This window comes from Nereida sp. NH-UV-3 (assembly GCF_042939535.1).
GTDB classification, from domain to species: Bacteria; Pseudomonadota; Alphaproteobacteria; order Rhodobacterales; family Rhodobacteraceae; genus Nereida; species Nereida ignava.
On the sequence record NZ_CP132157.1, the window covers coordinates 2207067 to 2322409 of the forward strand.

The following is a 115343-nucleotide window of genomic DNA, read 5'->3' on the forward strand; positions in this document are numbered from 1 at the left end:
TGGGTAATGACAGTCAAAATCGCCGATGACCTTTTGGGTTCGCGCGGGGGTGATTGGGGTATTTTGGCGGCTGCGGCATTTGTATCTATCGCCGTACCGCTTTTGGTTTTCTTCACAATGCAACGCTATCTGGTGCGCGGTCTGTTGGCCGGCTCCGTAAAATAATCGAGACAGACGACTATGACTTTGAACGCTGACAAAGATTGGTGGCGCGGTGCCGCTATCTATCAAATTTATCCTCGCAGCTACCAAGACAGCAATGGCGATGGCATTGGTGATCTGAACGGGATCACATCGCGCTTGCCCTATATTGCAAGCCTCGGCGTTGACGCGATTTGGATTTCGCCGTTCTTTACATCGCCGATGAAGGATTTCGGCTATGACGTCTCAAACTACTGTGACGTGGATCCGATGTTTGGTACATTGGCTGATTTCGACAAGATGATGGAAACCGCCCACAGCTTGAACCTGCGGGTGATGATTGATCTGGTGTTGTCTCACACATCCGATCAGCACCCTTGGTTTGCACAATCTCGCGCGGACAAAACAAACGACAAATCCGATTGGTACGTCTGGGCAGACCCCAAGCCTGATGGCACGCCGCCCAATAACTGGCTCTCAATCTTTGGTGGGCCGGCATGGCAGTGGGATACGCGCCGTGAGCAATATTATTTGCACAACTTCTTAACCAGCCAGCCGGATTTGAACTTCCATAATGAGGACGTCTGTGACGCGCTTTTGGATGTGACCCGTTTCTGGCTTGAGCGCGGTGTTGATGGCTTCCGCCTTGATACGATCAACTTCTACTATGCGGACAAAGAGCTGCGCGATAACCCTGCGCTGCCCGTAGCGGAACGCAACGCGACCATTGCGCCGTCCGTGAACCCATACAACCATCAGTTCCATAAATATTCTAAGAACCAGCCTGAAAACCTCGCGTTTTTGGCCCGGTATCGGGCGCTTTTGGATGAATATCCCGGCAGCACAACAGTGGGCGAAGTAGGGGACGCACAGCGTGGCTTGGAACTGCTGGGCGAGTATACCGCCGGCGATAGCCGTGCGCATATGTGCTACGCGTTCGAGTTTTTGTGCCCTACAACTTTGACTGCCGACCGCGTCGTTGAAACCCTGTCCAAAGTCGATGAAGTTGCACCGGATGGATGGGCGTGTTGGGCGTTTTCCAACCATGACGTGAAACGCCATGCCACCCGTTGGGACCTTAGTGATGCGGCTTATCGGTGCTACGCGTCGATGCTGATGTCCCTGCGTGGGTCTATCTGCCTTTATCAAGGTGAGGAACTGGGCCTGCCCGAAGGCGATGTGGCGTTTGAGGATCTGCAAGATCCCTACGGCATCGAATTTTGGCCCGAGTTTAAGGGCCGTGATGGATGCCGCACCCCGATGGTTTGGGAACGTTCAAACGCTTCTGGCGGGTTTAGCAGCGGCGCGCCTTGGTTGCCTGTTATGTCAGACCATTTGGCGCGCAACGTTGAGACCCAAGAGGCGGATGCCGACGCGCCTTTGCACCATTACCGCCATATGTTGAATTTCCGCCGTGCGAACCCTGCTTTGGTCAGCGGTGATCACGCAGAGCTGAAGGCCAAAGGCAATGTGCTTAGCTTTACCCGCACGCTCAACAAAGAAACCATTTTCTGCGCGTTCAATCTGTCTTCTGATGGCGCGAGCGTTGCGGCCCCGTCCGGCAATTGGCAGCCTGTTGACAGTGCGCTGAGCACAGGCACGATGGATAATGGCACGGTCGGTCTTGGGCCTTGGCAGATATTTTTTGCAACGTTGGATAAGTTAAGGTGAATAAATGGCGGATTTAAAACTCACAGACGTTGCCAAGACCTACGGCAATGCGGTCAATGTGCTGAACGATATCAACCTTGATATCGAAACGGGCGAGCTCATTGTTTTTGTTGGTCCGTCTGGCTGTGGCAAATCCACGCTGCTGCGTATGATTGCGGGGTTGGAAACAATCTCGGGCGGTGAGCTGTTGATCGACGGGGAGCGCATGAATGATGTGCCCCCCGCACAGCGTGGCATCGCCATGGTATTTCAGTCTTACGCGCTTTATCCGCACATGACTGTTCGCGACAATATGGCGTTTGCTCTGAAGTTGGCCAAGAAAACGCCTAAGGAAATCGACGATGCAGTGAACCACGCGGCCCGTGTGTTGCAGCTTGAAGATTACCTTGACCGGTTGCCAAAAGCCCTTTCAGGTGGGCAACGCCAGCGGGTGGCGATTGGTCGTTCGATCGTGCGCGACCCCAAGGTATACCTGTTCGATGAGCCGCTTTCTAATCTTGATGCCAGCCTTCGTGTGGCGACCCGTATTGAGATCGCGCAGCTTAAAGAAAGCATGCCGAATTCAACGATGATCTATGTGACTCATGACCAAGTTGAGGCGATGACCCTTGCTAGCCGAATTGTGGTACTGGCCAATAAAGGCATTGCGCAAGTTGGTACGCCGCTTGAGCTTTATGAGCGTCCCGAAAACGAGTTTGTGGCGCAATTCATCGGCTCGCCCGCAATGAACCTTTTGCCCGGCAAAATCACTAAGACCGGAAGCCAAACAGAAGTGTCGTTAGACGGCGGCGGTACGGTCCTGAGTGACGTGCCAACGACCGATGCGCAGGCGGGTTTGGGTGTAAACGTTGGTGTCCGGCCCGAGGATATGGTCCCTACCGAAAGTGACGCATATGTTTTTGAAGGACGGGTTAATATTGTGGAGGCCCTGGGCGAAGTGACCCAGCTTTACTTTGAGCCAGTCTCCAAGGACGCCTCGCCGGTCATTGCCAAATTGGCAGGCATTCATCAAGGGCTGCGCGGCCAGTCTTTGCGCCTTGCAGCGCCTGCTGCAAAGACACATTTGTTCGCTCAGGGTCGTTCTCTTTTATATCCGGCGTAGTGCACGGATATTTTGTGTAGGGTACGGGGCGTGTGTCGGCGATAACTCGCCACAGATTACTGGCCAAACGCTTATGACCTGTTAGGGATAGAAGGGTGTGCAGCATCTTTGTTGCGCGCCCTTTTTGCATTTTATTGGATGTCGCAAATTGATGGCTGTTTGGGTGTGATTATGAAGCGTTCTTTTTTGGTTGCCGCTGCTGCATCTGTTTTTTGTGCGCCCGCGATCTGGGCTTTTGATCTTTCGGTCAGCGTCGAAGGTGACGATGATGATCTGACCAAATCAGTGCGCGCGGCAACGCTGTTGCGCGATCTGCGCAATCGTGATGCAAACAGTGCCCAAGATATTTTAGGGGCAGCGCGGGCTGATTACGCACGTGTTGTGTCCGCCCTTTATGAAAACGGGTTTTACGGGGCAGAGGTGTCGATCAAACTTGATGATGCTGAGGCCGCAGGCATTCCTGCCGCTGTTGCGCCGCCCAAGATTTCTGAAGTGCAAATTACGGTAAACCCTGGGCCAAGTTTTGTGTTGGGCCAGGCTGATATATCTCCAATTGCGCCCAAAACTGATGCTTTGATTGGTTTCGAGACCGGCGCACTTGCCGCCCTTTCAAGCATCCGAACTGCCACGGAGCAAACCATCGAAGGTTGGCGCGCAAGGGGGCATGCCAAAGCTGATGTGGCGCGCCAATCAATTACCGCGCAGCACAATGAGGCCGTTCTTGATGTGGCTATTGTTGTCGACAAAGGCCCTTACCTCACGTTCGGGGACCTATCACTTTCGGGTGCATCCGCTGTGCGTGCGGAACGGATCAGGGCAATCGCGGGTCTTCCAACTGGTGCGGGTTTTGACCCGATTGAGGTGGAGTTGGTGACGACACGTCTGCGCCGCGCAGGTGCTTTTGACACCATCGCACTTGTTGAGGCGGATAACGCAAATGACGACGACAGCCTTGATTTTGCCCTGCAAGTAAACGACCGCGCCCCGCGCCGGTTTGGTTTTGGTGCCGAACTGTCCAGCCAAGCGGGGGCCGAACTAAGCACTTTTTGGTTGCACCGTAATCTTTTTGGCGGTGCAGAACGTCTGCGCCTTGGTGCGCGCGTGTCAGGCATTGGCGATACAGGCAGCGGCGAGGACTATGCACTAAGCGCGGAGTATAACCGCCCCGCCACTTTCAACGAAGACACGGATTTTTTTGCAAATGGCGCACTCGAAGCGCTTGATACAGCGACGGTAAATGTTGACCGTTTTGCTCTTGAGGCCGGCATTCGCCGTTACGCGACGCCAAAGCGAACTTATACTTTTGGATTGGGACTTGAGCGCGCGAGCACAATTGATGCGCGCGGCTCCGAGACCTATACACTTCTTACTGTGCCCTTGTCCGTGACTTTCGATTACCGCGATGAAAAACTTGATCCCCGTGACGGATATTTTGCAGATGTTGGGCTGACGCCTTATCTTGGTTTGGACGATACCACCGATGGGGCGCGGTTCTCATTCGATGGGCGGGCCTACAAAACAGTTGGGTCCGAGCGGCCTGTGACTTTTGCGTTGCGTGCCCAAATTGGCGCGTTGATCGGACCCTCCATCGGGGAGGCGCCGGCTGATTTTCTCTACACTTCGGGCGGGGGCGGAACTGTGCGCGGCCAAGATTTTCAATCATTGGGCGTACCCGTCGGCGGTGGCTCAACGGCGGAAACGGGTGGCAAATCTTTCTTAGGTCTGTCGGCCGAAGCGCGTTTTCGGGCCACGGATACATTGGGCGTTGTTGGGTTCATCGACACGGGCACCATCAGCGAAGAAAGCACGCCCAGATCAAAGGGTGAAAGCCACAGTGGCGCGGGTATTGGTCTGCGCTATGACACGGGTATCGGGCCTATTCGCGTGGATTTTGCAGTCCCAATTGACCGACCGCGCCCAACGTCTGATTTCCAAATCTACATCGGTATTGGACAGTCGTTTTGATGGGCTTGGGTTTGAGGAAGTGGGGCCTAAGCGGCTGGCTATTCGCATCTTTTCTGGCAATTTTGGTCGCATTTAGCGCGCCGCTACATGCCCAGACGTCTGATGGGGATCGCGGATATCTGGCTGGATTATTGGAAAGCAGTTTGGGCGGCGAGGGCCGCGAGGTCACGATCCGCGGTTTCAAAGGGGCGCTATCAAGCGAGGCTACCATTGATGAAATCGAGATCGCGGATTTTGATGGCACTTGGCTGCGGATTTCAAACGCAACGCTAATATGGAGCCGCGCTGCGCTTTTGTCAGGCCGCATTGATGTGGATACATTGGCCGCTGAAAAGATCGAGCTATTCCGCTTGCCCAACGCCGAAGAAAGCGGATTACCAGCTGCAGAGGCCACGCCGTTCCGCTTGCCCGAACTACCCGTTTCCATTGAAATCGGCAGCCTTACAGCCCCTGACATCACTCTGGGTGAGAGCGTTTTGGGTGCACCTGCGCGTCTTTCTTTGTCGGCCCGTGTTTCGTTAATCGACGGTGCAATCGATGTGATATTCAACGCCGATCGTACAGATGGGCAGCGCGGCTCGTTCGAGGGGGCCGTTACATATGCCAACGAAAATGCTGTTTTAGGTATAGATTTGCAGTTGGCTGAGGGGGAAGGCGGCTTGGCGGCCAAGGCATTGAACCTGCCCGAAAGCCCATCGATTGATCTTACAATTCAAGGTGCAGGCCCACTGGATGCGTTCGGCGCAAGTTTAGCCTTGGCCACAAACGACACTGAGCGTCTTCGGGGCAGTATTACCTTAAATGCGGTTGGACAGACGCAAATCACTGAAAGTCTTGAGGTGGCGGGCAGCGCATCTGATTTGGCCTTTGTGGCGGATGTTGCAGGTGATGTCGCGCCCCTATTTCTGCCGGAATATCAGACGTTTTTTGGTGATAGGGTTTCTCTTAAAGTCCGCGGAACGCGGCGTGCGAGTGGCGCGGTTGAACTTGATACTCTGAACGCGAAAACCTCGACCCTTGATCTAGGTGGATCGTTGCGCCTGAACACGGCTTTGTGGCCAGAATTTATTGACCTAAATGGTGTCATTGAAACATCATCTGGTGCTCCAATCTTGCTGCCAATTGGAGGTGTTCCCACAACTGTTGGTAGGGTGTCTTTGGATGTTGATTACGACAGTGCCAAAGCGGACACATGGCGAGCGCGTATTGGTGTTGGACGTTTTGTGCGCGATACAGTTTCTGCGCGGCGGTTGGGCATCGAAGGTGGTGGCACACTTGTTCCGGCAGGTGCATCGATTGGCAGCATCGCTGGTATCTTTGCTCTCGAAGCGCTGGATTTAGACGTTGGTGATGCTGGCCTTAACGACGCTTTGGGCGAGACAGTCCGGGCATCCTTTTTCACCGAATATACCCAAGGGCTACCTTTCGAGTTAAGCAATTTGACCGTGGACGGTGATGAGTACGGACTGCGTGGAACTGCGCGTGTCAGCGGCCTTGATAATGCGTTTGAAACCGCTTTTGACGTAAGTGCACGCGCAGATAATTTGGCGCGGTTCAGCGCCGTCTCTGGCATGCCCCTTTCAGGTGCTGCGGCATTTTCAATAACTGGGAATGCAGACGCAGGTGGGCGGTTTTCTGTTTTAGCACAAGGCACTGGCCAGTCTTTGCGTATCGGTGAGCCGATGGCAGATGCTTTGTTGCGTGGGACCAGCGAGATCAGTGCAAACTTGAGCCGTGATGAGGCAGGAACCCAACTCGAGAAGTTTTCCCTTAGCAACCCGCAACTCTCGGCCGAGGCCACAGCATCGCTTTCAAGCACAGTCTCCTCGGCTAATTTTGACGCCACGCTTGCGGACCTTGGCCTGATCATTCCGAACGTCTCTGGCCCACTTACCGTGACTGGCTCGGCAGACAGTGCTGGTAGCGATTGGGAGGTCACCACCGCGCTTTTGGGACCTGCTGGAGCCCGCGCAAATACTCAAGGATCGGTCAGTCGAAACGGTATTGCTGATCTGGTAATCGACGGGACAATTCCGCTGCAATTGGCCAATCCATTTATTGAACCGCGCACTGTTCAAGGGCGCGCCGACGTGGATGCGCGGCTGCAAGGACCATTGGGGCTTGCTGCTTTGAGCGGTGTGATCGATCTGAATGATCTGCGTGTCTCTGCACCAAGCGTTGGTATCGCGCTGACACAAGGCGTGGGGCAAATTCGGGTCTCTCAAAGTACGGCACAAGTTGAGCTGCGCGCGCAGGCCTCTACGGGTGGTGCGGCGCAGGTTGATGGCGATATTACACTTTCAAAGGGGCTGGGGGCGCAGCTGGATATTCGCCTTGAGAATGTTGGTGTTCTGGACCCAGATCTTTACCGCACACAGGTTTCTGGTGTTCTTGATGTGTCAGGACTGTTGGCGGCGGGCCCGCGTATTTCGGGCCAATTGATGTTGGGGAAAACCGACGTCACGATTCCCTCTACTGGTCTTACGTCTTTCGGGATTGTCCCTGAGATTGTTCACCGCGGTGCTTCTGCGGGTGCGGTGGCCACCCAGCGTCGCGCAGGACTTAGCCGCGCGGATGCGCCTTCCCAAAGTAACTCACCATTGCAACTGGACATCAGCATTGATGCACCGCAACAAATTTTTGTTCGGGGGCGCGGCCTGGACGCGGAACTTGGCGGGCAATTGCGCATTCAAGGCTCGCCTGATGCGCTGGTCTCTGTGGGTCGGTTTGATTTGTTGCGCGGACGTCTTGATTTGCTAACAAAGCGGTTCGTGCTTGATGAGGGATCGGTGCAGCTTATCGGCGATTTTGATCCGTTCATTCGATTTGTCGCCTCAACAGAAACCGGAGCGGGCACAGCAAGCGTGATCTTATCAGGCCGTGCAAGTGATCCTGAAGTGACCTTTGAGGCGACCCCCGCAGCAGCCCCTGACGAGGTGCTTGCACAGATATTTTTTGAAAAAGGCGTGGATCAGCTGTCCGCATTCCAAGCGCTGCAGCTTGCCACGGCTGTGCGCCGTTTGCAGGGACGCGGCGGCGAAGGAGTGGTCGCCAAACTACGGCGTGGCCTTGAGTTAGATGACCTTGATGTGTCCACTGATGAAGATGGTAGCGTCGCGGTCCGCGCGGGAAAATATGTTTCCCAGAACGTCTATACCGAGGTGGAAGTGGGTGATGAATCCGCAGTTTCCCTCAACATTGATCTGACGCGTAATCTGGTTGGTCGGGGCAGTGTGAGTAGTGACGGCAAGAGCAGCATTGGCCTGTTCTTTGAAAAAGATTACTAGGCTGACCATCCCAGATGTGGGCCGCAGTTACACATTTTTGTCATTCCTTCGTGCCAAGAGTTGCATCTTTAACGGGTTAGGGGCACTGAAATGCCAGTCTTTTGAAAAGGGTGCCCATGCTTGATGCGCGTATACGTCCGCTGATTAACCCTGCGCTGAACGCGGTGGGGCGTACGCTTGCTGCGCGTGGGGTTACGGCCAACACGGTGACGTTGGTGGGGCTTGGGATTGGGGCCTTAGCTGCTACTGCAATCACTTTTGGGGCTTTCTGGACAGGTCTTATCTTGCTGTTAGCGTCGCGTATCGCGGATGGTTTGGACGGCGCGGTTGCGCGGGCGAGTGCCAAAACCGACTTCGGTGGGTATCTCGATATTGCCTGCGATTTTCTCTTTTACGGCCTCATTCCAATGGCCTTTGTTTGGCACGATCCGTTGGCGAATGGTCCTGCGGGTGCATGGTTGCTGACGAGTTTTTATTTCAATGGCGCCAGTTTTCTTGGCTATGCGATGTTGGCAGACCGCCACGGCAAGAGCACGTCGGCGCAGGGTCAAAAGTCATTTTATTATTCTAATGGCATTCTTGAGGGGACCGAGACGATTGTGTTTTTCGTTCTTCTTTGTCTGCTTCCAACTTATTTTACGATTGGCGCGTGGCTATTCGGCGGGCTGTGTTTTCTGACAGCAAGCTTGCGTCTTAGAGCTGCGTCACTGATATTCCTGTCACATACAAAGGACTGATTAATGAATATACTCCGCACCGCTGCGCTGGCATTTTGCGCGTTGAGCACCACAGCCACTGCTCAAACTGACCCCGAAAACTGGGATGCTGTGACTGGCGCGGCCAATGGCCAAACGGTTTATTGGAATGCATGGGGCGGCTCTACGCAGACCAATGATTTTATTGCATGGGTCGGGGAGCGCGTATCCGAAGACTACGGCGTTACACTTGAGCACGTAAAACTGTCCGACACTGCGGATGCGGTTTCGCGCGTTCTTGCCGAGAAATCAGCGGGCCAGAATGAGGACGGCGCGATTGATATGATTTGGATCAACGGTGCCAATTTTGCTGCGATGAAAGATGCAGATTTGTTGTTCGGCCCCTTTGCGGAAAGCCTGCCGAACTGGGCACTTGTCGATGCGCAAGGCAAATCTGTCCAGTCTGACTTTACGGTTCCTACCGACGGTATGGAGAGCCCATGGGCAATGGCGCAGGTGGTTTTCATCCATGATACCGCTGACTTAGCTGCGCCTCTTGGTTCAATGGAGGCTATTCTGGAATGGTCGTCTGCGAACCCTGGCCGCTTTACTTTCCCGCAACCACCGGACTTTTTGGGCACGACATTTCTCAAACAAGCGCTGATTGATTTGCTGGACGACACAACTGTGCTGAGCGCGCCAGTTGGCGATAATTATGATGAGGTTACTGCACCGCTGTGGGACTTTATGGACGCGCTCACGCCGACTTTGTGGCGCCAAGGCAAAGCGTACCCCCAAACCGGACCGCGCCAATTACAATTGATCGCTGACAACGAAGTCGATCTAGCGATTTCGTTTTCGCCCGGTGAAGCCTCTGCGGCGATTGCAAACTTTCAACTACCAGACACTGCGCGTACGTTCGTGTTGGACAAAGGCACGTTGGGCAATGCATCTTTTGTAGCCATTCCCTACAACTCAGGCAGCTCCGAGGGCGCAATGGTAGTTGCGAACTTCTTGATGTCCGCCGAAGCACAGACCCGCGCACAAAACCCTGATATCTTGGGCTATGGCACGGTATTGAATATGGATGCGCTTAGCACGGATGAGCGCGCTGCATTTGACGCGCTTGACCTTGGCGTGGCCACTTTGTCGCCAGCGGAACTGGGCACAGCCCTGCCGGAACCACACCCAAGCTGGGCTACACGCTTGGCTGATGATTGGGCCGCGCGTTACGGTGTTGCGCAATAAGTATGGGGTGGATGACCTCTCCTGAAACGCCCCCTTGCGGGGCGTTTTTTACACCAAGCTACGCGGGCAGCATGTTCTAAATATGCGTCGCGGGATCAGCATAAGATGGCTGCCGTTGCTGACGGTGCTGGCGATGCTTGGTCCCGTCGTGGCCGGATTGCTGGGCACCATAGCGCCCGCGTTTGGGTATTTGCCCGCGGCCAATATGACAGAATGGACAGTGGCTCCATTTGTGGATTTGTTTCGCTGGGGCGGCTTTCCACATGCAGTGGTGCTCAGTGTGACAACGGGATTTTTGGCAACGTCTCTGTCGCTTTTGATCACAGTTTTGATCATTGCGGGGTGGCACGGCACGCGGGCGTTTAACCTTATCCGGCGTTTGCTGTCCCCGTTACTTTCGGTCCCACACGCGGCCGCGGCGTTTGGTATTGCGTTTCTGATCACCCCATCGGGATGGGTGGCACGTGCATTCTCGCCATGGCTGACAGGTTGGGAGCGTCCGCCAGATGTGCTCATCGTTCAGGACCACTGGGGCCTTGCGATGGTGGTTGGCCTCGTTGCCAAAGAGGTGCCATTTTTGCTGCTGATGAGCTTGGCAGCCTTGGGACAAGTCAATGCAAAATCAAGCGCCACAATCGCCGCCGCCTTGGGGTATGGGCGTGTAACCGGCTGGCTTAAAACAGTTTTCCCACGGGTCTACGCCCAGATCAGGTTACCGGTTTATGTTGTTCTGGCTTATTCTATGTCAACTGTTGACGTGGCCATCGTGCTGGGTCCGAACACGCCGCCGACTTTATCTGTTCAAATCGTCAAATGGATGTCTGATCCGGATTTGGCGATGCGACTTGAAGCGGCCGCAGCAGCGCTGGTTCAGCTTCTACTTGTTATTGGCAGCCTGATCTTGTGGCGCGGCGGCGAGATTTTGGTTGGCATATTGGGTGCCAAGTGGGTGATGCGCGGAACGCGAAGTTTCGGTGATAATGCTTTGCGGATCGTTGGCCTTGGGGCAGGCGTACTGGTTTGCACAGGCGTTCTTTTGGGGCTCGTCTCATTAGGGGTATGGAGCGTTGCAGGGCTTTGGTCATACCCAGACGTACTGCCTGACAGCCTAAGTGCGCGTTCATGGTCACGGCACTGGGGCAACATTTTTGATACCGGTATAACCACTTTGCTGATCGCAGTTTGTGCAACGTTCATAGCGGTTTTGTTGACGCTGGGATGTTTAGAGGCTGAATACCGCTTTGACTTCACCATGTCAGAGCGAGGTGTGTTTTTGCTCTATCTACCTCTCATGGTGCCGCAAACCGCGTTCCTGCCGGGCCTTCAGACACTGATGCTGTCCACTGGGTTGAAGAGCGGATTTGTTCCTGTGGTTCTGGCGCATTTGGTCTTTGTGCTGCCTTATGTTTTTCTGTCTTTGTCGGATCCGTTTCGGGCTTGGGATGTGCGGTTCGGCACGATTACCGCCGCCTTGGGGCGTTCTGCAAACGGAGTCCTTTGGCGGGTGCGCTTGCCCATGTTACTGGCGCCTGTCTTGACTGCTGTAGCCGTTGGGTTTGCCGCTTCCGTCGGTCAGTACCTGCCCACACTTTTGGTCGGGGGCGGGCGACTGTCGACCTTAACAACCGAAGCCGTCGCCCTTGCCGCGGGGGGCGACCGCCGCGCGATTGGGGTTTATGGCTTGGCCCAAACTGTTGCTGCGATCCTGCCGTTTGCAGCAGCACTTTTGCTTCCTCAGATCATTTGGCGTAACCGTCGGGGGCTGTCTGATGCCTAATTTCTACGCCCGCAAAGGACACATTAAATGAGCCACGAACTGCACCTTGATAATATCCGTATTTCCAAAGATGGGCGTGAATTAATCTCGATTGACCAAACAGTTGCTGCGGGTGAAGTGCTATCTGTTATGGGGCCGTCAGGTGCGGGCAAGTCGACTTTGCTTAACTATATTATTGGTACTTTGCCGTCTGATTTTACGGCAACAGGGGCGGTGCTGCTGAATGGTGCAAATCTATGCGCCTTGCCCTCTAATCAGCGGCAAGTCGGCATTCTGTTTCAAGATGATCTGCTCTTTCCACACATGAGTGTTGGGCAAAACCTAGCCTTTGGGCTAAGCGCAGATGTTCGGAGGGCCGATAGGCTCGCGCGCATTGATCAGGCTCTTACAGAGATTGGCTTAGAGGGGTTTGCGAACCGTGATCCAGAAACCCTGTCCGGTGGGCAAAAAGCACGGGTTGCGTTGATGCGGATGCTATTGTCGGAACCGCGTGTTTTATTGCTGGACGAAGCATTTTCACGGCTGGACACGGAACGCCGTGACCAGATCCGGACACTTGTGTTTGATACCGCGCGGGCGCGTCAGCTGCCCGTCATTATGGTCACCCACGATCAAGCAGATGCTGACGCAGCAGGTGGCCCTGTGTTCTATCTAACTGACTGATCTTACGCCTATTCTGCCAAATGGCAGGCCACCCGCGCACCTCTGACCACACGCATTTCGGGACGCTCAGCCGAACATTTCGCCGTAGCGATCGGACAACGTGGGTGAAACGCGCAGCCAGTGGGCGGGTTAATTGGGTCAGGTATTTCACCTTGTGGCGGATCAATCTCACGGCCAAACCCATCCATCTTTGGGGCGGCTGCCAAAAGCATCTGGGTGTAGGGGTGCTTGGGGTTCTCAAACAGCTCATCCGGTGTAGCTTCTTCCACAAGACGGCCCAAGTACAGCACACCAATTTTGTCGCTGATGTGCTGAACCACTGTCAAATCGTGACTGATGAACAAATAGGTCAGACCAAGGTTTTCCTGCAGGTCTGACATCAGGTTCAGCACCTGCGCCTGTACTGACACGTCCAGCGCACTGGTCGGCTCATCACATACAATCAGCTTTGGTTCACTGGCCAAAGCGCGGGCGATACAAATGCGCTGCCGCTGGCCGCCGGAAAACTCATGGGGAAACTTATCTGCGTCCAGCGACGACAAACCGACTTGCTCAAGAAGCTTTTCTGCAAGGCCAACAACATTGCCGCCACGGGCCGATACAGGTTCGTTGATAATCTCACGCACACGCCATCGCGGATTGAGGGAGGCGTACGGATCCTGAAAAATCATCTGGATGTCACTGCGCGCTTTATCAAGCTTGCCGCTGTCTGTCTCGCGGCTCAGATCGATGTCGTTGATCAGCACGCTGCCATCCGTTGGCTTCAACAAGCCCACGGCCATTTTGCCGATGGTTGATTTGCCCGAGCCGCTTTCGCCAACAAGTGAATAAACCGTCCGTTCCTCAACATCAAAACTAACGTCTGACACGGCGGTGAGCATCGCTTTGGGAAGCCGCTCAATGACGCGGTTGAGCCACGGTTTTGAGACGTCAAAAATGCGGGTGAGGTTTTTGACCTGGATCATCGCCATTACGCTGTTTCCTCAGCCGGTTGTTGTATTGGAAAGTGGCATGCAGACCGCCCACCATTCAGTTTTGGGCGGGGCTCTGCACGGCAAATGTCTTGGGCAAATTCACAGCGCGGATGAAAAGCACAGCCCTCGGGCATGGCCGTTAAGCGCGGCATTGAACCTGGAATTTGGCGCAGGCGTTTTAGGCCTTTGCTGGCCAGCGGCGTGGAGCCCATTAGCCCGTCTGTGTATGGGTGTTCGGGGTGTGTGACCACATCGCGTACGTTGCCCAATTCGGCCAATCGTCCAGCATACATGACGGCTACGCGGTCGGCGGTTTCGGCTATGACGCCCATGTCGTGCGTGATCAGCATGACAGCCGTGCCACGGTCACGACACAGCCGTTTAAGTAGAGCGATGATCTGCGCTTGTACCGAAACATCAAGCGCAGTCGTCGGCTCGTCCGCAATAATCAGCGACGGTTCAGCGCAGAGCGCCAAAGCAATAACAACGCGTTGGCGCATGCCACCGGAAAATTCATGGGGATAGCTATCAAGGCGTTGGGCCGCTGCGGGAATACCAACCTCATCCAAGGCCGCAGCCGTGCGTTTGCGTGCCTCATCGCGCGAGATGTCCAGATGCTCAAGCATTGTTTCAGTTAGCTGATCGCCGATGCGCAACAGTGGGTTAAGCGAGGTCAGCGGGTCTTGAAAAACCATGCCAATATGCTTGCCGCGCAACCGACGCATATCTTCGCCTTCAAGCTGATCAATACGCGCGCCGTTCAGCCAAATCTCGCCGCCCGTAATTTTTGCGGGATGGTTCAGCAGGCCAATCACAGCATTACCTGCCATTGATTTACCGGCGCCGGACTCGCCGACAATTCCCAAAATTTCACCGCGGTTGATATCATAGTTAATCTGATCAACAGGCCGCAAAATACCGCCACGTGTCGGTATTTCGACAGTGAGATTGCGGATCGATAAGACAGCTTCAGACATGGGGTGGTCCTCGGGGTTAACCAGTTACGTCGCGGCTTAGCGCAGTTTTGGGTTTAGGGCGTCGCGCAACCAATCGCCCAGCAAGTTCACGGCCAGCGCAAGGGCCAGAAGGGTGCAAGCAGGGAACAGCAAAATCCACCACTCGCCCGAGAACAAAAAGCCCTGACCGATACGGATAAGCGTGCCAAGAGATGGTTGCGTCGGCGGTGCGCCTACGCCCAAAAATGACAGGGTTGCTTCGGCAATGATTGCCAAGGCAAGCGAGATGGTTGCAATGACCAGCACAGGGCTCAGCACGTTTGGCAGGATGTGGCGCAGCATGATTGCGCCGGAGCCGCGGCCAATTAAGCGGGCTGCTTGGACATATTCTTTGTTCTTCTCAACAAGGGTCGCACCACGTACAACACGCGCAAATTGGACCCAATCGGACAAGCCAATTGCCACAATCAAGACCCAGATTGCCATTTGATCACGGTACTCGACGGGGGTGATCCCCTTGGCCACGCCAAAGATCAGCATGGCAACCAAGATCGCCGGAAAGGTCAGTTGAACGTCTGCGATCCGCATGATGATGGTCTCGACCCACCCTCCGACATATGCGGCAACAAGGCCCAAAGTGATGCCCAGAACCATTGCAAACCCAACCGCTGCCGCACCCACAAATAGTGAAATGCGAAGCCCGTAAAGGATGGTTGAGAACACATCGCGGCCCTGATCATCGGTGCCCAGCCAAAAGGTTTCGCCAGTGAATGCGTTGGGCTCCATCGGGCTTGAAAACCCGTTCATCAGGTTCAGGGAGGCCGGATCAAATGGGTCGTATGGTGCGATTAACGGCGCAAAAATTGCTGCCAACACCATCAACATCACAACTGTGAAAGAGATCATCGCAACGGGCGAGCGGCGGAATTGATAAGCAAAATCGCCATCCCACCAATGGGCAAGGCGTCCGCGCGGTTTTGGAGCAGGCGTTGTATCAGCCATGATTAATGTCCTCCCGAACGGTCAGCGCGCAGACGCGGATCAATTGCAAAATAAAGCAGGTCGACGATGAGATTAATTGCCACAAACATCACTGAAATAAGCATCAAATAAGCGGCCATCACAGGGATATCGACGAACTGAATAGCGTTAATAAACAGCAACCCAACGCCGGGCCACTGAAACACTGTCTCCGTGATGATCGCAAAGGCGATGATGCTGCCCAGTTGCAGGCCGGTGACCGTAATCACGGGGACCAATGTGTTCTTTAGGGCGTGACGGAAGTTGACTGATTTTTCGCGGATACCACGGGCGCGGGCAAAGCGGATGTAATCCGCGCGCAGGACTTCCAGCATCTCGGACCTGACCAGCCGCATGATCAACGTCATCTGATAAAGCCCAAGTGTAATGGACGGTAATATCAACGCTTTAAGGCCTGATCCGGTCGCAAATCCAGTCGTCCACCAGCCCAGATCAACAACGCCACCGCGCCCAAAGCTGGGCAGCCAGCCCAATTCAACTGAAAACAGATAGATCAGCAGAATGCCGATCAAAAATGTGGGCAAACTGACCCCGATCAATGAGACCGACATGATGGCGTTGGCGGCGAAACCGTCGCGCCTAATGGCGGTGAAAATGCCAAGGACAACACCGAAAAACATCGCAAATCCGGCAGACACCAAGGCAAGCTCAAGGGTGGCAGGTGCGCGTTCGGCGATGATCTCGGCAACAGGGCGGGCTTGGCGGTAACTCAGCCCGAAATCCCCCTGCATAGCACGGCCCAAAAACGCGCCATATTGGACAACAAACGGGTCATCGAGGCCCAACTCTCCGCGCAACCGCTCAATATCGCTTTGGGTGCGTTCCTGGCCCAACAAACTGTCAATCGGGTCGCCTACAAAGCGGAACATCGAAAAGGCGACAAGCCCCACAACGAGCAAGACAATGAAGGACTGAAATAGGCGGCGGAGAGAGTATGCTAACATTGGATCACAGTTGTTTTTGTAGCCGGCGGGGTCAAGAGCCGAGTGTGCGTTTTGGCGGTATTCACGTCGCGGCAATTACATTTTTGTTAAGTGTCATATGCGGGGAAAAAGCGTGTGTCATAAAAAACGCGCGCAGGCCCAAAGACCTACGCGCAAAATTTCGACGGTATCGATTTATGAAAGGGCGCTGTCACAGCGGCTGCAAACGCCGTCGTGCTTGTGGCTTCCAACATCTGGCAGCACCTTCCAACAGCGGGCGCATTTTTCGCCGTCTGCCTTTGCAAAGCTCACGGCGACGCCTGCTACGTCATCAAGGGCGAACGCGCCCTCAGGGCCTACGCCTTCGACAACCGTGATTTGGCTGGTGATGCACAGGTCTGCGAAGTTATCCGCATCGATCAGGGCAAAAAGTTCTGGCGACAAATAGACCGTTGGCGCAGCTTCAAGCGAGGAGCCAATGACTTTTGCCGTCCGCTCACCTTCCAGCGCACCTGTTACGACGCGGCGGATTGCGCGGATTTTGTCGAGCTTCGCAGCCAGCGCGTCATCGCGCCATTTGGCTGGAGTTTGCACGAAGTCAACAAGGTGGACACTTGTTTCAGCCCCGTTTCGCTCAAGCCAGACTTCTTCCATTGTGAAGGTCAAGATCGGCGCAAGCCATGTTGTGAGGCGGCCATACAGAATATCCAGCACGGTTAATGCAGAAAGCCGGCGGTTCGTGTCACCGTCGCAATAAAGCGCGTCTTTGCGGATGTCGAAGTAAAACGATGACAAATCAAGTGTCGCAAAATCGAAGATGGCACGGAACACACCTTGGAAATCGTATTTTGCGTAGCCGTTGCGCACAGTTTCATCCAACACGGCGATCTTGTGCAGCATGAGGCGTTCCAGCTCGGGCATGTCTTGGGGCGCTACGGTTTTTGCCGCATCAAAGTCCGCAAGGCTGCCCAGCATAAAGCGCATCGTGTTACGCAGGCGACGGTAACTATCGGCCACGTTTTTCAGGATTTCCGGCCCGATGCGCAGGTCAGCGGTGTAATCAGATTGGGCGACCCAAAGACGCAAGATATCGGCGCCGTATTGTTTCGTGACCTCTTCTGGTGCGATTGTGTTGCCGATGGATTTGGACATTTTCATGCCTTTTTCATCAAGCGTGAAACCATGTGTCAGCACGCCGCGATAGGGCGCGCGTCCTTTGGTGCCGCATGCCTGAAGCATGGATGAGTGGAACCAGCCGCGGTGTTGGTCGGTGCCCTCAAGATATAGGTCGGCCAAGCCATCTTCAGACCCGTCTTCACGGTCGCGCAGGGTAAAGGCGTGGGTTGAGCCACTGTCAAACCACACATCAAGGATATCCATCACTTGGGTGTAGTCATCAGGGTTCACGATGCCGCTAAGGAACCGCTCTTTCGCGCCGTCTTTGTACCACGCATCAGCGCCCTCAGCTTCGAAAGCTTCAAGGATTCGTGCGTTTACGTCAGCATTACGCAGCAGGTAGTCTGGATCGTCGTGTTTCGCGCCTGTTTTGACAAAGCATGTCAGCGGTACGCCCCACGCACGTTGACGAGACAGCACCCAATCAGGGCGCGCTTCGATCATTGAGTAAAGACGGTTGCGGCCCGTTTGCGGCGTCCATGTCACCAACTCATCGATGCTGGTCAGGGCGCGCTCACGGATGGTTTTGCCGTGTGTGTCCATCCCGTCATCACAGGCTTTGTCGATCGCGGCAAACCACTGTGGGCGGTTCAAACGGATGACAGGTGCTTTGGAACGCCACGAGTGTGCGTCACTGATCGTGATCCGCGCGCGGGCTAGCAAGCCGCCAACCTCGACCAGTTTTTCGATGACTTTCTGGTTCGCTTTGCCCGGCTTCCCGTTTGAGCGCAGGATGACCTCACCGCCGAAAAACGGCAGATCAGCGCGGTAAGAACTGTCGTCCAAGATGTTGAACGTCATTGGAAGACCGTGTTTCAGGCCGATTTGATAGTCGTCGTCACCGTGGCTGGGGGCGGTGTGAACAAAGCCTGTGCCCGCATCGGCAGTGACGTGATCACCGGCCAGCATAGGTACGTCGAAATCCCATTCCCCATCGGCGCCGTCAGCACCGTGAAGCGGGTGGTTTAGGGTCAGTTCAGCAAGCTCGGCGGCGCTTACATCCCCAACACGGGTGTACATTTCAGTATCAAGGCGTGCGGCGGAAAACGCGCTCTCAGCAAGATTATCGGCAAAGAGATATGTTGCGCCTGCCTTGGCCCAACATTCATCTGGCGTGGAATTCACCTTGTACGCACCATAGCTTACTGTTTCGTTAAAACAGACCGCACGGTTTTGCGGGATGGTCCACGGGGTCGTCGTCCAGATCACCACATAAGTTTCTGTCTGACCCTTAACTGCAAAAGGAACCCAGATCGCATCTGTCTGGCGGTCGTGGTACTCAACCTCAGCTTCCGCAAGGGCTGTCTTTTCCACAGGCGACCACATCACAGGCTTTGAACCCTGATAAAGTGTGCCGTTCATCAAAAACGTTTGGAATTCTTCCGCGATCACGCGCTCGGCATGATATTCCATTGTAAGGTATGGATTTTCCCAATTACCAGTGATGCCAAGGCGCTTGAATTCTTCGCGTTGGATGTCGACCCAGCCTTTGGCAAAGTCCCGACACTCACGGCGGAATTCGACCACGTCGACTGCGTCTTTATCGCGGCCTTTCTTGCGGTACTTCTCTTCGATTTTCCATTCGATCGGCAAGCCGTGGCAGTCCCAACCTGGGATATAGCGGGCATCATGACCCATCATCTGTTGGGAGCGAACGACCATGTCTTTTAGGATTTTGTTCAGCGCGTGGCCGATGTGCAAATGACCGTTTGCATAGGGAGGGCCGTCATGAAGCGTGAAGGGCTTGCGTCCAGATTTTTGGCGCAGCTGGCCATAGACGTCCAGTTCTTCCCATCGTGCAAGCCATTCAGGCTCGCGCTTGGGCAGACCTGCGCGCATTGGGAAATCTGTGCGGGGCAGGTTGAGTGTGGTTTTATAGTCGGGTGTTTCGGCGCACATATCGAGCGTCCTTTTTCGTCATATTTTCAATAGAATAGCGAGAGCGGCGTGAGGGTCTCGAACGCCTTGGCCCGGCGGCTCATAAGGTCAGAGCGCCGGGGATATAATTCGAATAATGTGCAGTGATTGAAACATCATGGGGTGCTTATAGGGGTAGGCCTTGTGGCTGTAAACTATGTGGGCGGTGATACTTTGGCGGCGACCCGTGACCGCCGCAGCCAGTATAAGTGCGCAAAGACGCTGAACACTCAATCGGGCGTCAAATTGGTCTAGTGATTGCGCAGTGATTGCAACGGGGGTGATCTGGGGCTAACTGGAGTTCATGCACAGATATGCCTTGAAAATCGAGTACAACGGCGCGCCTTATCACGGCTGGCAGCGACAGGTTGATTTGCCGTCGGTGCAAGGCATGATTGAGAAGGCCATCGGTAAAGTCGCCGGTAGCGCCCATGAGATTGCGGCCGCAGGACGTACCGATGCGGGCGTTCATGCGTGGGCGCAAGTGGCCCATGTGGACATGGAGCGTGATTGGGACACGTTCCGGCTGTCTGAGGCGATTAATTATCATCTGAAACCGAACCCCATTGCCATCATCGGCTGCGCGAAAGTGACCGAGGCGTTTCACGCACGGTTTTCCGCTGTTGAGCGGCGCTATATTTTCAGAATGGTATCGCGCCGCGCCCCAATTGTGCACGAAGCGGGGCTGGTCTGGCAGGTGAAGCCGCCTTTGTCGCTGGAAGCGATGCAAGAGGGGGCCAAGCATTTGCTGGGCTATCATGATTTCACCACGTTCCGTTCGTCTATTTGCCAAGGTCTGACGCCGTTCAAAACGCTCGACCGTTTAGATGTAAGCGAACATCCGTACCCGGGCGGTGCTGAGTTTCGCTTTGATGTGCGCGCGCGGTCGTTCCTGCATAATCAAGTCCGCAGCTTTGTTGGCACACTTGAACGTGTCGGCGCGGGGCATCTTGAACCATCTGATGTTAAACGCAGGCTTGAGGCATGCGAGCGGTCTGCTTGCGGTCCGGTGAGCGCACCGCACGGGCTGTATCTCGCGGGCGTTGGCTATGACGACGACCCTTTCGAATAAAATCAAAACACTGCGGCTTGCCATTTGCGCGCCCAAAAGGAGATCAAACCGATGATGACATGGACCGCGTTAACCACGTTGAACAACAAAGCACAGGCCGAGGCTTTGGGCGAGGCGCTTGAAACGCTGACGCCAGAGCCCACAGGCGTGGGTGTTTTTGAGGTCGAAGACGGTTCGGGCGTTTGGGAAGTAGGTGGGTATTTCATCGAAGCACCTGATGCGGCAGGCCTTGCGCTTTTGGCGGCCATGAACGGAGCGAAAGATTTTGTTGTTTCTGAAGTGCCTGAAACTGATTGGGTCGCCCATGTGCGCCGCGAGTTGCCGCCCGTCGAGGCAGGCCGCTTTGTGGTCTATGGCAGCCATGACGCAGACAGCTTGCCTGAAGGTAAAATCCCGTTGTTGATTGAGGCCGCAATGGCCTTTGGGACGGGGCACCACGGCACGACGCTCGGGTGTTTGATTGCTCTTGATGAGTTGATTGACGCGGGTTTTGTTGGCCAGAACGTTGCTGACATTGGCTGCGGGACGGCCGTTTTGGCGATGGCGGCTGCAAAAGTATGGCCCCAAACAGTTCTGGCCAGCGATATTGATGAGGTCGCTGTAGAAGTGGCGCTTGCCAACGCAAAGGCCAACGATCTGGAGGGGCGCATCACCTGTGTTGAGGCGGCGGGCTTTGATCATCCGACCCTACAAGGTGCCACGCCGTTTGATCTGATTTTTGCCAATATCCTCAAGGGGCCGCTGTTGATGCTTGCGGATGATATGGCTGGCGCATGTGCGCAGGGCGGGCATATCATCTTGTCCGGTATTCTGAATGAGCAAGCCGATGAGGTACAGACTTGCTACAGCAGCGCGGGTTTTGAGCTGCGCAAACGCAGCAGTATCGGTGACTGGACGACCCTCACGCTGACCCGCAATTAACGTTGCCGTAAGAAAAACAGAGCAATTATCTTAAAATTGTGTTAACAAGACCCTCAGTAACGAATGAGTAACTGAGGGCAACGGTATGTCTGATCGGCAAAAGTTTAAGTCCAAAATGAAGCGATTGGCCAAGCAGCAGCGGCGCGCAGGGTATTATCGTACACAGTCTGTAAATCACGATGGCATGGTACTGGGCCGCGCTCCGGCGCGTGGCGGTTTTCCGTGGCACTTGGTGCTTTTGGCTGCTGCTGCGTTTTGGCTATTTAAGGCGTTTGCTTACACAACAAACGGTCCTGCAGCGTATGTTGAACGCGTTGAGGGCTTACAATCATCCGGTGGTTTGGGGGGCTTTGCAGCGTGGATGATGCAAGCGGATAGCCTGACCATCTGGATCGCTCAATATCTACAGGTGTTCGTCTAAAGCGGCCCCTATTTCTGTAGCCAGCACGCATAAAAAAAGCCGCACGGCCAAAGGGCTGTGCGGCTTTTGCTCGAGACACGCCTGAGGGTTTAGAGCGCGTCTACGTCTGCATATGTCAGGCCGACATCTTCCAATTCACGTGCAGATAGCTGCTTGAGCGCTTTGCGTGTCTGGCGCACATCATTCCAAGACTTTACTTTCGCGAAAGTCGCAATGAACGGAGCGGCAACTGTGAATGTGCTTGCTGCGGGTGCGAAGCGGGATGTTTCGATAACGGCCATGATCGTATTCCTTTACTGCGCAAAAATTATGCGTTTATGGGTGCGTGATGGCGCCCATTTAGGCGGGAAAGATATTTCCGGATAGTGAGTATTTCTGCAATGCAGCTATGATCGGACTGCATATGTCGAAAATGAACAAATAGCCTGTCGTTATTGGGCTATTTGCAGGTCAAGCCTGCCCCGATTTGCACCTGAAATGTCGTATTTGGACAAAAGTATCCACAGGTGTTCAGGATGTCGCAGGTCACGAAAACCTTGGCTGTTTTGTAACAATTCGCGAAATACGCCGATATTTGTTTCTGTTTGGCAAATGTTCGCGTTTCGTGCTACTGCTGAAACGCATAAATATAACAGCAGGCAGGCGACTATGCGGATACTGGGAATCGATCCTGGCTTGGCCAATATGGGGTGGGGTGTCATCGAAATGGTGGGCCCGCGTCTGCGTCATGTCGCAAATGGCATCATCAAAACGAAAACCGGTGATTTGGGCGCGCGACTTTTGGCGCTTCACACTGGGTTGAGTGACGTGATCGCACAGCACGCCCCCGATGCAGCAGCGGTTGAGCAGACGTTTGTCAACAAAGACGGTGTCGCCACGTTGAAGCTTGGGCAGGCGCGGGGAATCGCGATGTTGGTGCCGGCACAGGCGGGCCTTACAATTGGTGAATACGCTCCCAATGCGGTCAAAAAGACTGTTGTTGGCGTTGGGCACGCCGCCAAAGAACAAGTACAGCACATGGTCAAAATGCAGCTACCTGGTGTGGTGTTTGACGGACCGGATGCCGCTGATGCCTTGGCAATCGCCATTTGTCACGCCCATCAACGCGGGGTTGGCACCGGCTTGGAAAAAGCTCTGAAGGCACAAGAAATGAGGTCCGCGGGATGATTGGCAAACTTCAAGGACGTCTGGAATACCGCAGTACAGATCACGTTATGCTCATGGTCGGTGGGGTCGGATACGTTGTGTATTGTAACGAGCGTACGCTTGCCTCAATGCCCAATGTCGGTGAGGCAGCCGCACTTTATACGGACCTTTTGGTGCGCGAGGATCTGCTGCAACTTTTCGGGTTTACCACGCTTGCCGAAAAAGAGTGGCACCGGCTTTTGATGTCTGTGCAAGGGGTTGGCGCAAAGGCTGCGATGGCAATTATGGGTACACTTGGCGAAGCGGGGCTTAGCCGCGCCATTGCCATGGGGGATTGGAGCAGCGTGAAAGCCGCCAAGGGCATTGGCCCTAAGACGGCGCAGAAAGTTGTGATTGATCTGAAAGACAAAGCCCCGGCCATTATGGCAATGGGCGGCAGCGTGCATGACGCGCTGGGCCAGACCAAAGCAGTCACAGATGACGTGATTGATGACGGTGACGACGCAGGCGCACAAAACACGCCGCAAGTAGCCAGCATGTCGACCCAGTCCGAGGCGCTCTCTGCGCTGGGCAATTTGGGCTACGCGCCCCAAGACGCGGCGTCGGCCGTGGCGCAAGCCAGCGATCAAGGTGCGCAAGATACAGGTGCGTTGATCAAAGCGGCGTTGAAACTTCTGGCGCCGAAGGGCTAAGGAAGGCCCATGGAAAGTGATCCCACATTGCGCCCCGAGCGGCTTGCCGAAGACAATGATCGCGCATTGCGCCCGCAAGGTCTTGATGAGTTTATCGGTCAGGCAGAGGCACGCGCAAACCTGAAGGTTTTCATCCAGTCTGCGCGTCAACGTGAGCAGGCGATGGACCACACATTGTTTCACGGCCCACCGGGTTTGGGCAAAACGACCCTTGCTCAAATTATGGCCCGTGAGCTTGGGGTGAACTTCCGCATGACATCCGGGCCTGTGCTTGCCAAGGCGGGTGATCTGGCAGCGATTTTGACCAACCTTGAAGCACGCGACGTTTTGTTCATCGATGAAATTCATCGACTGAACCCAGTTGTCGAAGAGGTGCTTTATCCTGCACTTGAGGATTTTGAACTTGATCTGGTGATTGGCGAAGGCCCTGCCGCGCGCACCGTGCGGATTGAATTGCAGCCATTCACACTTGTCGGGGCGACTACCCGTCTTGGTCTTTTGACAACGCCGCTGCGTGACCGCTTTGGCATTCCAACGCGGCTACAGTTTTACACCACCGATGAGCTGCACGAGATTGTCGCCCGCGGTGCGCGGCTTTTGGGCGTTACCGCAGATGATGAGGGCATTCGCGAAATTGCAAAACGTGCGCGCGGCACCCCGCGTATCGCGGGCAGATTGCTGCGCCGTGTCGTGGATTTTGCGCTGGTGGAAGGCAACGGCCAGATCAGCCGTGCCCTTGCGGATAATGCATTGACCCGTTTGGGAGTTGATAAGTTGGGCCTTGATGGCGCGGACCGTAGGTATCTCAGCCTTGTAGCGGAGAATTATCAGGGTGGGCCCGTTGGCATTGAAACAATGGCTGCCGCTTTGTCTGAAAGCCGTGATGCGCTTGAAGAAGTGATTGAGCCTTACCTGCTGCAGCAAGGTTTGATACAGCGCACCCCACGCGGCCGGATGTTGGCACAAAAGGCATGGGATCATTTGGGGCTGGCCGCACCCAAGAAACAGGGCGGCCTTTTTGAATAACGGCGCAGGGTTCACAGATGCATGATCAAGAAACATACACCGCAAAAGACGTAGAGGCCTGCTTTACCCGCTCTGATGGGGCTTATGTTTTTGCCCGTTGGGGCAGGGCGATCGCCCCCGTCATCTTTGGTGTGGATGAGGCGACTTTGGGGGTGTTCAAAGGCGCGTGCGAAGCTGTCGTTAGCCTTGCAGGGCACAAAATGGCGGAAGTGGACCCTGAGATTGGGGCGAACCTGATGGTCTTTTTCTGTTCTGATTGGTCCGAACTTACCGAGGTGCCGCATCTTGAACGGCTGGTCCCTGATCTGGTCCCGCTTGTAGAACGTCTCAAATCTGCTGATGCCAACCAGTATCGCATTTTCCGCTTTGATGATGATGGTGGGATCAAAGCGTGTTTTGTCTTTTTGCGGATGGATGAGGTGCTTGCGGACACACCGGCTGATACAATTGCGCTGAGCCAGATGGCGCAGATGATTGTGCTTTGGTCTGATCAGGCATTTGTTGGCAGCTCTCCCTTGGCGATTGTGCCCGATGGCGGGGTGATCCTGAAGCCGCAAGTGGGTCAACTGATCCGCGCCGCTTATGATCCTGTGCTGCCGGCTGCATCGCGCGATCCGTCCCATGCTTTACGCCTTTTCGCGCGGCTTACGGCGGCAGGTCAGGTCCAATGAAACACCGTTTGCCCATTCGTGTTTACTACGAAGATACCGACATGGCTGGTATTGTGTACTACGCCAATTACCTGAAGTTTATCGAGCGCGGTCGCACTGAATTTGTCCGTGAGCTTGGGGTAGATCAGCGCCAGCTCAAAGAGGACGAGGGCATCGTTTTTGCGGTCCGTCACGTGGACGCGGATTATCTCGGTTCTGCAAAATTTGACGATACGCTGAGCGTTGAGACTGCCATTGAAACGATCACCGGTGTCCGCTTGGTGTTTCGCCAGGATGTACGGCGCGACGGAGCTTTGTTGTTTACGGCGCTTGTGACTATTGTGGCGATCAATGAGGCGGGGGCACCTGCGCGTCTGCCAGCAAATATTCGCCGAAAGTTGCATTAAATCGCGCCTACGCATGCTCAGCGTAGTAATTAAATGAAACATCGCCTATTATGTATGCAATTGGGTCCGCAAAGAGACCCGCAGTACATGAGCAGGCCATATGGAACACGCAGCAGATTTCTCAATGTGGGCGCTATTCGCGCGCGCAACGATCACCGTAAAACTCGTCATGATCATCCTGATTATCGCCAGTTTCTGGGCGTGGTCGATTATTGTTCAAAAGACAATCCAGTACCGCAAAGCGCGCGCAGAGGCCGCGAAATTTGATCAGGCTTTTTGGTCCGGCACCCCGCTTGATGGTTTGTTCGATGAGATTGGACCGGCGCCCGAAGGCGCATCAGAAAAGATTTTCGCGTCAGGCATGCTTGAATGGCGTAGGTCTCACCGAACGGATGGTGGTTTGATCGCGGGTGCGACCAGCCGCATTGATCGTGCCATGGACGTGGCGATCAACCGTGAAGCCGAAGAACTGCAAAAGGGCCTGACCGTATTGGCCACTGTTGGATCCGCATCACCCTTCATCGGGTTGTTTGGAACCGTTTGGGGTATCATGAATGCCTTTATTGAGATTGCAGAACAGCAAAACACCAACCTTGCAGTTGTAGCCCCTGGCATTGCCGAGGCGCTTTTGGCGACAGGTTTGGGCCTTCTCGCTGCGATCCCTGCGGTTATCTATTACAACAAGCTTAGCGCAGACAGTGACCGAATTGTCGGCAATTACGAGGCGTTCTCTGACGAGTTTGCCACGATTTTGTCGCGCCAGTTGGATAGCTAAGCCATGGGTGCGGGTACAATCAAAAAAGCCGGCGGGGGTGGTCGCGGCCGCCGCCGCGGTCGTGCACAGCCGATGGCAGAAATCAACGTAACGCCTTTTGTTGATGTGATGTTGGTCTTGTTGATCATCTTCATGGTTGCTGCACCCTTGCTGACGGTTGGGGTGCCTGTTGAATTGCCCAAAACTGCGGCCACAGCGCTTTCATCGGACAACGAAGAACCACTGACGGTGACGCTGACCGCTGATGGCGTTGTGATGATTCAAGAAACTGAAGTTGAACGCGAAGCACTGATTGGGCGCTTGCAAGCGATCGCCACCGAGCGCAGTGATGATAAAATTTTCCTGCGTGCTGATGGGGCTAACACCTATGCGAGTGTTGCAGAAATCATGGGTGCTTTGAATGCGGGTGGCTTTTCAAACATTGGCCTTGTGACAGACATTGGCGGCCCCACGCTTGATGGTGTGACGCCGGTGCAGGAGCAGTAGGCACGCCTGATGCGCACGGGCTACATCATATCCGGAGTGGGTCACGCGGGCCTTATCGGCTACCTTCTTGTGGGGCCGATCTTTTCTGCTGATCCGCCGCCTTTTGAGGATGTGGAGGTAAGCGTTATTTCCTCGGCTGAGTTTGATGCGCTCACCAATCAAACACCTCCTGAAACCCCGACGCAGATTACGGCACCGGAAGCTATTGTTGCACCGCCTCTTGAGCCTACGCCTGAGCCTGCGCCGCAGCCTGTGCCTGAACCTGTGCGGCCCCAAACGCCTGAGCCTGTGCGCCCGACACCGCCGCCTGATGCCTCGCCCGATGTGAGCCAGGTTGCCCCGTTGCCACAGACGGATGTGACCGATGAGGCACCCGAAGAACCCACGCCGCCAGCGCCCCCGCCAGAGCCGCAAGTGAGTGCTGTTATTGATGCGTCCAAGCGCCCCAAAGCAAGACCCGCGCCACGTATTGCACCCCAAGCGGTAGCCCCACCGCCCCTTGATGCGACCATCGCGGATCAAACCCAAGAGGCGGTCGTAGAAACGAATGATCCTGATGCGCTGCCAAGCACTCAAAGCGATGCTCAGCAAGCAACGGCCCCTGAAGAGGCTGCGCCCGAAGTCGTGACGGAAGCAGAAGAAGCAGGTGGCGCGCCAACCCGTTCAATCCGCCCACCCGCGCGTCCCAATAGGCCTGTGGCACCGGTGCAAGCCGCCCAGTCTGAGGTGGCGTCCGAGCCCGATGCGGCTGCGCAAACTGCTGAAACCGCAGATGCTTCGCCTGCAAGCGATGCGCCCGTTGGTCCACCAATGACCCAAGGCGAGCGCCAGTCGCTTGTTGGTCAGATACAGAACAAATGGGCTGTCCCGCCGCGCGTGATTAGCGACCAAGTCGTGATCACTGTGCGCTTTGCAGTGGGGGAAGACCGGCGTCCAATTTCAGGCTCTGAGGAGTTGATCAGCGGCTCGGGCAGTGCTGATCTGAACCAGATTGCATACCGTGCAGCGCGAAGTGCGATTTTCCGCGCAGGTGCACAGGGCTTTGATTTGCCTGATGACAAATACGATCAATGGAAAGACATTGAGATTACCTTTAACCCGTCAGGCCTGCGCCTGAAGTAATGAATGAGGGATAGGTTTATGAGGCAGTTTATTGGTGCCATTTTGTTTGCAGCGTCCGCAACCCTTGGATGCATCGCCCCCAGCACAAGCGTGGCACAGCCCCTGCGGCTTGAGATTACGGACGGCGTCATTGAGCCGCTGCCCTTTGCTTTGCCCACCTTCATTTCCGAGACATCCAACGCGGGTGAGATGGCCCAGCAGATCAGTGGTCTGGTTGCAGATGATTTGCGCGGCACTGGGTTGTTCCGCCAAATCCAGCCGGAAGCGTTCATTAGCCAAATCAGCGCCTTTGGCGCGCCAGTGCAATACCCCGATTGGCGCGCGATCAACGCCCAAGCGCTTATTACGGGTGCAGTTTCAGTCAGCGGCAATGGCCGCGTGACCGTTAAGTTCCGCCTGTATGATGTATTTACTGGCTCCGAATTGGGCCAAGGCCTTCAGTTTGTCGGCACCACTGATGGCTGGCGCCGGATCGCCCATAAGGTGGCCGACGAGGTTTATGCGCGCATCACTGGCGAGGGGCCTTATTTTGACAGTCGCGTTGTTTTCGTCGGCGAAACTGGCCCCAAAGAGAACCGTGCCAAACGCCTTGGGATCATGGATTTTGACGGTGCAAACGTTCAATACCTGACGGATAGCAGCGCCATTGTGCTTGCACCACGTTTTTCGCCTGACGGTGAGCGGGTGCTCTACACCAGCTACGAGACAGGCTTCCCGCGCATCTACGTGCTGGACGTGGGCCGCGTGTCACGACGCGCGCTTGATGTTCCCGACGGCTCCATGAGTTTTGCGCCGCGTTTTGCGCCCGATGGGCGGACAGTGGTGTTCTCGCTCACAACTGGGGGCAACACGGATCTTTATACGCTTGATGTGCGCACCAATGCGCGCACACGCCTGACGTCGACCCCAGCCATTGAAACGGCCCCAAGTTATTCACCTGACGGGCGCAGCATTGTGTTTGAAAGTGATCGCTCAGGCTCGCCGCAGCTGTACATTATGCCCGCCACAGGTGGTGAGGCGCGCCGCATTAGCACAGGTGCGGGACGCTACGGCACGCCCGTTTGGTCGCCGAAGGGGGATTTGATTGCCTTTACCAAGCAAAATCGTGGCCGGTTTCATATTGGCGTGATGCGCACGGATGGTTCTGAGGAGCGGCTTTTGACCGCGTCCTTCCTTGATGAGGGCCCAACGTGGTCGCCCAATGGTCGGGTCATCATGTTTACCCGTGAAACCCAAGGCGCAAATGGCGCGCCTGCGCTTTATTCAGTGGATATTTCGGGGCGTAATCTCGCAAAAGTGCGCACTCAAACAGCGGCATCTGATCCTTCATGGTCGCCTTTACAGCGCTGATGTGCTAATTTGACACCAAACAACAACAATAATTGCAGCTCATCTAAGACAGGACATCACTTATGAAGACGTTGACAAAATCAGCACTGCTTATCGCGGGCATGTCATTGGCCGCCTGTAGTAACGGCACCCTATTCGGCTCTGGCGGGGGTATTGGCGGCAGTGGAAATGGCGCGTTTGGTTCCAACGGTGGGGTGGGTGTCAGCGCACTTGATCCCGCGTCCGTCGGTTATTTCAACGAGACCGTTGGGAATAAAATCCTGTTTGATGTGGACCAAAGCACGTTGAACGCTTCGGGGCGCTCTATTTTGGATGGTCAGGTGGCTTGGCTGCGTGCCAACCCTGCATTTATTGCCGTGATCGAAGGTCACGCGGATGAGCAGGGCACGCGTGAGTATAACTTGGCCCTTGGTGCGCGGCGCTCTAACGCGGTGCGTGAATATCTGGTCAGCCAAGGCATCGCAGGCACGCGCCTGCGTACGCTGACATATGGCAAGGAACGCCCGATCGCCGCGTGTTCGACCGAGAGTTGTTATGCGCAAAACCGCCGCGCGGTGACCATCTTGTCCGGATCAGGCACAAGCTGATGCGGGCGCTGCGCGTTGTTGCAATTTGTGCTGCGCTGCTGCCTTGCGGGGCAGCGCTAAGCGCGGAAACTTTGGGGGATGTGCGGGCGGACCTGTCCCGACTTGCCGCCGAAATCAACAGCCTGCGCGCCGAACTATCCGCCACCGGCAGCACCAATCCGCTTGCGGGGGATGTTTCTACTCTTGCGCGCATTGAGACCCTTGAGGCGACTTTGTCTCAGTTGACTGCAAAGACCGAGCAATTGGATATTCGCATTAATTCGGTGGTGCGTGATGGAACAAACCGCCTTGATGATTTGAACTTCCGCATTTGCGATCTTGATCCCGCCTGTGACATCGCCACCATCGGGTCGACTGCCGTATTAGGCGGCGTTGAAGTTGTAGGGCCTGCTACGAATGTCGTAGTTCAAGAGGAAAATGATGTTTCACTGGCCATTGGCGAGCAGACAGACTTTGAGCGAGCTGAGGCGGCCCTCACTTCAGGTGACTTTCGCAGCGCCGCGGACCAGTTTGCGGCCTTTACTGAGACCTACCCAGGCGGGCCGCTAGCGACCCGTGCCAATTTGTTGCGTGGTGATGCACTTGCGGGGCTGGGCGATATGGCACCGGCTGCGCGTGCCTATCTTGATGCGTTTTCTGGTGCGCCAAGTGGCCCTGAGGCTGCCCCTGCGCTGTATAGGCTTGGCACATCCCTCGCTGATTTGGGCCAGACATCTGAGGCCTGCGTTACCTTGGGTGAGGTCACAAGTCGTTTTGCCTCTGCCCCCGAAGCTGCCCAAGCGGCGGCCGCGCGTTTGAACATGGGCTGCGAATAGCGCGTGGTTTCAACGGCTGTTCTGATTGACAAACTGGATCAGCTCTATGGCTGGGAACCGCCTGCATTGATCGGTGTGGCGGTATCTGGTGGGTCTGATAGCCTTGCACTGCTGCATCTGTTGAACGATTGGGGACGTGCAAAGATTGTTGCGGCCACGGTTGATCATGGTTTGCGAAAAGAGGCGGCTGAGGAGGCTGCCTATGTTGGCCGCATTTGTGCCGCCCTCAATATTCCGCACGATACCCTGCGTTGGACCGCATGGAACGGCAGCGGCAATGTCCAAGACGAAGCACGCCGTGCGCGTTATGGCCTTTTGGCGCGGTGGGGCAAAAAGCGCGGTGTTCATTTTGTGACACTTGGTCATACCCGCGATGATGTCGCTGAGACATTCTTGATGCGGCTGGCTCGTAAATCAGGTGTTGATGGTTTGGCCGCAATGGCCGCACGCGCGGACAAAAACGGGATGCGTTTTGATCGCCCCCTGTTGGATATGAGCCGTGCCGATCTTCGCCACTACTTGCATGAAACAGGTGTTGCTTGGGTTGATGATCCTTCCAATGACAACGATGCATTTGAGCGCGTAAAGGCACGCCAGCTGCTTGAACATTTGGGTGAAATGGGGATCACGTCTGATGTGTTGGGCAGTGTCGCGGCTAAGTTGCGTGCTGAGCGGTCCGCCTTGGGGCAAGCCGTCTATGAGCTTGCTGACCGGATCACACACGAGGAAGCAGGCGACGTTATCATTGACGCCAAACGGTTCTCTATTGCGCATCCTGAATTGCAGCGCCGCCTTTTAAACGGTGCCCTTCAATGGGTGGCCAGTGCGGATTATACCCCGCGCCATGATGCCCTTATGGAAGTCGCGCAAGCGATCGATATGCGACAGACCAAAACGCTTCATGGCTGTTTGATTACGGCCGGTGCAGCAGATATTCGCATTGGCCGGGAATTTAACGCGGTTTGGGATGCAACCGCCCAACCGAGCGCACTGTGGGATGGCCGCTGGCAACTTGCTGGACCAGCTGAATTGGGCGATGAGGTGCGCGCGTTGGGTGAAGAAGGCTTGGGCCAGTTGCCTGACTGGCGCGCAGCGGGATTGCCGCGCCGTTCATTGATGGCGTCACCATCTGTTTGGCGCGCAGACCGGCTAATTGCCGCTCCTTTGGCCTCATTTAATGCTGCATGGAGCGCAAAATGCGCGACATCTTACATCAGTTCCCTTTTAACGCATTGAAGTTGGGGATGTAGTCTCTATTTTAAGACCTAACAGTTATGCACGCCCTCTAGGGGGTGATGCGATTCCCCACATTGAGGAGACCTCCCTTGGGTAACGCGCGAAATTTCGCCTTTTGGATCGTTCTTGGCCTGCTTGTGCTGGCCCTATTCCAACTTGTTGGAGGCGGCCAAAGCACGGCAAACAGCTCTGAAGTTAGCTATTCTCAGTTTGTAGACGCCATTGAAGGTAACGAAGTTGCCAATGCCCGCGTTGACGGTGAACGCGTCACATATCGCGGGACCGATGGCCGTGATTACACAACGATCATGCCGCGTGACGCGGAAGTGACTGATCTTTTGTTGGCCAGCGACATTCCGTTTGAGGCAAAATCACAGGAAACCAGCGGCTTCCAGGCGCTGCTCTTTAACCTGTTGCCAATCCTGTTGCTGATCGGTGTGTGGATTTTCTTCATGCAGCGCATGCAAGGTGGCGGCAAAGGCGGGGCGATGGGCTTTGGGAAATCAAAAGCTAAGCTGCTGACCGAAAAACATGGCCGTGTGACGTTTGATGACGTTGCAGGTATCGATGAAGCTAAAGAAGAGCTTGAAGAGATCGTTGAGTTCTTGCGCAACCCACAGAAATTCAGCCGCTTGGGTGGTAAAATTCCCAAAGGGGCGCTTCTTGTTGGTCCTCCGGGTACGGGTAAAACACTTCTCGCACGTGCAATCGCGGGTGAGGCTGGTGTGCCCTTCTTTACTATTTCGGGTTCGGATTTCGTTGAGATGTTCGTAGGTGTTGGTGCGTCGCGTGTCCGTGACATGTTTGCGGATGCCAAAAAGAACGCGCCTTGCATTGTGTTCATCGACGAAATTGACGCAGTCGGCCGCGCACGTGGTTCTGGCTACGGCGGCGGCAATGACGAACGTGAGCAAACGCTGAACCAACTGTTGGTTGAGATGGACGGCTTTGAAGCAAACGAAGGCGTCATCATCGTTGCGGCCACAAACCGTCGTGATGTGCTTGATCCGGCATTGTTGCGTCCTGGTCGATTTGACCGTCAGGTCACTGTGCCTAACCCAGATATCAAAGGTCGTGAGAAAATTCTGGGTGTACACGCACGCAAAACACCGCTTGGCCCTGATGTTGATTTGCGCATTATTGCACGCGGAACGCCTGGTTTCTCAGGCGCCGATCTGGCGAACCTTGTGAACGAGTCTGCCTTGATGGCAGCGCGTGTTGGTCGCCGTTTTGTAACGATGGAAGACTTTGAGTCGGCGAAAGACAAAGTTATGATGGGTGCAGAGCGCCGCAGCATGGTCATGACAGCCGAACAAAAAGAAATGACCGCATACCATGAAGCAGGTCACGCCATCGTTGGTATCAGTCTACCGAAATGTGATCCTGTTTATAAGGCAACGATTATTCCGCGCGGTGGTGCGTTGGGTATGGTGATGAGCCTGCCTGAAATGGACCGTCTCAACATGTTTAAAGATGAATGCCACCAACGTCTTGCCATGACTATGGCAGGCAAAGCGGCGGAAATCTTTAAATATGGCGAGGACGCTGTGTCAAACGGACCCGCTGGCGACATTCAGCAAGCCAGCCAACTGGCCCGTGCGATGGTGCTGCGGTGGGGGATGTCTGATAAAGTTGGGAACATTGACTATGCAGAAGCTGCTGAAGGATACTCTGGCAACACTGCCGGTTTCTCGGTCTCGGCTAACACCAAAGAGCTGATCGAGGAAGAAGTGCGCGGGTTTATCCAACGTGGCTACGACAAAGCGGCTGAGATTATTCGGGAAAAATCCGAAGAGTTTGAGCGCCTTGCCCAAGGGCTGTTGGAATATGAAACGCTTACTGGCGAAGAGATCAAGCGTGTGATGCGCGGCGAACCACCACATCTGAGCAACGATGAGGACGACAAAGACGATGGTTCTGCTCCATCAGTCACAGCGGTGCCGAAAGCCAAGCGTCGCAAGCCGTCATCCGGTGATGAAGGTGGCTTGCCCGAGCCGACTTAAGCCAGCTTTATGTGCTAATTTTCAAAGCCCCGTCGATGATTTCGGCGGGGCTTTTTCTTTTTGGACGGGCGACTGCCCCAGCTAAGAATGATGCAAATCGGAAACTTCGTATACGGCGGTGGACGGTGACGCGCCGTAAATTGTCGGAATCGACAGGCGTGATTTCAAATGATGGCTCTACCAACGACTCAACGAAACGTGGACATCAATAGGGAACCCTGCGCCATGGCATATAAGACCGACATCGAAATTGCTCGCGAAGCGAACAAGAAGCCGATCCAAGAGATTGGTGCAAAACTGGGCATTGGTTCTGATGATCTGCTTCCCTACGGCCACGATAAAGCCAAGGTCAGCCAGAAATTCATCGACTCTGTTCAAGGTAACGAGAGCGGTAAACTGATCCTTGTGACTGCAATTAACCCAACTCCAGCTGGTGAAGGCAAAACCACAACCACCGTAGGCCTTGGTGATGGTCTGAACCGCATTGGCAAAAAAGCGGCTGTTTGTATTCGTGAAGCATCGCTTGGGCCAAACTTCGGCATGAAGGGCGGCGCTGCGGGTGGTGGTTACGCGCAAATCGTTCCGATGGAAGACATGAACCTGCATTTTACCGGTGACTTCCACGCGATTACCTCGGCGCACTCACTGCTTTCTGCGATGATCGATAACCACATTTATTGGGGCAACGAGCAAGAAATCGACATCCGCCGTGTTCAGTGGAAGCGCGTTGTTGACATGAATGACCGCGCCCTTCGCCAGATCACCGCTTCTTTAGGTGGCGTGGCAAACGGCTTTCCGCGTGAGGCTGGGTTTGACATTACGGTTGCATCCGAAGTCATGGCGATCTTGTGCTTGGCCAACAACCTCAAGGACTTGCAGCAGCGTCTTGGCGATATGATCGTGGCTTACCGTCGTGACCGTAGCCCTGTGTTCTGTCGCGATATCAAGGCCGATGGTGCGATGACCGTACTTTTGAAAGATGCGATGCAGCCCAACCTTGTTCAGACGCTTGAGAATAACCCTGCGTTTGTACATGGTGGCCCGTTTGCCAATATTGCGCACGGCTGTAACTCTGTGATTGCTACGAACACTGCGCTCAAAATTGCAGATTTTGTTGTGACCGAGGCGGGCTTTGGCGCGGACCTTGGCGCTGAGAAATTCATGAACATCAAGTGCCGTAAAGCAGGCCTCGCGCCGGACTGCGTTGTTTTGGTTGCAACTGTCCGGGCAATGAAAATGAACGGCGGCGTGGCGAAAGCGGCCCTTGGCGCTGAAAACGTTGATGCGGTGAAAGAAGGCTGTGCGAACCTTGGACGCCACATTGGCAACCTCAAATCATTCGGCGTGCCTGTGGTTGTTGCGATCAACCATTTTGTCACCGATACGGACGCTGAAGTTCAGGCAGTTAAGGACTACGTTGCGACCCAAGGGTCCGAAGCTATTCTTTCACGGCACTGGGAATTGGGCTCTGAAGGCTCCGAGGCACTGGCGAAACGTGTGGCCGAGATTGCCGAAAGTGGTGCAGCCCAGTTTGCTCCGATTTATCCAGATGACATGTCGTTGATGGAGAAAATCAACACAATCGCCAAGACCATCTACCGCGCCGACGAAGTTCTCGCGGATCAGAAAATTCGCGATCAGTTGAAACTTTGGGAAGATCAGGGCTATGGCCACTTGCCGATCTGTATGGCTAAGACGCAATACTCGTTCAGCACGGACCCGAACCTGCGCGGTGCGCCCGTTGGTCACTCGGTGCCGGTGCGTGAAGTACGCCTGAGTGCAGGTGCAGGTTTTGTTGTGGTCGTTTGCGGTGAAATCATGACCATGCCAGGTCTTCCGCGCGTTCCGTCCGCAGAAAACATTCACCTGAATGATGATGGCCAAATCGAAGGCCTGTTCTGATCGAAACTAAAGCGCGCGCGGCATTGAGCCACGCGCGCTTTGACCTTCGGTGAGGATATTTGAAAACAAAAGAAGAGATTAAAATGACTGCTACAGTTATTGACGGTAAAGAATTTGCAGCGCGCGTACGTGCCAAAGTGGCTGGTCATGTGACACGTCTGAAAGACGAAAACGGCATTACACCTGGCCTTGCGGTTGTGCTGGTGGGTGAAGATCCGGCGAGCCAAGTCTATGTGCGCTCCAAAGGTAAGATGACCGTCGAAGTTGGCATGAACAGTTTTGAGCACAAGCTGGACGTGAATACCTCGGAGGAAGACCTGCTTGGGCTGATTGAAAAGCTCAATAACGATCCTGCGGTGCATGGCATTTTGTGTCAGCTGCCGCTGCCAAAGCATTTGGATGAGGACCTGATTATCAATTCGATTTCTCCTGCTAAGGACGTCGACGGCTTCCATATTTCGAATGTTGGGCTACTTGGGACCGGGCAAAAATCAATGGTGCCTTGTACGCCGCTTGGCTGTTTGATGATGCTGCGGGATCATCATGGCTCGATCAGTGGGATGAATGCTGTGGTGATTGGACGTTCTAACATCGTGGGCAAACCGATGGCCCAACTTTTGCTGAATGACAGTGCCACGGTGACCATTGCACATTCGCGTACGAAAGATTTGGCTGATGTTGTGCGGGGGGCCGATATCGTTGTCGCTGCAGTTGGGCGCCCAGAGATGGTGCCTGGCGATTGGATCAAGCAAGGCGCGACTGTGATCGATGTTGGCATTAACCGAATTGATGCGCCTGAAAAAGGTGAGGGTAAAACCCGCCTTGTGGGCGATGTTGACTACGCCAGTTGTGCCGAAGTTGCCGGTGCCATCACGCCGGTTCCGGGCGGTGTTGGCCCCATGACAATTGCGTGTTTGTTAGCCAATACGGTTACGGCGTGCTGTCGCGCGAATAGCCTTGCGGAGCCGGAGGGCCTCACCGCGTAATCATCCAACGCGGCATCGGAATTTCAATCGGCGCGGGTCCTGTCAAAATGGCCCGCGCCGTTTTTGTGAACAGTTGGCTCAAAGCTGGGTCTGTTGTTTTTAGCCCGCCCGTATAAGTGCCGAATGATGGTAACATCAGGTGGCATTCGTCATAAAGAAACGCAGGGCGCGTTACAGCCCGCCCACGTAGGTTGATCGTTGCCTTGGGGTGATAATGCCCGGATATTTCGCCGGTTTTTGGTGTGGCGATATGAGTAAATATCAGCCCGTCATGCGTCAGTTGAGCGACGTGCGTGCCACCAAACGCTGTATCGCCCGCATCATGATTTCCCTCGATCCACGTCCACACCCGGCCTGCTTGCAGCCGTGTGATCCATGTCTGATGCCGCTCATCAAGTTGGCCCGCAGCAGTTAGGTCATCGAAGCTGTCACCAAGACAAACCACGTGGGCCGGATTGGTCTGATTGATCGCCGTGTCGAGGCGGCCGAGCGTGTCATCGGTTTCATAGGGTGGAAGCAACGACCCGCCGCGCCGCGCGATACGCTCGGATTTTCCAAGATGCAGATCAGACACGATCAGCATGCTCTCAGCGGGCCAAAACAGCGCGCCGTCGCCGCGAGCCTCTAGGGTGTGACCTTGGAAAATGAATTGGTGGCTTGCCATGTGGTTGTCGTGCCGCGTTCTGTGCGTAGCCGCAAGGGTTAGAAAGGTACGGCCCATCTTTTTGGTGCTGTCGTTGGCACACCTGCTGCCGACATCAGGCGCTCTGCCTCATCTGCCATAAGCCGTTCTTCCGCCAAGCCACGCACGGGTACACGGCCTGCTTCCAAGAAGAGAGGGGCAGACAAGGGGCTGATCCGATCAAGGGTAATCAGGTCGATACGGTCTTCCACGCGGCTTAACATTTGCTCAATGCGGCCAAAATCGACCAAGCCGCGCATGGCCTCTTCGCGGGTGATCTGCATCATTACGTGGTCGGGATCATATTTGTGCAACGTATCATACAGGATATCGCTGCTAAAGGTCGCTTGGCGGCCCGATTTGCGTGCGGTCGGCAAGTTGCGTTCAATGAGACCTGCGATCGTGGCACTCGCTCTGAAAGTTCGCTTCATCACGGCGTTGCCGGCCAACCATGTCTCAAGACCGTCACGCATTGTGGCGGGATTAAGCATGTCATGTGGGTTGGTTACGGGATCAAGCGACCAGATAAGTGTAGCATAGTCAGTGGCCACAAAGCCCAAAGGGCCCAGACCTGCTTCTTCCATCTTGTTGGTCAGCAAGAGGCCAAGGGTCTGCTGGGCGTTGCGGCCCGCAAAACCGTAAACCACTGTTTGTGCACGCCCTTCATGGGGAAAACTTTCGATCATCAAGCGGTCGGGGGAGGGAAGCTGACTTGCTTTTCGTTGAAGGTGCAGCCAGTCGCGGGTTGCGGGAGGAAGCTCGGGCCAGTCTTGTTGTTGGAACATCATCAAGATGCGCTCGGAGAGTTGCGTTGATGTGGCAAACTTGGTGCCGAGAAATGTTGCAATCTTTGGTTTGTCACCGCCGCGCCGTGTGACTTCAACTGTCATCTCGCGCAGCCCTTCATACCGAACAACTTGGCCACCAATTAAAAACGTATCGCCTGCGGTGAGCGTTGCGGCAAATCCTTCCTCAACCTCGCCCAAAGGTTTGCCGCCCATGCGGTTCTTAAGCCTTACTTTAAGTGTGTCGGTATCCTGAATGGTACCGATGTTCATACGAATCCGCTGACTGGCGCGCGGGTCGCGCAATTGCCAGTTACCGTCTGTAGTTTGCAGTAATCGCTGCCACCGATCATAGGCGCGCAAGGCATAGCCACCGGTTGCACAAAATTCCAGACAGCCATCAAATTGCGCCCGTGATAGCGTGGTATAGGCGCCTGCACTTATGATTTCTGCATAGAGGTCATCGGCGTTAAATGGTCCCGCGCACGCCCGGATGAGAATGTGTTGGCACAAAACATCACGGGGGCCAGTGCCGCGCGGGTCACCGTCAAGATCATGATCCCGCACTGCGTTCAGCGCCGCGATACATTCCATCACCTCAAACCGGTTCGCGGGAACCAGCCGTGCTTTGGAAGGCGCCTTGTACCTGTGGTTGGCACGCCCGATCCTTTGAACAAGGCGTTTGACGTTCTTTGGGGCACCGATCTGAATGACCAAATCAACGTCGCCCCAATCAATCCCAAGGTCCAGTGAGCCCGTGCACACAACGGCCTTCAGAGCGCCCGCGGCCATGGCGCTTTCGACTTTTTCACGCTGCTCTCGCGCTAAGCTACCGTGGTGGATGGCGATGGGCAGCTGTGCTTCATTGGCCAGCCATAAATCGTGAAAGAACAACTCGGCCTGAGCGCGGGTATTGTGAAAGATTAGTGTGGTTTTGTGCCGTGCAATTTCACGAAGGACACTTGGTATCGCATACCGCCCGCCAGATCCCGCCCAAGGAGGCGCTTCATCAATTTCCAGCATTTCAATATCTGGCGGGGCACCGGCCTCGGCGTGTAAAATTTTGCACGGATCAGGATGACGCGCCATCAGATGCGCAATCGCGGCAGGGTCTTCAACGGTGGCGGACAACCCAACACGGCGAAGATCAGGGCACATTGCTTGTAAACGGCTAAGAGCCAGAAATAACTGATCCCCGCGTTTGGATTCCGATAATGCGTGGATTTCATCAATGACAATCCGCCGTAGGCCTTTGAACATGCGCGGCGCATCGGGATAGCTGATCAAAAGCGCGAGGGATTCTGGCGTAGTCAACAGGATGTGGGGTGGATCAGCACGTTGGCGCTTTTTCTGGCTCTGTGTTGTGTCGCCGGTACGGTCTTCAATGCGGATGGGCAGGCCGATTTCATCGACGGGTGTTCGAAGGTTGCGTTTGATATCCGCTGCCAGCGCTTTGAGAGGGCTGACGTAAAGCGTGTGGAGCCCCTCGTGCTCGGTCATCGCTAATTCGGACAGGGTGGGCAGAAAACCAGCCATGGTTTTGCCGCCCCCCGTTGGCGCGATGAGCAGCGTGGCGGGATCATCGGCGCACTCCAACATGACCTGTTGGTGCTGGTGCAACTGCCATCCGCGCGCCGAGAACCACGTTTCTATCTGGTTTGGTAACTCCATGCTCTAATAGATAGATTTCCTTTTCGAAAATCTATGCCTCCGGCGGGGATATTTACGAAACAAAAGAAGCTGCGATTTAGTGTTCAATCGCCTCGTGTTGTACGAACATGTTGGCCCATGCCCGGTCAATTAGGGCGGGACTCATTTGTCTTGGGATACCTTCAAATTCGCAAATGGCGATAATCTGGTCGATCAAAAATATGGGCTGGTAGTTTGCATATATATTGTCGATTTCGGGGTATTTCACCGTTAGCAAATGGCGCAGTGCGTCTTCATTCAGCGGTATTTTCTTGTTTTTGGCCACGAGTGCGAAGATTTTGAGAAAGTCTGCTTGGTTAGGTCCGTCAATTTTGATCTTGAAAAAGATGCGTCGGAGGGCAGCTTTGTCGAAGATGTCGTTGGGATGAAAGTTGGTTGAAAAGATGACCAGTGTGTCAAACGGGACTTCGAATTTTTCCCCAGACTGAAACGCCAAGATGTCTTTACTTTCCTCGAGTGGAACAATCCAACGGTTGATCAATTTTTGGGGCGGTTCTGATTGCCGACCAAGGTCGTCCACAATGAACACACCACCAGTGGATTTAAGCTGCAGCGGCGCCTGATAGGTGCGCGCGGTTGGGTTGTAGACCAGATTAAGCATGTCCAAGGACAGCTCGCCACCGGTGATGACTGTTGGCCGCTGACAATAGACATATCGGCGATCATAGGCGTTCGATGTGCGGCGCAGTGCGTTTGGATCGTCGACTAATTCTTCGGCAGCTGTGTGTACGATTGGGTCATAGACGGTGATGATCTGCCCCGAATATTCGATTGCGCGCGGGATGTAGATTTTATCTCCCAATGCGTCACGAATACCGTTTGAGATGGAGGATTTTCCGTTTCCGGGTGGGCCGTACATCAAGATTGACCGGCCTGAGCCGACCGCGGGGCCCAGCTGATCCAAAAGTGTTGGGGGCAATATCAAATGCCCCATGGCACCTGTCAGGGCTTCGCGGCTTAGGGCGATGTTCTTGATGGATTGGCGTTCAACTTGGGCGCGGTAAACTTCAAGGGGAACTGGACAAGCGCCGTAGTATTCTGATTGGCTTAAAGCATCCAAAGCCCGCGCCTTACCGCTTTCTGTCAGATGATAGCCCATTTCGGCGCTGGAAGTCGCGTGAAGCGTGCCCATTGCCTCGATAAGGTTCTGCTCGCGGCCAATGTCGATCAATTCTTGCGTGACGCGCGGGGGCAACGCAATTGCACGTGCCAATTCGGTCACCTGTTCAACGTTGGAGCGAAACATTGTTTTCAGCAGGATATCCCGCATCATCACAAGTGACAGCTTCATGTCGCCAAGCGTCTTTGGTGAGGGCGGCGCAATTACACCGCTTGGTGCCATCATTGTCATCGTTAATGCCTTGTTAAACCTGCGGCGCCTAACAATGGCGCACGTCATAAATTCCTACATTTGACCCGCTTTGGCTTTGGGCTTGCCACATTTGCTGAGTAAACCACGACCTAAGCATAGTTTGGGTATTTAAGTATTTCGTTCAAAATGAGGCGGTTTGGTGACATGGATCAAGACAATCAGCTGAATTCTATCGGTTCCCTTCCAGTCATTCGTTTGACCCTTTTTATGCTTGGGATTGTCGCCTTTATGGGGGGGCTAGCGCTTGCTAAGGGCGGTGTTTTTGTTGGCCAGCATGAAGGCGATATGATGCATTTGATGGCCATCACCCAACGAATGGCTGCGGGTCAAATGCCCCATTTTGATTTCATGACGCCGATTGGCGCGTTGGCGTTCGTGCCCATCACTGAGATGCTCAAGGCCGGCTTTGGGATTGGTCACGCGTTGATTTGGTCGCAAATCATTATGGCAATTACGCTGGTGCCTGCGGTCCTTTGGGTGACAGTCAGCCGTCTTAAAGGTGCGGTAGCATTTGGGTTCTGTGCGCTTTGCATGATCATGGTGCTTGCGTTGGTTCATGGCGAAAGCCAACCCACGGTTTCGTTTTCGATGCACTATAATCGGTGGGCATGGGCGCTGTCATTTATCGTAATCGCGCTGAGCGCTTTGCCGCCCTTGAAGATGAGCAGACCGCTAATTGATGGGGTTATCATCGGTGCGGTTATGGCGGCCTTGGCGATGATCAAAGTCACATATTTTGTGGCGCTTTTGCCGGCTGTGGTGGTTGCTCTGCTGCAGTGGCGTCAGTACCGAACACTGGCTCTCTCTTTTGCGGTTGGCTTGGTCATTGTCCTCACGCTGACGCTGTTTTTGGGCGTTGAGTACTGGGCTTATTATGTTCTCGATATGCTGGCTACATCGCAATCGGCTCTACGGGTGGCACCGGGGCTTGCGTTGACAGAGATCATGGCCTCGCCAGCATACGTACATTTTTCAATCCTGTTGCTTTGCGCCGTCGTTGTGTTGCGCGCTGGTGGGGCAAAACAAGCAGGGCTAATTATGCTGCTGTTAACCCCCGCGTTTTGGTACATCACCTATCAGAATTTCGGGAACGATCCGCAGTGGCTACCGATGTTGGCGGTGTTGCTGCTGGCGTGGCGGCCTGGCATGCCGTCGAAAACACTCTTTGGGTTGGATATGCGGCAGGCGCTGAACACGATGGCCATTGTGGCGCTGGTTGCGGCCGCGCCATCACTGCTGAACTTGGCCTATTCGCCGTTGCGGCACTTCAACACCGATGTGTCCGAGTACACGGAAGTTCTTCCCAATCAGCCTGATTTCCAATCGCCTACCATCCGGATGATGCAGCTAGATGCGCGCGTGCCTTATGATACGCCCGACCACGGTATGCCCGCCTATGTTGAGCGCAAAGGTGCCAGCAGCTGGCAGGATGAGCCATTGCCGATTTGTGCCTTGGAATTGGGCATGAAAGCTTGGTTTGTCGCAGTCGCAGAAGACCTTGAGGTGCGCGGATTTGCGGGCAGCAAAATCTTTATTGCAGATGTTTTCTCAACCCTATGGCTTTTTGGCAATTTTGAGCCGTTGAAGAATGGTGCGCCTTGGTATTACGGCGGGCTACCGGGCTTTGAGGATGCTGATTATTTGCTGATCCCGCTGTGCCCCGGTGTCTTATCTGTGCGTGCAGAGGTGCTTTCAGCAGTGGAAGATAGCGGTATCGAAATGCGCAACGTTCTTGAAACGCCTGCCTATATTCTCGCCGAACGGATCCGTGATTAAACGAACGCTGCGATAGCCAGATACATGACTAGCGTAGAGCTAAGTGCAAATCCCATTGGATAGTCCCAGCCGGTGCTCCAACTTTTCCAGTTCGGCGCAAGTGTGCGTAGCTTAGTGTGTTTTGCTATGCGGTGCGTAATCCATGTACCTAACAGGTTTGCGCAAAACAGCATGATCAAAAACAACACGTCACTTAATGGAATAAGCGGGGCTGCGGCTGCAGCAAATTTTGCATCTCCGGCGCCCAATGTGCCGGTGCTGTTCAGCGCAAATCCAAGGACAAGGACAACGACAAAATGAAGCCAGCGGTAAAGGTATTGATCAAAAGGCAACACTGCAAAACCCGCCAACGCGAAGATGCAAAGCAGTGCGACAACTGACATGTTGGGAATGCGCATCCGCGCTAGGTCAGACCAAGCAGCCCAAATTGCGACGGGTAACGCCAGCCAGAAGAAAACTGTGGGGGCAATAGTGGGGGCCAAGACATAGGTACTCATAAAGGTGTGGACAGGGCTGTTGGGCGCCGCCGCAATTTAGTTTGAAACGTTTGCTTCCAGGGCGCGCAATGACCGGACCGCAGCCTCAAAGTGCTGTGGATGTGTATCAATAGCCTCGCGCAAAAGGCCTTTGCCGGTTGCTAAATCACCTTGCTTAACGGCGGAAAGGCCGAGGGTATGCAAAAGCTGCGCGCGCTCGATCTGGGTCATTTGAATGACGGGCACATCGTATTTGCGCTGTGCGCCGCGCGCCAAAATTAGGTTGTTCTTTGCAGTGAAAAGTTTTGGATCGTTGGTTATGGCCTGACCAAACAGCCGCTCCGCATCTGCGAAATCACCGCGTGTCAGTTTCGAGTACCCCCAGTTATTCAACACGCCAGCGGGGCGCGTTGTAAGGCCGACCGCTGTTTCATAAAAGCTATCCGCGTTGCCCCATTCTTGATTGCTGTCTGCAACCATGGCTTCAAGTCGGTAGCGTTTATACGTTTCAACTGTTGGTGGAACGGCGTCTAAGGCGGCTTCTGCTTTGTCCCATTGCCCAATGCGGATCAGCGCATCTGCATAATCTACGCGGTCATCTGTTGTGGCTTGCCCGCCAGCGATCAAGGTGTTCCATGCCACAGCCGCTTCTTGGGGGCGGCGAGCGCGGATCAAGGATTTAGCCAAGCCGCGCTGAAATTCGACCCGTTCAGGGTCTTGGCGCAGGCTCTTTTGAAAATAAGCCACTGCCTCATTGGGGTCCGCTACAGTCAACATGATGTCATTGAGGTTGGTGCTGTCGATGACATTCACGTCCTGAATGGCACGAGACACTTGGGCATCAGAGGCCTTTTGACAGCCCGTCAGAAAGACTGCCGAGGCCAGACATACACTCATAAATATCGATTGGCGCATTGAAATTGCGTCCTTTTTACTGCTCTCACATCGGCCTACGGTGTCGACAAGATCAGATAGTCGCCTGACCCGCGCCTCACCAATTGTAGTGGCTCGTTGACGTCATTATAACTCGGGCTGTCTAATTTTGCGAGAGTTAAGCGCAGGTTGTCCCGAATATCGGTGCTTTTTCCGCTATCAAGGGCAAAAGCGCGCTTAAAGACTTGTGCTGCTTCGCCCAACTCTCCGGTTTCCACCAAGATCACGCCCAGATTATTCCACGCAGGAACAAAGCGGTTATCTTTGTCGATTGCTTGCCGAAGATAGCGCTCTGCTTGACCCAAACGGCCAAGTCGCAGATTGGCAGACCCCACGGCGGAAAGGACATCTGCGTTCAGCCCGTTTGTGCCGGCAGCCCGCGTGTAGGCCCGCAACGCCAGTTCATATTCGCCCGCCGCCATAAGTCTGTGCCCAACGATCAGCCCGTCAACATTACTTTCACCTGCGATGCCCGGTGCATAGGGGTTTTGTGGGTCACGAGCGGGCGTACAGGAGAGTAAAACGCCGATGCACAGGATGGCAAAGGCCGTGTTAGCCGTGCTTGCTCGCATGTGCTGGCTCCCTTTACCGACGCGTTTAAAGAGCGCCTGAATTCATCATCGTCATGACCCCGTGTACCGATGGCCCAATCATAATGATCAAAAGTGGCGGCACGGTCAGCATCATAGTGGCGAGTGTCATCTTGGTAGGCAAGGTATTTGCTTTTTCCTCGGCCCGCATGACGCGCTTGTCGCGCATCTCAGCCGAGAATACCCGCAACGCCTCTGCGATGGAGGTCCCGAACGTGGCGGACTGGATAAGCACCGTGACAAAGCTGGAAATGTCGACAACGCCCGCGCGCTCGGCCAAGTCTTTGAGAACATAAATCTTATCTTTACCCGCCTTCATTTCATAGGCAACTGTCTCAAATTCATGGGCTAACGCAGGTGCGCCGCTACGCATTTCAATTGAAACGCGGTTGATAGATTGATCCAACGATTGCCCCGCTTCGACACACACAAGCATCAGATCAAGCGCGTCTGGAAAGCCATTTGTGATTTCTTCTTGGCGTGTTTGCTGCCGCTTGGTGACCCAATATTTAGGCAACATATATCCAACGCCGCCGGGGATCATGACCATCATAATGCTGGCCTCGGTGCTGGGGTCTGCGACGGTCGCACGAAATAGCGCATAGACAGCGCCAATCGCCAAACCGCTTAGCCCAAGAGCAAATTGCATAAAGTGGAACGTGCGTACGGCATTTTTGGAATAATACCCTGCCTGCATCAGTTTCAGGCGAACTGCGCTGAATTCCTCTTCGCTTTGGGGTTCAAGAAAATCGGCGTATTTGTTCAGCTTGTCGCCTGCTTTGTCTTGGTGACGCAAAGAGGGTGCAGTTGAAATGCGCTGAGCGTCGCGCTTGGCTTGGTCTTTCAGTTTGCTCAGCGGATCGGCTTCGCGCTTGAACAAGAACGACAGTGCGACCAAGATCAGCACCAGCCCGAGCGCGCCTATCATGATAACCGGACCAAGCGGGCCAAGAGTGGTTTGGATCGTGTTGAGCAGCGTTTCGAGCATGATGCGTTTCCTAGACTTTAATGTTCACGAGGGTGCGCATGACGATGACGTTGGCCACAAGAAATCCGGCAACGACCAGACACGCAGGAATGAACACGGCCGTATCTTTGACCTCATCGTAATAATCGGGCCGGATTAAATTGATCAAAATGAGCGCGCCAAAAGGAAAGCACGACAAAAACATGCCGGACCATTTTGCTTCGGCGGTGATCGCTTTCACGCGGCGAAACAATTTAAAACGCGACCGGATGACTTGGGCCAAACCGTACAAAACCTCGGCCAAGTTGCCCCCTGATTGCTGCTGGATCGTCACGGCAACAGCCAAAAAGCGTAGATCCTGCATATCCAGACGTTCTGCCATATCTTTCAGGGCCTCGCCAACGTTGCGGCCATATGTACTTTCGTCTGCGATCACGCCAATTTCGGTACCTAGTGGATCAGGCACTTCGTTCGCGACAATCTGTAATGCTGAACCAAAAGGGTGCCCCACGCGCAAGGACCGCACCATCAGTTCAACAGCATCTGGCAACTGTTCTTCGATCATTGCCATGCGTTTTTTAGCTTTGTTGTTGATCCAAACGAAAACGCCACCAATGCCCATCACCACAGCCACAACCGCACGGACAGCCAATTCAGCACCTGTGCCGATGGACAGACCAATAAACGACACAACCGCAAGCACCCCCATCAACCCGATAAGCTGTGGGGGGCTAAAGGCTATACCACCCCGTTGGGCTTTGCCCGCCAGAATGGAATACAGCGGGATTGACGATGTTGTTGAATGTTGCGCCATTTCCTTGCGCAACTGCTCCAATACTTCTTCGCGGCCTTGCCCTTTGTTGAGCATATCAAGGCGGCGGTTAACGCGGCTGTTCAGGCTGATTGATTTGCCGAAAACCACAAGGTAGACGCCTTCGACGATCACGATAACCGCAACGAAGATAAGACCGTAAACAAGCAGGGCCGGATCAAAACTCATGTCAGATCACTTTGTCTTTATGGGTTCATAAATGGACGTTGGCAGGTCAAAACCCCAAAGTTTGAAACGCTCTGAGAAATGCGAGCGCACGCCTGTTGCGGTGAATTGGCCGATAATTTTATTCTCGGGGGTCAAGCCAAGGCGTTGAAACTTAAAGACTTCCTGCATGGAGATCACATCGCCCTCCATGCCAGTGATTTCCGTGATCGAGACCATCCGGCGTGAGCCATCTTGCAAGCGTGATACCTGAACAATCAAGTTAACCGCTGATGCAATCTGGCTGCGCACTGCTTTGAGCGGCATCTCGATGCCCGCCATTGCCACCATGTTTTCTAGTCGCGAGATACCGTCACGTGCATTGTTCGCGTGGATTGTGGTCATCGATCCGTCGTGGCCAGTGTTCATGGCCTGCAGCATGTCGATCACTTCTTCGCCGCGGGTCTCACCAACAATAATGCGATCCGGGCGCATCCGCAGTGCGTTTTTAAGGCAATCACGCTGACTTACACCGCCACGACCTTCCACATTAGGAGGCCGGCTTTCCATGCGCCCGACGTGTGTTTGCTGCAGCTGAAGCTCGGCGGTATCTTCAATGGTCAGGATGCGTTCATCATCGTCAATGAATGATGACAACGCGTTCAAAGTGGTAGTTTTGCCCGAGCCGGTTCCACCGGAAACGATGATGTTCAGTCGCGTCGATACGGCGGCCTCAAGATACGCGCCCATTTCTTCAGTGAATGCTCCGAACTTGACCAAATCATCGATGGCCAACTTATCTTGCTTGAATTTCCGAATGGACACCAGGCTGCCGTCAACTGCGATTGGTGGGACCATTGCGTTAAAGCGTGACCCATCAGCAAGACGCGCGTCGACGTAAGGATTGCTTTCATCCACGCGCCGCCCAACGGCAGAGACAATCTTGTCGATGATCCGTAGCAAATGCCGTTCGTCTTTGAAGGTAACGTCCGACAGCATTAGTTTACCATCGCGCTCAACGAATACCTGTTGCGGCCCATTAACCAAAATATCGTTTACGTCATCGTCTTTAAGAAGTGTTTCAAGGGGGCCAAGGCCGGTCACTTCGTCGTAGAGGTCTTGGATGAGCGACGCGCGATCATCGCGGTTCAAAACAACGCCCAAATCATCCAGAGTTTCTGCTGAGATCGCGCTAATTTCAGCTTTCAGATCCGTCTCTGAGGCGCGTTCAAGGGCTGCAAGGTTAAGATTATCGAGCAGTTCTTTGTGGATTTGAAGTTTGATCTCGCCCATTCGCTCGCGGCGCTTTTTTTCTTTGTCGTCGGGTTTTGCAGGCACCGTGCGCATCTTTTTCTTTGGCGCTTGTGTCGGTACTTCGGTTGCAATTTCCGGCGTAAGCGTTGTTTGAAGCGCTGGTATTTGCTCAGAAGTATCTCGGGCAGTTGGGACCGGCTGCGCCTTCAATGGCTTTTTGTAGCGTGAAAACATTTGATATGCTCCGTCTAGGCCGCTTTGTGCTGTGCGTTTTGCGACAGCTCAAAAAGCGACAGGGCAAGTTTGTTAATCTCTTTACGCAGCGGGTTTTTGGGGGCTGATACCGCCAAGGGCAGACCATGGTCGCCTGCTTGCATGACCGCGCGACCACCGTCCGGTAGCTGAAGGTCAAGCGATATTGATAGGCTCTCTGCCATCCGTTTGACGCGCGCTTTTCCTTGTAGGTCAGTAAATTTGGGTGCGCGGTTCACGGCAAAGCGTAATTTCTCAAAGGGTAAGTTTTCAGACTTTAACGCCTTGATCATGCGCAACACGTTTTGCGCTGAGCGCATTTCCATCTCAATAGGGCAAAAGTAGAGGTCGGCGGCCTGCAGGACAGTTTCTGTCCAGCTGACCAACGTGGTGGGCATGTCGATCACCGCGATGTCAAAATGGTGCCGCGCTGTTTCAAGTAGCCGCTCCACATCATCGGGCTGAATCAAATCCAACGGCAAAATATCTGCGGGCGCGGTCAATACATGAAGGCAATCTTGAAACGTAAGCATCGCCTGCCTCAAAGTGTCCCCGTCGAGCGTATCAGTCTCAGCGAGCAGCTCATAAACGGCTTCGCGGCGGGGAAGGTCGAGATACGTGCTGGCACTGCCAAACTGTAAATCAAGATCAATCAGGCAGACACGGGGCGCTGGTTTGGCGTCAATCGTGGCCAGCTCCCATGCTAAATTTACCGCAAATGTCGTGGCACCTGCGCCGCCGCCCAAGCCGTGGACAGGGATGATCATGCCCTGACGTGAAGTAGCTTGCGAAGAACTGATCATGGGCTGTTGTGGAGCCTCAGGCACGTTTTGTGCGGCATCCAGACGGGCTATTGAAGCGGCCAACTCACCTTCGGGAAGCGGGTAGGGCACAAAGTCATTGGCCCCCTGGCGCAATAATTGATGAAGCGCGACTGGTGATAAATCTTCAGCAATTAGAATGACTTGGATCCCTGCGTTCTTTGCTGCTGTGATCACTTCACTGACAAGGCTCAGATCGGCTTCGTCATTCTCATCAAGGGCAATCGCGACAAATTTCAACGCGGATGCTTCGGGTTGGTCAAAATAGAGCAGGGCGTCACTAAACCCCAAGTCGCCCCAGTTTTCACCAAGGGCTTGTTCCATGTCATCTATCAGTAGGTCGAAATTTTGCACGTCACGCGAGATTGTGCAGGCAGTAATCGCCATTGCCTCGGGCTGCAAAAGTGTCTCGGGCATCTGTTTCGTTCCCTACCCACATGACGCACCGCGCGTCTGCTCCATATGGCTGAAATGCGGAACGCATCTATCGCCATTATCTTTCTGTGGAGGGTAAACAAGGCGATAATTTGGCTAAATGCCTACTATTGTGTGGTTCGGGTGAACAATTTGGACACGACTGCTTTGGGACCGCGCGCTAAAAACGCAGCTAACTTTTACTCAAGCAAACCAACAGCAGCAGTTTCAGCTGGTACGGCGCTGGCTACATATTCACGGTAGATGATACGCGCGTATTTACCGTCAAGCACAGTGGGGTGGGTCCCGACAAAGCCAGCAACTTCGGTCACAGTTCGGCGGTTCTGTCGTTCGCGACCTTGGGTTAGAACGAGCGGCTGTTCTTCGCCAAATGATACAAGCGCTTCAAGGCGGCTTCTGCTCACGCCCAAGCTTGCCAAGTAATGCACAACGGCCACTGCGCGGCGCTTGCCAAGGGCTTTGTTGTAGCGGTCCGATCCTACGGCGTCTGTGTGTCCGTAAACGCTAAAGCGGACCTCGGGGAACTGACGGATAAAGTCTGCTTGCCTGCGCAAAACGGCTTTCGATGCGCTATCCAAAGTTGCGGAGTTAAAGGCGAAAGTTATCGTGGTGGGCACTTCGCGCGCAAAACGTTCAGCCATGTTTACCAAAGCAGGGCGTTCGCCGTTTTGTACTAAGGTGTTGTTAAGCGTGGCGTTGCCAAACAGGCCTTCGTCCAATAGCGCGCCAGCTTCGACGTTCCATGAGGACCGGCCCGTGCTGTTGGCGCTACAGGCGCCAAGAAGGGCAACGGCCGAGAAAACTGCTACTGATTTGGCAAAACCCATTTTACTCTCAATCCAACACATAACCATATGAGCCGCTAAAATCTTGTTTGGCAACTTCCGCTGCCGGGCCTTTTCTTGCGCCGACAACTTTGCCGTTCAGAAAAAGCTCACGCTCTGATGGTAGGGTGACGCGGTCTGTGGGCAATGCAAGTGCTTCACCGCGCGTAGGTGTAACCAAATGTGGCGTTACAATAATGACCAACTCAGACTGGGAGCGATTGTATTCGGCGCTGCGAAAGAGCGAGCCGAGGATCGGAATGTCGCCCAACCACGGCACTTGGCCATTCAAATCGGTGAAGTCGTCCTGCAGAAGTCCTGCGATCGCAAAGCTTTCGCCGTCACGCATTTCTACGGTTGTGGATGTTTCGCGGCGGCGGAAAGCGTCAATCGTGAAACCGCCTTGGCTAAAACCGTTTGCCGGATCGAGGCTTGAAACCGCAGCATTAAGCGTAAGGTTGATCACTTCATCGTCGAGAACACGGGGGGTGAAGATTAGCTCGATACCAAAAGGTTTAAACTCAACTGAGATTGACCCTTCGGATTGCGCTACGGGAACCGGAAATTCGCCGCCCGCCAAAAACTTGGCTTCTTGACCTGAAAGCGCTGTGAGGTTTGGTTCTGCAAGAGTTCGGACAACGCCCTTTTCTTCAAGTGCTTCTAGTAGCCATGCTACTTCAAGCCCGCCTGCGTTGAACCCGAAGACGGAGGCACCACGGTTACTGTTTGCCGCGGGTAAGTTGCCGGCCAAGCTTGATGCGGCATTCCCTGATGTGATCGTCGTGTTGCTGCCTGCGCGGATGCCAAGCTCGTCACCCAACACGTTGCCAGAGATCGACAACGAGGAGGACAAAGACTTGCTCACTGTGCGCTGCATTTCGGCAAAGCGTACTTTCAGCATGACTTGTTGTGTGCCGCCGACGCTCATGAGGTTTGAGACACGCTCGGGTGCGTATCGTTCGGCCAACTCAAGCGCGCGCTCCAGCTTGCCGATAGAGGATACTGTTCCGGACATGACGATGCCGTCATTCGCGGTGCGGACTTCGATTTTTTCGCTGGGCAGGATCTGACGAAGGCGTTCTTTGAACTCCGCAATATCGGGCGCCACATGCACATCAACGTTGGTGATCAACCGACCATCGGCGCCAAGTAGTGTCAATGTTGTGCGGCCAGGTGCTTTGCCCAACACGTAAATTGTGCGGTCCGACAACGTTGAAATGTCGGCAATACTTGGGTTTGCGATGCTGAGTTCCGCAAAAGGGCTGTCTGCTTCCACAACTACGGCGCGGTTCATCGGTACTTGAAGAGCACTTGACGGGGCGCCGCGCGACACTCGCAAAACATCCGCCGATGTCACAGAAGGTACTGAGCAAACAACAAGCACCGCACTTGTGAGTGCGGCCTTAACCAAAGATAACGTTTTCATTGTGACTGCCTCATAAAATGTCACGCACTGCTACAGAGGTCTGCGCCCCTTTTTTACAAGTTTAGCAGTATTTCGCCTTTCTTGGCAAGAATCATATCACGGCTTCGCTTTTGCCTGTTGGGCCTGCCACCACCGAAGATGTGGCAGACGCAGCTTAGTCCGAGCAGGGGATTGGGATTTCCACAACGTCGGCGCCTTTGCGTGTTTTGATCGTGCAGACCCGCTCTGGCGCACGTTGTGGGGCTGCGACCTGCTCAGTCACCTCGATGCCAAGCATTTTGTTTTGATCAACCTCAAACGTCGCAATTCCTGATGTATCGTCGTTGCCGACTAATGACAGGGACAAAGAGCCTGTCGCCTGTGCTTGGGTCAAGATCGCCACTTGTTGTGGGGTCACTTCAACAGTGACTGTGCCGGCAACTTGCGCGCCGCTGCGGTCAATATCGGCGGATTGGTCAATCGCGATCAGCTCAAGACCGGTGTTGATAAGTCGGGTGATGCGTTGTGCGCGGTTATTCACTTCCACCGTGCCGGTCCAATACACATCAACGCGGTCGCGCGGCCTTAAGAAGCCAGAAACGCCCGATTGCTCGTTCACGTTGATCGCGAAGGCGCGCATACCCGGCTTCAGGCGTGATGTGATGCCAGCATCTGCGCCGGGCTCGCTTACTTTGACTTCAAGCACTGCCTCTCCGCGCTCCATCGCGCGTAACGCGATACGTCGGACGCTAAGGCCTTGAGGGAAAATATCTTTACCGCTTGTAAACGCTCCTTCCGGAACCGCGTTACTGGGCCACAACACCGATGTCATGTCGTTCTCGGTCATGGGCTCTCCGTAGCGGATCGCTCTGGTCGTAATGAAAACTTCGGTTGTTTCGACAACTTGCGAGGCGGCTGCGCGTTGTGCTTCAAGTTCTGCGCGCTGCTCACTGACGTAGCCATTTGTGAAATGCACAGCCATCGCGGCCAGCCCGATGCCAAGCAAAAGTACCAGTGCAAATACCAAGCGCATTACGTCGTCCTTTCTTAATTGGGCCAAAAACCCGTAGCTTCGCCCGCCTGCTTACTCAGTCGAAAATCACCAGTGGGACGTTTTTAACTTCGGTGCCTATGGAAGTGGCAAGGTCTTCGGTTTCCGTGCCAACCAGTACCAAAACCGCGACCGCGAGTGATGCGATGCCAGCGGTCAGAACCACCCAATCGACTGTGATCGCGCCGTCTTCTTCGTGACAAAACTGCTGAATGCGATGTAACATCTTGATCTCCGGATACCTGTGTAGAGTGCAGAAATCGTTAATACGTCAGCAATCTCGAAACTGGGCACTTAATGGTGAACTATGCGGCTCATGCTAAACGTGCTTTGAGGCTTTTTTCACCAAACTACAAAAACGGGGGCCCCTTACAAAAAGCGGCCCCCTTTGACCCTTTTGGATCACACTTTGATCAGGCGGCTCTTACGAACCCAGGCCTGTGAAGCCGGTTGTTTGTGTAGCCAACTTGCTTGAGATTTTGTTCGCGAGTGTTTCTGTTGAGTTACCAACAGATACCATGATTGCCAGACCCAGACCCACGATGGCGGCTGTCAGAACAACCCAGTCAACTGTTACAGCGCCGTCTTCATCGTTACGGAAGTTTTTGATTTGTGCGAAAAGTTTCATAATTACGTCCCTCCAAAAGGATCACTCAAAAATTTGTTTCTAACCAGATCGGCCCGCTGTTGTGGGTGGTTCCAGCACCCCGTTCCGCTTTGGATATCCTCTTATGGTCGCTGGTATGGGGCAGAAATTGGGCAGCTTTGGAGTATTTTCGAGAAGGCACTTAAAATGGTATCTTTCGATACTTAAGCGATTGAAAGTAAACGAATTATTAATCGGATAAATATTTAGACATCAAAGTTTGCTATTGTTCGCAGTCCTCGCCTTAGGCAATTCAAGAGATAATTCTGGCCTGTCTAGAGTGGAGTGATTAACAATCATAAAATAAAAGTAGTTATTGGTGAGAGTAATGCCGCATGAAGCGGATGATCATCTCTTTGGTGTGTTGTCTTTTTGCGATGTGTGGCCCAGCGGGTGCAGACGCGCCAAAGCCGTTTCCGGATTTCACCTTTAAACGCGTAAAGCCGCCCAGCACGTCGTAAGGCCCGCGGGTCACTGTGCAGATTGGCCCTAAGACGGGTGAGCCTGATCCAGCGTCTGTCTCACAACCCGCTTCAGCGCCCCAAGATCAAGCTAATTGGTTTTGGTCACAAATCTCACCGGATATTGGATCGGCCAGCGCAGGCCGGATTGAGGGGGCGGTTAACCACATACAGACCACCGCAGCCAACCCGCTGATTGCTCCGCGCCTTGCTGATTTGCAAAACATCGCAAGCACACACAACATCGATATCTTGCGCGCAACAGTGGGGACACGTGTATCACCCGCGCTCGTTTTGGCAGTAATCCATGCAGAATCCTCAGGCAATATTGCCGCGCAAAGCAGTGCGGGAGCCCAGGGATTGATGCAGCTTATTCCCGCCACTGCCGACCGGTTTGGTGTGGCCGATCCATTTGATGCCGCACAAAACATCAACGGCGGCGTGGCTTATTTGGACTGGTTGATGGGCCAGTTTGACGGTGACCCTTTGTTAGTTTTGGCCGCCTACAATGCAGGGGAAGGGGCTGTTCGCGAGCATGGCGGCGTGCCCCCGTTTGCTGAAACCAGAACTTACGTCCCGAAAGTTCTTATGGCATGGTCCGTGGCGCGCGGGCTGTGTAGGACCCCGCCCCAGTTGGCCAGCGATGGCTGTGTGTTTATTGTTAAAGGAAGTTAACCAATGCCGGATCCCAAACCACTTGTCCTCGACATTGATGGTACGTTTATCAAATCTGATATGTTGTTTGAGGCGTTTTGGGCGGGACTTGGGAAAGACCCAATAGCGGTAATAAAGCTTAGCGCACGGCACTTTACGCGGCCCGCGGTCCTGAAAGCAAAGCTGGCGCAGGTTGCCGAAATAAGAACTGACCTTTTGCCATCGCAGCCACAGGTAAAGGCGCTCGCGGATGAGGCCTTGGCCGAGGGCCGTGAGGTGGTTTTGGCGTCCGCATCTGATTTGTCTCAAGTAAGCCGCCTTGCACAGGATCACGGGCTAAGCGAACGCGTCTTTGCCAGTGACGGTGTCGTCAACCTTAAGGGCGAGGCAAAGCGCGATGCTTTGGTCGATGCTTTTGGTGAGGGGGGCTTTGACTACGCGGGAAACGAGCCGGCTGATATCCCGATTTGGAAAGCTGCGGACCGGGCTATTGTGGTTGGGGATAAGGCTTCAGTGGCGCATTTACGTGATCTGGATCGTGACGTGCAGGAGATCACTACAGAGCAAAACCCGCGTGATTGGTTGCGCGCGATGCGGCCTCACCAATATGTAAAGAACGTACTTTTGTTTTTGCCCATGCTGGCGGCGCATGATTTTTCGTTTGGATCGATCTGGCTCACTTTGCTTGGTCTTGTCGCGTTTTCAGCGGCGGCAAGTTGTATCTATATCGTGAACGATTTGTTGGATTTGGAGGCCGACCGTCTTCACGAAACAAAGTGCAACCGCCCTTTTGCGTCGGGGGCTGTGTCGATCAAATCGGGCATGCTGCTGTGTGTCGCTTTGGGCGCCTTTGCCGTTGGCTTGGCATCCGTTCTGAGTACGGAGTTTCTGGCAGTCATCGCGATCTACATGACCCTCTCATTGGCATATTCGCTGAAGCTCAAGCGAATGCGGTGGGTCGACATTGCCGTTTTGGGCACGCTTTACGCATTGCGTGTCATTGCGGGTGCTGCGGCAAGCGGTGTTGAGGCATCGATCTACATGCTGATCTTTATCTTTCCGGTTTTCATCACTTTGGGCTGCGTCAAGCGGATGACGGAATTGGCCAAAGCAAACACGGACGCGCGGTTACCCGGACGCGGATATGCCAAAGTGGATCGGCCGGATCTGTTGAACGTGGCGGCCCTCGGGGTGGTGGGGGCATTAGTGGTTTTTTGGCGCTACACCCTGTCGCCACAGGCCGTTGCACTTTATCCGACACAGTGGCTTTTGTGGTTAGCTTTGGTGCCGATCTATATCTGGCTGTACCGGATGGTGAAAATCGGTTGGCTTGGAAAAATGGATTATGACCCCATCGTCTTTGCGCTACGCGACAAGATGGGGGTGGGCATCATGTTGATCGTCATTTCAATGATGTATTACGCTGCGGGTATATTTCAGATGTTGTTCGGGGGTTGACCGTTAAATCGACAACTTCTTGAAGACTGGTTCCGGCACAGATTTGATGATCCGCATAATGTACCGCCAGAAAAACGGCGTGTAGACCACGTTCCTTTTGCGCTCTACGCCCTGCAAGATATCGCGCGCCACATCATCGGGACTAGCGACAAGGAACATTCCCTCAAGGCCCCATGTCATGGCTGTGTCGATAAACCCAGGCTTAACTGTGACCGCATGACCGCCCGCCCGCGTGAGCCTGTTGCGCAAGCCCGACATATAGGTATGAAACCCTGCTTTCGCCGCGCCATAGGCATAGTTGCCGATACGTCCGCGGTCGCCAGCTACGCTGCCCACGCCAACAACCGTGCCACTGCTGCGCGCCTCAAGGATAGGGGCGAGTAATTCAAGGAATTCGGCCGGTCCTGTAAAGCTGTCAGTGACCACGCCTTGGATCAACTGTGGTTGTGCGCTGATCTCGGACTGAGGCGGCATGGAGCCAACAAAAACGGCTGCGTTCAACACACCTGATTGTGCCTCGGCCAGCTCTAAGATTGCGGTGAAAGTAGCGGGTTTTCGCGCGTCAAAGCGGATGACATGAGCGTCTGCCGCGCCGCGCGCTCTGCAATCAGCAGCGGTTGCTTTCATGTCGTTCAGATCACGCCCCGCAAGGATCAACGTGGCGCCGCGCGCAGCCAATGCTCGCGCTAGTGCTCGCGCCATGCTGCTTGTGGCGCCCAAGATTATCCATGTTTCGTCCATGCTACTGTTTCCTCAGGTTCAATCGGCGGATAAGATCCGTCACCAGATTGCCGTCAGGGTCTGCCTTTTCCACTTGGGTTTGCCAGACGTTGTGCTCGGGGTACATTTGCTGAACAGCTTCAGGCGTGCTCAGCGCATCTTTGGCCAGATAAATTCGCCCTTTTGCCGCAAGGGTCATCGCCTCAAGTTTTTCGATCAACGCGCGTGCTGCGGCGCGGTTCGGAAAATCAATCGCAAGGGTGTAGCCTTCCATCGGGAAACTCATAAAGCCCGCGCGTCCTTCGCCCATTCGTTTGAGCACGGCCAAGGGCGATGCCAGACCACTTTGGGCAATAACCTCTAACATATCGCGCAATGCGGGGGCATTTTCTATGGGCATAACGCATTGAAATTGGTGAAATCCGCGCTTGCCATACAGCTTGTTCCAGTCGTGGATTTTATCGAGCGGGAAGAAAAACTCTTGGATCGGTTTTACACTGGTGCGGCCCATATCGGGCACACGTTTGAAATAGGCTGCGTTGAACAGTTTTACGATCGGCCTGCTTAGCGCCCAGTGCGGCGCGTTGAAAGGCACGGCTTTTGATTTAGCAGCTTTTGGCACAAGGCCAGGACCCGTTTCGCCTTCTTCAATGATGCCGCGCCCCAAAGTGGCACCCTTTGCTGTCGCGTCGATCCAGCCAACTGTGTAAGGCGCCTGAGATGTATCAAGGGCTTCGAGAAACATTTCCCAATTGTCCATCCGCCGTTCTGTGACCAACATCACGTCCCCGCGACACGCCAGAAGTTGTAGCTTTGCACTTACGATTACGCCGGTTTGACCCAGCCCGCCAACAGTCGCTTTGAAAAGCGCAGTGGACGGTTTTACTGTTTTGGTGCCGCCGTTTTGGTGCAAAGTTATCTCAAGAACATGCTGGCCAAAGCTGCCCATGATATGGTGGTTCTTGCCGTGCACATCCATCGCGATTGCACCGCCAACTGTGGCAAAGCCGGTGCCCGGCATCACCGCCGGAAGCCATCCTTGGGGCGCGAAAATACGTGCAAGCTCGCCTATGCAAATGCCGGCTTCCACTTCAAGAACACCTGTTTCCAGATCAAAATCAAGGATCCGATCAAGCCGGGTCATGATGCTCGCTTGGCCCGCGTCGTTCAAAGACGCGTCACCGTAGCTACGGCAATTTCCGATGGCGGGGCGTTCCGCGGTGATCTGGCTGATGCGTTCGGGGCGGGCGAGTGAAACCTCTGCGCTAAGCGCGCGCCCCCAACCAGTGATGTTTTTGGTTTTAAGCATGATTAACTTTCATCGACATTCGTTCAGCGACTGGAAACACCAAAAGGCCAATGGTAATCGCGAACCAAAGAGTTGTGACGCGGATGATCAACGTTGCTGGCACGGACGTTTCAAGCGGCACGCCTTGCAATGATAAAAGTGCGATCATCGCGGCTTCTGCTCCGCCAACGCCGCCTGGTGCACCCGTAAGTCCACCCGCGAGAGTAGAGAAGACGAAGATCGCGATTGCCATCCAAACGCCGATGTCCGCCCCCATCCAAACCAACAGCAGATGAAAAGCGTAGCCTTCGGCCAGCCAGCCAATTACCCCAAGCGCTGCTGCACATAGCAAAAGCCCTGTACGGGTAAACAGCCTTAGGCTCTGTGCGCCACGTCTAACACGCACACAAAAGCGCGGCAGCCAGCCGGTGCTGTGGTAAAACGTTGTCACTAAAGCGCTTAGAAGGCGCGGCCTTGTGACTAAAACCGCAGCAGCCAACGATACAAACGTGACCGGAATTGCACCTTTGATGCTGCCGGTGGATAGCGCGACAGCAGCGCCCAAAATGAGGGCCATTGCCCCAAGATCAGACGCTCTGTCGACCAAGACAAGCGGTGCTGTACGCTCAAAATTCCATCCCGTTTCGCGCCGGAGCCAACGCATTCGTACTAATTCACCAACGCGGGCGGGTGTGACTGTCATGGCAAAGCCACCAAGAAAATGCCGCACGTCTTGCATCAGTTTTGTCGGCAGCCCCAAGGTGCGCGCAAACAGATGCCAGCGTAGTGCGCGAAAGAGATAATTTACCAAGCTTAACCCAAGTAGAACGCCGAGTTGTGCGAAACTAAGTGCTCTTATTTGTGCCCATGTTTCGGCCCAGCCTGTTGCGGCGGCAAGCCCTGCCAAGCCCATCACCATCAGTGCAAAGAGCGCAGCCAACACAGCCAAGTCGCGCACGCGCCGTTGTGGCGTGGTTGTGCTGCGTAGCACAGAAGAAGAGGGGCGCGTCATTTCCATGGACCTTTGACTAGGCTGTAATTGGGGCATCAATGTGAAACTGTAGCGTAAATCGAAACAGTTTTTAACTGCGGTTCGTGGTGGCTTTAGCGGCGTAGTCAGGTTGTTCATTTGTCTGGCGATGTGGGCATCTCTGCCGCCGCTAAGCCGTTTGTGTGCACTGGACAACTATATTGCGAAGGCGCAGTGTTAAGGCCCGTTTGATACAAGGCCTTTACCTCATTGTGACCACCCCGTTGCGCATCTCAAACACAACCGCCCGAGATCTTTGGTTGGCGCAAAACGGTCTTGCGGATGCGCCTACTGGGCCGCTTGATGTAATGGGAATTGTTGCGCGGTTAGGTTTCGTGCAGCTTGACACGATCCAAGTGGTTGCCCGCGCACATCACCATATCGTGTGGAGCCGTAATCAGAATTACCGCGAACACATGCTTGATGATGCCTTGGCTCAAGGTGGGCAGCTCTTTGAACATTTCACCCATGATGCTTCGCTTTTGCCCATTGAAACTCTGCCCATTTGGCAACGACAGTTTCGCCGCAAAAAGGCCCAGTGGGACCGTGCAGGGTGGGCGCGAAATTTGCCTGACGCAGTCGTACGAGCGCAAATTAAAGAGCGGATTGCGCGCGAAGGCCCGCTCTCAACTCACGCGTTTGATACCAAAGTGACGGGGCAGAAACAGATGTGGGCGCGCCCGCCTCATAAACTTGCGCTGGATTACATGTGGTACGCGGGTGAGTTGGCCACTAGCCACCGCGTAAACTTTACCAAGTATTATGACCTTGCTGAGCGGATTTTCCCTGCGGCTTTGCGAGATGTCGAAATCGGCGATGAAGAGCAGTTGGACATGCTGTGTCATAAAGCACTTGGGCATCTTGGGTTTGGCACATCAGGTGATATTCAACGGTTTTGGGAAGCGGCCACAGGTGCCGAGGTCGCGCAGTGGGTTAAGCGCAACGCGGCCATGTTGTGTCCGGTCGAAGTGCAGTCTGCATCAGGCGCGTGGCTTCCCGCTTGGGCGCCTGCTGATATAGAAGAACGCCTTATGGCGCTTGGAAAACCGACTAGCCGTTTGCGCATCCTAAATCCGTTTGATCCGGCCATCCGCGAGCGCGCGCGCCTTGCGCGACTTTTTGGTTTTGAGTACCGCGTTGAGATGTTCGTTCCTGCGGCTAAGCGGGTGTGGGGCTATTATGTTTTCCCACTTCTTGAGGGGCGTAATTTTGTCGGGCGGATTGAGGTTAAGGCGGATCGTAAGTCAGGTGTCTTGAACGTGCTGAACTTTTGGCCCGAGCGGCGGGCATGGCCGCAAAGCAGGTTTGCAAAGCTTGATGCCGAACTTGATCGTATGCGGCGGTTTGTAGGGCTTGATCGGGTTGTCTGGCAAAGTGAGCGGCGCTAACCCGCGTTAACGACAAAGGGCGCACCACTGGCGCGCCCATTTTTCTGGCTAGATACGTCCGCCTCTAACAGGACCGGCGATCTGACACCGTTAAACAATCGTGGCTTGTGTTGCAGCGCGTAGTTGTTCCTCGCTCACGCCTTCGGCGGTCTCAACAATCCGCAGACCGCCCTCTACCACGTCCAAAACACCCAAGTTGGTGATGATGCGGTCTACCACCGCTTGGCCCGTTAAAGGCAGTGTGCATTTCTTAAGCAGCTTGCTGTCGCCGTGTTTGTTGGTGTGATCCATGACCACCACAACACGGCCCACACCAGCCACCAGATCCATCGCGCCGCCCATGCCTTTGACCAGCTTACCCGGGATCATCCAGTTCGCCAGATCACCGTTCTCATCCACCTCCATGGCGCCCAGAATGGCCATAGCAATCTTGCCGCCGCGGATCATTCCGAAGGAAGTAGCGCTGTCAAAGTAGACGGTGTTGGGCAGCTCTGTAATGGTCTGCTTGCCTGCGTTGATTAAGTCGGCGTCAACTGCGTCCTCGGTCGGGAAAGCGCCCATACCAAGCATGCCATTTTCCGATTGCAGCGTCACCTCAACGCCCTCAGGAATAAAATTCGGCACCAAAGTCGGAATGCCGATCCCGAGGTTCACATACGTGCCGTCTTCAAGTTCAAGCGCTGCGCGTGCAGCCATTTGATTGCGATCCCACATGTTAGGCGCTCCTCACGGTTCGTTGCTCAATCCGCTTTTCATGCTCGCCTTGGATCAAGCGGTGCACGTAAATGCCGGGAAGGTGGATATGGTCGGGGTCAAGGCTGCCGACGGGCACAATCTCTTCCACTTCCAGCACACACATCTTGCCACACATAGCCGCTGGCGGATTAAAGTTGCGCGCTGTTTTGCGGAATATCGCATTGCCGGTCTCATCAGCTTTCCATGCCTTCACGATGGATAGATCGGCAAAAATGCCTTCCTCCATGATATAGGTTTCGCCGCCAAAATCGCGGTGGTCTTTTCCTTCTGCAATCACGGTGCCCACGCCAGTTTTGGTGTAAAATCCGGGGATGCCGCAGCCGCCCGCGCGCATCCGTTCAGCCAAAGTGCCTTGGGGGTTAAATTCCAACTCCAACTCGCCGGACAGGTATTGGCGCATAAACTCGGCGTTCTCACCAACGTAGGACGAGATCATTTTCTTGACCTGACGGGTTTGCAGCAAAATCCCGATGCCAAAATCATCGACGCCGGCGTTGTTGGATGCAAAGGTCAAATCCTTGGTGCCCGCCTCCTTGATCGCTTGCAACAGCAACTCGGGAATGCCGCACAGCCCGAATCCGCCGGCCGCAATAAACATGCCGTCGCGCAAAACACCCTCAAGAGCACTCGCCGCGTCTGGATAGATTTTCTTCATCAAACCGCCCTCTAAATTTCCATCTTATAAAGAGCGTCCAGCGGCAGAGAGTCAATGCACTTGCAGCATAAATTGCAACCGGTTGCAATTTGGGGTAAGGAGTTTAGTTATCGAAGGTGCGTAGTTCATAAAAGCAACAAAGAAATGAATTGAAGTGGCAGAAACACCTGACTTCGCGAACACCAGACAAATTGAAGCCGCCAAACCCGAAGTCAGGCTGGCGGCTTTCAATTACTTTTTAGGGGCTGCTTTCTTTTTGGCGGCAGGTTTTTTCGCAGCAGCCTTCTTCGCCGGGGCTTTCTTTTTTGCAGGCGCGCGTTTCTTCGTGCCTTTTTTAGCCTCTTTTTCTGCAATCCACTCAAGCGCCATATCGATGTTCACATCTTCGGCGTTGGTCTCTTTGGGGATGGTCGCGTTTACTTTTTCCCACTTGATGTAGGGACCGTATTTACCCTCGCGGATTGAGATGTTTCCGCCATCGGGGTGCTCGCCTAAATCTTTTAGGACTTTGGCTGGCGCGCCACGTCCTCCGCGGCTGGCAACTTTTTCGGCTAACAGTTGAACAGCGCGGTTCATGCCAACTTCCCAAACCTCATCAAGACCCTCAAGGTTGGCATTGGTCCCGCCACGGTCCGAAGTTGTTTCGGCGTGTTTGAGGTACGGTCCGTAGCGGCCAATATTGGCCCATACGTTCACGCCATCTTCAGGGTGCGGGCCGATCAAGCGGGGCAGGGCAAGCAGTTTGACCGTTGTTGCAAGGTCCAACTCCTCTGGCTTCCATTCTTTGGGCACAGATTGGCGCGGTGGTTTTTTGTTGTCGTCTGTCACTTCGCCGCGTTGTGCGTAGGGGCCAAAGCGTCCTTTGTGGATCCAGATGTTATCGCCCGCGTCTTCACCCAACAGTTTACCTTCAGGGGGGATAGCACTTGCTTCTGCCTCGGGGTCCGGTGGGCCGAAGGGGCGGGTGTATTTGCATTCAGGGTAGCGTGAACAGCCGATAAACGCACCACCGGCCCGTGCGGTGCGCATGGATAAGCGGCCTTGTTCACAATTAGGACATAGACGTGGGTCTTTGCCGTCGCCTTCGTCGGGGAAGATATGCGGTGCAAGGACGTCGTTGATTTTCTCCAGCACATCCGTGATCGAGTTGTCCATCGCCTCATCGATCGTCGCTTTGAAGTCGCGCCAAAATGTATCGAGCAGCTTTTTGTAGTCTGCCTCGCCTGCGCTGACGTGATCGAGCTGTTCTTCAAGAGACGCGGTGTAGTCATAGCCTACATATTTGCGGAAGTAATTTGTCAGAAACGCAGTGACCAAGCGGCCTTTGTCCTCAGGGAAAAGGCGGTTCTTGTCTTTGCGCACGTATTCGCGGTCCTGAATGGTTGTCACGATCGACGCGTATGTTGAGGGGCGGCCAATGCCCAACTCTTCCATCCGCTTGACCAGTGTTGCCTCAGTGTAACGCGGCGGGGGTTGCGTGAAGTGCTGCTCAGGGGTGACGGAGGCTTTCGCCATCGCTTCGCCTTCGTTCACTTGGGGTAGGCGCTTGTCGTCATCATCCACGACAGCGTCGTCGTCTCGGCCTTCTTCATAGACTTTCAAGAAGCCTTCGAAGATCACAACCTGCCCAGTAGCGCGCAACTCGACCTGACCATCGGCACTGCCAAAATCAACGGTTGTGCGTTCCATTCGGGCGGCAGACATTTGACTGGCGATGGTCCGTTTGTAGATCAGGTCATACAGCTTGCGCTGATCTGCTTCGGTCACTTTGATGTCGTCCGCGCTGCGCATCATGTCCGTGGGGCGGATACATTCGTGCGCTTCCTGCGCGTTCTTGGCTTTGTTTTTGTACATACGCGGAGACGCAGGGACGAAATCTTCGCCGAACTTGGTCTTGATCGCCGCGCGGGCTTCGTGAACCGCTTCGGGCGCCATGTCGATGCCGTCGGTCCGCATGTAGGTGATGAGACCCGCTTCATAGAGACGCTGAGCGGCGTTCATGGTTTGCCGTGCGCCCATACCAAACTTACGGCTGGCTTCTTGTTGCAGGGTCGATGTCATAAACGGGGCAGAGGGGTTGCGGCTTGTAGGTTTGGCCTCAACCGACTTGACCGAGATATCGCGGCTGTTGATCGCTTGTTGGGCCAATTCGGCCTGTGTTGCGTTTTCAATGTCGAATTTATCAAGCTTCTTACCCGCCAGAACCGTAAGGCGCGCTTCGACTGATTTTCCACGCGGTGTCTCAAGTAGGGCTTTGACTGACCAATATTCGCGGTTCTTGAAGACCTCGATCTCCATCTCGCGCTCGACGATCAGCCGCAGGGTGACTGATTGGACGCGGCCCGCAGATTTTGCACCGGGCAAGCGGCGCCACAATACGGGCGACAGTTTGAAGCCCACCAGATAATCAAGAGCACGACGGGCGAGGTATGCTTCGACCAATTCCGTGTCAACTTGGCGTGGGTTTTGCATTGCTTCGGTGACGGCGGTTTTGGTGATTGCGTTGAACACGACGCGACTAACCGGGGTATCTTTCTTGAGGATCTTGCGTTTGCGCAGGGCTTCCTCAAGGTGCCAAGAGATCGCTTCACCTTCGCGGTCGGGGTCGGTTGCAAGTATCAAGTTGGGATCATCTTTGAGCGCGTCAGCGATCGCTTTGACGTGTTTTTTGGACGCGCTTGCGACTTCCCACTGCATCTCAAAATTGTTCTCCGGGTCAACGGAACCGTCCTTGGGCGGCAGGTCGCGCACGTGGCCGTAACTGGCCAAAACGGTGTAGTTGCTCCCCAGATAGCTGTTGATGGTTTTCGCTTTTGCGGGGCTCTCTACAACAACAACTGGCATGATGGTCCTAACGACTCGGAAGGGAAATTAAGTTCGCACGTAGATGTGGTGGTGAGGGGGTGCTTGTCAACACAACTCGTACATGGGTGCTGTTTGACCATATTCATACAAGGGTAACCTAACGTTAACATCACATGAACAGGCGCGTGGTTTGCGGTATTTATAGCCGGTCAGGCGGCGTAGATATCATTCCCCCATGGTGACGGATGATATGACCCTCGATCTCAAGCTCCAGCAGGGCTGCGCCGATCTGAGCTGGATCGTGATGGTTTTGACTGTATGCGACATCGCGGGTTATTTGGTCTTGTGCGGCAGGGGTTGGTCCGAGCCGTGACAGGATTTGAGCATGCAAATCTTGCGTCGTTGGTTTGGGCGTTAATGCGGTGCTGACGCGCGTGTGTGACGTGGCTGAGTTTGTCAGTGTGAGACTATTTTCCGCACTTCTAGTTTGCGGTTGCGGTGCCGTCTGCTGCGCACCAAGGACTTCTAACATATCGGCGGCGTTACGAATTAAAGTAGCCCCATCACGCAGTAAAATGTTGCAGCCAGACGCGCGTGCATCAAAGGGGTGACCGGGCACGGCCAAAACATCGCGGCCTTGATCGGCGGCGTTGCGGGCGGTGATCAAGCTGCCGGACTTCGCGGCGGCCTCAACCACGATTACGGCCTGCGCCAAGCCGCTGATGATACGGTTGCGGCGTGGAAAATGGCGTGCGGTTGGCCCAAGGCCCATTGGCATTTCAGAGAGTCGCAGACCGCGCATGGCAATATCGTGGTGAAGCTGCGCGTTTTCGGTTGGGTATATATAGTCAACGCCGCCCGCTTGGACGGCAATGGTTTGTCCGCCTGATTGGCGGCTGCCCGCATCAAGGGCACTTTGGTGGGCGGCAGTATCAATCCCGCGCGCAAGTCCTGAGACAATTGTGATGCCGGCTTCAACCAACTCGCCTGCAATTTTTGAGGCAAGACGCACCCCAAGCGAAGACGCGTTTCGCGATCCAACCATGGCGACACAGGGGGTTTGAAGCGCATCTAAGTTGCCCAAGGCCCAAAGAACCGGCGGCGCATCGGTGATAGCTTTAAGGTGCGCGGGGTAGGCGGCGTCTGCTACGGTAAGCAATGTTGCCCCTGCGCGCTTGGCTGCAGCAATTTCGGCAAGTACTACTTGTTTGGGGCACGCAACGTATCCACGTACTCCAGCTGCACCAGCGATATCAGGAAGCGCGTCGAGCGCAGTTTGCGCATCACCATGTTCGCCCATTAGCCGGTAGAACGTGGCAATACCAACCCGACGAGAGCGTAAGAGACGGAGCCACGCGATGCGATGTTCTTCCGTGGTGGGTGGGAGTAGGGGGTGAGTGGAAGAAGGGGTGTCTTCGTTCATCCGTGGCTCCGTCAGCTTACAGAATCACATCTACCGCGAACGGGTTAACGGAGTATTACTCGCCTTAAGGTTGTGTAGGTCACATTGTGCCGCATATGTCCGCTTGTGTGGCCGACCCGCCCACCGTCAGGCCGCCAATCATCAAGCTGGGCTGTCCCACACCTACGGGCACCCATTGGCCCTGTTTGCCGCAAGAGCCCATGCCCGGATCAAGGGCCATGTCATTACCGATGCCGCGAATTTGTTTCATTGCGGTTGCGCCGTCGCCAATAAGGGTCGCACCTTTGACAGCCTCGCCCACAATGCCGTTTCGCACGCGGTAGGCTTCGGTACATGAGAAAACAAATTTGCCGTTCGTAATGTCTACCTGGCCGCCGCCAAAGCCCACCGCATAAATGCCGTCTTTAAGGTCTGCCACCAAATCCCCGGGGGCCGTATCGCCGCCCAGCATATAGGTGTTGGTCATTCGCGGCATGGGGATATGTGCATGCGATTGACGGCGACCGTTGCCCGTGGGTTCAACCCCCATCAAGCGGGCGTTTTGGCGGTCTTGCATGTAGCCGACCAGAATGCCGTCATCGATGAGTACGTTCTTGGCTGATGGCGTGCCTTCATCATCAACGGTGATTGAGCCGCGACGATCAGGGATGGTGCCGTCATCAAGTACTGTCACGCCTTTCGCCGCGATTTGTTGGCCCATGAGCCCCGCAAAAGCAGAGGCACCTTTGCGGTTGAAGTCCCCTTCAAGTCCGTGGCCCACGGCCTCATGAAGCAAGATCCCTGGCCAGCCGTTACCCAGAACCACATCCATAATGCCAGCGGGTGCGGGCACTGCATCAAGGTTGATTAGAGCAACGCGTAACGCCTCACGAACCATCGGTTGCCAGTGGTTCGGATCAATAAGCCCGTCCATAAGATAGCGCCCGCCGCCGCCAACACCGCCGCTTTCGCGGCGCCCTTGGTCTTCTACGATCACCGAGATGTTGAGCCGTGCCATGGGGCGGGCATCACGTGTGATGGCCCCATCAGGGCGCATGATCTCAACTTCTTGAAACGAGGCCGACAGAGTTGCGCTGACTTGTACGATGCGGGGATCAAGAGCGCGGGCAAAGGCGTCAATCTCGGCCAGCGTGTCTACTTTTGCCGCAAACGCGATCCCGTCGAGCGGGTTTTCATCCGTGTAGAGTTTTTTGTTGGTCCCTGCGGGTGCGTCGGCCAATACGCCACCGCCTTCACCAACGGCCAAGCGGGCGGTTTCAACGCAGCGCGCTATGGCACCCTCAGAGATTTCAGAACTATGCGCATAGCCTGCCACCTCGCCGCGCACAGCGCGCAACCCGAATCCCTCTGAGCCATTGTAGGAGGCATTCTTCACGCGGCCGTCATCAAAAACGATGGATTCAGTGCGGGAGCGTTCGAGAAAAAGTTCGCCGTCATCGGCACCTGCGGTAGCTGTTTGCAGCTGTGAAAGCGCTGCATTTGCGTCTAAAGCTGTTTCAAAAGGGCGAAAAGGCGCGTTAGTCATAAGTATCCCTACGTGTGAAATATTTGATCTGGGTCAAAAAAGCGTCCGTTTGCCGCAACGCGAAATCTTGAGATTGTATTCAGGATATGGTTTTAAGCGCTCAGAATACAATTGGATTCCATGTGATCGGTAGCTGACGCGTGGAAGTGGACCAGACGGGACAGACCGTCTTAAGACAACGGGAAGCAGATATAATGCGTTTTTCGACCTTCATGGCGGCCTCTTTTGCCGCGTTCGTGGCAGGGCCAGCATTGGCTCAGGACTCAGAAGTAGTGCGCGGCGCACCGGTTGAGGGCGGCACAGGCTTTCAATTCGCAGCAACAGAACTTGCGCGGGATCTTCAGTGGTTGGACGGTATGATCAACGTGATCATCGCGGTTATCGTGCTTTTCGTAACTGGTTTGCTGGTGGCAGTCGCTGTGCGCTACAACCGCCGTCGCAACCCCGAGCCTGCGACATTCACACATAACTCACCTTTGGAAGTTGCGTGGACCGTTGTGCCAATCATCGTTTTGGTCTTCATCGGCGCGTTCTCACTGCCTGTCTTGTTCAAGCAACAAGTTATCCCAGAGGCAGACATCAACATCAAAGTAACAGGCTACCAGTGGTTCTGGGGCTATGAATATGTGGACGAAGGTTTCGCATTCGACAGCTACATGATCGGCCAGCCCGCTACCGTGACGGATGCAGGCGAAGCCAACGGCGTGCAACCCTACATCCTTGATGCCGCTATGGAAGAAATGCTGGCTGAGTACGGCTACACACGCAGCGAATGGTTGCTGGCCACTGACACCCAAGTTGTTGTGCCTGTGAACAAAACTGTGGTGATGACCGTGACGGCTGCGGATGTGATCCACTCATGGACCATCCCCGCATTTGGCGTGAAGCAAGACGCGGTTCCGGGCCGTCTGGCGCAACTATGGTTCAAGGCAGAAAAAGAAGGTATCTACTTTGGCCAGTGTTCAGAGCTGTGCGGTAAAGACCACGCATACATGCCGATCACTGTAAAAGTGGTTTCTGAAGCAGAGTACGAGGCATGGCTTGCGTCTGCGAAAGAAGAGTACGCAGGCATCTCACCTGTCACTACTGGTGACTACCAGATCGCTTCTAAGTAACTTTCTGCCCTCCTTTCATGGGGGGGTGGTTTAGGGTCGAACGGTTGGTTCGGCCCTTTAACGAAGGGACCACCTAATGACCGACGCTAGTCTGCAAGCAGCTGCAAAGCCCGTTCCGGGCGAGGCAGAGTTCCGCGACTACTTCGCGCTGATGAAGCCGCGGGTGATGTCGCTCGTTGTTTTCACAGCACTCGTTGGTCTGTTGGTTGCGCCTGTAAGCGTTCACCCCTTCATTGGCTTTTGTGCCATTCTGTTTATCGCGATTGGTGCGGGTGCATCGGGTTCGCTGAACATGTGGTGGGATGCGGATATCGATAGTGTCATGAAGCGCACTGCCCGCCGCCCTATTCCGGCTGGCAAAGTAACGCCGGGCGAGGCGCTGGCCGTTGGTCTGGCGCTTTCGGGCTTTTCGGTCGTCCTGTTGTGGTTGGCGACAAACGCCGTGGCGGCTGGTTTGCTGGCTTTCACCATTTTCTTCTATGCAGTTATTTATTCGATGTGGCTCAAGCGCGCGACGCCCCAAAACATCGTGATTGGCGGCGCGGCTGGCGCGTTTCCTCCGATGATCGGCTGGGTGGTTGCGACGGGTTCGGTAAGTCTTGAAGCGGTACTGATGTTCGCGATCATCTTCATGTGGACGCCACCGCATTTCTGGGCGCTGGCACTGTTCATGAAGACTGATTACGATGATGCGCGCGTACCTATGCTGACCGTGACCCATGGGCGCAAATCCACCCGCATCCATGTTCTTGTTTACACCCTGCTGCTGTTCCCCGTTGCTGTAGGAACTGCGTTCACCAGCATTGGCGGGCCGGTTTATTTGGCCGTGGCGCTGTTCTTCAATATCTGGTTCCTTAAGGGTGCCTATGACATCTGGCGCCGCGATGAGGCGCAGGCCGAAGCAGACAAATACAAAGTTGAGAAATCAGTCTTTAAAGTCTCCCTTTATTACCTTTTTGCCCACTTTGGCGCGCTGTTGTTGGAAGTGATGCTTGCACCATACGGTTTGGGAGGCTGGTAATGGGGTATTTCCGTCAAGAACACGAACTTCACACGCGCCGCTCGGGCCGCAACGGTGCTGTAGCACTGGTTTTGGTGGGGCTGATCGCGATTGTTTTTGGACTGACTTATGTAAAAATTACCGGAGGCAGCAGCCTTGAGGGGTTTGATCATGCTGTTCGTCCGTCTGTCACAACCGAGGGAGATGCTAAGTGACCGAAATGACTTCAAAGTTGAACACGGCAAAGAAGCTGGTCGGCGTTGTCGTAATTATGGGCGCTTTGGCGTGGGCTTCTGTGCCGCTATATGATTTGTTCTGCCGTGTGACCGGCTACGGTGGCACCACAAACGCCAGCACGGGCAATACCGAAGGTGTTTTGGATCAAACGATCAAAGTGCGTTTCGACGCATCAACAGCACGGGATATGCCGTGGGAGTTCAAACCGGAGCAGCGCCAGATGGAGCTGAAAATCGGTCAAGACGGCATGGCCTTCTACGAGGCTTACAATCCGACAGATAAACCAATTCGCGGCACCGCAAGCTACAACGTGGCGCCATATGCGGCCGGTGCCTATTTCAGCAAAATTCACTGCTTTTGTTTTGAGGAGCAGATTTTGCAGCCAGGCGAACGCATGTCGATGCCGGTCAACTTTTACGTTGATCCTGACATCGTGAATGATCGCGAAGGCAAATATGTGCACACAATTACGCTGTCCTACACATTTCATATGATGGACGATCAAACGGGCATGGACGCTGATGATCAGCAGGCCGCTTTGATTGAACCAACACCCGAAACACCCCTGACATCACAACTACAATAAGACACGGAAAAGAGACACAAAATGGCCCATGTCAAAAACCACGATTATCACGTTTTGCCTCCCAGTGTGTGGCCCTTCATCGGCTCGGTCACTGGCTTCATCATGCTTTTTGGTGCTGTTTTGTGGATGCACGAAAGCGGTCCTTGGCTCTTTCTGATTGGCCTCGTCGGCGTGCTCTACACCATGTTTGCTTGGTGGGCAGACACTGTTGCGGAAAGCCAAGCGGGTGATCATACTCCGGTCGTTATTATTGGCCTGCGCTATGGTTTCATCTTCTTTATCATGTCCGAAGTTATGTTCTTCGCGGCGTGGTTCTGGTCTTTCTTCAAGCACGCGATGTACCCCATGGGCCCAATGTCTCCTGCGGTCGACGGTGTTTGGCCGCCCGCAGGGATTGAGACATTCGACCCGTGGCACTTGCCGCTTATCAACACGCTGATCCTGCTATGTTCGGGTGCGGCGGCAACTTGGGCGCACCACGCTCTTGTGCACGAAAACAACCGTAAAGACATGAAAAACGGTTTGATCCTTGCGGTGGTGCTTGGCCTGATCTTCACTGGTTTCCAAGTGTATGAGTACACCCACGCATCTTTCGGCTTCGCGGGTAACATCTATGGTGCGAACTTCTTCATGGCGACCGGCTTTCATGGTTTCCACGTTGTTGTCGGTACGATCTTCTTGCTGGTGTGTTTGATCCGCTTGCAGCGCGGTCACTTCACACAAGAAAAGCACGTGGGTTTTGAAGCTGCTGCTTGGTATTGGCACTTTGTAGACGTGGTATGGTTATTCCTGTTTGCAGCCGTTTACGTTTGGGGCGCCTAACCCCTCGCGATTTGCGATATTGATACAAAGGCGCGGGGTCATCCTCGCGCCTTTTGCGTTTGATTTAGGAGAACAGCATGCGCGGCAAGATCATCGGGATTTTGGTTTTAGGCTTTGTAGGGATTGCGATCCTTTTGACTTTGGGCAATTGGCAGATGAACCGCCTCGCGTGGAAAGAAGGCGTACTGACCGAAATTGATGCGCGCATCGCGGGCCCTGTTTCCGAGTTGCCTCAAACACCCGATCCTACGCGTGACCGTTTCGCGCCTGTCCAAGTGAGCGGCAATTATACTGGTGAGCACCTGCGCGTGCTGGTCAGCCAAAAGCAGGTGGGCGCGGGGTACCGCCATATCGCTGTGCTTGTGACATCCGCAGGTCGCATCATGATCGACCGTGGTTTTCAGTCTTTGTTGGATGACCAAGCGCCCCGTTTGACAGGTGATGTGGCGGTTGAGGGTAATCTGCATTGGCCATCAGAAGTTGATGGCTACACGCCCGAGCCGGATTTGGCCAAGAACATCTGGTTTGCGCGCGACGTTGATGCCATGGCCAAGGCGCTAAACACACGTCCTGTTTTGGTGATTGCGCGCGCAGTAGCCCCAACTGATCCAGCTGTTTCACCGCTGCCGGTTTCAAGTGATGCCATTCCCAATGATCACCTTAACTACGCAATCACGTGGTTTTCGCTGGCAATTGTGTGGTTGGGGATGACAGGCTTTGTGGTGTGGCGTATGACGCGCAGGACTGACGAAAGGCAAGATACATGAAGTACCATTCAACCCGTGGCAATGCGCCTGTTTTGACGTTCGAACAGGCGATGCTTACTGGCCTTGCTCGTGATGGCGGATTGTATCTTCCCGAGACCATCCCGACATTCTCAAAAGCCGACATCGCAGTAATGGCGGGCCTGAGTTATGAGGAAATCGCCTTCCGTGTGATGCGTCCATTTACCGGTGACACGTTCACAGACGAAGAATTTGCGGACCTGATCGCAAAGGCTTATGCGGGTTTTGGACATGCTGCGCGCGCGCCTTTGGTGCAGGTTGCGCCGAACCATTTCTTGCTTGAGCTATTTCACGGGCCAACCTTGGCGTTCAAAGATTTCGCCATGCAGCTGATCGGTCAGATGTTTGAATTCGCGCTCAAGCGTAATGGGGAGCGGGTCACGATTGTGGGTGCAACATCTGGTGACACTGGTTCAGCCGCGATGGAGGCCTTCCGCGGGCTTGGAGCGGTTGACCTGTTCATTTTGTACCCGCATGGCCGTGTGTCTGATGTGCAGCGCCGCCAGATGACAACGCCGTCAGAGGCCAATGTCCATGCGTTGGCGGTCGATGGGGATTTCGACACGTGCCAAGCGGCCGTGAAGGACATGTTCAACGATTTTGATTTTCGCGACGACGTCCGTCTTGCTGGGGTTAATTCAATCAACTGGGCGCGTGTGCTGGCGCAAGTTGTGTACTATTTCTCCAGCGCAGTGAGCCTTGGTGCGCCGCACCGTGAGGTTAGCTTTACAGTGCCTACTGGTAACTTTGGCGACATTTTTGCCGGCTACATTGCCAAACAGATGGGCTTAACCATCGACAAACTGGCCATCGCAACCAACCAAAACGACATCCTGCACCGTACTCTTGAGACAAGTGTTTACAGCACCGAAGGGGTGAAGCCCTCGATCAGCCCGTCCATGGATATTCAGGTCAGCTCGAACTTTGAACGTGCGCTTTATTATGCCTATGGAAGCGACGGCGCGGCGATTGCCCAACAAATGGATGAGTTGAAGCAAAGCGGTGCGTTTACTGTCAGCCAAGGGGCGATTTCAGCGCTGCGCGATACATTTGCGTCTGGCCGTGCGTCCGAAAGTGAAACTGCGGCGGCCATTACGCGCTATCATGCGGATCATGGTGAATTGCTGTGCCCACATTCAGCTGTTGGTGTGCATGTCGCAGAAGGGCATTTGGGTGCTACGCCGATGATTACTTTGGCCACTGCACATCCAGCGAAATTCCCAAACGCAGTCGAGGCGGCTAGCGGTGTGTTCCCTGCGTTGCCCGCGCGTATGGCGGATCTATTTGAGCGCGACGAGCGTATCACCCGCGTGACTGGCGGCGTCTCTGACATCAAGACCATCATCAAGGATCGTATCTAAGTGAGTGTTCAAACCCATCGCTTGTCCAACGGCTTTCGCATTGTAACAGAGCATATGGAGGGGCTGAAAAGCGCGTCTATCGGCATTTGGGTGCAAGCGGGCGGTCGCAATGAAACGCTGCCTCAAAATGGCATCGCGCATTTTCTTGAACATATGGCCTTCAAAGGCACCAAGCGGCGCAGCGCGTTACAAATCGCTGAGGCGATTGAAGACGTGGGGGGCTATATCAACGCATATACCAGCCGCGAGATGACGGCCTACTATGCCCGCGTGTTGGAAAACGATGTGCCGCTGGCGCTTGATGTGATTGGCGATATTGTTCTCAACCCTGTTTTTGACCCTGCTGAAATTGAAGTCGAACGAGGTGTGATTTTGCAAGAGATCGGCCAGTCGTTGGATACACCGGACGATATCGTGTTCGATTGGTTGCAAGAAGAGGCTTATCCTGACCAAGCGATCGGGCGAACAATTTTGGGGCCTGTTGAGCGGGTTCAAAGCTTTAGCCGTGATGATCTGGCGCAATTCGTGGCGCAGCACTACGGCCCAGGTCAGATGATTTTGGCTGCCGCTGGTGCCGTGGATCATGATGATCTTGTCCGCCGTGCAGAAGAAATGTTCGGCCATTTACCCGCCGCACCGTCAATTCAATCAGACGCTGCGCGTTTTGAAGGTGGAGAGCGGCGCGAGGTGAAATCCCTTGAGCAGGTGCACTTTGCCTTGGCGTTGGAAGGGCCAGACTACCGCGATCCGCAGATATATACGGCCCAGATATTTGCCACAGCATTCGGGGGTGGCATGTCGAGCCGCCTGTTCCAAGAAATCCGCGAAAAGCGCGGTTTGTGCTATACGATTTTCAGTCAAGCAGGCGCCTATGCGGACACGGGCTTGATGACGATTTACGCCGGTACAAGCGCTGAGCAAATTGGTGATCTTGCTGGTCTGACCATGGACGAGATGAAACGTGCCGCCAGCGATATGACCCCAGAAGAAGTGGCGCGTGCGCGTGCGCAGATGAAGGCAGGGATGCTAATGGGGCTTGAAAGCCCATCTGCGCGTTGCGAGCGTTTGGCGCGGATGATGTCGATTTGGGACCGTATCCCTCAGCTGGATGAGGCGGTTGAGCGGATTGATGCGGTCACCACGGGAGATGTCAAAGATTTTGCTGAAAACCTTGTGACGGCCCGCAGCGCGATGGCGCTTTATGGTCCTGTTGAGCAAGCGCCGCACCTTGAGCAACTAAAGGCGCGACTGGCCGCCTGATGCTGAGATCAAAACGCAAAGTCATTATCGAAACGGAGCGAATGACCCTTCGCCAACCGGCTCATAGAGATTTTCGGTTTTGGGCGTCACAGCGCAGGGATAGCCATGATTTTCTAACGCCTTGGGAACCAACTTGGGCAGCGGATCACTTATCACGCAAGGCATTTACCAATCGGGTTTACTGGGCACAGCGGGCGATTACCCAAGGCACGGCTTTGCCGCTTTTCTTGATCCGCCGTGAGGATCAGGCGCTGATCGGCGCAATCACCCTTGATAACATCCGTCGCGGTCCTGCGCAGGCGGGCACATTGGGATATTGGGTGGCGCGCGCTGCCGCACGGCAGGGGTTCATGCGCGAAGCCATCGAAGCTACCACCCATTATGCTTTCAACACCCTTGATCTAAGCCGTCTTGAGGCGGCTTGCTTGCCTGAGAACAAAGCATCGCGGGGCGTTTTAGAGAAGTCGGGCTTCAAATATGAAGGTGTTGCGCAAAGCTACCTGCAAATTGACGGACGCTGGCGCAATCATGTGCTGTATGCAAATTTGCGCGGCGACCGTCGGGGCCGCACGGACATTGGTCTGGCTTAAGGGGCTGCTTTTGCGCGCCACTGCACTACGTTTTTACGTGTTGCCAGCTGCGCTATGTTGTAGCCTTTTCACCAAGGTAGCCCCATGGCATGAAGCCCCAACCGCCCGTGATTTAAGGATGCGCTATGTCGATTGCACCGCTTGTTTCCGCCACGTCTGATTTTGAGGCCAAAGTACGCGCCCTAATGCCCGATGACGTGTTCGCGACTGTCACTGCATCCTACCTTGAAGAGCCGCGTGGACGGTATGCTGGCACAGCGGGACTGCTTGCGAAACCGCGCACAACCGAGCAAGTCGCAACCCTTGTTGCGGCGGCTCATGCTGCAGGTGTTGCGGTCATTCCATACGGTGGCGGAACGGGACTTGTTGGCGGGCAAATTGCGGAAGACGGTGTGCCCCCATTGATCTTGTCGCTCGAGCGGATGACAGCGTTGCGTTCCATGCACGCGGAGGAAGGCGTGATGGTGGTAGAAGCAGGAATGATCCTTGCGGATGTTCAGTCACACGCCCGCGCCGAAGGTCTGATGTTTCCGCTTTCGCTTGCCAGTGAGGGCAGTGCGCGGGTGGGCGGCGTGCTGTCGACCAATGCGGGCGGCGTAAATGTTCTGCGCTACGGAAATGCGCGCGATCTATGCCTTGGCCTTGAGGTCGTGATGCCTGATGGCACAATCTGGAACGGCCTGACGCGTTTGCGCAAAAACAACACAGGCTATGATCTGCGTCACCTGATGATTGGCGCCGAAGGGACCCTTGGGATTATTACCGCCGCGTGTTTGCGCCTGCACCCTGAGCCCGCCTCAGAAGGGACAGCGTTTATGGCGGTCCGTGATCCGCGCGCTGCACTATCGCTGCTTGCGCTGACGCAAAAGCGTATGGGCGGTGGTGTCTCTGCGTTTGAGCTGATCCACAAACAGGGTCTAGATTTTTTGTCTGAGACGCTGCCAGATGTGCGCCAGCCGTTTGCTGAAAAGCCCGAGTGGATGGTACTGATTGATGTTGGTTTGGCCCAAGGACTTGATCCGGCGACAGCACTTGAGACGTTGTTTTCCGAAGCCAGCGAGGCCGGCTTGGTAAGCGACGGCGTTATTGCACAATCACAAAGCCAGCGGCAGCAGTTTTGGGCCTTGCGCGAGAATATCCCAGAAGCAAATCGCCGGATTGGTTCGGTGAGCAGCCATGACATTTCGGTGCCGCTGTCGGCTATCCCTGCGTTCATCGAACGTGGCAATCAGGCGATTGCACAGCTGGGATCGTTTCGGGTGAATTGTTTTGGTCACGTGGGCGACGGTAATCTTCACTACAACGTCTTCCCGGTGGATGGCAAAAGCCGAGCCGATCATGAGCACCAGCGTGAGGATATTAAACGCACAGTGCACGACCTTGTCCACGACATGGGCGGGTCGGTGAGTGCCGAGCACGGTGTTGGACGGCTCAAAGTTGCTGATCTTGAACGCTATAGCGACCCGGTGAAATTGACCACGATGCGTGCCATTAAAGATGCTCTTGACCCGAAAGGCATCATGAACCCAGGTGCCGTGTTGGCGCGCTAGTGCGTTATTGCCGCGCGCCAGCTTCAGACTTTAATCGCCTTCAAATGCACAAAGCGCGTGGATGTCGACGCCCATCGCCTCAAACTTGGCACGTCCACCAAGATCAGGCAGATCAATCACAAAAGCGCAGCCAACAATCTCGGCACCGAGCTTTTCGAGCAATTTGATACCCGCCTCAGCAGTACCGCCCGTTGCCAGAAGATCATCAACCACCAGAACTTTTTCGCCCGGCTGGATGGCATCATCGTGGATTTCCATCGTCGCTTCGCCGTACTCCAACGTGTAATCTTGGCTGAGGGTTTTGCCGGGTAGTTTGCCTTTTTTGCGGATTGGCACAAACCCCACACTAAGCTGGTGGGCGATGGCACCGCCAAGGATAAACCCACGCGCTTCCAGCCCTACAATCCGGTCGATGTCAGTGCCCGCATAAGGGTGCAGCAATTGGTCAATCGCGATGCGAAATCCGCGCGGGTCTGCAAAAAGTGTGGTCACATCACGAAACATGATCCCTTCATGCGGAAAGTCAGGAATTGTGCGGATGTAATCGCGAACGGTTTTGTTTGAGCGGGCCATGGTGGCCTCCTTTGGGCGGGCGTTGGGATGTTGGCTTGTGACCGCGTTGCGGCCGCTATGTCAACGGTACTGGCTTACTTTTGATCAGGGCGGGTCAGTGTGAAAACGTCACGGACGGCGGTATAGTCTTTGTAGCCCATGCGTGCCAGCGGCGTGAAGGTGCTGATGTCAAACCGGCCATCAACGATGCAATCATCACGCATATGAACCCCTGTAACTTCACCCAGCACCAAGAAGTTATGCTCACCGCGCAAAGTGATAATTTCGGTCAATTTACACTCAAGCGCTGCGGGTGCACCTGCGATGCGCGCGCAAGAAATCGTCTCGCATTGTTCCTTTGTCAGGCCTGCGTGCTCAAACTCATCCACGTCTTTTGGCAGCATTTCACTGCTGGCGTTCATGGCGTCACGGGCGGTGAATTCAACTATGTTGACGCAAAACACTCCGCTTGCACGGATATTGGCCACGCTGTCTTTGGTGTCACCACGGTCAGCCTTACTGCTGGTGGACGAAAACATCACCTGAGGGGGCGTGTACGCGACTGCGTTGAAAAACGAATAAGGCGCGAGGTTGTCCGAGCCGTCTGCGTCACGGGTGCTGATCCAGCCGATGGGGCGGGGGGTCACAATGGCGTTGAACGGGTTATGGGCCAGCCCGCTGCCGGCGCCTGCCTCGTTTGAGGGGGTGTAGAACATGGTTGATGTACCTTTGCGCTTTGCCCCACGTTAACCTGCATGTTAGGGCGAGTTCCAGTGGCACGATAAGCAAAAGGTGAGCAGCGTGGCGGGGTTACGTGAAGAAAGTCAGCACGACTGGTGGGAGGTAGAGGCGCTTTATGACCTTTGCTTTGCGCCCGGCCGTGAGGCGCTTTCTTCCTACCGACTACGTGACGGCGTGGCGCAGGTACCTGGGTTGTCATTGGTGGCGCGTGATGAGGCGGGTATTTTGGGCGGTGCGATCCGGTATTGGCCTGTGCAAATCGGCAGTGACACGGCGCTTTTGCTGGGCCCAGTTGCTGTTCACCCAACACGGCAGGGTGAGGGATTGGGAAGCGTGCTTATTCGCGACAGTCTTTCGCGGGCGCAAAACCTTGGGTGGACCCGCGTCATTCTGGTGGGGGATGCGCCGTATTATTCCAAATTTGGCTTTCGCAAGCTGACGGATGTGACCATGCCGCCACCAACAAACCCCGAACGTGTCTTGGGCCTCTCGTTAGTACCGCACGCTTGGGATGGCATCACAGGACAGGTGCAAAAAGTGGACAGCGTGTCCTAGCCAAGGCTGCGGATATAGGCTGCGATGTCATCACGGACTGACATTTTGCCTTCGGCGCGCGCAGTTTCGATCACCTTTTTTACATCTGCCAAATTGACCCGCATCAACAATGATTTCACAGGGCCAATTGAGGCGGGGCGCATCGACAACGTGCGCAGTCCCATAGCGGCAAAGCAAACTGCTTCAATCGGTTTGCCCGCGTCTTCGCCACAAAACGAAATGGGAGTTTGCGTCTTGCTGCACCGGTCTACGATCATTTCCATGAATGACAAAAAGCTGACGTTCAGGCTGTCGTACCGTTTACGGACGCGCTCGTTCTCACGGTCCGCAGCAAAGAAGAATTGCTTAAGATCATTGCCGCCAATCGACAAAAAATCCACATCTTCAAAAAATGCATCCGGGGCAAAGGCCAGAGACGGAGTTTCCAACATGGCGCCGACTTCGATGTTTTCGGGAAGGATATGCCCAAGCGCTTCTTCGCGTTTAATCGCTTTGGTAAGGGCTGCGCGGGCTTGGGTGAACTCTTCGTATTGGGCTACAAACGGGAACATAACGGTAAGTGCGCGGCCATTTGCAGCGCGCAAAAGCGCTTGCAACTGCATTCGCAAAACGCCCGGCTTATCAAGGCCCACACGGATCGCGCGCCACCCTAATGCGGGGTTTGGTTCGTCTTGCGGTTTCATATAGGGCAGAACTTTGTCCGAGCCGATATCAAGCGTGCGGAACACAACGCGCTTGCCCTGAGCCGCATCAAGTACGCGGCCATACAAGCTGGCCAACTCTGATCGGCGGGGGAATTGGTTGCGCACAAGAAACTGTAATTCTGTCCGAAAAAGGCCCACGCCCTCTGCACCGGAATTCTCAAGGCTTGGCAAATCGGCCATAAGCCCCGCGTTCATTTGCAGCGAAATGGTTGTGCCGCACAAAGCGGTGGCAGGCTTGTGACGAATGTCTGTGTAGCGGTCCTGCGCTTTGGCGAGCATCGCGATTTTATCTTTGAACGCAGTGGTAACTGTGTCCTCGGGGCGCAGGTGCACAATGCCCTGTTCACCGTCCACAAGAATTTGATCACCGTTGAGGGCCTCTGTCGTGACGCCCTTGGCCTGTATCACCAGTGGGATGGCCAACGCGCGCGCAACGATCCCTGCGTGGCTGCCGACGCTGCCTTCCTCAAGGACAATCGCACGTAGCTTGCGCCCGTATTCAAGTAATTCGCCCGGACCAATGTTGCGCGCCACAAGAACAGGGTGCTCTGGCATTTCGGCGCCGGTGTCCGCCCCTTGGCCCGTTAGAATTCGCAGAAGGCGGTTGGATAGGTCATCAAGGTCTTGCAGCCGTTCGCGCAGATAAGCGTCAGTGACCTCGTTCATCCGAGTACGGGCGGCGGATTGTTCTTTTTCAACCGCGGCTTCGGCGGATAGGCCAAGTTCGATGTCTTCATCCATCCGGCGCAGCCAGCCCTTTGAGTTGGCAAACATCCTATAGGCCTCAAGGACCTGTTTTTGTTCTTTGTCGCCGGTTCCGGCACCAGTCAGCATTTCGTCAACGGACATGCGCAATGTCTCAACGGCATCGTTGAGGCGTTTGTGCTCTGCCTCGGGGTCATCGGCCACGGGGTTTGTGACGACAACGCGGGGTTCGTGCAGATAAACTTGTCCCGCGGCGGCACCTTCTTGGCCCACTGATCCACGGAACATAACGGCACGCTGGTGCAACGCGCCCACACCGGTCTCGTCGCTGACAAACGCGCCAAGCTCTGTCATTTCTGCAAGCACCATGGCCACAACCTCAAGGCCATAGATCTCGTCAGCGGTGTATTCACGGGTTTGGCGCGACTGAACGACCAACACGCCCAATACTTCGCCCAACCGTTGGATTGGCACGCCCAGAAAGCCGGAAAAGACCTCTTCGCCAGTTTCGGGCATATAGCGGAAACCACGTTGTTGTGGCGCGTTGTCGGTATTGACCAGACGTTTGGTGCGCGCCACGCGGCCTACAAGCCCCTCACCAAGTCGCATACGGGTTTGGTGGACAGCTTCTGCGTTGAGGCCCTGTGTGGCACAAAGCTCAAGGGTGTCCTCGTCGCAAAACAGGTAGATAGAGCACACGTCTGTGCCCATGCTTTGGGCAATCAGTTGAGTAATGTCGTCCATGCGCGCTTGGCCGGCGCGGTCGCTGGCCATAGTGTCGCGCAGTGCGCCAAGCAGCTTGCGGCTTTCGCTCTCAGAAGTTTGTGACACCCGTATTCAACCACTTTTAGGACGCCTTAGCTGGCGCCATGATGGTGTCATACCTGTATTTCACCCGCCGGTCATCAAGTTAGCGCTAAGCCCGTCTGAAATTGTAAGCGCTGCAAAGGGAAGTGGTTAAAAATGCAGCACAAACAGGGGATTACGCGGCCTAGCGTTTAGGCTTTTTCCAACTCAAACGCATCATGAAGCGCTTGGACAGCCAGTTCCATGTATTTGCGATCAACCAGAACAGAGATTTTGATCTCGGATGTGGTGATGACCTTGATGTTGACGCCTTCGGCTTGAAGGGCCGCGAACATTTTAGCGGCTACACCTGCGTGGCTGCGCATCCCGATGCCAACGACGCTCAGCTTGGCCACGTCTTTATCAGCGATCAGCTCTTGGTAGTTGATGCTGCCTGATGATTTGGCTTCCTGAAGGGCTTGATCGGCGCGCGCTACGTGATCAACGGGGCACGAGAACGTCATGTCTGTGCGGCCCTCTTCCGAGATGTTTTGCACGATCATATCGACGTTTATGCCTGCTTCGGCCAGCGGGCCAAAAATGGCAGCGGCGATGCCAGGACGATCGGCGACCGAGATGAGGGTCATTTTGGCTTCATCACGGCTAAACGCCACGCCGGAGACTACGTTGGATTCCATGATTTCCTCCTCATCGCAGACAAGAGTGCCTGCTTGATCTGATTGTTCTTCAAAACTTGATAACACGCGCAGCTTAACTTTGTAGCGCATCGCCAATTCAACAGAGCGTGTCTGAAGAACTTTTGCACCCTGTGAGGCCAGCTCGAGCATCTCTTCAAATGCGATTTTGTCCAGTTTGCGCGCTTTGTCAGATACACGTGGGTCTGTAGTGTAGACACCATCAACGTCTGTGTAGATATCGCACCGTTCTGCGCCGAATGCAGCAGCAAACGCCACGGCCGTTGTGTCAGAGCCGCCACGGCCCAAAGTTGTGACGCGGCCTTCGGGGCTGATGCCTTGGAAACCCGCGACGACCGCAACCTTCATGCCGTTTTCGAATGTCCGAACGATGTTGTCTGTAGGGATTTCCTCAATGCGCGCCGAAGCGTGCGCAGAGGTAGTTTTTACGGGCACTTGCCAGCCCTGCCAGCTGCGTGCGGGGACGTCCATTTCCTGTAGTGTCAGCGCCATTAGACCAGCTGTCACCAACTCGCCTGATGCCACAACTGCATCATATTCACGGGCGTCATAGAGGGGCGATATTTCGTTTACCCAACCAACAAGTTCGTTGGTTTTGCCAGACATCGCGCTGACGATCACGATCACGTTGTACCCTTTGGTAACTTCAACGCCGACGCGTTTGGCTGCGCGTTTGATACGATCAGGGTTTGCGACTGATGTGCCGCCAAACTTCATTACCAATGTCGGCATATTGTGCGCCCTTTGTCTGATGTTGGGCGTCGTTTATGCCATGGGTGGTTTTTGGGCAAGTAGAAGGCGGGCGATTTAGCGACGGGCGCGCAGCACGCTAGTTGGCTTTGTCTTTCGCCATGAACGGCAGGGGCACCACAGGCACGCCGTCTTTGATCAACTCTTTGGCTTCTTGCACGTTGGCTTGGCCGTAAATTGCGCGTTCGGGCGTTTCACCATCATGAATTTTGCGCGCCTCGGCTGCGAAATTGGTGCCCACATCATCAGCGTTGGTTTCAATGTGTTTGCGCATTTCTGCTATCGCTTGCTCGGCGGGGGAGGCGGCTTGGCTCAGCGCGCCTCGGGCGGGGCGTACTTGCGGCGCCATCAGGGATTTGGAGACATCCGTATCACCGCACACAGCACAAGAAACTAAATTGCGCCCGCGCAGCGTGTCATAGCTGGCGGCGTCGGCAAACCAGCTGTCAAACTGGTGATCATTTGTACATTTCAAGTTATATCGGATCATGCGGATCAAAGGCCCTAAGCATCATCAAGTCATGTATTATGTAGGCAAAGCGTACTGGAGGGCAAGATCACAAGCGCGTAGCTGCGTCAGCTCAGCAAGCTGCGATCAAACGAGGAGATAATCGCCCGCAACTCAGGCTCATCCACCTTTTTGGCTGCTTTTGATTGGCTGAACCACTTGCGTTTGCGCTGATCTACTTCGGGGTAGTCTTTGAGAATTTTCTTGACCTTAAGCGGGTACACCATTGCTACGCATGGCAGGTTTGGCATGTCGTCCATTTGTTTGGTGTATGAATAAAGCCCGATGCAGGTTTTGTAGATTTTGCCCTCAACACCCGCTTCTTCAAAAGCTTCTGTTGCTGCGGCATCACTTGGGGTTGTGTCGGCCATGGGCCAGCCTTTGGGGATGATCCAGCGTCCAGTCCCGCGCGAGGTAATCAACAAAATCTCAAGCTTGCCAGCCACAACTCGAAAGGGCAGCGCAGAGAACTGCGTGCGAAGGTCATACTTGGTTTTACCCGTAACAGAGAGCGGTAGCTGCTTCATTGATTTATTGGTGCGTCTTTGGCCTGCATGTTTTTTGTGTGGTGGCATCGTTGTGTCCTTCGTGCCTCCTAAGCCGTGAACATAACGCTAATTTTCGATGAATTCAACTTTTCGCAGACATCGGGGTTGGTTAGGCGCGTGTATTGGCGCGCGGATGTGTCTTGATAGGGTCTGGACAGTCATGTGTGTGGACCTAGGCTCACCATCATCATGACTGCACCATCCCCACTTGTTCGCCCTCTTTTCATCGGGTCCGAAATTTATCGCGGCTCCTCTTATGGCGCGTGGCACCCGCTGCGTGTGCCGCGGGTCAGTACGGTGATGGATTTGTCCCGCGCACTGGGATGGTTGCCATCACAGCAATACATTACAAGTCCGCGCGCCAAGCCCGTTGCAATTTCTGCATGGCACACACCTGCCTATATTGCGGCGTTGCAAGCCGCAGAGGCGGTGCAAGACGTCAGCGAAGAGGTCCGTCGCCGGCATCACATCGGGACCCATTCCAATCCTGTCTTTGCAGAAGTGTTTCGCCGCCCTGCTACATCAGCGGGGGGTGCGCTTTTGGCCGGAGAACTGCTTGCCAACGGGGGGCGTGTTTATGCGCCGGGCTGCGGCACCCATCATGCCATGCCTGATCGGGCAAATGGGTTTTGTTATTTCAACGACCCGGTTCTGAGTATTTTGTCGCTTAAGCGTAGTGGTGTGAAACGCATCGCCTACATCGACATTGACGCACATCACCCAGACGGGGTTGAGCACGCGTTTGAAGCCGATCCAGATGTGTTGATGTTTTCTACACACGAGGAAAACAGATGGCCCCGCACCGGTGCGCTTGGTGATGAAGGGGTGGGAAACCTGTTTAATTTGCCTCTGCCAAAGCACAGTCACGATGACGATATGGCCTATGTTTTGTCGGAGCTCATACTGCCTGCACTGCAAACTTTCAGGCCTGATGCGATTGTCCTTCAATGCGGCGCGGATGCGGTTGAGGAAGATCCGCAGTCAACGCTTGCTATGTCCAACAACGCCCATTTTGATGTGATCAGCGCATCGCTACCCATGTGCCCGCGCTTTTTGCTGCTTGGTGGGGGAGGCTATAATCCATGGTCCGTGGGCAGGCTTTGGACGGGTGCGTGGGGGGTGCTGAACGGTATTGATCCGCCGCGTGATCTTGATGACGCACCGCGCCGCGTGTTGGAAGCCCTTACATGGAGTGGTCACAGCCGTGCGAAAAACAGGCCTACGCATTGGTCAACCACCTTGCGCGATGATCCACGGAACGGGCCAGTTAAGGACGTGGTTCGTGAGCGGGTCGGTAAACTTAAGAAGCGGCTCTTGGTGCGCGTTTAAGATGCGCTTCAAGTTCTGTATAAAACGGCTCTTGATCTTGTGCGCGTCCTAAAACCGGTACTGCCGCGTCGCACATCACGTCTGGGCGGCAGGTCAGGATCGCGTGCGCCAGGTCTTCGGCTGAGCGGACCATCTTGGCGCCGCCCACAGCGTTCAGGGCACCATAGCTTTCCGTGAAATTTGACACGTGCGGGCCATGAAATACACCGCACCCATGGCTTAGGGGTTCAAACGGCGTGTGCCCGCCAACGGGCTGGAAGCTACCCGCCACCACGCAAATATCTGCAATGTCATACCACAGCGTCATATCGCCCATGGTGTCGGCCAAGGTGATCTGGGTGGTATTGGTGCGGCGGGTTCGGTCCGAATATTGGGCCACGCTGAACTGCCGGCCAATTAGGCTTACAACCTCGTCACGGCGTTTGGGATGACGGGGCGCCAAGATCAAATGCCATCGCGGGTCTTCGGCATGCAAAATGTCAAAAGCATCAAGGATAAGCTTTTCTTCGCCCGCGTGGGTTGAAGCGCCCAAAACTGTGAATGGGGCTTGGTATAGCTGCGCAAATTCTGCGAAATCTGCATGGGGTGCGGGGCGTTGATAATGCTCTTTTAGGTTGTTGGGTGCGCTGATGTTTGGCGCGCCAAGGACTTTGAAACGTGCTCCGCTGTCGCGGTCTTGTGGGCTGACTAGGCTCAGTGTGCGGTAAATATTGCGAAGTGAGTTGGGTAGTTTTTGCCATCGTGCAGCACTGCGCGCAGATAAGCGCGCGCCAATAATCACAACCGGTACGTGCGCGTGTGACAACACGGTTAGGCGGTTTGGCCAGATTTCGTTTTCCACAATAATGTGCGCGGAAATGGACCAATTACGCAGTATCATTTTCGTGACCCAACGCAGATCAATCGGGGCCAGATGCGCTTCGATCCGGTCGTTTCCCCAACCACGGATCATATCGCGCGCTGTAATCTGGTTGATGGTGACCAGAATTTTGCGGCTTGGATCACGGCGCAAGAGCGCCTCAAGGGTTGCCTTGGCGGATGTGATTTCACCGTTACTGGCTGCGTGGACCCAAATATGCGCGCCGCGCTGTGCAGGGCGTACGAAGCCAAGCCGCGCAGTCAGCCCCCCCATTTTCAGGATGGCATGCAGCAAAATGAACGGTGCTGCGAAGGTTATGGCGGCTCTGTATATCCACATGATCCCATTCGCCTTAGGCGGAGATATTGTGTCGAGCAAGAGTGCGGCTTTGATTAATTGATCAAAATGGCGGCGCTACGTGACGGCATATGGCTTTTAACATGAGGATTTCGAAGAATTACTGTGTCTTTTAGTTAATTTTTGTGTAAGTCGCCTCTGGAATTAAAAACAATCTTAACACTCGCTATGCAAAAACGGCCGCGTAACAAGTGTAGCCGGAGCGTAAGGCGCTAGTATGTCGAATAGTGATAATAAAGACCAAAGTGGTCCGGGACCTGGTGATGTGCAAAGCCGCGCCTCACGTGGGGTTGTGAAGTGGTTTGATCAAAACAAGGGAATTGGCTTCGTTGTTGACGGGCAAACTGGCGAGGATGTTTTGCTGCATCAAAACATCTTGCGAGAGCTTGGCCTCAGCTCAATCGCCAAAGAAGTTGAACTGACTTATCTGGTCGAGGACAGCGCGCGCGGCGCGCGGATTTCCGAAATTACAGAAGTTATCGCGTCTGAAGATCTGCTGACGATTGCGGATTTAACTGCGGATGAACTAAGTGCGTTGCAGCCCGCGATCGTGAAGTGGTTTGATGCCAAAAAGGGCTACGGCTTTGTCATTCCTTACGGCGAGGCGAAAGAGGTGTTCTTTCATGCAGAAACTCTGCGCCTGTCATCCTTGGGTGAGGTCGCCTCTGGGTTGGGCATCTGTGTAGTCATTGAAAATGATGGGCCAAAAGCAGCCGTGAAATATCTGTTTCCTTGGACAGACGCATCTCAACTCGAGTTTGAATAAGCATCGTCTCGGCGTTGGTCCCGTTGCTGGCCCCATATCAGTGCGACATTTTTGTTATTAACTGTTCATTTACATATTTGTTCATGAACTGTTCATAAACGTTACGCTACGTAATTGAAGTCGAAGAGGTTCTCTTTGACGGGTAACGAGTAGTGCCACGTGCACGATGTATTTAGTAATGAGCCTGATGGAGTTACTCCGTCAGGCTTTTTAGTGCGCAGACGGAAAGCCCAGATTGCACGCTCATGGCTGTTTCACAAACAATCACGCATTATTCACGTATTTGCTTTAATCAGCGTTAATTATTTCATATGCTATACCCGTGCTGTGTACAGATGTTGTTAGTATTGAGGTTGGTAGCTAGTGCGTGTGTTGATGATTGAAGATGACGAGGCCTTGGTCAAAGTTGTCGATAAAACTCTGAAAAAAGCCGATATTTTCACTTATTTCACGGGTAGTGGTGAAGAAGGCATCGATCTGGCGACGCGCTATGATTACGATCTGGTCCTGCTTGATCTGAAATTGCCAGATCTTGATGGGTACACGGTCCTCAAACGCTTGCGTGAAAATAAGGTGGAAACACCGGTGCTGATCCTGACAGGCATAAACCAGATTGATGAAAAGATTCGTGGTTTTGAATTGGGTGCAGATGATTTCATCACCAAACCGTTCAATGGCGATGAATTGCGCGCCCGTATTTCTGCGATTGTTCGGCGGTCACAAGGGCACAGTCACAATGCGCTTTCGGTGGGGGATCTGACCATTGATATTGAGGGGAAGGTCGCGGTTGCGAACGGGCATAAACTTAAGCTGACCAAGAAAGAATTTCAGGTACTTGAGATGCTGGCCCGCAAAATGGGTCTGGTCGTTTCAAAGGATATGCTGCGCCAAGAACTGTATGTGGCCGACGATGATCCTGATCATAACACGATTGATGTGTTCATCTTCCGTTTGCGCAAAAAGCTTGCCGCCGCCCAAAGTAGTACGCCAATTCAAACGATTAGGGGGCAGGGGTATGTGCTGGCAGAACCCGACCGGCCGTCAAAAGCCGCCGATCCCGAGGCGTAAAGCAATTCTGCGCGTGGGCCAATGACCGCCCTTGCGCGCCACTTAAGTGACATTGGCAAAGCGGTGCATATGGCGCGCGTAGGCTCAGTTGTGGCTGCCGTTTGCTTTGTTCTTGTCGGGTATGCGCTGGTGTCCGCTGCTAATCGTGCGCATCAAGATGAGCTAAACGAAAAGGCAAATCAGCTTAAGAATGCGCTGATGCTGCAGTTCTCTCTTATTGAGCAAGAAGTGGCGACCCTTGCGCAGATACTGTCGATTAAGGGCGTGTTTGATCTGAACGATTTCGACAAAGTATGGAGCCAAAATCACCGTCAGTTTTCGTCGGATCTAACCCGTGTCGTCGCATACGCACCTATATTATCACGCAGCGAACTTAGTCTTTTTGGCAATTACTATCAGCGAAATACGGACTATTTCAAGGCGCAGGGATATCCCAATCTCCCACTTTTGAAACAGACCGGACCACCACTTTCTGCTCCGCTTTTGTTCGTGGATCCGCCTTCGGCTAGGCAAACGAAATTTGGTATTGATTTGACTGAAAATACGGAAGGTTTTCGCGCCGTTCAGCAAATGTTTCTGCTCAATCAGCCCGCGTTGGTCGGGCCATATATCTTGTCGCTCGATGCACAGCGTGGTGATAACTATCTCAGTCTGATGGTGCTGTCTCCGGTCGTGGTTGACAACGACCAGCCAAGTGTCTGGCGGCGCGGTGTTGTGGCGGCTCCCGTTACGCCCGAGGTTATGTTGTCGCAGAGCGGTGCTGTTGACGGGCTTGGTGACTACAGCATCCGTCTTTCTGTCAATGACGCTGACGCCCCACCGATCGAGATTGCGCCAAATGCCGCAGACATTGATTGGATGGACCGCGTTCTGCCTGAGTTGAATGCCGATGATGCGTTGTTGTCGCTTGGTGGGCGGACATTGACGTTAAGCGTGAGTAAAGCAAATCGTTTCAGCCCAACCGAGGCGATCATGTTCGTGGTCATCATGGGGTCAATATTTGCTGTGGTCGCGCTAAGCTGGCTGTATCTGCGGCACATCAAACACGCCAGTGGACTTGTCCAAGCGGAACTTCTGGAGCGGGAAAGTGAGTTGCGCGCATCTGAACGCCGCATTGCGTATCTGCAAAACCAAGAAGCCATTGGCGAGTTGGTCGGCGGTGTAGCCCATGATTTCAACAATATTTTGGCAATCGTTCTGGCCAACGCAGAGCTTCTGCTGGACATGCCTTTGGATGAAAACGGCCAAGACTGCACCAATGAAATTCGCAAATCTGCAAGCCGTGGCACATCTTTGTCACGGCAACTTTTGGCGTTTGGAAAGCGATCTTACCTTGAGCCGAAAGCCCACCGCGCGGATGACTTACTGGGCGAAGCGATGGTACTGTTTAAGCGTATCATGCCCGCATCAATTGAGATTTCTTCTGATGTTTCAGAAGCGTTGCCACCTGTTCAAATTGACCGCAATCAACTGGAAACTGCTTTTTTGAATTTGGCCATTAATGCCCGTGATGCGATGCCTGACGGTGGCAAATTTACCCTTACCGCACAATTGACGCATATCACGGCAACTCAAACTGCGCATTTGCCTGGTGATCTTATCCCGGGAGAATATGTCCGAGTTCGGCTGCGCGATACCGGTGTTGGTATGAGTAAAGCGTTGGCAGAGAAGGTATTTGATCCCTTTGTGACCTCCAAGAAGGTCGGCACAGGCTCTGGGCTTGGCCTATCGATGGTTCAAGGGTTCATGCGGCAATCTGGTGGGACAATTTATCTGCAAACGCAGGAGGGTTCTGGCACCACAGTTGTGTTGTTGTTGCCGGTCGCGCGCAGTTTGGACGCCGAAAGCTCGGTGGAAACAGAGCCGCGCACAGTGCCGCGTCAGACACAAAAGACGATACTGTTGGTCGAAGACGAACGCGGCGTGCGCCTAGCCATGACGCGTCAGTTGCGCGCGGCAGGTCACAACGTGGTTGCGGTGAATTCAGGCGATGCAGCGTTGCAGGTTTTGGATGAGAAATCCAACATTGATCTGATGATCTCGGACATGGTCATGCCGGGCGCGTTGCAAGGGGTTGGGTTGGCCAGTGAGGTGCGAAACCGGCTGCCCGATTTGCCGATCTTGTTGATGTCGGGCTATTCCAAAGAAATCGTGGGTGCGAATGCGGAAATGTCGCCACTGCCACCCATGGTGCAAAAGCCGGTGTCGAGGGACGCTCTTCTGGATGCAGTCCGTGTGGAATTGAACCTATCGTCACGTTAGGCGAGCGGGCGTGTTGATCCCAAGCTGTGGCAGACCTACCTTAATGCTAACAAACAGGGGTGAGCATGATGAAATTGAAGGTAAACGGCACCGATCACCAAATTGACGTCGAAGATGACATGCCATTGTTGTGGGTTTTGCGCGATGTACTGGATATCAAGGGTGTGAAATACGGGTGTGGTATCGCGGCCTGTGGCGCGTGTACGGTCCATCTGAATGGGGATGCTGTGCGCAGTTGCCAGATTGCGGCAGCTGATGCGGTTGGATTTGAGATCACCACAATCGAAGGGTTGGGCACACCGGACGCCATGCACGCTGTTCAATCTGCGTGGGCTGATTTTCAGGTCGCACAGTGCGGGTATTGTCAGTCTGGTCAAATGATGCAGGCCGCCGCACTTCTGCAGGCTATCCCCCGTCCAACCGATGCTGACATTGATGATGCGATGAACGGGAACTTATGCCGATGTGGAACCTATCCGCGCATTCGTGCCGCTGTGAAGCAAGCCGCTGACACGCTGGCGAAAGGATAGATCATGAGTAAGCTCAAAAAGATCACCCGCCGCAGTTTTATGATTGGCTCTGGCCTTGTGGCTGGTGGCGTTGCGTTTGGGGCCTATAAGGTGGCGACACTGCACGCAAACCCGTTGCTTTCAGAACTGCGTGAGGGTGAGGCTGCGTTTACGCCCTTCATTAAGATCACCGCAGATGCGGTTACACTGATCACTCCTCACACGGATGTAGGGCAAGGGGTGCAGACGGCTCAGGCGCTGCTGATTGCTGAAGAGCTAGACATTGATCTTGATCAGGTCACGCTGTCGTTCGGCACCCCAGATCCAGCTTACTACAACACAGCCCTCGCGGATGAGGCGGTGCCTTTTCAAAGCGCTGACGACAGCCTTGCCGCGCGGTCTGCGCGCGGGGCTGCGGGGGCTGCATTCAAGCTGCTTGGCCTGATGGTAACGGGGGGCTCAAGCAGTGTGCCTGACAGTTATGAAAAGCTACGCATGGCGGGGGCCGTTGCTCGCGAGACACTGAAAAAGGCTGCCGCCGATCAAACGGGTCAGCCAGTCAGTGCGCTGCAAACGAAACAGGGCGCGGTCGTCTTGCCTGATGGCACCAGAATTGCCTATACCGACTTGGCAAAAGTAGCAGCGGAGATTGCGCCAGTGACGGACGTTTCTTTGCGCGATCCTTCGGAATGGAAACGGCTTGGTAAGCCTGTGTTGCGCAATGATATCGTAGCCAAATCTACTGGCACACAGCGCTATACAATCGATCTGGAACTCGATGGGATGCTTCACGCAAGTGTGCGCACCAATCCCAAACGCGGCGGTTCTGCGGCGCAATATGATACAGCCGCAGCAGAACAAATGCGCGGCATCAGTGCCATTGTGTCTGTATCTAACGGCATCGCTGTGGTTGCAGATAACACATGGCGCGCGATCAGGGCTGTTAATGCGATCGGCTGCGAATGGCCCGATGCTCCGTACCCCGCTGAAATGGAGGATCACTGGCAGGCGGTTTCTGATAGCTTTACGGACGATGCGCTAGACAAAGAGTGGCGCAATGATGGTGATGTTGACGCCGCGCTGGGCGCAGACGCCAAGGGGGTGCAGCAGATTGAGGCGGAGTACTTTGCGCCTTACGTGGCCCATCAACCCCTTGAGCCGCTTTGTGCTGTGGCCCGAACTCTTGAAACCGGAATAGAGATCTGGACAGCACATCAGATGCCGCGGTTTTTGCAGCAAAAAGTCGCGGCTGTGGTTGGCTGTGATGCCGATGAAGTGGTTTTTCATCAACAAATGGCAGGGGGCAGTTTTGGTCATCGCCTTGAGTTTGATGTGGTTACCCAAGCGGCTGAAATTGCAGTGGCAATGAAGGGCAAGCCGGTCAAGTTAACCTACTCACGCGAAGAAGATTTTGCCCAAGATTACGTCCGTCAGATCAGCATGGGACGCGCAAAAGGCGCGCTTAAAGATGGTGGGGTGCATGCATGGCAGATGGACATCGCATCACCGTCCGTAACGGCGTCGCAAATGCCACGTTTGGGTCAGCCTGCTGCGGGTCCTGACACCCAAATTGCAGCCGGTGTTTGGAATATGCCTTATGTGGTGCCGCACCTGTCCGTGCGCGCATATCGCACACCAGAGTTAGCGCCGATTAGCTCATGGCGATCTGTTGGTGCGTCATCGGCTGCGTTTTTTGCAGAGAGCTTTTTGGATGAAATGATTCATGCTGCAGGGGCTGATCCGATGGCAGAACGCTTAAGGTTGATCCAGTCGCCACTCCACCGCGCAGTTTTGGAGGCGGTTGCGGAAATGTCGGATTGGGGCGCACCGCTTGGCCAAGGGCAGGGGCGCGGCGTTGCCTTTGTTGAAAGCTTCGGCGTGCCAACAGCGGAAGTGGTGCAGGTGCGTGATACTAGTCGGGGCATTGTGATCGAAAAAGTTTGGATTGCCGCAGAAGTGGGGCAGGTGCTTGATCCGATTAATTTTGAAAATAACGTAATGGGCGGCGTTGCTTGGGGGCTTGGTCACGCAATGAACTGTGAAATCACTTTCACAGATGGCGTCGCCGATCAGCGTAATTTTGACATGCACGACGGAATACGCATGGCGCAGTGTCCGCAAATTGAGGTCCGTGGTTTGACGAACGGTGACAAAGTACGCGGCATCGGTGAGCCACCTGTCCCGCCCGCCGCGCCTGCGCTTGCGAACGCGATCTTCGCGGCGACGGGGCAAAGGGTGCGCAGGATGCCGTTCTGGAACGACGTTGATTTTGCCTAAGCGGAGACTGGCGCAGAAGTTGAGAACCGCTCGCAATTATCTTGCTAGTTGCGAGTGGTTCGCATAAACGGGCTGCAGTCAATCAATGGAGATCTGCACATGTTTTTCTTCCGTCCCTCTATTTCATCGTCATTTTGTTCGCTGGTTATGGCGGGCGCGTTTGCTATTTTGCCAATCAAGGCTGTTGCGGACGAACAGTTTAAAGTGGTGACGACTTTTACGGTTCTGGCTGATATGGCGCGCAATGTGGCGGGTGATGCAGCAGTTGTGGAAAGCGTGACAAAACCCGGTGCAGAAATACACGGCTACGCCCCCACGCCCCGCGATATTCTGCGCGCACAAGATGCGGATTTGATTTTGTGGAACGGGCTAAATCTTGAGCTTTGGTTTGAGCAGTTCTTGAGTAATTTATCCGAGGTGCCCAGTGCTGTGCTGACTGACGGCATTACGCCGATCAGTATTTCTGCGGGTGAGTATACGGGCCTGCCAAACCCACATGCGTGGATGGGGCTGGATAATGCGCTGATTTATGTGGACAACATACGTGACGCATTGGTCACCCATGATCCGGATAATGCCGAGACATACCGCGCCAATGCTGATGCCTACAAAGAACGTATCACCCAAACGATTGCCCCCCTACGCGACCGTGTTGCAGCAATCCCGCAACAACAGCGCTGGCTGGCAACGTGCGAAGGCGCGTTTAGCTATCTGATCAAGGACTTCGCAATGCAGGAGTTGTATCTGTGGCCGATGAACGCAGATGCCCAAGGTACACCACAACAAGTGCGCCGTGTGATTGATGCCGTGCGTGCGAACGATATCCCTGCGGTGTTTTGCGAAAGTACTGTGAGCCAAGCCCCCGCGGAGCAGGTCGCGCGTGAAACAGGCGCCAGTTACGGTGGCGTGCTCTATGTCGATAGCCTTAGTGCACAGGACGGGCCTGTGCCCACATATCTGGACCTACTTCGTGTGACATCACAAACAATTGCCGATGGTTTGGGCGGATGAAAGACATAGCCGCGCCCCTGAGCACTGGCATCAAAGCCGAACATGTGACCGTTACTTACCGCAACGGGCATACCGCTTTGTCGGACGCGAGTTTTGAAATTCCCGCAGGCACAATTACAGCGTTGGTTGGGGTGAACGGGGCAGGTAAATCCACGTTATTCAAAGCAATTATGGGATTTGTTCCTGCCGCAAGAGGCGAGATTTCTGTGATGGGCATGTCCGTTAAGGCGGCTCTGGCCAAGAACATGGTGGCCTATGTGCCCCAGAGCGAGGACGTGGATTGGAGCTTCCCTGTGCTTGTGGAAGACGTGGTGATGATGGGCCGCTACGGTCACATGGGGTTCCTACGTCGGCCATCTGCTGCGGACCATGCGGCCGTCACTGAGGCATTGGACCGCGTCGGCATGCAAGCCTACCGGCACCGTCAAATCGGCGAGCTTTCAGGCGGGCAGCGCAAGCGCGTCTTCCTTGCGCGCGCATTGGCCCAGCAAGGGCAGGTAATCTTGCTTGATGAGCCGTTTACAGGCGTTGATGTACAAACAGAAGACGCCATCGTGGCCTTGTTGCAAGCCATGCGCGATGAGGGGCGCGTCATTTTGGTTTCGACCCACAACCTTGGATCCGTGCCAGAGTTTTGTGACCGCACGGTGTTGGTTAAAGGCACTGTGTTGGCCTCTGGCCCAACCGCAGACGTGTTCACCCATGCCAATCTTGAAATCGCCTTTGGCGGCGTTCTGCGCCACTTTGTTCTAACCGGTTCTCAGCTTCACGATGATGATGACACCCGGTCCGTTCGGGTCATCACCGATGATGAGCGCCCCTTCGTGGTCTACGGCGACGAGATGCAAGCAGCGTCCGATGCGCCAAAAGCCAAAGGCGAAGTGACCGAATGATCGACACGCTCCTTGAGCCTTTTGGCTACGCCTACATGTTCAATGCAATTTGGGTCAGCTCGCTGGTGGGGGCGGTCTGTGCGTTTTTGTCGGCGTATCTGATGCTTAAGGGGTGGTCCTTGATCGGCGACGCGCTGAGCCATTCTATTGTGCCGGGGGTAGCGGGGGCGTATATGCTGGGCCTGCCATTTGCACTTGGGGCGTTTGCGGCGGGCGGTTTGGCGGCGGCATCCATGCTTTTTTTGAACCAACGCACTGGCCTGAAAGAGGATACCATCATTGGTCTGATCTTTACGTCATTCTTCGGGCTTGGCCTGTTTATGGTCTCGGTCTCACCCATTTCGATCAGTGTGCAGACCATCACTTTTGGCAATATTTTAGCCATTACTCCTTCGGACACGCTGCAATTGGCTGTCATTGGTTTTGTGAGTTTAGCTGTGCTGTTGGCAAAGTGGAAAGACTTCATGGTGACGTTCTTTGACGAAGATCACGCCCGTTCAATCGGGCTAAAGCCCGATGCTTTGAAAGTCATTTTCTTTGCGATTTTGGCTGCCTGCTGTGTGGCCGCGATGCAAACTGTTGGTGCGTTCTTGGTCATCGCCATGGTCGTGACGCCGGGTGCGACGGCCTATTTGTTGACTGACAGGTTCCCACGTTTGCTTGCTCTAAGTGTGGCGATTGGTGCGACAACAAGCTGTGTCGGCGCCTATCTGAGTTACTTCCTGGACGGTGCAACGGGTGGGTTGATCGTGAGCCTGCAAACCCTGATCTTTCTGGTCGCGTTCATGCTTGCGCCAACACATGGATATCTTGCGGCGCGTCGGCGTGCGGCTAAAGCAGTGCGGACAAACTGATGGACGAGTTGCTGTTGCCGTTTCAATTTGCGTTCATGAACAAGGCTTTCGTGATCATGGCAATGCTAAGCATTCCGACCAGCCTGTTGTCTTGTTATCTGGTCCTTAAGGGGTGGTCGTTGATGGGCGATGCGATCAGCCATGCGGTGCTACCGGGCATCGTGTTGGCCTATGTATTCAGCATCCCGTTACTCATAGGGGCGTTCGTTGCAGGTATGTTTTGCGCTGTTGCGACTGGCTTTCTTAGCGACAACAGCCGCGTCAAGCAGGACACCGTTATGGGCATTGTGTTCTCGGGAATGTTTGGGTTTGGGATTGTCTTGTACACCAAGATTTCTACCAATCTGCATCTGGATCACATCCTTTTCGGCAACATCTTGGGGGTGGGTGAACAGGATCTTTGGACGGCTGGCCTGATCTCCCTAGGGGTTGCGAGTATCGTGATCGCCAAGCGACGTGATTTGATGTTGCACGCGTTTGACCCGGTGCAAGCACAGGCTGTGGGATTGCGGGTAGGGCTGCTGCACTATGGGCTTCTTACGCTGATTTCCCTGACAATTGTCGCGACCCTGTCTGCAGTCGGCATTATTTTGGCAATTGGGTTGCTGATTGCACCGGGCGCGATTGCGTATCTGTTGTCCAACCGCCTCAGCATCATGTTGCCCACCGCCGTACTCGTAACGCTCGCCTCAAGTGTCGTGGGTATCTACGCCAGTTTCTTCATCGACAGTGCACCGGCGCCAACAATCATTTTGGTGCTGACCATTTGCTTCATTGCGGCCTTTGTGCGGGCGCGCTTTAAACTTCGCGTAGCCTGATAGGGTCTGTCATAAACCCCAAGAAGTTGGTGGGTTGAACAAGTGCTGCGCAGTGGTATTGACCATGTGAACCCTGCAAAACGGCAGGATACGATGGCCACTGCCAAAACATGTGAGGCGCAGCAGATGTCCCTTAGGGCGATCTTGGTGAAAGTGATAAACGGCTGGGCGCTGTTGGGTGGCGCTTTGCTTTTGATCATTGTCTCCGTCACTGCGATTAATGCCGCGGGGTTCAGTGCGAATGTCATCGCGCGGTTGTGGGGGGGGACAGTTCCTGGGTTGCCGGGTTACGAAGACGCGGTTCAGATGCTGGTTGGCGTCGCGGCACTGGCGATGTTTCCTTACGCGCAACTGCACAGCGCGCACGCTTCCGTTGATGTATTTATGCAATATGCACCCGTGCGGGCCAGCCGGATCGTTACCGTTTTGTCCAATACTGTGTTGGCCGCAATTGTTGTGTGGATGGCGTTCATGCTGGTCCAAGGTACGGTTCAAATGCGCGCGGATCACGTGGAAACTACGGTTCTGGGCTGGCCCGTGTGGGTGTTTATGTCTTCGGCAGTTGTGTCCTGCGCGCTTTGGTCAGTGGCAGCACTAATGGCAATAGCGGGACCACCGGAGAATGCCGATGGATCGTGAAATCATCGGGATTTATGGACTACTGGCGCTGTTTCTTTTGATCATGCTGCGCATCCCCGTGGCGTTGGCGATGTTGGTTACTGGTGTTGTTGGCACGTGGGTGCTGAGCCTCGCCTCGCCGTTCATCAAATTCGGTCCCTATCTTTTGCAATTCAAAACTGCGCTTTGGAACTCGGTGGCGAATTATGATCTGTCGGTTGTGCCTCTCTTTGTGCTCATGGGCTTTTTGGCGGCGGAAACGGGTCTCAGCCGTGATTTGTTCCAAGGTTTAAGTGCGCTGACGCAGAAAATACGCGGTGGGGTGGCGATGGCGACCGTGCTGGCCTGTGCGGGTTTTGGGGCGGTAAGTGGCTCGTCTATCGCAACCGCATCGACAATGAGCCGCGTTGCACTGCCCGAGCTGCGCCGCTTGAAATACAACGAGGGCCTTTCGACAGGCGTGCTGGCCGCAGGCGGTACGTTGGGCATTTTGATCCCGCCGTCCGTGGCTTTGGTGATCTACGCGATCGTTGTGGAAGCGCCGATCATAGAGATGTTCCAAGCGGCCATTGTCCCCGGTCTTTTGGCAGTCGTGTTTTTCCTAGTCGTGATACGTGTGCGAGTGGGCCGAAACCCTGACCTTGCCCCGCAACCCATCGCGCTCAGCCCATCAGAACGCACTCACGCCATTAGACGTTTGATCCCTGTCACGTTGATTTTTGGGGCCATTATTTTGGGTCTTGGTATGGGATTTTTCACACCGACACCTGCGGCGGGCGTAGGAGTGTTTTTGATCTTGGGGTACGGCCTTTTGTTAAGGCGCACGTCTGATGACGGGCTGACTTTTGGGCGCTTGAAAGCAGCACTTCTGGCGACAGCAAAAACCGCATCGATGATCTATTTCATTTTGTTCTCCGCAGATATCCTCAAGGGCTTTTTCGCGCGCACTGGCCTGCCAGCGTCGCTGAGCGATTGGGCAGGGGCCTCTACGCTTGAGCCTTACGTCATTCTGATTTTGATGTTGCTCATCTTGATCATTTTAGGCTGCTTTATGGAAAGCCTGTCGATGATCTTGGTCGTGGTGCCGTTCTTTTGGCCTGTCTTGATCGAGCTCAATGGCGGGGATTTTGTCACCGCTGAGACGGCTGCATTCGGCATGACGACGGATGATTTACGCATCTGGTTTGGAATTCTTGCGCTTATTGTCGTAGAGCTTGGGTTGATCACGCCGCCGGTTGGCCTGAATGTTTTCGTGATCAAATCCTTTTCGCCTACCACAAATCTAAGCGTCATTTTCCGCGGTGTAGCGCCATTCTTTGGCATCGAATTGATCCGCGTTGCACTACTGCTGGCCGTGCCCGCGTTGGCCCTTTATTTGCCAACGGTGTTGTAACTGGGCTGAAGTATGCTGTGTCTTCTGCGCCATAATTATTAGCGGCTAGTCTGACCTTATCGCCTTATGATCAGTGTATGTCTTTGCCTTTCAACCGTGTGAAAACGCTTGCTTTTTGATCGGTGACAAGACAATTTAAGGCTAAGTGAACGGCGCTTTGCGTGCTGGCGTTCGTATAGTGTCTTGAAGTTACCAGTTTTTCAGCGGTGTTTATTAGTCTCAATGTTAGTTGTTTTCCCGAATATTTTTGGTCGTGATCAACGCCGTTTGGCGCGCTGTCGATCAGCTAAATCCCGCATTTCCCGTGCCGGCGTTCGGCGAACGCGTTTAAGCGCTCGCAGCACTTGTTGCACTAAGTGGGTGTGAATCGGCGACAACCAAAGCGACTGATGAGCGGCTGTCTGGTTTGTTGGCATCGGGTCTTGAGGCGGAAAAGCAAGCACGCATTGATGAACGGCTTTCAAAAACGCTGAATAAAGAAAACGCCATAGGCGCGCTGAAGACCAACTTCGCAGGTGTATCTGATACGGGTGAGGGCCAAGTTGATCTGTCTCGGCTGACGGCGCTCGCGCTTGAACGCAATTCGCGTATCGGGCGGGCGGCTCAGGCGATCAACCGCGAAGACGCCCTTCGTCTAAATGCAATTTTTGGATATCTGCCGCAGGTGTCCGTTAATTACCAGTCGGATCAAGTCAGCTCAAACGTGAAAGAAACTGACAACGCTGTTTTCCAGTTGGGGCAAGCTGATTATCCGGCAACGAAGCTTAGCGTACGCATTACCCAACCGATTTTTGATTTGAGCCGTATTTTTGGGATTCAGTATGCCGCCAATGCACTTAGCAAAGCGGAAGTTGAGTACATCAAGACGGTGCGCGATGTAACGTATGAGATCATGGACGCGTATCTTGTGGCCATTCAAGCCAACACGCGGGCTACTTCATTGCGTCAGCGTCAGGCTCTGGTTGCGCGCCAGGTTAGTGCGCAATCGGTGCTTAGCGAAGAAGGGCTTGATCTGGGCGCGAGTGTATCATCGCTGCGCAGCGAGCGGGCGGGTATTGCATCTGAAGAAGCGCTTGAACAATCGCGGTTGTCGCAAGCCTTGAGCGATCTGGCTTTGTTGACGCGGACCGTGGTCGCGGACGTTGAGCGTTTATGTCTGCCCGGCACTGGTTAATGGCGATCCTGATTTTGGCTTATGTCACTGTAGACCAAGTGCAGATCACGCAATCCCTACGCGATAAATTGGCGCCGCATCACGACTGGCGACTAACGTCTCAGCTTGCCGAAAGTGAGGTGGCGACGGATAGGTTGTTTGTCTGGGGCGGCAGAGACGATCGTCTATCGTTCAATTTCAATTTAATTCGGAACGCCCATTATTTAACCGACGGTCATCATGCCGAGTTAGTGTCAATGGATGGTGTTTCTAAGCTGAACTCGGGAGAGGTCATAGTGTTTGGTCATGTTCCTCTAAACACCAAGTGGAGTGAGCCGTGCGGCAATAAGATCACCGATGCACTTTCTGATATCGGAAAGGATTATGCCGCTTATTTTACAACACAAGGCTGGACGTGCCAGAATGGTCGTATCGTGAACCAGTGGCTGCGTGTCTTTTGGTGCATCACATAGGTTTGAAAAGAACGGTCGTGTAACATAACGTAGTGTTTAGCTTGTAACGATTTGATAGTGGCCTCCTCTTTACCACGTCCAAAGTTGCTCACTATTTTTACTTCGCGGACGAACGCGTCTTGCTGCTAGTTTTTCAGCCCAGCGATCAACTGTTGAAATTTCTCACCTTGTACTGTCACGTGCGCTCGCAGCAGATTTGCAGACAGTTCGGCATCTCCAGCCATGAGCGCCTCAATAATTTCATCATGCTCCGCAAGTGATTGCCCCATCCGCCCTCGAAAACGTAGCTGGACGCGGCGATAGGGTTTGAGCCGGTGTTGCAATCTTAACGCTTCGTTTTGCAGATGTGAGTTAGTGGCGCCGCGGTAGATTTCCTGATGGAAGACCTCGTTTTCATAGTAATAGCCAGCCGCATCCTGACGCTCAACCGCGTCTCGGCATCTGGCGTCCGCGTGACTAAGTCGTTTGAGCCCTTCATCGGTCATCCTTGCGGCTGCAAATCTGCCGCAAGAGGCCTCTAATTCTGCCATTGTTTCAAACATTTCAAGTAGTTCTACGGGCCCTGGTTGGCGCACAAAGACGCCTCGTCTGGGAATTTGTTCGGCCATTCCAGACATGACCAAACGCTGCAATGCTTCGCGGATAGGGGTACGCGACACACTGAAGTGCTCGGCGAGTTTAATCTCGTCAAGGCGTTCACCGTCTGCGTACTCACCTTGGAAAACCAGTTCCTCAAGAGAGTCTGCGATTTGTTCTGCACGTTTCAATGTCATATCGCGACAATACTATATATTTATCTTGGAGCGCAATATTTAACATCTTGTATACAAGAATGTTGACTGAGAATGCATCGTGGGTGAGGGTACAGAACAGTCGCACCAACGAGTCGGCTGATAAATGGGAGGAAATTATGAAAAAGAACATTCTAGCGACTGTCGCTATGGTGGCTGCTATGGGCGTTGCGTCTGCGGCGCAGGCGACCGAATTACGTCTGTCACACCAATGGTCGAACAAAGATATTCGCCACCAAGTTGCACAGATCGTCGCGGACGGTGTGGCTGAAGCCAATGTCGATCTAGATATCAAAATCTTCGGATCGAAGTCCTTGTTTAAACCGCGTGAGCAATATCGTCCGTTAAGCCGTGGTCAATTGGATATGACCGTTTTGCCGCTTAGCTACGCGGGTGGCCAGCAGCCAGCGTTCAACCTGACACTGATGCCCGGCTTGGTGAAGAACCATGACCATGCGGCACGTTTGAGCAAATCTCCTTATATGGAAGCCCTCGAAGCAAAGATGGCTGAGGATGATGTTATGGTGCTTGTGCACGGTTATCTGGCGGGGGGCTTTGTTGGAAAAGACAAATGCATCACCGGCCCGGCTGACGTTGATGGGCTGCAAACGCGTGCGGCGGGTAAAGCGTTTGAACAAATGCTGGCCGGCGCAAATGCGTCTATCACATCCATGGCGTCTTCAGAAATCTACAACGCGATGCAAACAGGCATTCTGAATGCTGCAAACACATCGTCTTCGTCTTTCGTTTCTTATCGCATTTATGAGCAGGTTGCCTGCTACACACCTGCGACAGAAGATTTTGCGCTGTGGTTCATGTACCAGCCTTTGCTGATGAACAAATCGACTTTTGAGGGTCTGTCAGCAGATCAGCAAGACGCCCTATTGGCGGCTGCGGAAAAGGCAGAAGCGTTCTACTTAGAGGAAGCCAAAAAGCAGGATGCCGCATCTGTTAAGGTATTCCAAGATGCAGGCGTTGAGATCGCCAGCATGTCTGCTGAAGATTTTGATGCATGGCGCGCATTGGCGCAGGAAACATCCTACAAGCTCTTTGTGGCGGATGTACCGGACGGGCAGGACCTGCTCGATATGGCGCTTGCTGTAGAGTAAGACTGATATGGCGACCGCTGGAAACGGCGGTCGCCAAACATACCCCCCACTAAATTCTGTTTTTGGAAGGAAAGTCGATATGGCTGGCCAAAGCTCAGCTGCCTCTTCGCGCACGGGCAATAATCCCTTTCTGCGTGCGGTTGCAGCCCTCTCTACTCTAGCGGGATGGTGCTCTGCGGCGATGATTGTCGCGGCTGTTGCAATTACCTGCCAAATGATTTTCGTGCGCTTCGTATTGAACCAGTCTACTGTCTGGCAAACCGAAGCGGTGATCTATCTTGCTATCGCAGCCACCTTGGTTGGCCTGCCTTACGTGCAGCGTTTGCGCGGGCACGTGAACGTTGATTTGATCCCGCTCGCCCTTTCGCCAAGCGCGCGCTACTACATGTTCATCCTGACGATGACCCTGTCCATTACGATGGTCGCAATCGTTCTTTTCTACGGATACGAGCACTGGCATCTCGCCTATGAGCGGAACTGGAAGTCTGACACCATTTGGGCCGTGCGACTATGGATACCGTACCTCGCAATTCCTGTCGGATTTGGGCTGTTCTTGCTCCAGTTGATCGCTGACTTGGTCGCTGTTCTTTTGAAAATTGACACCCCCTTTGGTCTGGAGGACGTGTAATGGACCCGATTTTGCTTGGCGGCATTGTCGCCCTCGTTACCATCCTTGTTCTCTTTTCTGGGGTCTCTGTTGCCCTTGGACTGCTTATCGTCTCGACTGGCTTTCTGTTAATCTTTGATGGCCTTCGTTCGCTTGAGTTGATCCCTGAAATTCTGTTTGGAAAGCTTGATAACTTCGCCCTTCTTGCGATCCCGATGTTTATCATCATGGGCTCGTCGATTGCATCCACAAGGGCGGGTGCTGATCTGTACGAAGCGCTTGAACGCTGGCTGACACGCGTGCCGGGTGGTTTGGTAATTTCCAATTTGGGTGCTTGCGCACTTTTCTCGGCTATGTCCGGTTCAAGCCCCGCAACCTGTGCGGCCATCGGTAAAATGGGCATCCCCGAGATGCGCAAACGCGGATACCCCGACGGCGTTGCGGCCGGGTCGATCGCGGCGGGCGGTACGCTCGGTATCCTTATTCCGCCTTCGGTCACGATGATCGTTTATGGCATCGCCACAGAGACTTCGATTGGGCGTCTGTTTTTGGCCGGTGTCATTCCGGGGCTTCTGTTGGTGGGCTTGTTTATGGCGTGGTCACTTTATTCGACATGGAAAACGGGCGATCAGCAACTGTTGTCGTCACGCGTCTACACGTGGAAAGAAAAGTTCGAGATCTTGCCCCGCGTATTGCCATTTCTGGCGATCATCTTGGGCGTTCTTTATGCAATGTATGGTGGCATCGCGACACCGTCTGAGACTGCCGCAGTTGGCGCCCTGCTGTGCTTGTTGATCGCGGTTGTGATCTACAAATTGTGGAACCCAAAAGATTTGTGGGTCGTTCTGCGCGACAGTACCAAGGAAAGCGTGATGATCATGTTCATCATCGCTGCAGCGGGTGTGTTTTCCTACATGCTTTCAAGTCTATTCATTACGCAGTCGATCGCGGAATGGATCGGAACATTGGATGTGAACCGTTGGGTGCTAATGACGTTCGTCATGCTGTTCCTTTTGGTTGCGGGCTTCTTCTTGCCTCCAGTCGCGGTAATTTTGATGGCTGCGCCCATCTTGCTGCCTATCATCACCACAGCAGGCTTTGATCCCATCTGGTTTGCGGTCGTACTGACCATCAACATGGAGATCGGTTTGATATCGCCGCCCGTCGGGCTGAACCTTTATGTGATCAATGGCATCGCGCCTGACATCTCGCTCAAGACCATTCTAAAGGGGTCATTGCCGTTCGTTGCATGCATGGTGATCGCCATTGTTCTGTTGTGCTTCTTCCCGGGCATTGCGACATGGCTTCCTGATGTCATGATGGGAGAGGCGGTGTGAGCTACTTTAGCGAGCTGATTTCAACTGTATTTGAGCGGCGCTATCAAAAGGCGCTCTCGAATGAGGTTGTTGACAGAACGACATCGGAGTTGTGCGAAGACCTGCTTAGCAGTCACGGAGAGGTGTCGGGTGTTACTCTGGCACGCAACCTACTGGATCGTTACGCAGGCATGACCCATGAGGAAAAAACAGCGTTTTTCAAATTCATGGCTCATGATCTTGAGATCAATCCGGATGACGTCATCAGTTCGCTAGAGAAGTACCAAGAGAAACCGGCCAAAGGCACGTATCGTGCCTTTGCAGCCGCATGTGAGCCCCGCCGGCAGGAGTTAGCAAGACGCCTTAATCAGGTTCCTGGTGCGACCGGACAATTGGTTCAGATGCGCAAAGACCTGTTGGGCATGATGAGAGATCGTGCTGATCTGGAACCCGTAGACGTAGATTTCAGGCATTTATTTGCGTCGTGGTTCAATCGCGGTTTTCTGGTGCTGCGGCCCATCGATTGGTCAAGCCCTGCGGAAATCCTTGAAAAAATCATTGCCTATGAGGCAGTGCATGAAATTGATAGCTGGGATGACCTGCGCCGCAGATTAAAACCGACTGATCGGCGTTGTTTTGGGTTTTTTCACCCGTCGATGGCAGACGAGCCACTCATCTTCGTGGAGGTGGCTTTGACGAAAGGTGTGCCTAATTCCGTTCAAGACTTGCTCACAAATGAACGCGCAGAGATTGAAGCCGAAGATGCCGACACGGCGGTCTTTTACTCAATTTCGAACTGCCAAGCAGGTTTGGCCGGTATTTCGTTTGGCAATTCGCTGATCAAACAAGTTGTCTCTGATCTGTCAAAAGACCTACCCAACCTGTCGACATTTGTGACACTTTCCCCAATTCCGGGGTTGAATAAATGGCTTGGCGGTACTGATTTGGACATCCTAGAAGAGGCCGACAACCAAGCTGTTGCAGCGCATTATTTACTTGAGGCGAAAAGGTCCGATGGGATGCCGTTCGATCCCGTTGCGCGGTTCCACTTGGGCAATGGCGCGCTGGTCTACGCCGTTCACGCAGAGGCAGATACGTCGCCGAACGGACGCAAGCAATCTAATGGGGCAATGGTGAATTACCTCTACGATCTTTCCCAAATTTCACAAAACCACGAGAAATTCGTGGGCGAACAGACCGTCGTCGCATCCGCTGCTGTCAAAGCGCTAAGCGCATCGGTCGCGCCCAAAAGTTAAGGAGCCTGATCATGGCAAACCCTCTATTTGATACACTTTTCGGACGCCACCAAGGCAAGACAACACCTTTCCTGGAGACGCCTGACGGCACAGTCATCACCCACGGTGAGTTCCTTGATCTGGCAGCGCAATATGCACATGTGCTGGTAGAATTGGGCGTAAAGCCCGGCGACCGTGTTGCAGTTCAGATCGGCAAATCTCCCCAAGCTTTGGCCGTCTACGCGGCATGTGTTCAGGCTGGGATCGTGTTCTTGCCGTTGAACACGGCTTACACGCCTGATGAAGTCTCGTACTTTGTTGAAAATAGCGCCGCGCGCGTACTTCTGTGTGATGGCAAGCGGTCTGAGGCTTTGGCGCCAATCGCCGCGGCAAGTGGCGCCATTCTTGAGACCATGAATAATGACGGTAGCGGTAGTTTCGCCACCAAAGCGGGTTCGATGGCTTCTGTATTCTCAACGGTTGAACGCTCGGAAAATGACTTGGCCGCGTTTCTTTACACGTCTGGGACCACAGGTCGCTCAAAAGGTGCCATGCTGACCCAAGCCAACCTGCTTTCAAACTGCACAACTCTGACAAAAGAGTGGGCGTTCACATCCGGTGATGTGCTGCTTCACGCGCTTCCGATTTTTCATACACACGGGCTTTTCGTGGCGACAAACATTGCGTTGCTGGCGGGTAGTAAAGTTGTCTTCATGCCCAAATTTGATCTGGATGTGATCATTGCGCATCTGCCCAACGCAACCACGATGATGGGGGTCCCGACGTTCTACACGCGTTTATTGGAGGATCCGCGTTTTACCAAAGATCTTGCGCAGCACATGCGTCTGTTCATTTCTGGAAGCGCGCCCCTGTTGGCGGAAACTCACGTACAATTCGAACAGCGCACGGGCCACCGAATTCTTGAGCGTTACGGCATGACCGAGACCAACATGAATACGTCCAACCCTTACAAGGGCGAGCGTCGCGCCGGTACGGTTGGCTTCCCGCTTCCGGGTGTTGAGGTCAAAATTACCGATAGCACTACCGGTGCAACTTTGCCCCAAGGCGAGATTGGCGAAATCGAAGTGCGTGGACCCAACGTCTTTAAGGGATACTGGCAGATGCCCGAAAAAACAGCAGAGGAGCTACGTGACAACGGATTTTTCATCACAGGGGATTTGGGCCAGATCGACGAAGACGGGTATCTGCATATCGTTGGGCGCAACAAGGATCTGATTATTTCGGGTGGCTACAATATCTACCCCAAGGAAATTGAACTTCTGCTCGATGCGGAATACGGCGTTCTGGAAAGTGCAGTTGTAGGGGTTCCACATCCAGATTTTGGCGAAACAGTCCTTGGGATTCTTGTTGCTAAATCTGGGGCAGAGCTTGATCTTGATGCGATCAAACAGAGCATCTCCACCTCGCTTGCCCGCTTTAAGCACCCGCAAAAACTGATTGTTGTTCCTGAGCTTCCACGTAACACGATGGGCAAAGTGCAAAAGAAGGCGCTACGCGACGAGTACAAAGACTTGTTCGTTCCTGCATGATGTCACCGTGTGACGTGTGACGTGTGACGTGTGACGTGAGACGGCATTTGCACATCTCATCGGTTAGTTGTCAGCAGACAGAATGAAGGGCAAGGCTGAGGCGTTGCTCATCACGTTACAGCGAGTTCGCTAGCGGAGTGTGAGGGGGTGTCACTGGGACCACTCTTAGTGTTCCGAGGTTACTATAGCGTTGGCTAAACTAAATTTGCGCCAACCCTCTGGAACTTAAGGTGTGCCATAGCAAGCGTTTCTTTGTTTATGGTGCCCTGAAGATTTGCATTAATCAGTCTCTGTGCCTTCACGCCATTTGCTACAACTGTGCATTAGCTGCGTACATAAGTCTAAAGCGTTATATCTTCGTATAAATCGTGATTAAGTAATAGCGCTGAAGTTTACAGGCTAATCTGGATTTCCAGCGATCCGATGTAAGGAATATAATTTTAAATTGAACGGGCTAGATAAAGTCCATCACCATGCTCTTAGTTATGCCGTGGGATGTAATATGGAGGCGAGTACCGGAATCGAACCGGTGTACACGGATTTGCAATCCGCTGCGTCACCACTCCGCCAACTCGCCTCGTGCGTTTGCAATGCAATCGCGTGGTGTAGCGTTGATTTAGCGGTGCGTTTGCCATTGCACAACCCAAAATCGTCTGCTGTGTACTGACTGCGAACGCCATTGCAGCCTTCTTTGTGCTGTGGCAAAAGCACGAACATATCCAGCAGCCAACGGGATCTACGATATGAGCGATTTTGCAACACGCCGCCGCATGATGGTCGACACACAAGTGCGCCCGTCGGACGTCACGAAGTTCCCGATTATTGATGCAATGCTGTCGATCCCACGTGAGGTGTATGTCCCGTCCGAAAAACGTGAAGCGGCTTACATGGACGGTGAAGTTGCATTGGGCGGGGGCCGTGTTTTGTTGGAAGCACGCAGCTTTGCCAAGCTTCTTGATGCGCTGACCATCGATACTGACGATCTTGTTCTCGACGTGGCCTGCGGGCACGGCTACTCCACGGCGGTTTTGGCACATATGGCCGCAGCTGTTGTTGGTGTGGAAAGTGATGCCGAGATGGCCGAGATTGCTCAGAGCAACCTGTCAGAAAACAATATCGATAACGCGGCTGTAAAAGATTGTGGCTTAGCGGAAGGGGCTGCTTCTGAGGGGCCATTTGATGTGATCTTGATCAGCGGTGGCGTCGAAGTTGTACCGGATGCGTTGCTGGCACAGCTAAAAGACGGCGGCCGTATCGGTGTGATTATGATGGAAAACGCGCTTGGGCGGGCCATGATCGGTCACAAACAAGACGGTAAAGTGAGCTGGCGTTTTGCATTCAACGCAACTGCCCCGATCCTGCCGGATTTCCAAGCGGCAACTGCCTTTCAGCTTTGACACTCTGAAAACTATACTAGATAGTTCAGTTAAGGCAGGGCGCGGTTTTCGCGCACCGCAGCTGATCTCTAGGAAGCTTTTCTAATGTTCTCAACGCCTCGTCGTCCCGCGTATTTTCTCGCAACCGCCGTCACCGTCTTTACAACTCTGCTGCCTCAGGCATCTGCTGCGGATAGTTTAAAAGATGCGTTGATCGGGGCCTACAAACATTCGGGTCTGTTGCAACAGCAACGCGCGCTGCTACGTGCCGCTGACGAAGATGTGGCGCAATCAATGGCTGCGCTGAAGCCGGTTATTGCTTTTTCTGCGGCGGCGACTGGCACAAACGCAAATGCTTTTAATTCGTTTGATTACAGCGCGTCGGGAACACTTTCGGCGCAGATCACACTTTACGATAACAACCGCTCACGGCTTGGTGCGGGGGCCGCCAAAGAAGCTGTTCTGGCGGGGCGTGAAGGGCTTGTTTTGGCTGAACAGCAGATTCTGTTCCGTGCGATTGATGCGTATTTGAACGTCCGGCGTCAGCGCCAATTGGTGGCGCTTCGCAATAACAACCTGACCTTGCTGAACCGCGAATTGCGCGCCGCTCAGGACCGCTTTGACGTAGGTGAAGTGACGCGAACAGATGTTGCCCTTGCGGAGGCCCGTATGGCCAGCGCGCGTGGTGATCTGGCGTCTGCGCAAGGTGCGCTTAGCCGTGCAATGGCGGAATATGCAAATGCAGTTGGGCGCAAGCCGGGTGATTTGCAAGCGGTCAAGCCTGTTCCAAGTCCTGCCAAATCAATCGCTGCGGCGGCAGAATTTGCACAACGTAACCACCCAAGCGCAAAGCGTGCGCAGCGTGAAGTGACCGTTGCGGAGTTGAATGTAGCACGCGCCGAAGCCGCTATGGGCAGCACGGTAACCCTGACGGGCCGTATCGGGGTTGATGACGATTTTGACACGACCGAAACCGCTCAGATCGAGCTAAGCCAGCCAATTTACCAAGGTGGGCGTTTGTCGTCGTTAGTTCGCCAAGCTCAAGCGCGTCGTGACGCAAGTCTGGCAAACGTGCATGTAGTGAGCAATGATGTGCGCCAATCAGTTGAGAACGCCTTTGCTGATTTGTCCATTGCACGGGCGCAAATTCAGTCGGCCGAGCGTCAGGTGCGCGCGGCACAAACGGCATTTAACGGGGTGCGTGAAGAAGCAAAGCTTGGTGCACGGACGACACTTGATGTGCTTGATGCTGAGCAGGAACTGTTGAACGCGCGCACACAACGCATCAGCGCGTTGATTGACGAACGGCGTGCATCTTACGGTGTGCTGGTTTCAATGGGTCTTTTGACCGCTGATTATCTGAAGCTTGGCATTCAGACATATGATCCCGCTGGTTACTATGAGTTGGTCAAAGATGGTCCGACGAAAAAATCCAAGCAGGGCCAACAGCTTGACCGTATTCTCAAAGGTCTGAACAAGTAAGCACATTACGCGTGTGATTTACTGTGTGCGCAGCAACCTGTTGTCGCGCGGGGGATGCTCAGCTAATGTCGCGGTAAGCAACTTACGGGCAAACTCAATGTCGGACACAGTCAATAACGCAGATATCGAAGACGTTTTGTCGTCTATTCGTCGATTGGTCGCCGATGATGCACCTGCGCGCCAGAGTGCGGCGGAGACACCAGCTGCAGAGCCTACGTCAGATGCGCAAAAACCTGCTGCACGGCTGTTGCTGACCGAAGCGTTGCGCGTGGATCTTGATGAGGCGGTGGATACAGCAGCTGCTACCGCACCGATTGAGCATGCAGTTGCCACAGCGGCCGCAACTGAGATCGAAGATAACGTAGTGGCGTTTTTTACCGGTGACGCGAAATCCACCGCGTCTCAGGTGCCCCCATATGAGGATCAAGAAGCTGAGGCGGCGCTTTTGTCGGATTCTGATCTGTCCTCAGTTGTGGCGGATGAGGTTGGTCCGGAAACTTCGGCAAATTCAGCCGAAGACGACAACATGTTCCAAGAGCATGTGATGGATGAGGATGCTCTGCGCGAGTTGATCGGCAAACTTGTCCGAGAGGAACTTCAGGGCGAGTTAGGCGAGCGGATCAGCCGTAATGTCCGAAAACTGGTACGGCGCGAAATTCACCGCGCAATGGCAAGTATCGATCTGGATTAGGCCGTAGATCCGCGTACATCAGCGGCGCATGACAACAAAGCATCGATATCCATATGCTTCTCTAGGTGATCAGCAAGCGCATCAAGCGTGGCCTCTACATCGCCTTGATAATCAAGCTGCCTTGATGTGCCGCCCAATTCTGCAAGGTACGCTGCGCGGAATTTATCTGCTGTAAAAAGCCCGTGCAGATAACACCCTTTGATCCTGCCATTCGCGGATGCGGCCCCCTCAGAGCGCCCATCAAGGGTCAACCACGCGGCGTTGCAGTCTTTGCCTGTCGTTTTGCCTAAGTGAATTTCATACCCGTCAACGGGGTGGCCGGATGCCTTGTGAAACGCGGATGATAAGCTAAGGCGTTTTTGGGGGTGCATAACCGTTTCAACGTCAAGCAGACCCAGTCCATCGACGGAACAAGCTGGTCCCTCAATGCCATCGGGATCATGGATTCTGCTCCCCAACATCTGATACCCACCGCAAATACCCAACACATGACCGCCACGCCGCACATGGGCCTGTAGGTCGATGTCCCAGCCTTGTTGCTTGAAATGGGCCAGATCGGCGATTGTTGATTTACTGCCCGGTATCAAAACCAGTTGCGCATCAGCGGGCAGGGGGCGTCCGGCCTCAATGATTTCAACTGTTATGTCCGGCTCTGACGAAAGCGGGTCCAGATCATCAAAATTTGCGATGCGGCCAAGGCGCGGCACGGCAATCTTGAACGCCCCACCTGTTCGGCTGGCAACATCCATCACATCTTCGGCAGGCAGTTTCCACGCATCGGCAAACCAAGGGATCACGCCCAACGACGTCCAGCCGGTGTGATCCATGATTGCGGTTAGCCCCTCATCAAACAGGGTGGTATCGCCGCGAAATTTGTTGATGCCGAATGCCTTAATCCGCGCGCGGTCCTCGGAGGGTAGCACCACATGGGTGCCGACCAGTTGGGCAATAACGCCGCCGCGATCAATGTCGCCGATTAGGGCCACGGGAACCCCTGCAGCTTCGGCAAAACCCATGTTCGCAATGTCGCCCGCGCGCAAGTTGACCTCCGCAGGTGAGCCCGCGCCTTCGATGATGACCAGATCGGTAGTGCTTGCGAGACGGTGAAAACTTTCAAGGACGGCTTGCATAAGCTTGGGTTTTGCTTTGGCGTAATCACGTGCTTTGAGTGTGGCAACGCGCTCGCCTTGTACGATGACTTGGGCACCAATGTCAGTTTCGGGCTTGAGCAAAACGGGGTTCATATCCGTGTGCGGGGCCACGCCACAGGCCATTGCCTGAAGCGCTTGGGCACGCCCAATCTCGCCCCCATCTTCAGTGACAGCGGCGTTGTTGGACATGTTTTGCGGCTTGAACGGGCGCACGCTCATGCCGCGCCGCACGCACGCACGCGCGATGCCAGCCACCAAGATCGACTTGCCCACATTTGAGCCGGCACCCTGTATCATGATTGCTTTTGTCATTGTGCCCCCTCGCGTTACCTGTGTTTACATTGACCCGCAGCGGAGGGCTACGATGAACACACCGGCACATCTGATTTTTGGACTGGCGGTATTTGGTCGCCCGAACGCGTCACGGGTCACGGCTGCCGCATTGGCCGGTGCGCTGATCCCTGATGCATCGCTTTATGTGATGGCAGGGTGGTCACTGTTTGTGATGGGAATTGATGCGCGCATTGTGTTCGGCGAGCTTTACTTTTCCGACCTCTGGCAGGCCGTTTTTCGGATCGATAACAGTTTTATTTTATGGGAGGCTGGCTTTGCCGCGGCGCTTTGGTGGCGGCTGGATTGGGCAATTGCTCTTTGTGGAGCGGCTCTTTTACATCTGCTGTTTGATTTTCCGCTGCATCACGATGATGGGCGGGCGCATTTCTGGCCCCTAACGGATTGGATTTACCAAAGCCCGCTCAGCTATTGGGATCGCAATCATTATGCTGGGATTGTCGCGCCGATTGAAATGGGGATGAGCCTGATTGCTGGCGCTTTCATCGTACGACGTTTTTGGGGCAGCAAGCTGATCGTCGGCTTGAGTGGTGTTTTGATGGCGGCACAGGTTGTGCCCGGCTTAATCTGGGCGTTTGTGTTTTAGCCTGAAAATAATGGGGACAGCCGCGGTAAATCGCTTATAAAAAATGCGCCCTAAATATTAGGACGCATTCTATAAATTCTTTTGTAGTGAGGTTCGCAGTACGCTTAAGCGGCTTCGGCCTGTGCTGCGTTGCGACGCTCGCTTTCTTCACGGCTAAGTGCCACGGATGTCCGTACGCCCTTGCCAACAAAGTCCATCAAACCTTCGACAACACGTTCGTTCGGATCAATACCTGCGCAGCTTAGAACTTCGCGGCCATCACGTGAACGTGCCCAACGGGCGATTTGGTCTGGACCATTTCCGTATTTCTTGTCATCAGCGATCGCATCGTCCAATGCGGCCAGCACCACCGCTGCAAATAGCTTGCGTGCGCGGTTGCCTTGTTCGTTGTTAAATGCAGTGCCATCAACGAAATCTTGCATCTCGTCTCCTAAATACAGTTGGTCTTGTTCTCGGCGTTGGGTCGTTATGGACCATTCAATACGATTCGGGGAAGTATTTTTTGCATGGCTGTCATGATGAAAACGCATGGCTTTTTACTGAATTGTAATAATCGGCCCTTGCTTGCCAGCTTCCGTTACCAAGGATATAGGCGCTGTTAATAGTATATCAACACTTGCGGGACATCCGACCTATGCCAAAAATCAACGGAAACGAGATCAGACCAGGTAATGTTTTGGAACATAACGGCGGGCTTTGGGCCGCTGTTAAAGTAGACCATGTGAAGCCGGGTAAGGGCGGTGCTTTTGCTCAGGTCGAGATGAAGAACCTTCGTAACGGCTCAAAGCTTAACGAGCGTTTTCGCAGTGCCGACAAAGTTGAGCGCGTCCGCCTTGAGCAAAAAGACCAGCAGTTCCTTTTTGAAAGCGACGGCATGTTGACGTTCATGGACACCGAGACTTATGAGCAAATTGAACTGCCTGCAGATATTTTGGGCGAGCGTCGCGCATTCTTGCAAGACGGCATGACCATCGTCATCGAATACCACGAAGCCGAAGCGCTTAACGCAACGCTGCCACAAAAAGTCGTGTGCAAAGTTGTTGAGACAGAGCCAGTCGTCAAAGGTCAGACAGCCGCAAACAGCTTTAAGCCAGCAGTTTTGGATAACGGTTTCAAAGTAATGGTGCCACCGTTTGTTGGTCAGGACGAAGACATCGTCGTGAACACAGAAACGATGGAATACGCAGAGCGCGCCTAATCGATAACGGTGAGGGCGGTTTCATCTGCCCTCATCCCATCGGCGCGGTCAAATCTGATATGCGCCAGTCCCAAATTCCCCGACACTGAATAAAGATGACCCGCAGGCTTGCCGTCCTTGGTGATGGGGGTATCGGCCTTTGCGCTGCCATCATGGGCGACCTTCACTAGACCCTTTTTCAGCTCGGTCTTATGTTTCATCCGCGCACAAATCTCTTGCCCGACAAAACATCCCTTTTTGAAGTCTATGCCGTTCAGGCGCTCGAACCCCGCCTCAAGAATGTAGGTGTCGGGCGTCAGCTCAATCCCTGTTTGTGGCACGGCCAAACGTACGCTCAGGGCTGAAAGCGCGTCCGATGTGATCGCTGAAGACGCGCTGCTATCGCTTGTGGTGCTATAAGCACGATGGGGTAATTCAGGGTGGCGCGGATCAGCATGGCCGCTGCCAAGCGATACGGACAGATCACTTTGCGCAATGGCCACATCTGCGCGCAGTTTATACATGTTCAGCCGCGTGAACAGCAGGCTGGCGTGGGTGCTGGCCACATCAAGCAACACTTGTTCCGCGTCATTGAGCAAGAAGAAATCAGCAACAAATTTACCCTGCGCGGTCAACAGCGCCGCATATGTCAGTGGGCTCTGCGCATCAAATGAATTGGTGATGAGCCCTGCCAGAAAGCTATGACGGTCAGGCCCTGTGATTGTAAAAACGGTGCGGTCGGTCATGGATTATGCCTACAGTTAATTACGTTGAGCGGCGGAACAGGTTAGTCAGTGACGTCCAAATACTCGGGGCCTCTTCGGTCTCGGACGGGGTGCTGAGATACGGTGCGCGGTGGACTGTTTTGCCGTCTTTGAATTGCGCAGCATGAAGGGCGGCATATGCACCACCAAGTGCCATCAGTGCCCCGTGGCTGCCTTCCTCAACGACGCGCCCACGGTCCATCACCACAATCTTGTCGGCGTTTTGAATTGTCGACAAGCGGTGTGCGATCACTAGTGTTGTGCGGCCTTTTGAAAGCTTCTCAAGCGCATCTTGGACCAGTTTTTCCGATTGGGTGTCGAGAGCCGATGTCGCCTCGTCCAACAGCAAGATCGGCGTGTCACGCAAAAGCGCGCGCGCGATCGCAACGCGCTGT

At 54.3% G+C, this 115343-nt stretch carries 106 protein-coding genes, 1 tRNA gene and 1 pseudogene (2 of these 108 cut by a window edge); 66 read left to right on the top strand and 42 right to left on the bottom strand.

What is annotated here, in order from left to right:
* The 9 genes from NeNHUV3_RS10890 to NeNHUV3_RS10930 all read left to right on the top strand — a co-directional run.
* On the top strand, window positions 1-165 hold the final stretch of the coding sequence (locus NeNHUV3_RS10890; protein WP_334066539.1) for a carbohydrate ABC transporter permease. The gene continues 960 nt to the left of window position 1, outside the view; 165 of the gene's 1125 nt are visible here — the last part of the coding sequence; its start codon lies off the left edge, out of view; its stop codon occupies window positions 163-165.
* Window positions 166-180: 15 nt separating this feature from the next.
* Window positions 181-1812: an alpha-glucosidase gene (locus NeNHUV3_RS10895; protein ID WP_391481400.1), complete on the top strand. Its 1632-nt coding sequence runs from the start codon at window positions 181-183 to the stop codon at window positions 1810-1812.
* A 4-nt stretch (window positions 1813-1816) separates the two neighbouring features.
* Window positions 1817-2914, top strand: coding sequence for an ABC transporter ATP-binding protein (locus tag NeNHUV3_RS10900; RefSeq protein ID WP_391481401.1), 1098 nt, complete (start codon window positions 1817-1819; stop codon window positions 2912-2914).
* Between the two features lie 171 nt (window positions 2915-3085).
* On the top strand, window positions 3086-4879 hold the full coding sequence (locus NeNHUV3_RS10905) for an autotransporter assembly complex family protein (RefSeq protein WP_391481403.1): 1794 nt from the start codon (window positions 3086-3088) through the stop codon (window positions 4877-4879).
* Window positions 4879-8166, top strand: a complete 3288-nt coding sequence (locus tag NeNHUV3_RS10910; RefSeq protein ID WP_391481404.1) for a translocation/assembly module TamB domain-containing protein — start codon at window positions 4879-4881, stop codon at window positions 8164-8166. Before NeNHUV3_RS10905 ends, NeNHUV3_RS10910 begins: the two co-directional genes overlap by 1 nt.
* A 116-nt stretch (window positions 8167-8282) precedes the next feature.
* On the top strand, window positions 8283-8903 hold the full coding sequence (locus NeNHUV3_RS10915; RefSeq protein ID WP_391481406.1) for a CDP-alcohol phosphatidyltransferase family protein: 621 nt from the start codon (window positions 8283-8285) through the stop codon (window positions 8901-8903).
* Window positions 8904-8906: 3 nt separating this feature from the next.
* The gene (locus NeNHUV3_RS10920; protein WP_391481408.1) at window positions 8907-10109 is read left to right on the top strand and encodes an ABC transporter substrate-binding protein; all 1203 of its coding nucleotides are present in this window, start codon (window positions 8907-8909) and stop codon (window positions 10107-10109) included.
* 82 nt (window positions 10110-10191) lie between these two features.
* Window positions 10192-11886: an ABC transporter permease gene (locus tag NeNHUV3_RS10925; RefSeq protein WP_391481409.1), complete on the top strand. Its 1695-nt coding sequence runs from the start codon at window positions 10192-10194 to the stop codon at window positions 11884-11886.
* A 27-nt stretch (window positions 11887-11913) separates the two neighbouring features.
* Window positions 11914-12549 carry an ATP-binding cassette domain-containing protein gene (locus NeNHUV3_RS10930; RefSeq protein ID WP_391481411.1) on the top strand — a complete coding sequence of 212 codons (636 nt, stop codon included), beginning with the start codon at window positions 11914-11916 and terminating at the stop codon, window positions 12547-12549.
* Between the two features lie 8 nt (window positions 12550-12557).
* Here NeNHUV3_RS10930 and NeNHUV3_RS10935 read toward each other — a convergent pair whose 3' ends face one another.
* The 5 genes from NeNHUV3_RS10935 to ileS form a co-directional block, all read right to left on the bottom strand.
* The gene (locus tag NeNHUV3_RS10935) at window positions 12558-13520 is read right to left on the bottom strand and encodes an ABC transporter ATP-binding protein (RefSeq protein WP_391481412.1); all 963 of its coding nucleotides are present in this window, start codon (window positions 13518-13520) and stop codon (window positions 12558-12560) included.
* Window positions 13520-14500, bottom strand: coding sequence for an ABC transporter ATP-binding protein (locus tag NeNHUV3_RS10940; protein ID WP_391481414.1), 981 nt, complete (start codon window positions 14498-14500; stop codon window positions 13520-13522). The genes NeNHUV3_RS10935 and NeNHUV3_RS10940 overlap by 1 nt, the downstream gene beginning before the upstream one ends.
* Before the next feature lie 36 nt (window positions 14501-14536).
* Window positions 14537-15481: an ABC transporter permease gene (locus NeNHUV3_RS10945; RefSeq protein WP_341246220.1), complete on the bottom strand. Its 945-nt coding sequence runs from the start codon at window positions 15479-15481 to the stop codon at window positions 14537-14539.
* Between the two features lie 2 nt (window positions 15482-15483).
* The gene (locus tag NeNHUV3_RS10950) at window positions 15484-16464 is read right to left on the bottom strand and encodes an ABC transporter permease (protein WP_391481415.1); all 981 of its coding nucleotides are present in this window, start codon (window positions 16462-16464) and stop codon (window positions 15484-15486) included.
* Between the two features lie 174 nt (window positions 16465-16638).
* Window positions 16639-19518 carry an isoleucine--tRNA ligase gene (gene ileS, locus NeNHUV3_RS10955; RefSeq protein WP_391481416.1) on the bottom strand — a complete coding sequence of 960 codons (2880 nt, stop codon included), beginning with the start codon at window positions 19516-19518 and terminating at the stop codon, window positions 16639-16641.
* Between the two features lie 322 nt (window positions 19519-19840).
* Here ileS and truA point away from each other — a divergent pair, with 322 nt between their 5' ends.
* From truA to NeNHUV3_RS10970, 3 genes are all read left to right on the top strand, one after another.
* Complete coding sequence (gene truA / locus NeNHUV3_RS10960; protein WP_391481417.1) at window positions 19841-20608, top strand: tRNA pseudouridine(38-40) synthase TruA; 768 nt, start codon at window positions 19841-19843, stop codon at window positions 20606-20608.
* A gap of 51 nt (window positions 20609-20659) precedes the next feature.
* On the top strand, window positions 20660-21529 hold the full coding sequence (locus NeNHUV3_RS10965; RefSeq protein WP_391481419.1) for a 50S ribosomal protein L11 methyltransferase: 870 nt from the start codon (window positions 20660-20662) through the stop codon (window positions 21527-21529).
* A gap of 85 nt (window positions 21530-21614) precedes the next feature.
* On the top strand, window positions 21615-21950 hold the full coding sequence (locus tag NeNHUV3_RS10970; protein ID WP_391481420.1) for a hypothetical protein: 336 nt from the start codon (window positions 21615-21617) through the stop codon (window positions 21948-21950).
* An 89-nt stretch (window positions 21951-22039) separates the two neighbouring features.
* On the opposite strand, the gene NeNHUV3_RS10975 is transcribed toward NeNHUV3_RS10970, so the two are convergent.
* Complete coding sequence (locus NeNHUV3_RS10975; protein WP_048599636.1) at window positions 22040-22231, bottom strand: DUF1127 domain-containing protein; 192 nt, start codon at window positions 22229-22231, stop codon at window positions 22040-22042.
* A gap of 367 nt (window positions 22232-22598) precedes the next feature.
* Between NeNHUV3_RS10975 and ruvC the strand changes: the two genes are divergently transcribed.
* From ruvC to folD, 15 genes are all read left to right on the top strand, one after another.
* Entirely contained in the window at window positions 22599-23117 is a 519-nt protein-coding gene (ruvC, locus tag NeNHUV3_RS10980; RefSeq protein WP_391481422.1) for a crossover junction endodeoxyribonuclease RuvC, read from the top strand.
* Window positions 23114-23788, top strand: coding sequence for a Holliday junction branch migration protein RuvA (gene ruvA, locus NeNHUV3_RS10985; protein WP_391481423.1), 675 nt, complete (start codon window positions 23114-23116; stop codon window positions 23786-23788). Before ruvC ends, ruvA begins: the two co-directional genes overlap by 4 nt.
* A gap of 9 nt (window positions 23789-23797) precedes the next feature.
* Window positions 23798-24814 carry a Holliday junction branch migration DNA helicase RuvB gene (ruvB, locus tag NeNHUV3_RS10990; RefSeq protein WP_048599633.1) on the top strand — a complete coding sequence of 339 codons (1017 nt, stop codon included), beginning with the start codon at window positions 23798-23800 and terminating at the stop codon, window positions 24812-24814.
* A 17-nt stretch (window positions 24815-24831) separates the two neighbouring features.
* Window positions 24832-25485 (top strand): hypothetical protein, encoded by a 654-nt coding sequence (locus NeNHUV3_RS10995; RefSeq protein WP_391481424.1) that lies wholly within the window; start codon window positions 24832-24834, stop codon window positions 25483-25485.
* Window positions 25482-25871: a tol-pal system-associated acyl-CoA thioesterase gene (gene ybgC / locus NeNHUV3_RS11000; RefSeq protein WP_391481426.1), complete on the top strand. Its 390-nt coding sequence runs from the start codon at window positions 25482-25484 to the stop codon at window positions 25869-25871. Before NeNHUV3_RS10995 ends, ybgC begins: the two co-directional genes overlap by 4 nt.
* A gap of 100 nt (window positions 25872-25971) precedes the next feature.
* Window positions 25972-26646 carry a protein TolQ gene (gene tolQ / locus NeNHUV3_RS11005; protein WP_391481427.1) on the top strand — a complete coding sequence of 225 codons (675 nt, stop codon included), beginning with the start codon at window positions 25972-25974 and terminating at the stop codon, window positions 26644-26646.
* A gap of 3 nt (window positions 26647-26649) precedes the next feature.
* Entirely contained in the window at window positions 26650-27132 is a 483-nt protein-coding gene (gene tolR / locus NeNHUV3_RS11010; protein WP_391481430.1) for a protein TolR, read from the top strand.
* A gap of 9 nt (window positions 27133-27141) precedes the next feature.
* On the top strand, window positions 27142-28254 hold the full coding sequence (locus tag NeNHUV3_RS11015; RefSeq protein ID WP_391481431.1) for an energy transducer TonB: 1113 nt from the start codon (window positions 27142-27144) through the stop codon (window positions 28252-28254).
* Between the two features lie 18 nt (window positions 28255-28272).
* Window positions 28273-29604, top strand: coding sequence for a Tol-Pal system beta propeller repeat protein TolB (gene tolB / locus NeNHUV3_RS11020; protein ID WP_334066558.1), 1332 nt, complete (start codon window positions 28273-28275; stop codon window positions 29602-29604).
* 62 nt (window positions 29605-29666) lie between these two features.
* The gene (gene pal / locus NeNHUV3_RS11025; RefSeq protein ID WP_391481433.1) at window positions 29667-30191 is read left to right on the top strand and encodes a peptidoglycan-associated lipoprotein Pal; all 525 of its coding nucleotides are present in this window, start codon (window positions 29667-29669) and stop codon (window positions 30189-30191) included.
* Window positions 30191-31006: a tol-pal system protein YbgF gene (ybgF, locus tag NeNHUV3_RS11030; RefSeq protein ID WP_391481434.1), complete on the top strand. Its 816-nt coding sequence runs from the start codon at window positions 30191-30193 to the stop codon at window positions 31004-31006. The genes pal and ybgF overlap by 1 nt, the downstream gene beginning before the upstream one ends.
* A gap of 3 nt (window positions 31007-31009) precedes the next feature.
* Window positions 31010-32242, top strand: a complete 1233-nt coding sequence (gene tilS, locus NeNHUV3_RS11035) for a tRNA lysidine(34) synthetase TilS (protein ID WP_391481436.1) — start codon at window positions 31010-31012, stop codon at window positions 32240-32242.
* An 89-nt stretch (window positions 32243-32331) separates the two neighbouring features.
* A complete protein-coding gene (ftsH, locus tag NeNHUV3_RS11040) occupies window positions 32332-34245 on the top strand; it encodes an ATP-dependent zinc metalloprotease FtsH (protein ID WP_048599626.1) in 1914 nt (637 codons plus the stop codon).
* A gap of 225 nt (window positions 34246-34470) precedes the next feature.
* On the top strand, window positions 34471-36147 hold the full coding sequence (locus tag NeNHUV3_RS11045) for a formate--tetrahydrofolate ligase (RefSeq protein WP_391481438.1): 1677 nt from the start codon (window positions 34471-34473) through the stop codon (window positions 36145-36147).
* A gap of 83 nt (window positions 36148-36230) precedes the next feature.
* Window positions 36231-37133 carry a bifunctional methylenetetrahydrofolate dehydrogenase/methenyltetrahydrofolate cyclohydrolase FolD gene (gene folD / locus NeNHUV3_RS11050; protein ID WP_391481439.1) on the top strand — a complete coding sequence of 301 codons (903 nt, stop codon included), beginning with the start codon at window positions 36231-36233 and terminating at the stop codon, window positions 37131-37133.
* Here the strand turns inward: folD and pdeM are convergent.
* The 3 genes from pdeM to NeNHUV3_RS11065 all read right to left on the bottom strand — a co-directional run bounded on the left by pdeM (window position 37123) and on the right by NeNHUV3_RS11065 (window position 41661).
* The gene (pdeM, locus tag NeNHUV3_RS11055; RefSeq protein ID WP_391481440.1) at window positions 37123-37797 is read right to left on the bottom strand and encodes a ligase-associated DNA damage response endonuclease PdeM; all 675 of its coding nucleotides are present in this window, start codon (window positions 37795-37797) and stop codon (window positions 37123-37125) included. The two genes, folD and pdeM, sit on opposite strands and share 11 nt — an antisense overlap.
* Window positions 37798-37835: 38 nt before the next feature.
* Window positions 37836-40271: a ligase-associated DNA damage response DEXH box helicase gene (locus tag NeNHUV3_RS11060; RefSeq protein ID WP_391481441.1), complete on the bottom strand. Its 2436-nt coding sequence runs from the start codon at window positions 40269-40271 to the stop codon at window positions 37836-37838.
* A 76-nt stretch (window positions 40272-40347) separates the two neighbouring features.
* On the bottom strand, window positions 40348-41661 hold the full coding sequence (locus NeNHUV3_RS11065) for an ATPase (RefSeq protein WP_391481442.1): 1314 nt from the start codon (window positions 41659-41661) through the stop codon (window positions 40348-40350).
* 165 nt (window positions 41662-41826) lie between these two features.
* Here NeNHUV3_RS11065 and NeNHUV3_RS11070 point away from each other — a divergent pair, with 165 nt between their 5' ends.
* Entirely contained in the window at window positions 41827-43458 is a 1632-nt protein-coding gene (locus NeNHUV3_RS11070; protein ID WP_391481444.1) for a hypothetical protein, read from the top strand.
* Here the strand turns inward: NeNHUV3_RS11070 and NeNHUV3_RS11075 are convergent.
* The 12 genes from NeNHUV3_RS11075 to NeNHUV3_RS11130 form a co-directional block, all read right to left on the bottom strand.
* Window positions 43455-43955: a prepilin peptidase gene (locus NeNHUV3_RS11075; protein ID WP_391481445.1), complete on the bottom strand. Its 501-nt coding sequence runs from the start codon at window positions 43953-43955 to the stop codon at window positions 43455-43457. The two genes, NeNHUV3_RS11070 and NeNHUV3_RS11075, sit on opposite strands and share 4 nt — an antisense overlap.
* Window positions 43956-43991: 36 nt before the next feature.
* Window positions 43992-44849 (bottom strand): tetratricopeptide repeat protein, encoded by an 858-nt coding sequence (locus NeNHUV3_RS11080; RefSeq protein ID WP_341246411.1) that lies wholly within the window; start codon window positions 44847-44849, stop codon window positions 43992-43994.
* A gap of 35 nt (window positions 44850-44884) precedes the next feature.
* The gene (locus NeNHUV3_RS11085; RefSeq protein ID WP_391481447.1) at window positions 44885-45439 is read right to left on the bottom strand and encodes a tetratricopeptide repeat protein; all 555 of its coding nucleotides are present in this window, start codon (window positions 45437-45439) and stop codon (window positions 44885-44887) included.
* Window positions 45440-45464: 25 nt separating this feature from the next.
* Window positions 45465-46445: a type II secretion system F family protein gene (locus NeNHUV3_RS11090; protein WP_391481449.1), complete on the bottom strand. Its 981-nt coding sequence runs from the start codon at window positions 46443-46445 to the stop codon at window positions 45465-45467.
* A 10-nt stretch (window positions 46446-46455) separates the two neighbouring features.
* Entirely contained in the window at window positions 46456-47424 is a 969-nt protein-coding gene (locus NeNHUV3_RS11095; RefSeq protein ID WP_391481451.1) for a type II secretion system F family protein, read from the bottom strand.
* A 6-nt stretch (window positions 47425-47430) separates the two neighbouring features.
* Window positions 47431-48888, bottom strand: coding sequence for a CpaF family protein (locus tag NeNHUV3_RS11100; RefSeq protein WP_391481452.1), 1458 nt, complete (start codon window positions 48886-48888; stop codon window positions 47431-47433).
* A gap of 14 nt (window positions 48889-48902) precedes the next feature.
* A complete protein-coding gene (locus NeNHUV3_RS11105; RefSeq protein ID WP_391481454.1) occupies window positions 48903-50144 on the bottom strand; it encodes a CpaE family protein in 1242 nt (413 codons plus the stop codon).
* Window positions 50145-50341: 197 nt separating this feature from the next.
* Window positions 50342-50989, bottom strand: a complete 648-nt coding sequence (locus tag NeNHUV3_RS11110) for an OmpA family protein (RefSeq protein WP_391481455.1) — start codon at window positions 50987-50989, stop codon at window positions 50342-50344.
* Window positions 50990-50996: 7 nt separating this feature from the next.
* The gene (locus NeNHUV3_RS11115; RefSeq protein WP_391481456.1) at window positions 50997-52412 is read right to left on the bottom strand and encodes a type II and III secretion system protein family protein; all 1416 of its coding nucleotides are present in this window, start codon (window positions 52410-52412) and stop codon (window positions 50997-50999) included.
* A 154-nt stretch (window positions 52413-52566) separates the two neighbouring features.
* Window positions 52567-53424 carry a Flp pilus assembly protein CpaB gene (gene cpaB, locus NeNHUV3_RS11120; RefSeq protein ID WP_391481457.1) on the bottom strand — a complete coding sequence of 286 codons (858 nt, stop codon included), beginning with the start codon at window positions 53422-53424 and terminating at the stop codon, window positions 52567-52569.
* A 55-nt stretch (window positions 53425-53479) separates the two neighbouring features.
* The gene (locus NeNHUV3_RS11125; RefSeq protein ID WP_391481458.1) at window positions 53480-53668 is read right to left on the bottom strand and encodes a hypothetical protein; all 189 of its coding nucleotides are present in this window, start codon (window positions 53666-53668) and stop codon (window positions 53480-53482) included.
* Window positions 53669-53866: 198 nt separating this feature from the next.
* A complete protein-coding gene (locus NeNHUV3_RS11130) occupies window positions 53867-54070 on the bottom strand; it encodes a hypothetical protein (RefSeq protein ID WP_341246401.1) in 204 nt (67 codons plus the stop codon).
* A gap of 362 nt (window positions 54071-54432) precedes the next feature.
* Here NeNHUV3_RS11130 and NeNHUV3_RS11135 point away from each other — a divergent pair.
* Together NeNHUV3_RS11135 and NeNHUV3_RS11140 are read left to right on the top strand one after the other, a co-directional pair.
* Window positions 54433-55224: pseudogene (locus NeNHUV3_RS11135) on the top strand (lytic transglycosylase domain-containing protein).
* A gap of 3 nt (window positions 55225-55227) precedes the next feature.
* A complete protein-coding gene (locus NeNHUV3_RS11140) occupies window positions 55228-56661 on the top strand; it encodes a UbiA family prenyltransferase (RefSeq protein ID WP_391481460.1) in 1434 nt (477 codons plus the stop codon).
* Between the two features lie 3 nt (window positions 56662-56664).
* Here the strand turns inward: NeNHUV3_RS11140 and NeNHUV3_RS11145 are convergent, their stop codons facing one another.
* The 3 genes from NeNHUV3_RS11145 to NeNHUV3_RS11155 are packed head-to-tail and all read right to left on the bottom strand — an operon-like array spanning window position 56665 to window position 59681.
* The gene (locus NeNHUV3_RS11145) at window positions 56665-57402 is read right to left on the bottom strand and encodes an SDR family NAD(P)-dependent oxidoreductase (RefSeq protein ID WP_391481462.1); all 738 of its coding nucleotides are present in this window, start codon (window positions 57400-57402) and stop codon (window positions 56665-56667) included.
* 1 nt (window position 57403) lies between these two features.
* Window positions 57404-58690 (bottom strand): FAD-binding protein, encoded by a 1287-nt coding sequence (locus NeNHUV3_RS11150; RefSeq protein WP_391481463.1) that lies wholly within the window; start codon window positions 58688-58690, stop codon window positions 57404-57406.
* Entirely contained in the window at window positions 58683-59681 is a 999-nt protein-coding gene (locus NeNHUV3_RS11155; RefSeq protein WP_391481465.1) for a YbhN family protein, read from the bottom strand. The genes NeNHUV3_RS11150 and NeNHUV3_RS11155 overlap by 8 nt, the downstream gene beginning before the upstream one ends.
* Before the next feature lie 230 nt (window positions 59682-59911).
* Here NeNHUV3_RS11155 and NeNHUV3_RS11160 point away from each other — a divergent pair, with 230 nt between their 5' ends.
* Entirely contained in the window at window positions 59912-61087 is a 1176-nt protein-coding gene (locus NeNHUV3_RS11160) for a winged helix-turn-helix domain-containing protein (RefSeq protein ID WP_391481466.1), read from the top strand.
* Window positions 61088-61177: 90 nt separating this feature from the next.
* Here the strand turns inward: NeNHUV3_RS11160 and NeNHUV3_RS11165 are convergent, their stop codons facing one another.
* The 5 genes from NeNHUV3_RS11165 to tldD all read right to left on the bottom strand — a co-directional run bounded on the left by NeNHUV3_RS11165 (window position 61178) and on the right by tldD (window position 68251).
* Complete coding sequence (locus NeNHUV3_RS11165; RefSeq protein ID WP_391481467.1) at window positions 61178-61801, bottom strand: 3-oxoacid CoA-transferase subunit B; 624 nt, start codon at window positions 61799-61801, stop codon at window positions 61178-61180.
* Between the two features lies 1 nt (window position 61802).
* Entirely contained in the window at window positions 61803-62498 is a 696-nt protein-coding gene (locus tag NeNHUV3_RS11170; RefSeq protein WP_341246394.1) for a CoA transferase subunit A, read from the bottom strand.
* A 231-nt stretch (window positions 62499-62729) separates the two neighbouring features.
* Window positions 62730-65342 carry a type I DNA topoisomerase gene (gene topA / locus NeNHUV3_RS11175; RefSeq protein ID WP_391481468.1) on the bottom strand — a complete coding sequence of 871 codons (2613 nt, stop codon included), beginning with the start codon at window positions 65340-65342 and terminating at the stop codon, window positions 62730-62732.
* 160 nt (window positions 65343-65502) lie between these two features.
* Window positions 65503-66726 (bottom strand): DNA-processing protein DprA, encoded by a 1224-nt coding sequence (gene dprA / locus NeNHUV3_RS11180; protein ID WP_391481470.1) that lies wholly within the window; start codon window positions 66724-66726, stop codon window positions 65503-65505.
* 79 nt (window positions 66727-66805) lie between these two features.
* Window positions 66806-68251 carry a metalloprotease TldD gene (gene tldD / locus NeNHUV3_RS11185; protein ID WP_391481472.1) on the bottom strand — a complete coding sequence of 482 codons (1446 nt, stop codon included), beginning with the start codon at window positions 68249-68251 and terminating at the stop codon, window positions 66806-66808.
* A 194-nt stretch (window positions 68252-68445) separates the two neighbouring features.
* On the opposite strand from tldD, the gene coxB reads away from it, so the two are divergent.
* The 10 genes from coxB to NeNHUV3_RS11235 all read left to right on the top strand — a co-directional run bounded on the left by coxB (window position 68446) and on the right by NeNHUV3_RS11235 (window position 77557).
* Window positions 68446-69366, top strand: coding sequence for a cytochrome c oxidase subunit II (coxB, locus tag NeNHUV3_RS11190; RefSeq protein ID WP_391481474.1), 921 nt, complete (start codon window positions 68446-68448; stop codon window positions 69364-69366).
* Window positions 69367-69442: 76 nt separating this feature from the next.
* Window positions 69443-70387: a heme o synthase gene (gene cyoE / locus NeNHUV3_RS11195; protein WP_391481475.1), complete on the top strand. Its 945-nt coding sequence runs from the start codon at window positions 69443-69445 to the stop codon at window positions 70385-70387.
* Entirely contained in the window at window positions 70387-70581 is a 195-nt protein-coding gene (locus NeNHUV3_RS11200) for a hypothetical protein (RefSeq protein WP_341246388.1), read from the top strand. Before cyoE ends, NeNHUV3_RS11200 begins: the two co-directional genes overlap by 1 nt.
* A gap of 5 nt (window positions 70582-70586) precedes the next feature.
* Complete coding sequence (locus tag NeNHUV3_RS11205) at window positions 70587-71189, top strand: cytochrome c oxidase assembly protein (RefSeq protein WP_048599668.1); 603 nt, start codon at window positions 70587-70589, stop codon at window positions 71187-71189.
* A 21-nt stretch (window positions 71190-71210) separates the two neighbouring features.
* The gene (locus NeNHUV3_RS11210) at window positions 71211-72011 is read left to right on the top strand and encodes a cytochrome c oxidase subunit 3 (RefSeq protein WP_391481476.1); all 801 of its coding nucleotides are present in this window, start codon (window positions 71211-71213) and stop codon (window positions 72009-72011) included.
* Window positions 72012-72088: 77 nt separating this feature from the next.
* Entirely contained in the window at window positions 72089-72778 is a 690-nt protein-coding gene (locus NeNHUV3_RS11215) for an SURF1 family protein (protein WP_391481478.1), read from the top strand.
* Window positions 72775-74157 (top strand): threonine synthase, encoded by a 1383-nt coding sequence (thrC, locus tag NeNHUV3_RS11220; protein ID WP_391481479.1) that lies wholly within the window; start codon window positions 72775-72777, stop codon window positions 74155-74157. Before NeNHUV3_RS11215 ends, thrC begins: the two co-directional genes overlap by 4 nt.
* Complete coding sequence (locus tag NeNHUV3_RS11225) at window positions 74158-75417, top strand: M16 family metallopeptidase (protein ID WP_391481481.1); 1260 nt, start codon at window positions 74158-74160, stop codon at window positions 75415-75417. It abuts the gene before it with no gap.
* A complete protein-coding gene (locus tag NeNHUV3_RS11230) occupies window positions 75417-76007 on the top strand; it encodes a GNAT family N-acetyltransferase (RefSeq protein WP_391481483.1) in 591 nt (196 codons plus the stop codon). The genes NeNHUV3_RS11225 and NeNHUV3_RS11230 overlap by 1 nt, the downstream gene beginning before the upstream one ends.
* A 125-nt stretch (window positions 76008-76132) precedes the next feature.
* The gene (locus NeNHUV3_RS11235; protein ID WP_391481484.1) at window positions 76133-77557 is read left to right on the top strand and encodes an FAD-binding oxidoreductase; all 1425 of its coding nucleotides are present in this window, start codon (window positions 76133-76135) and stop codon (window positions 77555-77557) included.
* Window positions 77558-77587: 30 nt separating this feature from the next.
* Here the strand turns inward: NeNHUV3_RS11235 and NeNHUV3_RS11240 are convergent, their stop codons facing one another.
* A complete protein-coding gene (locus NeNHUV3_RS11240; protein WP_391481486.1) occupies window positions 77588-78130 on the bottom strand; it encodes an adenine phosphoribosyltransferase in 543 nt (180 codons plus the stop codon).
* Window positions 78131-78204: 74 nt separating this feature from the next.
* Window positions 78205-78825, bottom strand: coding sequence for a flavin reductase family protein (locus NeNHUV3_RS11245; RefSeq protein WP_391481488.1), 621 nt, complete (start codon window positions 78823-78825; stop codon window positions 78205-78207).
* Between the two features lie 85 nt (window positions 78826-78910).
* Here NeNHUV3_RS11245 and NeNHUV3_RS11250 point away from each other — a divergent pair, with 85 nt between their 5' ends.
* A complete protein-coding gene (locus NeNHUV3_RS11250) occupies window positions 78911-79405 on the top strand; it encodes a GNAT family N-acetyltransferase (protein WP_391481490.1) in 495 nt (164 codons plus the stop codon).
* Here the strand turns inward: NeNHUV3_RS11250 and ptsP are convergent.
* The 4 genes from ptsP to NeNHUV3_RS11270 form a co-directional block, all read right to left on the bottom strand.
* Window positions 79402-81645, bottom strand: coding sequence for a phosphoenolpyruvate--protein phosphotransferase (gene ptsP, locus NeNHUV3_RS11255; protein ID WP_391481491.1), 2244 nt, complete (start codon window positions 81643-81645; stop codon window positions 79402-79404). The two genes, NeNHUV3_RS11250 and ptsP, sit on opposite strands and share 4 nt — an antisense overlap.
* A gap of 167 nt (window positions 81646-81812) precedes the next feature.
* Entirely contained in the window at window positions 81813-83048 is a 1236-nt protein-coding gene (locus tag NeNHUV3_RS11260; RefSeq protein ID WP_391481493.1) for an aspartate kinase, read from the bottom strand.
* A gap of 97 nt (window positions 83049-83145) precedes the next feature.
* Window positions 83146-83556 carry a DUF1178 family protein gene (locus NeNHUV3_RS11265; protein ID WP_391481495.1) on the bottom strand — a complete coding sequence of 137 codons (411 nt, stop codon included), beginning with the start codon at window positions 83554-83556 and terminating at the stop codon, window positions 83146-83148.
* Between the two features lie 86 nt (window positions 83557-83642).
* The gene (locus NeNHUV3_RS11270; RefSeq protein ID WP_391481496.1) at window positions 83643-84149 is read right to left on the bottom strand and encodes an NUDIX hydrolase; all 507 of its coding nucleotides are present in this window, start codon (window positions 84147-84149) and stop codon (window positions 83643-83645) included.
* Between the two features lie 162 nt (window positions 84150-84311).
* Here NeNHUV3_RS11270 and NeNHUV3_RS11275 point away from each other — a divergent pair, with 162 nt between their 5' ends.
* Entirely contained in the window at window positions 84312-85451 is a 1140-nt protein-coding gene (locus NeNHUV3_RS11275) for an acetoin utilization protein AcuC (protein WP_391481498.1), read from the top strand.
* Here NeNHUV3_RS11275 and NeNHUV3_RS11280 read toward each other — a convergent pair.
* Window positions 85423-86649: a 3-deoxy-D-manno-octulosonic acid transferase gene (locus tag NeNHUV3_RS11280; protein ID WP_391481499.1), complete on the bottom strand. Its 1227-nt coding sequence runs from the start codon at window positions 86647-86649 to the stop codon at window positions 85423-85425. The genes NeNHUV3_RS11275 and NeNHUV3_RS11280 overlap by 29 nt on opposite strands.
* Before the next feature lie 235 nt (window positions 86650-86884).
* Between NeNHUV3_RS11280 and NeNHUV3_RS11285 the strand changes: the two genes are divergently transcribed.
* The 13 genes from NeNHUV3_RS11285 to NeNHUV3_RS11345 all read left to right on the top strand — a co-directional run bounded on the left by NeNHUV3_RS11285 (window position 86885) and on the right by NeNHUV3_RS11345 (window position 100762).
* Complete coding sequence (locus NeNHUV3_RS11285) at window positions 86885-87433, top strand: cold-shock protein (RefSeq protein WP_391481501.1); 549 nt, start codon at window positions 86885-86887, stop codon at window positions 87431-87433.
* A 375-nt stretch (window positions 87434-87808) separates the two neighbouring features.
* The gene (locus NeNHUV3_RS11290) at window positions 87809-88501 is read left to right on the top strand and encodes a response regulator (RefSeq protein WP_391481502.1); all 693 of its coding nucleotides are present in this window, start codon (window positions 87809-87811) and stop codon (window positions 88499-88501) included.
* A gap of 21 nt (window positions 88502-88522) precedes the next feature.
* Window positions 88523-90763, top strand: coding sequence for an ATP-binding protein (locus tag NeNHUV3_RS11295; protein WP_391481503.1), 2241 nt, complete (start codon window positions 88523-88525; stop codon window positions 90761-90763).
* 68 nt (window positions 90764-90831) lie between these two features.
* On the top strand, window positions 90832-91293 hold the full coding sequence (locus NeNHUV3_RS11300) for a (2Fe-2S)-binding protein (RefSeq protein ID WP_391483251.1): 462 nt from the start codon (window positions 90832-90834) through the stop codon (window positions 91291-91293).
* A gap of 3 nt (window positions 91294-91296) precedes the next feature.
* The gene (locus tag NeNHUV3_RS11305; RefSeq protein ID WP_391481504.1) at window positions 91297-93549 is read left to right on the top strand and encodes a molybdopterin cofactor-binding domain-containing protein; all 2253 of its coding nucleotides are present in this window, start codon (window positions 91297-91299) and stop codon (window positions 93547-93549) included.
* A 99-nt stretch (window positions 93550-93648) separates the two neighbouring features.
* Window positions 93649-94560, top strand: a complete 912-nt coding sequence (locus NeNHUV3_RS11310; RefSeq protein WP_391481505.1) for a metal ABC transporter substrate-binding protein — start codon at window positions 93649-93651, stop codon at window positions 94558-94560.
* Window positions 94557-95453 (top strand): manganese/iron ABC transporter ATP-binding protein, encoded by an 897-nt coding sequence (locus tag NeNHUV3_RS11315; RefSeq protein ID WP_391481506.1) that lies wholly within the window; start codon window positions 94557-94559, stop codon window positions 95451-95453. The genes NeNHUV3_RS11310 and NeNHUV3_RS11315 overlap by 4 nt, the downstream gene beginning before the upstream one ends.
* Window positions 95450-96307, top strand: a complete 858-nt coding sequence (locus NeNHUV3_RS11320) for a metal ABC transporter permease (protein WP_391481507.1) — start codon at window positions 95450-95452, stop codon at window positions 96305-96307. The genes NeNHUV3_RS11315 and NeNHUV3_RS11320 overlap by 4 nt, the downstream gene beginning before the upstream one ends.
* Complete coding sequence (locus NeNHUV3_RS11325; protein ID WP_391481508.1) at window positions 96307-97125, top strand: metal ABC transporter permease; 819 nt, start codon at window positions 96307-96309, stop codon at window positions 97123-97125. Before NeNHUV3_RS11320 ends, NeNHUV3_RS11325 begins: the two co-directional genes overlap by 1 nt.
* 93 nt (window positions 97126-97218) lie before the next feature.
* On the top strand, window positions 97219-97764 hold the full coding sequence (locus NeNHUV3_RS11330) for a TRAP transporter small permease (RefSeq protein WP_391481509.1): 546 nt from the start codon (window positions 97219-97221) through the stop codon (window positions 97762-97764).
* Window positions 97754-99136 (top strand): TRAP transporter large permease, encoded by a 1383-nt coding sequence (locus NeNHUV3_RS11335; RefSeq protein ID WP_391481510.1) that lies wholly within the window; start codon window positions 97754-97756, stop codon window positions 99134-99136. Before NeNHUV3_RS11330 ends, NeNHUV3_RS11335 begins: the two co-directional genes overlap by 11 nt.
* A 406-nt stretch (window positions 99137-99542) precedes the next feature.
* Window positions 99543-100310, top strand: coding sequence for a TolC family protein (locus NeNHUV3_RS11340; protein ID WP_391481511.1), 768 nt, complete (start codon window positions 99543-99545; stop codon window positions 100308-100310).
* Window positions 100310-100762 (top strand): hypothetical protein, encoded by a 453-nt coding sequence (locus tag NeNHUV3_RS11345; RefSeq protein WP_391481512.1) that lies wholly within the window; start codon window positions 100310-100312, stop codon window positions 100760-100762. The genes NeNHUV3_RS11340 and NeNHUV3_RS11345 overlap by 1 nt, the downstream gene beginning before the upstream one ends.
* A 125-nt stretch (window positions 100763-100887) precedes the next feature.
* On the opposite strand, the gene NeNHUV3_RS11350 is transcribed toward NeNHUV3_RS11345, so the two are convergent.
* Entirely contained in the window at window positions 100888-101535 is a 648-nt protein-coding gene (locus tag NeNHUV3_RS11350; RefSeq protein WP_391481513.1) for a GntR family transcriptional regulator, read from the bottom strand.
* Between the two features lie 137 nt (window positions 101536-101672).
* Here NeNHUV3_RS11350 and dctP point away from each other — a divergent pair, with 137 nt between their 5' ends.
* The 5 genes from dctP (at window position 101673) to NeNHUV3_RS11375 (ending at window position 107370) form a co-directional block, all read left to right on the top strand.
* On the top strand, window positions 101673-102662 hold the full coding sequence (gene dctP, locus NeNHUV3_RS11355; RefSeq protein WP_391481514.1) for a TRAP transporter substrate-binding protein DctP: 990 nt from the start codon (window positions 101673-101675) through the stop codon (window positions 102660-102662).
* A 79-nt stretch (window positions 102663-102741) separates the two neighbouring features.
* Window positions 102742-103290, top strand: a complete 549-nt coding sequence (locus tag NeNHUV3_RS11360) for a TRAP transporter small permease (RefSeq protein ID WP_341246609.1) — start codon at window positions 102742-102744, stop codon at window positions 103288-103290.
* Window positions 103290-104606, top strand: coding sequence for a TRAP transporter large permease (locus tag NeNHUV3_RS11365; RefSeq protein ID WP_391481515.1), 1317 nt, complete (start codon window positions 103290-103292; stop codon window positions 104604-104606). The genes NeNHUV3_RS11360 and NeNHUV3_RS11365 overlap by 1 nt, the downstream gene beginning before the upstream one ends.
* Window positions 104603-105841, top strand: a complete 1239-nt coding sequence (locus NeNHUV3_RS11370) for a malonyl-CoA decarboxylase (protein ID WP_391481516.1) — start codon at window positions 104603-104605, stop codon at window positions 105839-105841. Before NeNHUV3_RS11365 ends, NeNHUV3_RS11370 begins: the two co-directional genes overlap by 4 nt.
* 11 nt (window positions 105842-105852) lie before the next feature.
* Window positions 105853-107370 carry a malonyl-CoA synthase gene (locus tag NeNHUV3_RS11375; protein WP_391481517.1) on the top strand — a complete coding sequence of 506 codons (1518 nt, stop codon included), beginning with the start codon at window positions 105853-105855 and terminating at the stop codon, window positions 107368-107370.
* Between the two features lie 503 nt (window positions 107371-107873).
* Here the strand turns inward: NeNHUV3_RS11375 and NeNHUV3_RS11380 are convergent.
* Window positions 107874-107947 (bottom strand) — tRNA-Cys (locus NeNHUV3_RS11380).
* Between the two features lie 166 nt (window positions 107948-108113).
* On the opposite strand from NeNHUV3_RS11380, the gene NeNHUV3_RS11385 reads away from it, so the two are divergent.
* From NeNHUV3_RS11385 to NeNHUV3_RS11395, 3 genes are all read left to right on the top strand, one after another.
* Complete coding sequence (locus NeNHUV3_RS11385) at window positions 108114-108767, top strand: protein-L-isoaspartate O-methyltransferase (protein ID WP_391481518.1); 654 nt, start codon at window positions 108114-108116, stop codon at window positions 108765-108767.
* An 84-nt stretch (window positions 108768-108851) separates the two neighbouring features.
* Window positions 108852-110228: a TolC family outer membrane protein gene (locus NeNHUV3_RS11390; RefSeq protein ID WP_391481519.1), complete on the top strand. Its 1377-nt coding sequence runs from the start codon at window positions 108852-108854 to the stop codon at window positions 110226-110228.
* Between the two features lie 97 nt (window positions 110229-110325).
* Window positions 110326-110919 (top strand): hypothetical protein, encoded by a 594-nt coding sequence (locus NeNHUV3_RS11395; RefSeq protein WP_391481520.1) that lies wholly within the window; start codon window positions 110326-110328, stop codon window positions 110917-110919.
* Here the strand turns inward: NeNHUV3_RS11395 and NeNHUV3_RS11400 are convergent.
* Window positions 110916-112382, bottom strand: a complete 1467-nt coding sequence (locus NeNHUV3_RS11400) for a cobyric acid synthase (protein WP_391481521.1) — start codon at window positions 112380-112382, stop codon at window positions 110916-110918. The genes NeNHUV3_RS11395 and NeNHUV3_RS11400 overlap by 4 nt on opposite strands.
* Before the next feature lie 52 nt (window positions 112383-112434).
* Here NeNHUV3_RS11400 and NeNHUV3_RS11405 point away from each other — a divergent pair, with 52 nt between their 5' ends.
* Window positions 112435-113007 (top strand): cobalamin biosynthesis protein CobQ, encoded by a 573-nt coding sequence (locus tag NeNHUV3_RS11405; protein ID WP_391481522.1) that lies wholly within the window; start codon window positions 112435-112437, stop codon window positions 113005-113007.
* Between the two features lie 104 nt (window positions 113008-113111).
* Here the strand turns inward: NeNHUV3_RS11405 and NeNHUV3_RS11410 are convergent, their stop codons facing one another.
* A complete protein-coding gene (locus tag NeNHUV3_RS11410; protein ID WP_048598313.1) occupies window positions 113112-113429 on the bottom strand; it encodes a DUF6280 family protein in 318 nt (105 codons plus the stop codon).
* A 212-nt stretch (window positions 113430-113641) separates the two neighbouring features.
* Between NeNHUV3_RS11410 and efp the strand changes: the two genes are divergently transcribed.
* The gene (gene efp / locus NeNHUV3_RS11415) at window positions 113642-114205 is read left to right on the top strand and encodes an elongation factor P (RefSeq protein WP_048598312.1); all 564 of its coding nucleotides are present in this window, start codon (window positions 113642-113644) and stop codon (window positions 114203-114205) included.
* Here efp and NeNHUV3_RS11420 read toward each other — a convergent pair.
* Both NeNHUV3_RS11420 and NeNHUV3_RS11425 read right to left on the bottom strand, forming a co-directional pair.
* On the bottom strand, window positions 114202-114930 hold the full coding sequence (locus NeNHUV3_RS11420; RefSeq protein WP_391481523.1) for a YgfZ/GcvT domain-containing protein: 729 nt from the start codon (window positions 114928-114930) through the stop codon (window positions 114202-114204). The two genes, efp and NeNHUV3_RS11420, sit on opposite strands and share 4 nt — an antisense overlap.
* Before the next feature lie 19 nt (window positions 114931-114949).
* Window positions 114950-115343: the end of an ABC transporter ATP-binding protein gene (locus NeNHUV3_RS11425; protein ID WP_391481524.1), read on the bottom strand. Its footprint extends 1514 nt past the window's final position; the window shows 394 of its 1908 coding nt (coding positions 1515-1908); its start codon lies off the right edge, out of view; its stop codon occupies window positions 114950-114952.

Coding starts and splice junctions, on each gene's coding strand:
- NeNHUV3_RS11155 (WP_391481465.1), bottom strand. CDS start 59,681: ATGACGCGCCCCTCTTCTTCTGTGCTACGCAGCACAACCACGCCACAA.
- NeNHUV3_RS11215 (WP_391481478.1), top strand. CDS start 72,089: ATGCGCGGCAAGATCATCGGGATTTTGGTTTTAGGCTTTGTAGGGATT.
- NeNHUV3_RS11085 (WP_391481447.1), bottom strand. CDS start 45,439: ATGCGAGCAAGCACGGCTAACACGGCCTTTGCCATCCTGTGCATCGGC.
- NeNHUV3_RS10900 (WP_391481401.1), top strand. CDS start 1,817: ATGGCGGATTTAAAACTCACAGACGTTGCCAAGACCTACGGCAATGCG.
- NeNHUV3_RS11080 (WP_341246411.1), bottom strand. CDS start 44,849: ATGCGCCAATCGATATTTATGAGTGTATGTCTGGCCTCGGCAGTCTTT.
- NeNHUV3_RS11300 (WP_391483251.1), top strand. CDS start 90,832: ATGAAATTGAAGGTAAACGGCACCGATCACCAAATTGACGTCGAAGAT.
- NeNHUV3_RS11420 (WP_391481523.1), bottom strand. CDS start 114,930: ATGACCGACCGCACCGTTTTTACAATCACAGGGCCTGACCGTCATAGC.
- NeNHUV3_RS11290 (WP_391481502.1), top strand. CDS start 87,809: ATGATTGAAGATGACGAGGCCTTGGTCAAAGTTGTCGATAAAACTCTG.
- NeNHUV3_RS11115 (WP_391481456.1), bottom strand. CDS start 52,412: ATGAAAACGTTATCTTTGGTTAAGGCCGCACTCACAAGTGCGGTGCTT.
- topA (WP_391481468.1), bottom strand. CDS start 65,342: ATGCCAGTTGTTGTTGTAGAGAGCCCCGCAAAAGCGAAAACCATCAAC.
- NeNHUV3_RS11200 (WP_341246388.1), top strand. CDS start 70,387: ATGGGGTATTTCCGTCAAGAACACGAACTTCACACGCGCCGCTCGGGC.
- NeNHUV3_RS11090 (WP_391481449.1), bottom strand. CDS start 46,445: ATGCTCGAAACGCTGCTCAACACGATCCAAACCACTCTTGGCCCGCTT.
- NeNHUV3_RS10995 (WP_391481424.1), top strand. CDS start 24,832: ATGCATGATCAAGAAACATACACCGCAAAAGACGTAGAGGCCTGCTTT.
- NeNHUV3_RS11400 (WP_391481521.1), bottom strand. CDS start 112,382: ATGACAAAAGCAATCATGATACAGGGTGCCGGCTCAAATGTGGGCAAG.
- NeNHUV3_RS11275 (WP_391481498.1), top strand. CDS start 84,312: ATGACTGCACCATCCCCACTTGTTCGCCCTCTTTTCATCGGGTCCGAA.
- dprA (WP_391481470.1), bottom strand. CDS start 66,726: ATGAACGAAGACACCCCTTCTTCCACTCACCCCCTACTCCCACCCACC.
- ybgF (WP_391481434.1), top strand. CDS start 30,191: ATGCGGGCGCTGCGCGTTGTTGCAATTTGTGCTGCGCTGCTGCCTTGC.
- NeNHUV3_RS11295 (WP_391481503.1), top strand. CDS start 88,523: ATGACCGCCCTTGCGCGCCACTTAAGTGACATTGGCAAAGCGGTGCAT.
- NeNHUV3_RS11165 (WP_391481467.1), bottom strand. CDS start 61,801: ATGTGGGATCGCAATCAAATGGCTGCACGCGCAGCGCTTGAACTTGAA.
- NeNHUV3_RS11130 (WP_341246401.1), bottom strand. CDS start 54,070: ATGAAACTTTTCGCACAAATCAAAAACTTCCGTAACGATGAAGACGGC.
- NeNHUV3_RS11260 (WP_391481493.1), bottom strand. CDS start 83,048: ATGCCGACATTGGTAATGAAGTTTGGCGGCACATCAGTCGCAAACCCT.
- NeNHUV3_RS11345 (WP_391481512.1), top strand. CDS start 100,310: ATGGCGATCCTGATTTTGGCTTATGTCACTGTAGACCAAGTGCAGATC.
- NeNHUV3_RS11070 (WP_391481444.1), top strand. CDS start 41,827: ATGGATCAAGACAATCAGCTGAATTCTATCGGTTCCCTTCCAGTCATT.
- NeNHUV3_RS11280 (WP_391481499.1), bottom strand. CDS start 86,649: ATGTGGATATACAGAGCCGCCATAACCTTCGCAGCACCGTTCATTTTG.
- NeNHUV3_RS11285 (WP_391481501.1), top strand. CDS start 86,885: ATGTCGAATAGTGATAATAAAGACCAAAGTGGTCCGGGACCTGGTGAT.
- NeNHUV3_RS10910 (WP_391481404.1), top strand. CDS start 4,879: ATGGGCTTGGGTTTGAGGAAGTGGGGCCTAAGCGGCTGGCTATTCGCA.
- NeNHUV3_RS10945 (WP_341246220.1), bottom strand. CDS start 15,481: ATGGCTGATACAACGCCTGCTCCAAAACCGCGCGGACGCCTTGCCCAT.
- NeNHUV3_RS11320 (WP_391481507.1), top strand. CDS start 95,450: ATGATCGACACGCTCCTTGAGCCTTTTGGCTACGCCTACATGTTCAAT.
- NeNHUV3_RS11235 (WP_391481484.1), top strand. CDS start 76,133: ATGTCGATTGCACCGCTTGTTTCCGCCACGTCTGATTTTGAGGCCAAA.
- efp (WP_048598312.1), top strand. CDS start 113,642: ATGCCAAAAATCAACGGAAACGAGATCAGACCAGGTAATGTTTTGGAA.
- tolB (WP_334066558.1), top strand. CDS start 28,273: ATGAGGCAGTTTATTGGTGCCATTTTGTTTGCAGCGTCCGCAACCCTT.
- tldD (WP_391481472.1), bottom strand. CDS start 68,251: ATGACTAACGCGCCTTTTCGCCCTTTTGAAACAGCTTTAGACGCAAAT.
- ruvB (WP_048599633.1), top strand. CDS start 23,798: ATGGAAAGTGATCCCACATTGCGCCCCGAGCGGCTTGCCGAAGACAAT.
- NeNHUV3_RS11265 (WP_391481495.1), bottom strand. CDS start 83,556: ATGATCCGATATAACTTGAAATGTACAAATGATCACCAGTTTGACAGC.
- NeNHUV3_RS11360 (WP_341246609.1), top strand. CDS start 102,742: ATGGCTGGCCAAAGCTCAGCTGCCTCTTCGCGCACGGGCAATAATCCC.
- pal (WP_391481433.1), top strand. CDS start 29,667: ATGAAGACGTTGACAAAATCAGCACTGCTTATCGCGGGCATGTCATTG.
- ileS (WP_391481416.1), bottom strand. CDS start 19,518: ATGTGCGCCGAAACACCCGACTATAAAACCACACTCAACCTGCCCCGC.
- ruvC (WP_391481422.1), top strand. CDS start 22,599: ATGCGGATACTGGGAATCGATCCTGGCTTGGCCAATATGGGGTGGGGT.
- NeNHUV3_RS10915 (WP_391481406.1), top strand. CDS start 8,283: ATGCTTGATGCGCGTATACGTCCGCTGATTAACCCTGCGCTGAACGCG.
- NeNHUV3_RS11315 (WP_391481506.1), top strand. CDS start 94,557: ATGAAAGACATAGCCGCGCCCCTGAGCACTGGCATCAAAGCCGAACAT.
- NeNHUV3_RS11045 (WP_391481438.1), top strand. CDS start 34,471: ATGGCATATAAGACCGACATCGAAATTGCTCGCGAAGCGAACAAGAAG.
- NeNHUV3_RS11385 (WP_391481518.1), top strand. CDS start 108,114: ATGAGCGATTTTGCAACACGCCGCCGCATGATGGTCGACACACAAGTG.
- coxB (WP_391481474.1), top strand. CDS start 68,446: ATGCGTTTTTCGACCTTCATGGCGGCCTCTTTTGCCGCGTTCGTGGCA.
- NeNHUV3_RS11140 (WP_391481460.1), top strand. CDS start 55,228: ATGCCGGATCCCAAACCACTTGTCCTCGACATTGATGGTACGTTTATC.
- NeNHUV3_RS11395 (WP_391481520.1), top strand. CDS start 110,326: ATGTCGGACACAGTCAATAACGCAGATATCGAAGACGTTTTGTCGTCT.
- ybgC (WP_391481426.1), top strand. CDS start 25,482: ATGAAACACCGTTTGCCCATTCGTGTTTACTACGAAGATACCGACATG.
- NeNHUV3_RS11125 (WP_391481458.1), bottom strand. CDS start 53,668: ATGTTACATCGCATTCAGCAGTTTTGTCACGAAGAAGACGGCGCGATC.
- ruvA (WP_391481423.1), top strand. CDS start 23,114: ATGATTGGCAAACTTCAAGGACGTCTGGAATACCGCAGTACAGATCAC.
- NeNHUV3_RS11270 (WP_391481496.1), bottom strand. CDS start 84,149: ATGCCACCACACAAAAAACATGCAGGCCAAAGACGCACCAATAAATCA.
- NeNHUV3_RS11105 (WP_391481454.1), bottom strand. CDS start 50,144: ATGCCCGAGACACTTTTGCAGCCCGAGGCAATGGCGATTACTGCCTGC.
- NeNHUV3_RS11210 (WP_391481476.1), top strand. CDS start 71,211: ATGGCCCATGTCAAAAACCACGATTATCACGTTTTGCCTCCCAGTGTG.
- cyoE (WP_391481475.1), top strand. CDS start 69,443: ATGACCGACGCTAGTCTGCAAGCAGCTGCAAAGCCCGTTCCGGGCGAG.
- NeNHUV3_RS10950 (WP_391481415.1), bottom strand. CDS start 16,464: ATGTTAGCATACTCTCTCCGCCGCCTATTTCAGTCCTTCATTGTCTTG.
- NeNHUV3_RS11375 (WP_391481517.1), top strand. CDS start 105,853: ATGGCAAACCCTCTATTTGATACACTTTTCGGACGCCACCAAGGCAAG.
- NeNHUV3_RS10920 (WP_391481408.1), top strand. CDS start 8,907: ATGAATATACTCCGCACCGCTGCGCTGGCATTTTGCGCGTTGAGCACC.
- NeNHUV3_RS11075 (WP_391481445.1), bottom strand. CDS start 43,955: ATGAGTACCTATGTCTTGGCCCCCACTATTGCCCCCACAGTTTTCTTC.
- NeNHUV3_RS11065 (WP_391481442.1), bottom strand. CDS start 41,661: ATGACAATGATGGCACCAAGCGGTGTAATTGCGCCGCCCTCACCAAAG.
- NeNHUV3_RS11325 (WP_391481508.1), top strand. CDS start 96,307: ATGGACGAGTTGCTGTTGCCGTTTCAATTTGCGTTCATGAACAAGGCT.
- NeNHUV3_RS11245 (WP_391481488.1), bottom strand. CDS start 78,825: ATGTTCTACACCCCCTCAAACGAGGCAGGCGCCGGCAGCGGGCTGGCC.
- NeNHUV3_RS11110 (WP_391481455.1), bottom strand. CDS start 50,989: ATGGGTTTTGCCAAATCAGTAGCAGTTTTCTCGGCCGTTGCCCTTCTT.
- NeNHUV3_RS11205 (WP_048599668.1), top strand. CDS start 70,587: ATGACTTCAAAGTTGAACACGGCAAAGAAGCTGGTCGGCGTTGTCGTA.
- NeNHUV3_RS11365 (WP_391481515.1), top strand. CDS start 103,290: ATGGACCCGATTTTGCTTGGCGGCATTGTCGCCCTCGTTACCATCCTT.
- NeNHUV3_RS11100 (WP_391481452.1), bottom strand. CDS start 48,888: ATGTTTTCACGCTACAAAAAGCCATTGAAGGCGCAGCCGGTCCCAACT.
- NeNHUV3_RS11015 (WP_391481431.1), top strand. CDS start 27,142: ATGCGCACGGGCTACATCATATCCGGAGTGGGTCACGCGGGCCTTATC.
- NeNHUV3_RS10935 (WP_391481412.1), bottom strand. CDS start 13,520: ATGGCGATGATCCAGGTCAAAAACCTCACCCGCATTTTTGACGTCTCA.
- NeNHUV3_RS11145 (WP_391481462.1), bottom strand. CDS start 57,402: ATGGACGAAACATGGATAATCTTGGGCGCCACAAGCAGCATGGCGCGA.
- NeNHUV3_RS10905 (WP_391481403.1), top strand. CDS start 3,086: ATGAAGCGTTCTTTTTTGGTTGCCGCTGCTGCATCTGTTTTTTGTGCG.
- NeNHUV3_RS10895 (WP_391481400.1), top strand. CDS start 181: ATGACTTTGAACGCTGACAAAGATTGGTGGCGCGGTGCCGCTATCTAT.
- NeNHUV3_RS11350 (WP_391481513.1), bottom strand. CDS start 101,535: ATGACATTGAAACGTGCAGAACAAATCGCAGACTCTCTTGAGGAACTG.
- truA (WP_391481417.1), top strand. CDS start 19,841: ATGCACAGATATGCCTTGAAAATCGAGTACAACGGCGCGCCTTATCAC.
- NeNHUV3_RS10970 (WP_391481420.1), top strand. CDS start 21,615: ATGTCTGATCGGCAAAAGTTTAAGTCCAAAATGAAGCGATTGGCCAAG.
- NeNHUV3_RS10975 (WP_048599636.1), bottom strand. CDS start 22,231: ATGGCCGTTATCGAAACATCCCGCTTCGCACCCGCAGCAAGCACATTC.
- NeNHUV3_RS11335 (WP_391481510.1), top strand. CDS start 97,754: ATGGATCGTGAAATCATCGGGATTTATGGACTACTGGCGCTGTTTCTT.
- NeNHUV3_RS11390 (WP_391481519.1), top strand. CDS start 108,852: ATGTTCTCAACGCCTCGTCGTCCCGCGTATTTTCTCGCAACCGCCGTC.
- NeNHUV3_RS11405 (WP_391481522.1), top strand. CDS start 112,435: ATGAACACACCGGCACATCTGATTTTTGGACTGGCGGTATTTGGTCGC.
- NeNHUV3_RS11330 (WP_391481509.1), top strand. CDS start 97,219: ATGGCCACTGCCAAAACATGTGAGGCGCAGCAGATGTCCCTTAGGGCG.
- tolQ (WP_391481427.1), top strand. CDS start 25,972: ATGGAACACGCAGCAGATTTCTCAATGTGGGCGCTATTCGCGCGCGCA.
- thrC (WP_391481479.1), top strand. CDS start 72,775: ATGAAGTACCATTCAACCCGTGGCAATGCGCCTGTTTTGACGTTCGAA.
- NeNHUV3_RS11240 (WP_391481486.1), bottom strand. CDS start 78,130: ATGGCCCGCTCAAACAAAACCGTTCGCGATTACATCCGCACAATTCCT.
- dctP (WP_391481514.1), top strand. CDS start 101,673: ATGAAAAAGAACATTCTAGCGACTGTCGCTATGGTGGCTGCTATGGGC.
- NeNHUV3_RS11410 (WP_048598313.1), bottom strand. CDS start 113,429: ATGCAAGATTTCGTTGATGGCACTGCATTTAACAACGAACAAGGCAAC.
- NeNHUV3_RS11060 (WP_391481441.1), bottom strand. CDS start 40,271: ATGGAGTTACCAAACCAGATAGAAACGTGGTTCTCGGCGCGCGGATGG.
- tolR (WP_391481430.1), top strand. CDS start 26,650: ATGGGTGCGGGTACAATCAAAAAAGCCGGCGGGGGTGGTCGCGGCCGC.
- NeNHUV3_RS11310 (WP_391481505.1), top strand. CDS start 93,649: ATGTTTTTCTTCCGTCCCTCTATTTCATCGTCATTTTGTTCGCTGGTT.
- NeNHUV3_RS11305 (WP_391481504.1), top strand. CDS start 91,297: ATGAGTAAGCTCAAAAAGATCACCCGCCGCAGTTTTATGATTGGCTCT.
- NeNHUV3_RS10965 (WP_391481419.1), top strand. CDS start 20,660: ATGATGACATGGACCGCGTTAACCACGTTGAACAACAAAGCACAGGCC.
- NeNHUV3_RS11170 (WP_341246394.1), bottom strand. CDS start 62,498: ATGAAGAAAATCTATCCAGACGCGGCGAGTGCTCTTGAGGGTGTTTTG.
- pdeM (WP_391481440.1), bottom strand. CDS start 37,797: ATGGCAAGCCACCAATTCATTTTCCAAGGTCACACCCTAGAGGCTCGC.
- cpaB (WP_391481457.1), bottom strand. CDS start 53,424: ATGCGCTTGGTATTTGCACTGGTACTTTTGCTTGGCATCGGGCTGGCC.
- NeNHUV3_RS10930 (WP_391481411.1), top strand. CDS start 11,914: ATGAGCCACGAACTGCACCTTGATAATATCCGTATTTCCAAAGATGGG.
- NeNHUV3_RS11230 (WP_391481483.1), top strand. CDS start 75,417: ATGCTGAGATCAAAACGCAAAGTCATTATCGAAACGGAGCGAATGACC.
- NeNHUV3_RS10925 (WP_391481409.1), top strand. CDS start 10,192: ATGCGTCGCGGGATCAGCATAAGATGGCTGCCGTTGCTGACGGTGCTG.
- folD (WP_391481439.1), top strand. CDS start 36,231: ATGACTGCTACAGTTATTGACGGTAAAGAATTTGCAGCGCGCGTACGT.
- NeNHUV3_RS11095 (WP_391481451.1), bottom strand. CDS start 47,424: ATGAGTTTTGATCCGGCCCTGCTTGTTTACGGTCTTATCTTCGTTGCG.
- NeNHUV3_RS10940 (WP_391481414.1), bottom strand. CDS start 14,500: ATGTCTGAAGCTGTCTTATCGATCCGCAATCTCACTGTCGAAATACCG.
- NeNHUV3_RS11150 (WP_391481463.1), bottom strand. CDS start 58,690: ATGCTTAAAACCAAAAACATCACTGGTTGGGGGCGCGCGCTTAGCGCA.